Raw genomic sequence first — 113108 nt, forward strand, 5'->3', positions numbered from 1 at the left:
GGCGTGGCACCCAGATACAGGATGGGATTCTCGACTGGCTGCATGCCAACGGATGACGGGCGGAGCCCGCAGCGTGCAGTCAAACGACTCAAGTCCTGTCAGAATACAAGACAGGTACCGCTGGATTTCGAGAGATGGATGGGCCAAGAGACTCGATGTCTCGACAGCTACCGTGGCTTGAACGACGTTTCGAGGAGCGAACGCATGATCGGCAACATACAGAATTACTACGAACACCTGGTTTACGACCGGATTCGCCATGTGCTGCTGGAGCTTGGGGATGCCCTGGACACCACTCACATGGACGATCTGGCCTGCGTGGCCCTCAACCGGCTGCCGCCGCGGTATGTGCGTTTTTCCGTGGATCTGACCACGCGGCTCACCGACGAGGACTGGGAACTGATCAGCACCCAAGTGAACGAGGCGGTGGATTACGCCATGCGCACCACCGGGCGGCGCCACGAAATCCGTCTGGGCGAGGACGAGTGAAGCCCTTTTGTCCATGATGCCACTGACCGCGCCGCCCAAACCGCTGTTCTCCTATCGGCCCTACTGGGCTGCGCGTTTCGGCGTGGCCCCCTTTCTGCCCATGTCCCGTGCCGAAATGGACGAACTGGGCTGGGATAGCTGCGATGTGATCCTGGTCACCGGCGATGCCTATGTGGATCATCCCAGCTTCGGCGTGGCCATCATCGGCCGGCTGCTGGAGGCCCAGGGCTTCAGGGTGGGGGTGATTGCCCAGCCCGACTGGCGTTCCGCCGACCCCTTCATGGCCCTGGGGCCGCCGAACCTGTTCTTCGGCATCACCGCAGGCAACATGGACTCCATGGTGAATCGCTACACCGCCGATCGGCGGGTACGTCGCAACGATGCCTACAGCCCCGATGACGAGGGCGGGCGGCGCCCGGACCGGGCGGTGATCGTCTACAGCCAGCGGGTGCGCGAGGCCTATCGGGACGTGCCCATCATCATCGGTGGTATCGAGGCCAGCCTGCGGCGGGTGGCCCATTACGATTACTGGTCTGACAAGGTGCGTCGCTCGGTGCTGCTGGACTCCAAGGCGGATCTGCTGCTGTATGGCAATGCGGAGCGGGCCCTGGTGGAGGCGGCGCACCGCATTGCTGGCGGCGAGCACCCGCGCGGCCTCCGGGATCTGCGGGGGACCGCCTTTCTCAGTGATGGTCTGCTGGATGGCTGGCAGGAACTGGACTCGACCCTGCTGGACCGCCCCGGCCCCGTGGACCGACACCGCGATCCCTACTGCGAGGACATCCCCGAACACTGTGGCCCCGGCCAGGCCGTGGCCTGGCGGGCGGGCACCGGCGCCCAGGTGGTGCGGGTGCAGCGCCGGGCGGTGGCCGCCCATCCTCGGGAGAGCACGGTCATCCGTCTGCCCCAGTGGGATGCCGTCACGGACGATCCGGCGCTCTATGCGCATGCCGCACGGCTGCTGCATCTGGAGACCAACCCGGGCAACGCCCGCGCCCTTATCCAGGGGCATGGGGATCGGGATCTGTGGGTCAATCCGCCCCCCATTCCGCTGACCACGGCAGAGCTGGATACCCTGTTCGACCTGCCCTTTGCCCGGGCCCCGCATCCCGCTTACCGGGGCGCGCGCATCCCCGCCTGGGAGATGATCCGCTTCTCCGTGAACATCATGCGGGGTTGCTTCGGTGGCTGCACTTTCTGCTCCATCACCGAGCATGAGGGGCGCATCATCCAGTCCCGGTCCGAGGACTCCATCGTCCGCGAGGTGGACGAGATCCGCGACAAGGTGGAGGGGTTCACGGGCATCATCTCCGACCTGGGCGGACCCACGGCCAACATGTACCAGCTGGGATGCAAGGATAAGGCCATCGAGGCCCGCTGCCGCCGTCTGTCCTGCGTCTACCCGCGCATCTGCTCCAATCTGAACACGGACCACGGGCCTCTGATCAGCCTTTATCGTCGCATCCGCCAGCGGCCCGGCGTGAAGAAGGTCCTGGTGGCCTCCGGGGTGCGTTACGACCTGGCGGTGCTGTCCAGGGAATACGTGAAGGAGCTGGTCACCCATCACGTGGGGGGGTATCTCAAGATCGCCCCGGAGCACACCGAGAGCGGCCCGCTATCAAAGATGATGAAGCCCGGGATGGATGTCTACGAGCGCTTCAAGGCCCTGTTCGATCACTACACCCGGGAGGCGGGCAAGGAACAGTACCTGGTGCCATACTTCATTGCCGCCCACCCGGGCACCACGGACCAGGACATGCTGCACCTGGCCGTATGGCTCAAGCGCAACGGCTTTCGTCCGGACCAGGTACAGGGCTTTCTCCCTGGCCCCATGGCCCTGGCCACCACCATGTATCACACGGGAAGAAATCCCCTCAAACCCATTCAGCGCGAGGGGGGAGAGGTGGTCAGCAATGCCCGTGGCCTGCGCCAGCGGCGGCTGCACAAGGCCTTTTTGCGGTACCACGACCCGGAAAACTGGCCGCTGTTGCGCAAGGCCCTGCAGGACATGGGTCGCGCGGACCTCATCGGCAATGGCAAGCGCCATCTGGTGCCCCGCTATCAGCCGGAGGGGACGGGTCAGTCGGGGGAGGGGAGGCGTCGTGGCAGTGGTGTGATGCCCGTTCAAAAGGGTCAGCCCAAGACCTCAGGGCGCCCTGCCGCAGGCAGGGGGCGCGGGCAGGCTGGGCGAACAAGGCGCCGGTAGGTGACAGCCTCCTTCTCCCCTCAGGGGAGAAGGTATGGGCTGTTGAAGGTCCGTGGTTCCGGTAAGGGCTCAGCGCCCCGCCTTCGGCCCCAGCAGCAGCCAGAGGATGAAGCCGATCAGCGGCAGCAGAACAATCAATACGATCCACAGGACCTTGGTTCCAGTCCCTGCACGGCTTTGAACGGTACTCACGATCGCCCAGATCACCGCGATCAGCAGTACAAGGCCCAGCAGGCCGCCCACTTCGATGCCCATGATGTCGCTCCTTGTTGTGTTCAAGTGTGTTCGGTTTGGTACCCTCTCAACATACAGGCAGAGTACCGAACGTGACCACCCCCAAGCGCCGGGGGCGGCACGGAGGCTTTCCCATCATGCCCACCCTGGAGTGCTGATTCATGCCCTATGTCAACATCAAGATCACCCGCGAAGGGGCCACCCCTGAGCAGAAGGCGGAACTCATCCGTGGCGCCACGCAGTTGCTGGTGGATGTGCTGGACAAGAACCCCAACACCACCGTGGTGGTGATCGACGAGGTGGAGACGGACAACTGGGGCGTGGGGGGGGAGACCATCACCGTGCGGCGTCAACGGGAGTAGGGGGGAAGAACGCGATGACACGACGCAAGAAGACCGACATGGGCCTGGTCTTGATCGGTGGCCTGCTGCTGGGTGTGGGCGCCTTTGCCCTGTTCGGCGGCGAGGTGTGGATCAGCCGTCTCACCGTGGGTGAGGGGCAGGGAATCGGTGGTACGGCGGCCCTGGTGATCGGTGGGATCTTCATCGGCCTGGGGCTCTACTTCATCAAGGAGTCCCGCAAGTAGCGCCCCGATACCCGCCTCAGGCGGGCTCCACGGCCTCGCCATTCAGCAGCCGATAAAGGGCCACGTATTCCCCGGTGAGCTTGTGATTGGGGGCCATGTGGATCAGCGGCTGGGCCGCCTGATGGGATTCACGCACCTTCACCGAGGCGGAGAGATAACTGCCCAGCACCGGGAGGTTTTCGCTGATCAGTTCCTCCACCACCGCCCGGGGAAGGTTGGCGTTGGACTGGAACTGGTTGACGATGATCCCTTCCACCATCAATTGCCCGTTGTGGTCCTCCTGGATCTCGCGCACGTTATCCAGCAGCTCATACAGGGCGCGCCGGGAAAAATCGTCGCAATCGAAGGGGATCAGGCAGCGATCCGCTGCAATCAGGGCAGACCGGGTAAAGAAGTTCAGGGCCGGCGGGGTGTCGATGAAGACCGCGTCGTAGCGATCGGCAATCCCCTGCAGGGCATCGCGCAGCTTGTAGATCTTGTAGCGGGATTCCAGCTTGCCCTGGAGGTTCTCCAGTTCCCGGTTGGCGGGTACGATGTGCAGGTCCTCAAAGGGGGTCTGCAAGGGGATCAGGTCCACGGGCTTGCGTGACTTGAAGCTGAAGCCGCCGCCCAGGGTGCCGGCGAAGAAGTCCACCACCGTGTGTTCGCAGTCGGCAAACGCGGACCCCAGCAGATACTGGCTGGAGTTACCCTGAGGGTCCAGGTCCACCACCAGGGTGCGCAGGCCGTAAGCGGCGCTGATGGCCGCCAGGTTGCAGGTGATGGTGGACTTCCCCACCCCGCCTTTTTGATTGAATATGACGCGTCTCATGACCTACTCCAAAGCCTGATACCTGGGCCGCAGGTGTGCGGCAGCCTGCTAGTGTATTCAATGCAGGCAGGGCAGGTCGAGCCAATGACGCCCTTTGCCGGAGCCTGCGCTGACACGGGATCTTCATCGCCCCGTCATCTTTGTCACCATCATGTAACAAAGATCCGCTCTAATGGCGCTCATCAAGCTGACCCTGGATCGCAGACCATGAATGAAAAGACCATCCTGGTCGTGGAAGACGAGCCGGCCATCCGTGAAATGGTTGGCTTCGCGCTGACCCGTGCCGGCTTCCAGATGGACGAGGCGGGTGATGCGCGCGAGGCTCATGCCCGCCTGGCAGATCGCGTACCGGATCTGATCGTGGTGGACTGGATGCTCCCCGGTGTGAGCGGTATCGAACTGGCCCGCCGTCTCAAGCGGGAGGACTACACCCGCGAGGTGCCCATCATCATGCTCACCGCCCGGGGCGAGGAGGACGACAAGGTGGGCGCCCTGGATGCGGGAATCGATGACTACATCACCAAGCCCTTTTCCCCCGGGAACTGGTGGCCCGGATCAAGGCGGTGCTGCGTCGCAGCCTGCCCGAGGAACAGGCCAAGCCCCTGTGCGTGGAGGGACTCACCCTGGATCCCGCCAGCCACCGGGTCATGGCAAACGACAAGCCCCTGGAGATTGGTCCCACCGAGTTCCGTCTGCTGCATTTCTTCATGACGCACCCCGAGCGGGTCTATTCGCGCTCGCAACTCCTGGATCGGGTGTGGGGCCGCAATACCTACGTGGAGGAGCGTACCGTGGATGTTCACATTCTTCGGTTGCGAAAGGCCCTGAGTCCGCACGGCTGCGATCGCTACGTGCAAACGGTGCGCGGCGCCGGTTACCGCTTCTCCCAGCAGGGGTGAAGGTCAGCCTCTCGTGATGCATGGAGTGATGGCATGATCCGCGACCCCCATCCATGGAAACTGGAGGCGTGGCGGTTTGGCGCCGTGCTGACGGCCGGGACGTTGGTCGGCTGGTGGGTCGGCCATGTCTTTGCCATCCTGTTCCTGGCGATGCTGGTTTTCCTGGGCTGGCATGTCTTCCAGTTGTGGCGATTCCACCGCTGGGTACGCCTGGGCAAGCGCAGTGATCCACCGGACACCTCCGGGATCTGGCATGACCTCGTCTATGATCTCTACCGCCTGCACCAGCGCAGCCGCAAGCGCAAGAAGAAGATCGCCAGGCTGCTCAATCGCTTTCATGAATCCAGCGCGGCCGTGCCCGATGCCACCGTCATCCTGGGCAAGCGCTACCAGATCGAATGGTTCAACGAGGCCGCCGGCGAGTTGCTGAGGCTGCAGCAACCCGGGGATGTGGGACGACCCATCACGCATCTGCTGCGGCACCCCCATTTCATCGCCTATCTGGAAGGGGGCGTTTACAACCAGTCCCTGGAGATGCCGCGCCTGCCTGACCAGCAGGTACAGCTTTCGGCGCGCATCGTGGCCTACGGTGATGGGCAGTTCCTGTTGACGGTGCGGGATGTCACGCGTATCCATCGCCTGGAGTCCATGCGCCGGGACTTCGTTGCCAATGTCTCCCATGAGTTGCGCACGCCGCTCACGGTGATCGCCGGGTATGTGGAAACCCTGGTGGACGACCCGACGCTGGCCCCGGAGGTGCACCGCACCCTGCAATCCGTGGAAACCCAGGCGGATCGGATGCGTCGGATCATCGACGATCTGCTCACGCTCTCACACCTGGAGACCCGCGAGGATGCGGTGGCCGAGCAGACAGCGGTGCCGGTGCCGGCCTTGATCGGGGGCATCGAGGAGGATGCCCATATGCTGGTGGCCGAAAGGGATCTGACGATCCAGGTGGAGGTGGATAGTGGCCTGTGGCTGCGTGGCACCCGCAGTGAGTTATACAGTGCCTTCTCCAACCTGGTGACCAATGCCACCCGCTACACACCCGATGGCGGGACCATCACCCTGCGCTGGTTCGCCGATGATCAAGGTGCCCACTTCCAGGTGAAGGACACCGGTATCGGGATTCCCCAGGATCAGATTTCTCGCGTCACTGAGCGTTTTTACCGCGTGGAGAGCGACCGCAGCCGTGCCAGCGGTGGCACCGGTCTGGGGCTGGCCATCGTCAAGCACGTGCTGCAAAGGCACGGCGCCACCCTCCACATCCAGAGCATCCCCGACCAGGGCAGCACCTTCACCTGCGACTCCCCCCTCACCCGCACTCTCCAGAAACCCCCATCCAGCACCACCCTGTCATGAGTGCAGCCCTTCCCCTGTAACCAGCCTCCCTGTGGGAGCGGGCTTTGCCCGCGAAAGCGGCGGCCACACAGCAGGGCGCTGCTTTCGCAGCGCATCGCCGGCAGGCCAGTTCCCACGGTGCCCGGCCTGACCTCACAGTTCGGCACAAAAACCACACTCGACTCCCTCCCGCCGTGACACTTCCGTTACAATGCCGGCCAGATCCGGATTCAGACGCCATGCTGCCAATCAAACGCATCTTCCCGACGCCTCGGAGACCCTTTCATGCCGCGAGTTCCAGTATCTGCCGGCCCTGATTCCCACCTCATCCAGGATCCACACCAGCAATCCATGACATGACGCCGGCATCGTCCGACAGTCACCGCGTGTCAGGCCCTCGCCATTCGCCGCCGCAGCAGCGCCCGCAGCGTTTCGCATGCCTTTCCGACCCTACGGAAATCGTGGATTTAGGAAACTCCAGATGTTCAAGAAACACACTCCTTTTCCGGATACGCCTGCCTTGACCCGCACGCAACGAAGGGAAGTTCCTGCCTGGATGCGCGGGATCTATGCCGGGATATGCCTTTATCTGTTCCTGGCGGCGTTGAACGTCCTGGGAAGCGGCCTGGGCACCTTCGGCGGCGAGAGCGACTTCCTCGAGCGGGCCTTTGCCTACGGGGAAAACCCCTTCATCGCTCTGCTGGCCGGGGTGCTGGTCACCATGATCGTACAGAGCTCCTCGTTCACCTCGGCGCTCATCGTGACCCTGGTGGCCACCGGCGAAATGTCGCTGGGCACCGGGGTCTTTGCCATTATGGGGGCCAATATCGGCACCGCCGTCACCGGCGTGATCGTGGCCCTGGCCAACATCCGCATCCGCCGGAATTTTCGCCGCTCCTTCACCGCCGCATTGCTCCATGACTTCTTCAACATCCTCACCGTCATGGTCATATTCCCCGTGGAATGGATCACCGGCTGGTTCCATGAAACCGGCCGTGGCATCTTCACCCAGGGGGCGGCCTGGCTGAGCGGGGTGGTCGGTCTGGAGGAGGTGGCCCGCCCCGATAGTCCGATCAAGGTGATCACCGCGCCGGTGGTCAATAGCGTCGAGTTCGTGGGCGCGGGCGTGACCAACACCGCCACCAGTGAGGGGCTGGTGGTGGCGGCACTGGGGCTGGTCTTGATGTTCATCGCCCTGATCCTTATGGTGAAAAATCTGCGAGGCGCACTGCTGCGCCACGTGGACGGGCTGTTCCGCAATTATTTCTTCCGCACCGATCCACGGGCCTACAGTGTCGGACTGGTGTCCACCGTGCTGGTGCAGTCCAGTACCATCACCAGCAGTCTGATGGTGCCTCTGGCAGGCGCCGGGGTGGTGCGCATCCGCCGCGTGCTTCCATTCATGATGGGCGCCAATCTGGGTACCACGGTCACCAGTGTGCTGGCGGCCACCGCCAACCCCATGGCCGCGGCCATGACGGTGGCCCTGTTCCATGTGATGTTCAATCTCACGGGCACCGCCATCTGGTATCCGCTGCGACGCATCCCCCTGCGGGTGGCCATCTGGTACGGTGGATTGGCCGGTCGTAAACCCAGTTACGCGTTCATGTTCCTTTTTGGCGTATTCTTGATCATTCCCCTGGTGGGTATCGGTGCCACGGAATTGTTTCTGAGCCTGCGCTGATCTCTGTTGAGGTTCTCATTCGATGTTTCGACAGCTCTATACCGCCCTGGTCTCCGAAAACACGGTCAACCGGGCCTTTGAAAACCTCACGGACATGCTGGATCATGGCCGCTGGATGTTCGAGCAGGCCAATGATGTACTGCATGGCCGCACGCCCGCCGAACAGGTGGGCGACAGCCTCTATGAGCGGGATCAGGCCATCAACGCCCTGGAGCGTTCCATCCGTCGCAAGGTGTTGCGGCATCTGACGGTGAATCCGGGTTACGACGTGGCCATCTGCCTGGCCCTGATGAGCGTGGCCAAGGACGCCGAGCGTATAGGTGACTATTGCAAGAGCGTGTTCGAGGTGGGATGTCTCTACACCGAGGGCTTCCATGTGGAAAAATACCAAAAGCCCCTGGACGAAATGGCCGAGCAGATGCTGGTCATGTTCTCTGCCGTGATCGAGGCCACTCGTCAATCGGACGAAGGTCATGCCGGCAAGGCCCTGCTGCAGGCCGCCGAGATGCGTCGTCGCTGCGATGAGATCATCCGGGAACTGTTCCGTGACGAGGGGCAGATCGAGTTCCATGAGGCCGTTGCCTATTCCCTGCTGGCACGTCATTACAAGCGCGTGGCCGGCCACCTGGCCAACATCGCCACCGCCGTGCTCGGACGGCTGGAGGATCTGGATTTCTACCCGGGCAAGGATGCCTGATCGGATCTGCAACCCGGGCCTGCAGGAGCGGGCCTTGCCCGCGAAAGCGGCGGCCCCAAAGCAGGGCGCTGCTGCCGCAGCGCTTCGCCGGCAGGCCAGCTCCCACAGAGGGGCCCCCTGTTTGGGGTGACTCCCATTGGGGCAGGAACGTTGTAGAAGACCACCATGATCAGGCAGGGGAGGCAGGCAACGTGGAACAGACCTTCGGACTCATTCTCGTGCGCCACGCACAGGCCGGTGATGCGGTGGAGTTCGCCCGCACCGGCCAACCGGATGACCTGCGCCCGCTCACCGATCAGGGCGTGGAGCGCATGCACCTGGCTGCCCAGGGCCTGGCCAGGCTGCTCAAGGGGCCGACCACCCTGGTGAGCAGCCCCTACACCCGGGCCTGCCAGACTGCGGACATCCTCGCCGAATACCTGCCCACCACCGGCCCCGCGGAGATCAATGCATCCCTGGTGCCCGAGGCCCATCCCGACAGCCTGGATGACGCGCTCCTGCAGCAGCGGGCAGGGCGCACCCTCACCCTCGTGGGGCATGAGCCCCACCTGTCCCGCCTCGCCGGATGGTTGATGACCGAACGGCCCCAATCCCTCGTGAGGATGAAAAAGGGTGGCGCCTGCGCCCTGCAGCTGAGTGGCCCGCCCCGGGCCGGATGTGCGACGCTGCACTGGCTTCTCACCCAACGTCAGTTGCGTCGGCTCTGACCCTCAACCCGGTTTACTCTCATGTTTCGACGTCGCCAGCCTTTCGACACCATCGCCGCCGTGGACCTGGGATCCAACAGTTTTCATATGATCGTGGCCCGGGTGCGTGACGGTCAGGTCCACGTGCTGGACCGTCTGCGCGAGACCGTGCGCCTGGCCAGCGGTCTGGACAATCGCGGCAATATCAGCGATGAGGCCATGGAGCGGGGCCTGGCCTGCCTGGGGCGTTTCGGCCAGCGGGTGCGGGAACTGCCCTTGGGCAGTGTGCGCGCCGTGGGGACCAACACCCTGCGCAAGGCCAGGGACGCGGGCGACTTTCAGGAGCGGGCCCGCGAGGCCCTGGGGCATCCCATCGAGATCATTGGCGGACGCGAGGAGGCGCGCCTGATCTACCTGGGGGTGGCCCACTCCCTGGCGGACGATGGTGGACGGCGCCTGGTGGTGGATATCGGTGGGGGCAGTACCGAACTCATCATCGGGGAGCGCTTCGAACCGATCCACATGGAGAGCCTGCACATGGGCTGCGTGAGCATGGGGCGCTGGTACTTCCCCAACGGGGAGATCAAGACCACCGCCTGGCGCGCCGCCGAGATCGCAGCCCGGCTGGAGTTGCAGCCCATTGAGGGCCAATACAAGCGCGTGGGCTGGCAGGAGTCCCTGGGGGCCTCCGGGACTTTGCTGGCAGTAGAGAAGATCCTGCGTGAGCAGGGCTGGTGCGAGAACGGGATTTCCATGGATGGGTTACGCAAGCTGCGAGAGGCCTTGTTGAAGGCCGGGCATGTGGATCGCGTCGACCTCAAGGGCCTGAGCGAGGATCGACGACCGGTGCTGGCGGGCGGGGTGGTGGTGCTCGTATCCATCTTCGAGGCCCTGGAGATCGAGCACATGCGGGTCTCCGACGGGGCCTTGCGGGAAGGGCTGGTCTATGACCTGCTGGGCCGCAACGGCCACGAGGATGTGCGCAGCCGCACCATCAATGGTCTGATGAAGCGCTTTCAGGTGGACGAGGCCCACGCCCTGCGGGTGGAGCACACCAGCCTGCAGCTGGTGGAGCGCGTGGGCGAGGAGTGGGGGCTGGATCAGGACGATGCCGAGAGCCTGGCCTGGGCGGCCCGGTTGCATGAGTTAGGCCTGAGCATCTCCCATAGCCAGTACCACAAGCACGGTGCCTATCTGGTTGAAAACGCCGACCTGGCCGGCTTCACCCTGCAGGGGCAGCAGCGCATGGCCCTGCTGGTGCGTGCCCACCGCCGCAAGTTTCCCGCCAAGCTCTTCGAGGCCCTGCCGACCCGGGAACGCCGCGTGCTGCAGCGATTGGCGATCCTGTTGCGTATGGCGGTACTGCTGCACCGGGCCCGTACCGATATTGAAGTGCCCGTCAAGGAGATCAGGGTCAAGGATCGGGGTCTCAAATTGCGCCTGGCCGAGGGTTGGCTGGAGGCTCATCCTCTGACGCGGGCGGATCTGGAGCGTGAGGCTGAACACCTGCGAAATGCGCAGTTCAAGCTCAAGTTCGAGTAAGGATGGGTAGCGCCTGGAACCGGATCCTCATCAGGGCCCGGTGAGCAGTTCCAGCAGTTCCTGCTGTGCCGACCGGGGTTTCTGGTTTCCAGTGGGCTTCAGGCGCTGGTAGGTGCCGTCACTCTGCAGCACCCAGGTCTGGGTGTTGTCGGCCACATAGGCCAGCAGGGACTCATTCAACACCCGCTCACGAAGATCCGGATGATCCACCGGGAAGGCGGTCTCCACCCGGCGGAAGAAGTTGCGCTGCATCCAGTCGGCGCTGGAGAGGAAGACCTCCGGGGTGTCACCGTTCTTGAAGTAAAACACCCGGGAGTGCTCCAGAAACCGGCCCATCACGGAGCGCACCTGGATGTTCTCCGAGACACCCGGTACTCCGGGGCGTAGTGCGCAGATCCCCCGAACCACAAGCTCGATCTTCACCCCGGCCTGGGAGGCGCGATACAGGGCCTGCACCAGGCGTGGCTCGATCAGGGAGTTCATGCGGGCAATGATGCGCCCGCCCCGGTTGGCCTTGGCGTGTTCGATCTCCCGATCGATACGCTCAATCATGCCCGAGTGCAGGGTAAAGGGTGATTGCAGCAGCTTGCGCAGCTTGGACACCTTGCCAAGGCCCGTGAGCTGCTGGAAGATCTTGTGCACGTCCTCGCCCACCACCTTGTCGGCGGTCAGAAGACCCAGGTCGGTATAGGCCCGTGCCGTGCCGGCGTGGTAGTTGCCGGTGCCCAGGTGCACGTAACGCTTGATCTGGCTCTTTTCCCGGCGCACCACCATGAGCATCTTGGCGTGAGTCTTGTAGCCCACCACACCATAAGTGACATGGGCGCCTGCATCCTGCAGGCGGTTGGCCAGCTGGATATTGGCCTCTTCGTCAAAGCGAGCCCGCAGTTCAATCACCACGGTCACTTCCTTGCCCGCCTGGGCTGCCTCCACCAGGATATCCACCAGTTGGGAGCGTACGCCGGTGCGGTACAAGGTCTGCTTGATGGCCAGCACATTCGGGTCGCGGGCAGCCTGGCGGATGAACTCCACCACCGGAACGAAGGACTGATAGGGGTGATGCAGCAGCACATCGCCGCGGCGGATGGTGTGGAAGATGTCCGAGGCAGAGGTGAGCGACGGGGGCAGGGCAGGGACAAAGGGCGGGAATTTCAGGTCCGGGCGATCCACCAGTTCATGCACGGCCATGAGCCGGTTCAGGTTCACCAGGCCGTTCACCTGATACAGGTCCTCCCGGCCCAGCTTGAACTGGCGCAGCAGGAAGTCCGCCACCTTGTCGGGGCAGTTGTCGGCCACCTCCAGGCGCACGGCCTCGCCGTAATTGCGTTGGGGCAACTCCCCCTCCAGGGCCATGAGCAGGTCGTCGATCTCCTCCTCATGGACGAACAGGTCCGAGTTGCGAGTGAGGCGGAACTGGTAGCAGCCGGTCACCTTCATGCCCTGGAACAGCTCGCCCACATGGGCATGCAGGATGGAAGACAGGAACACAAAGTCGTGGTCGCCCTTGGCCAGTTCCCGGGGCAGGCGGGCCAGGCGGGGCAGGGAGCGCGGCGCCTGTACCACGGCCATGCGGCTCTCGCGACCGAAAGCATCCTTGCCCTCCAGGGTGACGATAAAGTTCAGGCTCTTGTTGAGGATGCGCGGGAAGGGGTGGGCCGGGTCCAGCCCCAGGGGGGAGAGCACCGGCAACAGCTCCATGTTGAAGAATTCCTTCACCCATTCGGCCTGGTCCGCGGTCCACTGGGTGCGGCGCACGAAGCGGATGTTGGCCTTGGCCAGGGCGGGGATGAGGATGTCGTTGAGTGTACTGTACTGGTCGTCCACCAGGTCGTGGGCGCACTGACCGACCCGTGCCAGCTGTTCGCCAGCGCTCAGGCCGTCGGGGCCCGGATTGCTCACGCCCAGGGCGAGTTGCTGCTTGAGCCCGGCCACCCGGATCTCGAAAAACTCATCCAGGTTGGTGGAGGAGATGCACAGATAGCGCAGCCGCTCCAGCAGGGGCATGTTCTCCTGTTTGGCCAGCTCCAGCACTCGCTGATTGAAGGCCAGCAGGCTCAGCTCACGATTGAGATAGAGTTCCGGGTTGCTCAGGTCAATATCGGTCATGGTCATCCAGTCAGCTGCTATCGGCCCGGCGGAAGGGGCTCATGCCTGCCACACTCGCTGTATGGAAGTCGCTTTTCGCGGCCAAGGGCCGCTCCCACAAGTGCAGTGCATCCTGGTTGCAGTGTACCCCAGGCGCAGCGCCTTTACAGGCGTGCCGGCACACTAGCCCATGTGCATGAACATTCCATGACAGTGCCCGGCAAGACCCATGAGGGGTTCAGGACTCCGGCAGGCGCTGCGTATCCCAGGCCAGCAGGAACTCCAGCAGGGCCTTCTGGGCATGAAGCCGGTTTTCCGCCTCGTCCCAGACCACGCTCTGCGGTCCTTCCAGCACCTCGGTGCTCACCTCTTCCTCCCGGTGTGCCGGAAGGCAGTGCATGAACAGGGCATCCGGGGCGGCGCGGGCCATGAGTTCGCTGGTGACCACGTAATCCCCGAAGGCTCGGCGGCGCGCCGATTGTTCCTGTTCCTGACCCATGCTGGCCCACACGTCGGTGACGATGAGATGGGCTCCCTCGGCGGCCTCCATGGGATCCCGCACCATGTGCACCGACCGCCCGCCCGAGGCCAGGATCAGCGGATCCGGGTCGTAACCCTCGGGACAGGTGATGCGCAACTCGAACCCCAGGCGCTCGGCGGCGTGGATGTAACTGTGGCACATGTTGTTGCCATCGCCCACCCACACCACGGTGCGACCGGCGATGTCGCCGCGCAACTCGAACCAGGTCTGCATGTCGGCCAGCAACTGACAGGGATGCTCAAGATCGGTGAGGCCGTTGATCACCGGCACCCGGGAGTAGGCGGCAAAGCGTTCCACCTTTTCATGCTCATAGGTGCGGATCATCACTGCATCCACCATGCGCGAGAGCACACGGGCCGAGTCCTCGATGGGCTCACCGCGACCCAGCTGGGTGTCCTTGGGGGACAGGAACAGGGCATGGCCGCCCAGCTGCTGCATGCCCACCTCAAAGGATACCCGGGTGCGGGTGGAGGATTTCTCGAAGATCATGGCCAGGGTCTTGCCGGCCAGGGAGGCATGGGGGGTGCCCTCGCGCTGCTGCACCTTCATCTGCATGGCGCGCTGGATCAGGTGACGCAGCTCCTCCGTGGACAGGTCCAGCAGGGACAGGAAATGACGAACAGCCATGGGTACTCCTCAGGCGGCCTGGGCCGCGAATCGTTCCACCAGGGTGGCGACGGTATCGATGATTTCATCGGCCTGGGCCTGGTCAATGATCAAGGGGGGCAGCAGGCGGATCACGCGCTCCGCGGTGACGTTGATCAGCAGGCCGGCTTCCAGGGCCTGAGCCACCAGTTCGGCACAGGGGCGGTCCAGCTCGATGCCGATCATCAGGCCCTTGCCACGGATCTGACACACGGCGGGGTGCCCGTTCAGGCGCTTGGCGAAACCCTCCAGCAGATACTCACCCATGCGCCGCGCCTGATTGGGAAGATCCTGCTGTTCCAGGGTGTCGAGCACTGCCAGCGCGGCGGCGCAAACCAGCGGATTGCCACCAAAGGTGGTGCCGTGGGTGCCGGGTGTGAACAGGCCCCTGGCCGGGCCGGCCACCAGGGTGGCCCCGATGGGTACGCCATTGCCCAGGCCCTTGGCCAGGCTGAGCACATCCGGAGTCACGTCTTCGTGCTGGTAGGCGAACAGCTCCCCGGTACGGCCGATACCCGCCTGGATCTCGTCCAGCATGAGCAGCCAGCCAGCCTGGTCGCAGAGTGCACGCAGGCCCTTGAGATAGCCGGCGGGCGGGATGCGGATGCCGCCCTCTCCCGTGATGGGCTCCACCAGCACGGCCACCACGTCCGGGTGGTCGCTCAGGGCTTGCACTGCCGCCAGGTCCCCGTGGGGAACACGGACAAACCCTTCCACCAGGGGCGCGAAGCCCTTTTGAATGGCGGCATTGCCGGTGGCGGTGAGGGTGGCCAGGGTGCGGCCGTGGAAACTGCCCTCCATGACGATGACGGTGGGGCGCTCCACACCCTTGCCATGCCCGTGCAGACGCGCCAGCTTCAGTGCCGCTTCGTTGGCCTCGGCGCCGGAGTTGCAGAAAAAGGCCTGCTGCATCCCGGCCGCCTGGGTGAGTCGCTCGGCCAGGCGGGTTTGCAGGGGGATCTCGTAGAGATTCGAGGTATGCACCAGGGTACGGGCCTGCTCACACAGGGCCTGGGCCACTGCCGGGTGTGCATGGCCCAGGCCGCACACGGCGATGCCCGAGAGGGCGTCCAGGTAGCGCCGCCCCTGGCTGTCCCACAGCCAGGCACCTTCACCGCGCTCAAAGGCCACCGGTTGGCGCTTGTAGTTGTGCACCAGGGCGTCTGACATCGAGTGAGTCCCCTCCATAAACGAAAAAAGGCAGCTCGTGGCTGCCGCCTGCATGGCGCTCCATGTGCCGGATCATCGTGATGGAACGATGGGTGGTTCCCTATTCCTGCCCAGGATCATACGATGCCGCGGGTCAACACGCAAAATCGTCCCCTGGCTGAGTGCCCGCCGCTTGCCCCCTCATCCCCGGCCCTTCTCCCCCGAGGGGAGAAGGGAGAGATCCTTCTTACCCGAAGTTCTTTGCCACAAAATCCCAATTCACCACATTGAAGAAGTTTTCAATGTACTTGGGGCGCGCGTTCCGGTAGTCGATATAGTAGGCATGCTCCCATACATCCATGGTCAGCAGGGGCGTCATGCTGCCGTCGGTCAGCGGGGTCTGGGCATTGCTGGTGTTCACGATCTCCACCTGGCCGCTGGGGTTCTTCACCAGCCAGGTCCAGCCGGAACCAAAGTTGCCGGCACCCGAGGCGGCGAATTTTTCCTTGAATTCCGCGAACGAGCCAAAGGCTTGATTGATGGCATCCGCCAGGGCGCCGGTGGGTTCACCGCCGCCATCGGGGCTCAGGCCGTTGAAGTAGAAGGTGTGGTTCCACACCTGCGCCGCATTGTTGAAGATGCCGCCGGCTGGCGCCTTTCTGATGATGTCCTCCAGCGACAGGTTCTCGAATTCGGTCCCCGCGATCAGCTTGTTGAGGTTCGTCACATAGGTGGCGTGGTGCTTGTCGTGGTGATACTCCAGCGTCTCGGCAGAGATATGGGGTTCCAGGGCCTTTTTGTCGTAAGGCAGGGAAGGCAGTTCGTGGTTCATGCATCGTCTCCTTGCTGGCCGCGTTCGGTGCGGCGTGAAAATCTGGACTCAGTCTAAATCAGGGGCGTGCCTATTGGAATAGCTCAATCCTGTCACAAGGTCAGGGATGGGGGCCAGGGGTGGGGCCGCTGCCACCGGGACTGGATTGCGTCTGGAGGACGGGGATGGGGCCTTAGTTGCCCAGCAGATCCTCGATGGCCCGTTCGAAGCGGCGGGACTCCGGGGAAACCATGCTGGAATAGGCGGCGACCACCTGGCCGTTCCGGTCCACCAGATACTTGTAGAAGTTCCAGCGGGGCGCACGGCTCTGTCGCGCCAGTTCCTGGAAGATGGGATGGGCGTCATCTCCCCGGACCCCAATGGGTGCGAACATGTCGAAGCTCACCCCGAAGTTGCGAAAGCACACCCGGGCCGTCTCTGCCTCGTCGCTGGCCTCCTGATTGAAGTCGTTGGAGGGAAATCCCATCACCTTGAGCCCCCTGTCGGCGTATTTTTCATGGACCGCTTCCAGGCCCGAGAACTGACCGGTAAAGCCGCAATGGCTCGCGGTATTGACGATCAGCAACGGCTGGCCAGCGAATCGCTCCCGCAGGTTCACCACCTCGCTGGAATGCAGGCGCCGCATGTCGTGATCGAAAAGCTCTGCATAGCCGGGCGGTTCCTGCACCGCAAAAGCCGGGGACGCAAGCAAGGGAATCAGCAGGCAGACGAGCAGGAATCGGATCATGACGGGCCTCCATGGAGTGTTGCAGTTGAGACCACTCGGTAAAGCTTGAGTTCTGAGGTTGGTTTTGGTGGCCGAGGCCCGACATGGATCAGGGCTTGTTGCCGGCCTCCCGCCGAGCATCAGCCTTCAGGATACGACTGGAATAGGCCAGAAAATCATCCAGATGGTGTTTGATGATGCTGATGGTGATGGCTATCTGCAGGCTCTGGTAATCGTGAACCGCGATATTCCGAAAGCCCACCATGCGTTTCAGGACATCAGCCAGATCCGCCTCGATCCAGCCGCCGCGATGCAGCAGCGTGAAGACGTCCCGGGCACTCTGAGGCGCGCCCAGGCGTTCGCGGCGGATCAGGTGCTGTCCCATGTCCAGAGCCGCTTCGCAGGCCCTCTGTATGTTGAGGATCGCCGCATCCTGGCGCGTGTAGTCCTGGTGGAATCCCTCGGGATTGGCCGCATACTCCTCTCGGGCCCGGGCCACGCAGCGCTCGATGGTGGCTGCCTTGTTGAGCAGGACATCATCCACCATGGACCCGCCCCCGTTTGCCGATATCCTCCAGCAGGCCCGCGCGGGCCGTGTCGAGTTCGGTCTTCTCGCTGAGTATGGCGGCTTCGTAGAGCGCGGTGCGGGTATCCAGGGCCCACCAGCGCTCCCCGCGGGTGATGATCTGATATTGCATCACCGTGGAGGCAGCCCGTAGATCCACCAGGTCCACCGGGCAGCCCGCCACATCCGCCAGTTCGCCGGAGACCTCCCAGAGCAGCAGGACATCGGCATATCCCGCCACCAGCACCGCCAGGTCCAGGTCACTGTCGGGCCCGGCCGTTCCGTGAATGCGGCTGCCAAAGGCATAAATGCCCATGAGCCCCGGCACCCGGTCTTGCAGTCGCTGAATGATCTCTGCCTGATTCATCGGTTTCCTCCCGTTCCCTTGAGTTTATCGTGTTTGTCCTTGGGGGGCAGGCCGGCCGCAATCAGGGCCCCCGAGGTGACGGCACCGGCGGTGCCTGAAATAATGACATCCTGAGCTCAGCCTGGAAACAACCAAGGAATCATGCTTCATGTGCGGCATCTGCGGCGAACTGCATTTCAAGGGCACCCGGCCCGACCTGACCTCCATCCGGCGCATGCTGGATCGGCTGGAGCGTCGGGGGCCTGATCACGAGGGGAGTTACTCCGATGGCCCCCTGGCCTTCGGGCATCGGCGCCTGTCCATCCTGGACCTGTCGGAACGCTCCAACCAGCCCATGGTGGACCCGGAGCTGGGCCTGGCGGTGGTCTTCAACGGCACCCTCTACAACTTCCGGGAACTGCGCGCGGAGCTGGCTGGCCGGTATCGCTTCTTCTCCACCGGGGATACCGAGGTGATCCTCAAGGCCTACCATGCCTGGGGAGAGGACTGCGTCAAACGCTTCCATGGCATGTTCGCCTTTGCGGTCTGGGATCTGCGTGAACAGCGTCTGTTCATGGGCCGCGATCGGATGGGCATCAAGCCCCTGTATTACAGCCTGACCGATCAGCGCCTGCGCTTTGCCTCCAATATCCAGGCCCTGCTGGCGGCCGGGGATGTGGACACCGGCTTTGACCCCATGGCCCTGCATCATCACTTCACGCTGCACGCGGTGGTGCCGGCGCCGCGCACCCTGTTCAAGGGCGTGCGCAAGCTGCGCCCCGGTCATACCCTGACCGTTGAGCGCGATGGCGGTACCCGGCTGCAGCGCTACTGGACCCTGGAGGCCCGCCGCCCCGACACGCCGTTGTCCCCGGAGGAATGGACCCAGGCCATCCACGACAGCCTGCGCCAGGCGGTGAAAAAGCGGCTGGAGGTGGCGGATGTGCCGGTGGGCGTGCTGCTCTCCGGTGGGCTGGATTCCAGCCTGCTGGTGGCCCTGCTGGCCGAGTCCGGGGCCCGTAACCTGCAGACCTTTACCGTGGGCTTCGAGGATCAGCCCGAGGAGAAGGGCAGCGAGTTCGAGTTCTCCGATCCGGTGGCCGAGCGTTACGCCACGGTCCATCATCGCTTCCACGTGCCCAACGACCAGGTGCTGCAGCGTCTGCCCGAGGCGGTGGACCAGATGGCCGAGCCCATGGTGGGTCAGGATGCGGTGGCCTTCTACCTGCTGTCCGAGCAGGTGTCCCAGCATGTGAAGGTGGTGCAGTCGGGGCAGGGGGCCGACGAGGTCTTCGCCGGCTATTTCTGGTACCCGCGCATGGTGGCTGAAACGGAGGGCTCTCGGGTGGAGCGCTTCGCGCGGCATTACTTCGACCGGGATCACGACGAGTTCCTGCAGATGCTGGCCCCGGAACTGGTGAGCGAGGATCACACCCGTGCCCTGATCGAGGCGGCCCTGAGCGAGCCGGGGGCCGATACCCTGCTGGATGCGGTGCTGCGCCTGGATGTGACCACCCTGGTGGTGGATGATCCGGTCAAGCGTGTGGACAACATGACCATGGCCTGGGGTCTGGAGGCCCGGGTGCCCTTCCTGGATCACGAACTGGTGGAACTGGCCGCACGCATGCCACCGGAACTCAAGCTGGCCGAGGGGGGCAAGGGGGTGCTCAAGCACATCTCCCGAGGGCTGTTGCCGGATTCGGTGATCGATCGCCCCAAGGGCTATTTCCCGCTACCGGCGCTGAAATACGTGCGCGGCCCGTTCCTGGACTTCATGCGTGACATCCTGGACTCCCAGGCCTGTCGGGAGCGGGGGCTGTATCAGCGGGATTACGTGGAGCGCTTGCTGGCCGAGCCGGAGAAGCACCTCACCCGCATCCAGGGCAGCAAGCTCTGGCATCTGGCCCTGCTGGAGTTCTGGCTACAGCGCCAGGGCATCTCCTGAGCGCCATGGGAGCGGCCCCTGTCCCGTGGTACCATACGGAATTAATCAGGTATGGTCGGGTCATAGCGACAACGGCCCGACCGACGCATCATCAACACAAGACAACACGAGGTAATGCAAGTGGACGCTCTCGACCGCATCCGTCAGCAGGTGGAAGAAAACCCCGTCGTCATTTACATGAAGGGCACTCCGCAGTTTCCCATGTGCGGGTTCTCCAACCGGGCGGTATCGGCGCTCAAGGAGTGCGGTAAGCCCTTTGCCTACGTGAACGTGCTGGCCGACCAGGACGTCATGCAGAGCCTGCCCAGCTTCGCCAACTGGCCCACCTTCCCGCAGATCTACGTAAAGGGTGAATTGATCGGCGGCTGTGACATCACCCTGGAGATGTTCGAGTCGGGAGAGCTGCAGACCCTGGTGGCGGAGGCGGCGGGGGAGTAAGGCCCGCTTAGCTGACCACCACCTCATTCCCCCCGGCCGCGCGGGCCTCTTCCAGATTGCTGCCCGCCTTTTTCATGAGTTCGCGGATGGTCAGTAGCGGCTGCTGGTAATCGTGGAAATGGGCGCCGATGGATACACGGATGGGCACCTTGCCCTCCGAGGTGGTGATGCCATCCTGGGAAAGACTGTGCAGAACGCGCCCCAGCAGTTCCCGGTTGAACTGCTGGGGAGAGTGCACGTGCAGGAGCAGGGCGAATTCCTCACCGCCGATCCGGGCCACCAGGTCGGTGGGGCGTACCGACAGTCGCAGGCGCTTGGCAAACCCCAGCAATACCTCATCCCCCATGTCGTGCCCCAGATGCTGGGTGACCTGATCCACATGATCCAGGTCCACCAGCGCCAGGCACAGCCCGCCCCCGCGTGCCTGGGTCTCCAGCACCAGTACCTCCAGCCGCTGGTTCAGGGCACGTTGATTGGCCAGGCCGGTGATGGGGTCGGTGGTGGAGAGATTCTCCATGTGCTGATTGGCCGCCTTCAGGGCCGCTGACGTCTCCAGCAAGCGATTCTGCAGCGTCGCCATGCGCCCCGCCGCGAACACGCGGGCGGCCAGCTGCATGTTGTGGATCGGCTTGGTGAGATAGTCGTCCACCCCCTGATGGAAGGCCTCCAGCATGGCCTCATCCCCCTCCTTGGCGGTGAACAGGATGATGGCCGTGTAGCGATTCTCCTCCTCGTCCCGCGTGCGGATGGCCGCCGTCAACTCCAGCCCGTTCATATCCGGCATCACCCAGTCTGCCAGTACCACGTCGGCGCGCCGCTGGCCCAGCAGTGACAGGGCTTCGGGGGCCGAGGCCGCCAGCCTCACATCATCGTAGCCCACCCGTTCAAGGGTGTTCTTCAACACCGTTCGACTGTACTGCATGTCATCGACAATGAGGATGGACAGAGCGGGAGGTGTTGAAGGACTCATCTCAGCCGACCGGTTGGGGTGAAAGTGTGACGCACGTCTCCTTCCTTATAAGCAAGCCATCAGGCCTTGTCCACGTTTTCCGTCACCAGCGGCGTCACATGGCCGTTCCAGCGGTTCATCACATCACAAAAGATATCGGCGGTCTTTTCGGCATCGTAGGTGGCCGAATGGGCCTCGGCGTTGTCCCAGGAAAGGCCCGCCTGCTGCGCGGCCCGGGCCAGGACTGTCTGGCCATAGGCCATGGCCGAGAGGGTGACCGTGTCCAGGTTGCTGAAGGGGTGAAAGGGGTTGCGCTTGAGCTTGGTGCGCTCGGCGGTGGCGTTCACGAAGGCCAGATCGAAGCCGGCATTGTGACCCACCAGGATGGCCCGGGTGCAATGGTTGAGCTTGACCTCCTGACGCACCTCGCGAAAGACCTCCCGCAGTGCCTCGTCCTCCGGCGTGGCGATCCGCAGGGGGTGCCAGGGGTTGATGCCGGTGACCTCCAGGGACTTGGGGTCCATGTGCGCCCCTTCAAAGGGTTGCACATGATGGGACAGGGTGCGGTGGCGGTGGATGTAGCCCTGCGCATCCATGCGCAGGATGACGGCGGCGATTTGCAGCAGCGCGTCGGTTTGCGGGTTGAAGCCCCCGGTTTCCACGTCCACCACGACGGGTAGAAAGCCACGGAACCGGTTGCCCATGGGGCGAAAGTCAGCATCTTCGGTCATGGGCATAGGGTATCAGGTCTCGAGGGACTGGGGGCTTTCCCTCAGTCCACCAGCCGCCAGCTGATCTCGCCACCTGCTCGCAAGGGCACCACCTTCTCGCCGCCGAAGGGGTACGCCTGCGGCATTGTCCAGGGCTCGCGCCTGAGGGTGATGACGTCCTCGTTGACCGGCAGGCCGTAGAAGGCCGGGCCGTTCAGGCTGGCAAAGGCTTCCAGTTTGTCCAGTGCGCCGGCCTGCTCGAAGGCCTCCGCATAGAACTCGATGGCCGCCGGGGCACTGAAGATGCCGGCACAGCCGCAGGCGCTCTCCTTGGCCCCCTGGGGGTGCGGGGCGCTGTCCGTGCCCAGGAAGAAACGTGGGTGCCCTTCCGCCAGAGCCTCCATGATGGCCACCCGATGGGTTTCCCGCTTGAGCACGGGCAGGCAGAAGTGATGGGGACGCATGCCTCCCTGGAACAGCGCATTGCGGTTCATGAGGATGTGCTGAGGGGTGACGGTGGCACCCACACGCTCCGGTGCCTGACGCACAAAGTCCACCGCATGGGCCGTGGTAATGTGCTCCAGCACGATCTTCAGCCCCGGGAACTGCTCCACCAGCGGGATCAGGGTGTTGTCGATGAACACCTGTTCGCGATCGAAGATGTCCACCGAGGGGGCCGTGGCCTCACCATGCACCAGCAGCGGCAGGCCCAGGTCCTGCATGGCCTGCAGGGTGGGGTAGGTGTGCCGGATATCACTCACCCCCGCATCGGAATGGGTGGTGGCCCCTGCCGGGTAGAGCTTCACGCCCAGTATCACGCCACTGTCCACCGCCTTGCGAATCTCCTCGGGGGAGGTGCTGTCGGTGAGATAGATTGTCATCAATGGATTGAAGTTAGAACCCTGCGGCAAGGCATCAAGAATGCGCTCACGATATTGCAGGGCCTGCTCCACACTCACCACCGGCGGTTTGAGATTCGGCATGATCACCGCCCGTGCGAACTGTCTCGCCGAATGCGGCACTGCATCACCCAGAACGTCACCATCCCTTACATGCAAATGCCAGTCATCAGGGCGCCGGATACGCAGTTCTTCGATTGTTGCCATTGTGTGATTTTCCTAGATTAAATCGGGACTTGGCGTGCTGCAGTGAAGCATTTTCAGCCTTGCCCGGTTTCTTGACCTGTTGCGTCAAAAGTTCGAACATACCGGATAAGGCGGTATCGCACAGCCTCACTAAAACGATAACAACAGTGTTTCAAAACCACCCCCCGCGCTTGTGATGAACCACCCTCTCGTGTGGGGCGATGACGAGTGTCTAAAGCCGGGCCCTAACGGATGGAGAATGATTGATGAACGCGCAGACAATGCCGCAGGATCTGGACGCGCAGGAAACGCAGGAATGGCTGGACGCCCTTGAAGCCGTCATCCAGGCCGATGGCCCGGAACGCGCTCACTACCTGCTGGAAAAGCTGGTGGACCAGGCCCGGCGTTCCGGTACCTTCCTGCCTTACTCCGCCAATACCGCCTACGTCAATACCATCCCCCCGCACCTGGAGCCGGAATATCCCGGTGACGCGGAACTGGAACACCGCATCCGCTCGTACATTCGCTGGAACGCCCTGCTCATGGTGGTCAAGGCCAATCGTATCAGTTCGGAGCTGGGTGGGCACATTGCCAGCTTCGCCTCGGCGGCCACCTTGTACGACGTGGGCTTCAATCATTTCTGGCGCGCCCCCAGCCACGAGCACGGCGGCGACCTGGTCTTCATCCAGGGACACTCCGCCCCCGGCATCTATGCCCGGTCCTTTCTGGAGGGTCGGCTGAGCGAGCAGCAACTGGATGGTTTCCGCCAGGAGGTGGCGGGCAACGGGCTGCCGTCCTATCCCCACCCCTGGCTGATGCCGGACTACTGGCAATTCCCCACGGTGAGCATGGGGCTGGGCCCCATCGCCAGCATCATGCAGGCCCGCTTCATGAAATACATGAATGATCGCGGGCTGGCCAGCAGCCGGGATCGCAAGGTCTGGTCATTCCTGGGGGATGGCGAGACCGACGAGCCGGAATCCCTCGGCGCCATCAGCCTGGCGGCCCGGGAAAAGCTGGACAACCTGATCTTCGTGGTTAACTGCAACCTGCAGCGCCTGGATGGCCCGGTGCGCGGTAATGGCAAGATTGTCCAGGAACTGGAGGCGATGTTCCGTGGGGCCGGCTGGAACGTGATCAAGGTGCTCTGGGGCGGGTACTGGGATCCCCTGCTGGCCAGGGACACCAAGGGCCTGCTCAAGCAGCGCATGATGGAGGCCGTGGATGGCGACTATCAGAACTACAAGGCCAAGGATGGTGCCTACGTGCGCGAGCACTTCTTTGGAAAGTATCCGGAGCTCAAGGCCATGGTGGCCAATATGTCCGATCCGGATATCTGGCGTCTCAACCGGGGCGGTCACGACCCCTTCAAGGTGTATGCCGCCTACGAGGCTGCGGCGAACCATACCGGCCAGCCCACCGTGATCCTGGCCCAGACGGTGAAGGGTTATGGCATGGGTTCGGCCGGCGAGGGGCAGATGCGGGCCCACCAGCAGAAGAAGATGGGCATCGAAGAGATCCGCGCCTTCCGGGACCGCTTCAGCATCCCGGCAACCGACGACGATGTGGATCAGCTGCGCTACCTCAAGCCCGCGGAGGACGCGCCGGAGATGAAATACATGCGCCAGCGGCGTGAGTCCCTGGGGGGCTATCTGCCGGTACGCAAATCCATCGTGGCACCGCTGGAGATCCCCGATCTGTCCCTGTTCGCTGGCTCGCTGGAGGACTCCGGCGACCGGGAACTGTCCACCACCATGGCCCTGGTGCGCATGCTCACCCAGCTCACCCGCGACAAGAAGGTGGGCCATCACGTGGTGCCCATCGTGCCGGACGAGGCGCGTACCTTCGGCATGGAAGGGCTGTTCCGGCAGTTGGGTATCTATTCCTCCGTGGGGCAGCTCTACGAGCCCCAGGACAAGGACGAGGTCATGTTCTACAAGGAGGCCAAGAAGGGGCAGATCCTGGAAGAGGGCATCAACGAGGCCGGCGCCCTGTCCTCCTGGATGGCCGCCGCCACCGCCTACAGTGTGCACGGCGTGAGCATGATCCCCTTCTACATCTTCTACTCCATGTTCGGCTTCCAGCGGGTGGGGGATCTGATCTACGCCGCCGGGGACATGCAGGCCCGGGGTTTCCTCATCGGCGGCACGGCCGGGCGCACCACACTCTCCGGCGAAGGCCTGCAGCACCAGGATGGTCACAGCCACATGATGGCCGCCAATGTGCCCAACTGCATCAGCTATGACCCCACCTATGCGTATGAACTGGCGGTGATCCTGCACGACGGCATGCGGCGCATGTATTCGGAGCAGGAGAACGTCTTCTACTACATCACCACCATGAACGAGAACTACCACCAGCCCGCCATGCCCGAGGGCGCCGAGGAAGGCATCCGCAAGGGCCTGTATCGTCTGCAGGCGGGGGACGAGGCCAAGGTCCGGGTGCAGCTCATGGGTTCGGGCACCATCCTGCGGGAAGTGATCGCCGCGGCTGACCTGCTGCGCGATGAGTTTGGCGTGGAGTCGGATATCTGGAGTGCCACCAGCTTCAACGAGCTGGCCCGGGAGGGTCGTGCCACCGACCGCTGGAACATGCTCAACCCCGAAAAGTCCCCGCGCGAGTCCTGGGTGTCCCAGTGCCTGGCGGATGCCCAGGGCCCGGTGGTGGCCTCCACGGATTATGTGAAGGGTTACGCCGATCAGATCCGTGCCTGGGTGCCCGGACGCTACGTCACGCTGGGCACCGACGGGTTCGGTCGCAGTGACCTGCGCCAGCGGCTGCGACACCATTTCGAGGTGGACCGCTACTACGTGGCCGTGGCCGCCCTCAAGGCCCTGGCAGATGAGGGGGCGCTGCCGGTGGAAACGGTCATCGAGGCGATCCGCAAGTACGAGATCGACGTGGACAAGGTCAATCCCCTGCACGCCTGATATCCCCGGCTGTGGTGAACCTCAATTTCAGACAGGAGTTGCATGATGGGCAACGTGGTTGAAGTGAAGGTCCCGGACATCGGGGACTTCAAGGATGTGGAAATCATCGAGGTATTGGTGGGCGAGGGAGACCGGGTGGAACCGGAGGACTCCCTGATCACCCTGGAGTCGGACAAGGCCTCCATGGACATCCCCTCGCCCCAGGGCGGCATCGTGAAGGGGGTGAAGCTCAAGGCCGGGGAACGGGTGTCCGAGGGTACTCCGATCCTGGACCTGGAGGTGGAAAATGCCTCAGGCGATGGAGATGCTGATTCCACCGCGAAGGAGGGCGCGGCGACACCCTCAGGCAAAGACGACCACAAGGAATCGGCCCAGGGGAGCGGGAAGGAGGCTGGACCGGCCCGGTCGGATGACACTCAACGCGGCGCAGAACAGGCAAGCGGGTCATCGGCAGCCTCGGCCGGACCACGCCCATCGCCCACCGCCGGCATCGTGAATGAAGAGGGTTTCCGCAAGGCCCACGCCTCGCCAGCCGTGCGCCGCTTTGCCCGGGAGCTGGGGGTGGACCTGGGCCGTGTGGAGGGCTCGGGTCGCAAGGGGCGCATCCTCAAGGAGGACGTGCAGGGCTTCGTCAAACGAACCCTTTCCCAGGGGGCCTCCAGTGGTCTCGGTGTGGCACCGGCCCCGGAGATCGACTTCTCCCGCTTTGGCCAGGTGGAAACCCAGGCCCTCACCAAGATCAATCGCCTCACCGGCGAATACCTGCATCGCAACTGGGTGACCATCCCCCATGTCACGCAGTTCGACGAGGCGGATATCACCGAACTGGACGGCTTTCGCCGCTCCCTGGTGGATGAGTACAAGGACAAGGGGGTGAAGATCACCTTCCTGGTCTTCCTGATGAAGGCGGTGGTCTCGGCCCTGAAGGAGTTCCCCCGCGTGAATTCCTCGCTGGATGCCGCGGGCGAGAACCTGATCGTGAAGAAGTACTATCACCTGGGTATTGCCGTAGACACCCCCGACGGCCTGGTGGTGCCGGTGGTCCGCGACGTGGATCGCAAGAGCCTGGTGGAGCTGGCCCGGGAGCTGGCCGAGATCTCCGAGAAGGCCCGCAAGCGACGCCTGAAGAGCAAGGACATGGAGGGCGGCTGCCTCACCATCACCAGCCTGGGCGGCATCGGCGGCACCCATTTCACCCCCATTGTGAACGCACCGGAAGTGGCCATCCTGGGGGTTTCCAAGGCCAGGATGCAGCCGGTGTGGGATGGCAAGGCGTTCAACCCCCGGCTGGTATTGCCCTTGTCGTTGTCCTACGATCACCGCGTTATCGACGGGGCCCTGGGGGCCCGGTTCACCAGTTACCTGAGCGGCCTGCTGTCCGACATGCGGCGGATGCTGCTGTAGACGAGGAAGATATTCATGGCAAAGGTGGTTACGATCCCGGTTCCCGACATCGGCGAATTCAAGGATGTGGAGGTCATCGAAGTTCTGGTTCAGCCAGGTGACAGCGTGGACGTGGAGGACTCCCTGATCACCCTGGAATCGGACAAGGCCTCCATGGACATCCCGTCTCCCCATGCGGGCACGGTGAAGCAGGTCCTGATCAAGGCCGGCGACAAGGTTTCCAGGGGGAGCGACATCCTGGAGCTGGAGATGGCGGGCGAGGAGGCCAGGGGTGGCGCATCCGGATCGTCATCGTCGGATGACAAGGGCGATCCCCCGGAGGATAAGCCTGCAGAGAAGAAGGCCCAGCAGTCTGCCCCGAAAGCCGCCAGCCATACGGGCGATGTGGATCAGCGCTGTCAGCTGCTGGTGCTGGGCTCCGGCCCGGGCGGTTACACCGCTGCCTTCCGTGCTGCCGACCTGGGCATGGATGTGATCATGGTGGAACGTTACCCGGTGATCGGCGGTGTCTGCCTGAACGTGGGTTGCATCCCCTCCAAGGCCCTGCTGCACTCCGCCCAGGTGATCGAGGAGGCGGAGGACTTCGAGCGTCATGGCATCACCTTTGGCAAGCCTGAGATCGATCTGAAGAAACTGGCTGGCTACAAGGACGGCGTGGTCAAAAAGCTCACCATGGGCCTCAAGCACCTGGCCAAGCAGCGCAAGGTCACCGTGGTGCAGGGGATGGGCCGTTTCACCTCTCCCAACACCCTGGCCGTTTCCAGTGATGAAGGTGAACAGGTGATCGGGTTTGAGCAGGCCATCGTGGCCGTCGGCTCACGCCCCGTGCACCTGCCCAGCTTCCCCTGGGATGACGAGCGGGTGATGGACTCCACCGGGGCTTTGCAGTTGCGTGACATCCCCAAACGTCTGCTGGTGGTGGGCGGTGGCATCATCGGCCTGGAGATGGCCTGTGTGTACGATGCCCTGGGATCTGCCGTCACGGTGTGCGAACTGTCCAGTGATCTGATGCCCGGCGCCGACCGGGATCTGGTCAAGCCCCTGGAGAAACGCATCAAGGGGCGTTACGAGAACATCTTCACGGGCACCAAGGTGACCCAGGCCGAAGCCACCGACGAGGGCATCCGCGTCTCCTTCGAGGGGGGCAAGGCGCCGGAGCAGGACACCTTCGACAGGGTGCTGGTGGCGGTGGGGCGCCTGCCCAATGGCGGCGGGATCGAGGCCGAGGCGGCGGGCCTGCAGGTGGACGAACACGGCTTCATCAAGGTGGACAAGCAGATGCGCACTAATGTGTCGCATATCTTCGCCATCGGTGACGTGGTGGGCGGTCCCATGCTGGCCCACAAGGCCACTCATGAGGGCAAGGTGGCGGCCGAAGTGGCATCAGGTGAGAAATCCCATTTCGATGCCCGCGCCATCCCCAGCGTGGCCTACACCCACCCGGAGGTGGCCTGGATGGGGTTGACCGAGACCGAGGCCAAGAAGCAGGGCATCGAATATACCAAGGGCGTGTTCCCCTGGGCGGCCAGCGGTCGCGCCATCAGTGTGGGTGGCGAGAGTGGGGTGACCAAGCTGCTGCTGGATGAGCACAACCGGGTCATCGGCGCCGGCATCGTCGGCCCCAATGCCGGCGAGTTGATCGCCGAACCCACCCTGGCCCTGGAAATGGGTGCCGATGTGGAGGATCTGGCCCTCACGGTACACCCGCATCCCACCCTGTCGGAAACGGTGTGCTTCGCGGCCGAGGTGGCTCATGGTTCCATCACGGATATGCTGCCGCCGAAGAAGAAGTAGGTTTTCTTCCGCCTTTGTGGGGAGGAAGCCTTTTTAGGGGGGGGGGCCTTGTGGGAGCGGGCCTCGCCCGCGAAAGCGGCGGGCACCCAAACGTTCAATCTTTCCCCCCACTGGCCGATAATCCTCAGTATGAGCCCCCGCACCCTCGCCCTGCTGCTGACCCTCGCCCCCGCCACCCTGGGCGCCGTGGAATACACCCCCCGCATGGCCGATGCCCGCTGGACGGTCACCACCGACGACAACCTCTGCGAATTGGCCCAGGAGATACCCCGCTACGGCACGGTCCGCTTCCAGGCCCGCCCCGGGCAGCCGCTGCAGTTCAGCGTGGAGGTGCGCACCCCGTTGTCGGGGCCGGACGTGGGCCATGTGTCCCTGAGATCCCCCATATGGCGCCATGATCTGAAAACGCAGTCGCTGGAGGCCGTCTCCCTGTTCCCTTCTGACACCCTCCTGACGCTGCATCGGGACCGGGCGCTGGAGCTGTACTATGCCCTGGAAACTGGCCATGAGGTCATTCTCACCCACCCGGATGCCGGCCGGGGTGCCGACGACGTGCAGGTGGTCATCTCCCCAGTGCGTTTTCGCGAGGTGCTGGCGGACTTTCGGGCCTGTCGGGGCGATCGGGTCTACCTGGACTTTGTCAGCCTGGAGGAATGGCGGGTCCATTTCGATTTTGATGAGAGCGAGATCCGGGAGGAGGATGAGTCCACCCTGCGCCGGGTGGTGCGCCACCTGATGAACCACCCCGATACCCGCGTGGTGGTGGGCGGCCACACGGACGAGCAGGGCACCCCCCAATACAATGAGGGCCTGTCCCTGCGCCGTGCCCAGGCTGTGCAGCGCCTGCTGCGTGAACAGGGCATCGCCGCCGATCGCATCGAAACCCGGGCCTTTGGAGAGACCTGGCCGCTGGACCCGGCCTCCAGTGAGGCGGCCTGGGCACTGAACCGGCGCGTGGATATCTGGCTGACCCGTTAGGCCGGCGGGAGAGGGGCTTTAAGCCAAGGGACATGGCCAGGGGACACCCTCACTTAGTATACTCACCCGCTTGATCCAATCGTCGTCTGTTGCAGGGGTTGCCATACATGGCCAGTGAAGTGAACAAGGTCGTACTCGCCTATTCCGGCGGGCTTGATACGTCGGTCATCCTCAAGTGGCTGGAGGATACCTACGGCTGTGAGGTGGTGACCTTCACCGCCGATATCGGCCAGGGCGAGGAAGTGGAGCCCGCCCGCGCCAAGGCCCAGGCCCTGGGTGTGAAGGAAATCTACATCGAGGATCTGCGCGAGGAATTCGTGCGGGACTTCGTCTTCCCCATGTTCCGCGCCAATGCCGTGTACGAAGGGGAGTACCTGCTGGGCACCTCCATTGCCCGACCCCTGATTGCCAAGCGCCTGGTGGAAATCGCCAACGAGACCGGCGCCGATGCGGTGTCCCATGGTGCCACCGGCAAGGGCAACGACCAGGTACGTTTCGAACTGGGGGCCTATGCCCTCAAGCCCGGCATCCACGTGATCGCCCCCTGGCGGGAGTGGGATCTCACCTCCCGGGAAAAGCTCCTGGCCTATGCCGAGAAGCACAACATCCCCGTGGAGATGAAGCGTGGCAAGAAGTCCCCGTACTCCATGGACGCCAACCTGCTGCACATCTCCTACGAAGGCAATCAGCTGGAAGACCCCTGGTTCGAGGCCGAAGAGGACATGTGGCGCTGGTCGGTCTCCCCCGAGGCCGCCCCGGACAAGGCCGAGTACGTGGAGATCACCTTCGAGCAGGGCGACCCGGTGGCCATCAACGGCGAGGCCATGAGCCCGGCCACCCTGCTGGATCACCTGAACCGCCTGGGCGGCGCCCACGGCGTGGGTCGCCTGGACCTGGTGGAAAATCGTTACGTGGGCATGAAGTCCCGGGGTTGCTATGAGACCCCCGGCGGGTCCATCCTGCTCAAGGCCCATCGCGCCATCGAATCCCTCACCCTGGACCGCGAGGCGGCCCATCTGAAGGACGAGATCATGCCCCGGTACGCCAGCCTCATCTATAACGGCTACTGGTGGAGCCCCGAGCGGCGCATGATGCAGTCCCTGATCGATGCCTCGCAGACTCATGTGAACGGAGTCGTCCGCATCAAACTCTATAAGGGCAATGTCATCATCGCCGGGCGCCAATCTGCCACCGACAGTCTGTTCGACACCCATATCGCCACCTTTGAGGACGATGCCGGGGCCTACGACCAGAAGGATGCCGAGGGATTCATCAAGCTCAATGCCCTGCGCATGCGTATCGCCGCCCAGCGGGGGCGTTGAGCGGCCACGGCCAAAGACGCTTTCCCACAAGGATCCCCCCAGTGCCTACACCGAACACTCAAGCACGTATTCCCCGGAGACTGACGACCGGGCAAGCTCACGGTGTCGTTCGGCGTAGCCGCATGGGGGGTATCCTGACGGTGCTGCTCGCCTGCGCCTTCCTGATCACCGGCTGTGCCACTGTACCCCCGGAATCCCAGGATCCACGCGATCCCTGGGAGAGCTACAACCGGGCCATGTTCCAGTTCAACGACGCGGTGGACCGGGCCGTGCTCAAGCCCGTGGCACAGGGCTATGACAAGGTCACCCCACAGCCCGTACGCACCGGTATCGGTAACTTCTTTTCCAACCTGGGCGACGTGCACAACATGGCCAACAACGCCCTGCAGTTCAAGTTTCATGATGCTGCTTCCGACCTGACCCGGCTGATCATGAACACCAGTTTCGGGGTGTTCGGTCTGTTTGACGTGGCCACCCCCATGGGCCTGGAAAAGAGCAACGAGGACTTTGGCCAGACCCTGGGAAGCTGGGGTGTGCCCTCCGGGCCGTATTTCGTGGTGCCCTTCCGAGGGCCCAGCACCGTGCGGGACGCCCCGGCGGAGATCGTGGATGCCCGTATTCATCCGCTGTACTACCACGACGATGTGGCCCAGCGAAATGTCCTGGTGGGGCTGCGTCTGGTGGATATCCGCGCCGGGTTGCTGCCCACCGAGCGGGCCCTGGAAGGCATGGCCATGGATCGTTATATGGCCATCCGTAACGCCTACCTGGATCGCCGCGAGTACCTGGTGACCGATGGCGCCCCCTCGGATGCCCAGCGGGATCTGCTCAGGGAACTGGAGGACTGGGACGACGATTTCTGAGCAGGGCCCGGTCTGCATCCCGAAGGTCCCGCAGATAGCCCAGTTCCACCAGCCAACCGTCCAGGGCACCGAACAGGCGCTCCATGAGTCGTGCCCACAGGCCGCGGGCCTGCCAGCGCTCCAGGGTCCATTCCTGGGACTGCAGCAGATCCCGGGAGAAGTTGTCGGCCACCTGGTCCACCAGGGTGGGGTCGGTCACCTCCTGATTGGCCTCCATGTTCCAGCGCAGGGTCCAGTGGTCCAGATTGCTGGAGCCTACCGTGAGCCAGTCGTCACAGATCACGTATTTGGCGTGCAGGCAGCGGGGCTGGAACTCGAAGATGCGCACACCGGCGCGCAGCAGGCGGCCATAGAAGCGTCGTCCGGCATGCCACACCCCGGGGTGGTCCGTCTTGGGGCCAGGCAGCAGCAGACGCACGTCCATGCCACGTCGGGCGGCCTTCGTGAGGATGCGGCGCAGGCGCCGGGTGGGTACGAAATAGCCCGTGGTCAGCCAGATGCGCCGGCGTGAGCGTTTCATGGTGGCGATCACGCTGCGCATGACCGCCTGCCCACCCACCTCGGTATGACCCATCACACGACCGTCCCGTTGATCCGATGGCTGGGTCCCGTTGGAGGCGTGATTACTCAGAACCGGCATGTCCTGGTGGTGCCAGCGCTGCCATGCATCGGCGAACAGGGCTTCCCAGTCCTGCACGCAGGGGCCGCGTATTTCCAGCATGACATCATGCCAGGCCCCGGTGCCGGTTACCCGGGGGTCGAAGGCATCGGTGAGGCCGGCACCGCCGACGAAGGCCACCTGGCCATCCACCGCCAGCAGTTTGCGATGATCGCGAAACAGGGACAGGCGCAGGCGTTCCCATCCCAGGGGATTGAAGGTGCCCAGGTGCACGCCGGCCCCCAGCAGGCGTTCCCGGTCCGCATCGCTCACGCCAAGGCCGCCGAAGCCGTCCAGTAACAGGTGGACCCGCACGCCCCGGCGGGCGGCATCGCTCAGGGCCTCCACGAAGCGACTGAACAGCGGGCCGGATTCGGCCAGGTACATCTCCAGCAGCACTCGGTGGCGTGCGCAGCCAATGGCCTGGAGCATGGCGGGGAAGAACGCGCCCCCATCCACCAGCCAGCGATAGGCGTGAGGGCCTCGGGTGGGGTAGGGTTGTCGGCTGCGAAACAGTCGGCGGTTCATCGTTCGTGTCCTTTTGGGATGGTATCCTCGCACGAAACTTACCCCATCGACACCGGATCAAAACCGGGGATCCTGTCCCAGAAGGGAACCGCATGTACGCACTCATCAAACCATTTCTGCAACTGACCTTCCTGCAAAAGGGGCCGGAGGACCTGCCGGCCTCGGCCTTCCTGCTGTGGTTGTGTGCCATTGTCTATCTGTTCGTGGGCCTGATCGTGGCCGTACCCTTCTATCCCTTCCAGATCGCCATCCTGCAGGCGGGCATGGAGCTGGGCCTGCTGGCCGCCTTCACGGCCCTGCTGCTCCAGGGGAAGGGGGTGCCTGAGCGTTTCATGCAGACCTTCACCGCCCTGCTGGGGGTGGGGATCGTTCTGGGGCTGATCATGCTGCCCCTGGTGTACAGCCTGCGCGGTGCCGAGGCACCCGAAGAGATCCCGGTGGTGGTCACGGTGGGGTATCTGGTGCTGCTGGGCTGGCTGCTCACCGCCTATGGCCATGTCCTGCGCAGCGCCCTGGGCCTCAAGACCGCCGCGGGCGGCGTGGCCCTGGCCGTGGCCTACCTGATGCTGGCTGCCGTGGCCGGTGAGATCCTGTATTCGGTGGTGATGCGGTGAGTCACGTTCACATCCTGGGGATCTGCGGCACCTTCATGGGTGGGCTGGCCCTGCTGGCACGGGCTGCCGGGTATCGGGTGACCGGCTCGGACGAGCATGTTTACCCCCCCATGAGCACCTTGCTGGCGGAGCAGGGGATTGAGGTGTTCCAGGGGCATGATCCGGCCCATCTGGACCCGGCGCCGGACGGGGTGGTGATCGGCAACGTCATGACCCGGGGCAACCCGGCGGTAGAGCACGTACTGAATCGAGGGTTGCCCTATACCTCCGGCCCCCAGTGGCTGGCCGAGCATGTGCTGCGGGATCGCTGGGTGCTGGCGGTGGCCGGCACCCACGGCAAGACCACCACCGCGAGCCTGCTGGCGTGGATTCTGGAAGATGCGGGGCTGGATCCGGGTTTTCTCATCGGCGGGGTGCCGGACAACTTCGGTGTCTCGGCCCGGCTGGGTTCGTCACCCTTTTTCGTGGTGGAGGCGGATGAGTACGACACGGCATTCTTCGACAAGCGTTCCAAGTTCGTGCATTACCGTCCGCGGACCCTGATCCTCAACAACCTGGAGTTTGATCACGCGGATATCTTTCCGGACCTGGCAGCCATTGAGCGCCAGTTCCATCATCTGGTGCGCACGGTGCCGGGGGAAGGGCGCATCATCAGTCGGGTGGGCGATGCTGCCCTGGAGGCGGTGCTGGAGCAGGGCTGCTGGACGCCGGCGGAGCGTTTCGGGGTGGGCGAGCCGGCGCCCTGGCGGGGTGAACCCATCACGCCCGATGGCACCCGATTTGCCATCCATGAGGCGGGCGTGCCCGTGGCCGAGGGGCAGTGGACCCTGCCGGGCCGGCACAACCTGAGCAATGCCCTGGCGGCGCTGCTGGCCGCGCGGCATGCGGGCGTGCCGCTGGCGGCCGGGGTGGAGGCCCTGGGGCGCTTTACGGGGGTGAAACGTCGCCTGCAGGTGCGCGGTGAGGTGCGCGGTGTGACCGTCTATGATGATTTTGCCCACCATCCCACGGCCATCGCCGCCACCCTGGAGGCCCTGCGGGCCAAGGTGGGCGGCGCCCGCATCCTGGCGGTGCTGGAGCCCCGTTCCAATACCATGCGCATGGGGGTGCACCGGGACACCCTGGCGGATTCCCTGCGGCTGGCCGATGGGGTCTGGATGCATCAGCCGGCCGCCATGGAGTGGGATCTGGCGCCGGTGGTGGCCGCGCTGGGTAACTCAGCCTGCGCCCTGCAGGATCTGGATGAGCTGGCAGATTCCCTGGCGGCGCAGGCCCGCCCGGGGGATCATGTACTGATCATGAGCAATGGCGGTTTCGGGGGGCTTCACGAGCGTTTGCTTGAACGGCTGGCGGGCACTTGAGCGGCCGGTTCAAACCCCGGGCCCGGTGCTCTACAATCCACGGCTTTGCCCTTGCGGAACCCAGCCCATGATTTCAAAAGAGGAATTCACCGCCCATCGGGAGCAGTTCGAGGCCTTTGTGGCCACGGTGCACCGCTTTGCGGCCCTGCTGTTCGGTATCACCTTCGTGGGCTATGGCGCGGCGGTATGGGTGTGGTTCGAAGGGGCCACCTGGACCGCCCTGATCATCGCCACCCTGTCCTATCTGTTCTTCCGCCAGTTTCGGCGCCTGTCGGTGAATCTGGCGCGGGTCAAATTGACCCCGCGCCCCGAGGCCCGGGAGATGCTGCTGCTGGTGGACCAGGCCCTGGATGATCACAAACCCCATCAGGTGCTCGCCCACCTGGAAGGGCAGGTGGGGGCGGCGCGCAAGCAGGATCAGGACGCCTCCTCTACGGACTGATCCCCCTTAAAGACGGATGTCGGTGCCCAGCTTGAGCCGCAGGACACGCTGTAGGGTGGCCACCAGTTCGTGGCCTTCCTTGTCGTCCAGCCACTGGTCGGATTCGGCATCGTGGCCGAAATGGGCCGGGCCCTCCGGCGAAGCCAGCCAGATCTGCCGCAGCGGCTCCTGGCGGTTGAGGATCAGCTTGCTGCGATCGTCGAACTCGATGGTCAGCACGCCGTCGACGATGTCCATGTCCAGGTCGGCCAGTTCGTCCACGGCGCTCATGCGTTCCATGAGCTCCTCCAGGGTCTGCTCTGCCTGGACGCTGAAGGACACTTGATTCATGGGCTGGGATCCTCTTTCGTGGGTGGGTTGGCAAGGCCTCACGTTATCATGTTTAACTCGTTCAACATCAGGTATCCGAAACGGAGAGATCAATGCCTTCCTTTGATGTGGTGTCCGAAGTGGACATGCAGGAGTTGCGCAATGCCGTGGACCAGACCCGGCGTGAAGTGGAGAACCGCTACGATTTCAAGGGCTCCGCGGCCAACGTGGAGCAGAGCGAGGCGGAACTGACCCTGTTCGGGGATTCCGAATTCCAGGTGGATCAGGTCATGGATATCCTCACCCAGAAGATGGCCAAGCGGGGCATCGACGTGAGCTGTCTGGAATCGGGCAAGCTGGAGGAGGGCGGCGGCAAGGCTCGCCGCACCGTCACCATCCGTCAGGGTATCGATCAGGACATGGGCAAGAAGATAATCCGCATGGTCAAGGACAGCAAGCTCAAGGTGCAGGCCTCCATCCAGGGTGACAAGGTGCGCATTACCGGCAAGAAGCGTGATGACCTTCAGGACGTGATCGCCCTGCTGCGCAAGGCGGAACTGGATCTGCCGCTACAGTACGACAACTTCCGGGATTGAACTCACTCCATCTCGGCATCCGAGTCGCGGCCCGGCATCCAGCCCATGGACCGGGCCTTCTCGATGGCCTGGTCGTGGATGCGGGTGTGGCGCTCGCGGATCTCCGGGGGCAGGTTGCTCACCCGCAGGCCGTATTGGTCCCAGGCCGCATTGACCTTGTCATGCAGCACCTGGATCTGCGCGGTGGTCCAACCCTCGCAGGTCTCGGTCTCCGGGATGAGCTCGAAGATCCAGGCATCCTTGATGATGCCGCCGATGGGGGTCATGCCGCCGTGCAGGTCGTTGTGGATGCCCACGTAGGTCTGCTGTGTTCTGGAATTCATCTTCGTTCCTCAATTGTGGTCCATAATCTTCGCCCATGATGCCTGAATCCTTCAACGTACCGCCGGATCAACGCCGAATTTATTATCGGGTGGCCCTCAAGATGCTGGCACTGCTGGGCGTGGCCATGCTGGCCTATGTGATGCTCAGCGCTGTGCTGGGAGACCCGGACGACGATGCCGGCCAGAGCGGCGGCCGATCCGTGGATATTTCCGACCTGGCCCCGGGCGAGGTCAAGGCCATCACCTGGGAGGGTCGTCCCATCTGGATTGTCGGGCGCACCCCCGACATGCTGGAAGCCGATGCGGCGTTTTCAGACCAGCTCTACGACGCGGATTCCCGTTTGAGTCGCCAGCCCCGGGATTATCGCAACCCCCACCGCTCCGCGGCTCCCGAGGTGCTGGTGGTCGTGGCCCTGGGCACCGATCTGGCCTGCGAACTCACCTGGGTGCCGCCCGAAGCCGCTGCGGAGGAAGGCTGGGGCGGCGGTTTTGTCGACCGTTGCCGCGGCTCACGCTACGACCTGTCCGGCCGCGTCTACCGCGACCAACAAGCCCGCCGCAACCTGGAAGTCCCCAACTACCGCCTGCCCTCCACCAACCAGCTGATCCTCGGCCAAACCCCTTAAATGGGGACAGACACCTTTTACCCTGAAAGGGTAAAAGGTGTCTGTCCCCATTTAAGGGCGGGTGAGGTAGACGTCGAAACGGGTACTGCTGCCGGGAATCTGGAAGTCCGGTGCCTGGCCTCCCAGGGGCTCGGCTCGCACGGGGCGTTTCACCACCGCCCGCTCCCGCGCCACCTGAAGAGACGCTTCCAGCAGTTGGGCGGCATCCTCATCGTCTCCCACCACGGCCCGGAATGCCCGCATCTCCTTCTTCACCAGCGCGGATTTCTCCCGGTGCGGGTACATGGGGTCCAGGGTGACCACGTCGCAGGCATGATCTGCCAGCCAATGGGCGGCATCGCCCCTGACAAGGTTCATGCGACCCGCGGCCTCAGCCAGTTCCTGTTCACGGGCGGCACGGTCCAGCCCATCAGCCAGCAGCGCGGCAATCACCGGATGACGCTCCAGCAGGGTGACCCTGCACCCCAGCAGGGCCAGTATGAACGCATCCCGGCCCAACCCGGCCGTGGCATCGACTACATGGGGTCGGTGTCCGCCCTTGATGCCCACGGCCCGGGCCAGGGGCTCCTTGCGGGCACTCGCATGGGCCCCACGGTACCCGAGTCTACCCCCGGCCAGGTCCACGAACACGGGCCCGGGTGCCTTGGGTCCGCACTGGCGCAGCTCCAGTCGCTCGGGGGTGACGACCAGTTGCCATGTGTCGGTTTCGGGCTGGTCGACCAGCGTCAGGCCCAGTGAGCTGGCAAGGGCCTCGGCGCGGGACTGATCGGCGGGCTCATCACAGAGTATGCTCAGGGTCTTGATGGGGGGCTCCTCGGGCGTTCAAAAAAGGTGTCTGTCCCCTTTTCTCCTCAATAATGCGGTGGCGGGGGCTCCGGGCCTTCCTGGCCGCCGGGTTGGGTGGCCAGCACCTCGGCCAGACGCAGGCGCAGATCCTCCATCTGCCGCTGCATCTGCAATAGCTCCCGTTGCTGGCGGGTGACCACATCGTTGAGGTCCTGCAGCTGGGCATCCTGATGGGCCAGACGGATTTCAAGATCGATCACGCGATCGTTCATGGGCGTGGTGGACATGTCGCGATACCTATGGGGTGACCTGATTCGTGGGCTGGCCGGCCTTGAAGGCCTGGATATTGCCCGCCAGGGCATTCACCATGCGCTGGCGGGCCTCGACGGCTGCCCAGGCGATATGGGGAGTAATGATCAGGTTGGGGATGTCCTTAGCCAGCAGGGGGTGATCCGCCTCGGGCGGTTCCTTCTCCAGTACATCCACCCCGGCGCCACCGATCTCGCCGCGGCGCAAGGCCTCGGCCAGGGCAGCGTTATCCACGATGGCCCCCCGGGCCGTATTGATCAGCACCGCATCGCTTTTCATCATCCGCAACCGGTGCTCGTCAATCAGCTGGTCGGTTTCTGGCGTCAGCGGGCAGTGCAGGCTGAGCACGTCGCTGGTGCGGATCACCTCATCCAGCGGCAGGCGCCCTGGCTCCGGTCCCCGCCCCGTCAGGCTTTGTGCCACCGCCACGTCCATGCCGAAGGCATGCGCCACCTTTGCCGTGGCCTGGCCAAGCACCCCATGACCGATGATCCCCAGGCGCCGCCCGGCCAGTTCCCGGATGGGATGATCCAGCAGGCAGAACTGCCGGCTGTCGTTCCAGGCGCCAGAGCGCACATCATCGTGATACCGGGACAGGCGCACGGTGAGAGACAGCAGCATGGCGAATACATGCTGCACCACGGAGGCCGTGGCGTAGTCCCGCACGTTGCACACGCTGATGCCCAGGCGCGACGCGGCCTCCAGATCCACATTGTTGGTCCCTGTGGCCGCCAGGCAGACCAGTTTGAGATCCGCAGCCGCGGCCAGGGCGTCGGCATCCAGCACCACCTTGTTGGTGATCACCACCTGGGCTCCCTGGATGCGCTCCACCGTCTCCGGCGGTCGGGTGTAGTCGTGAAAGGTCCAGCGGGTGAGGGAGTCGTGAAGGGGAGAGAGATCCAGATCCCCCCGGTCCAGGGTTTCCAGATCGAGAAATACGCCCTGTTCAATCATCGGTCGCTATTTCCTTGCCTCAAGAAAACGAAGACCCCTCTCCCGTGAGGGTAGAGGGGTCAGGTTCGATGCTGCTCAGGACAGGAGATCAGTTATCGCCGCTGAGCATGGCAAACAGGTTCAGCATGTGCAGGAACAGCACATAGATGTTGGCGAACAGGGAGACGGTCATCACCACGTAGTTGGCCTCGCCGTCATGCACCATGCGGCTGGTGTCCCACAGGATGGCAGCCGATACCAGCAGCACCACGGCCGAGGAGATGGCCAGGGACAGGGCCGGGATGGCCAGGAACAGGTTGGCGATGATGGCCGCCAGGATCACCAGGAAGCCCACGAACACGAAGCCGCCCAGGAAACTGAAGTCCTTGCGGGTGACCAGGGCGTAGGCGGACAGCCCCACAAAGACCAGCGCCGTGGAGGCCAGGGCACCGCCGACAATGGCCGGGCCGTTGGGCAGGCTCAGGTACAGGGAGACGATGGGGCCCAGGATGAAGCCCATGATGCCGGTAAAGGCAAAGGTGAGCGGAATGCTCCACACGCTGTTACGCAGGGCATGGATACCAAAGGGCATGCCGATGAAGATGGCCAGCATCACGATCCAGTGCACCGGCGGCGCCCCCACCGCCATGGCCACGAAGGCCATGATGGCGCTGAACGCCAGGGTCATGGACAGCAGCATGTAGGTGTTGCGGATAACCTTGTTGGTGGCCAGAGCCTGGCTCTGGGCCTGCTGGGTTACGGTGCTCGCGCGCTCCGTCTGCATGGGTGTTCCTCCGGACGAAAGTGGGTGGAGTTGATCAGTGTACGATCATGGTAAGGTACTTGATTCCATGCGGTTGATCAAAGCATGCCATCAGCATTTCTTGTGGCTTCATGACCAAGCCGGTTAAACTACCCGCCTTCTATGACCTCTCAACGCTGATAAGCGTTCACGGAAGGGTGGCAGAGCGGTTGAATGCACCGGTCTTGAAAACCGGCGATGGGCGACCATCCGTGGGTTCGAATCCCACCCCTTCCGCCATCTTGAAAAAAAGCCTCTGATTCAAGGGGCTTTTTTGTGTTTGGGCTTCCTTTAACCCACACCTTTACCCACAACAAAAAAGGTGACAGACCCCGTGTGGGCGCGGGCCTCGCCCCCTTCGGCCTGCTCGTGGGCGACCCCGCCGCTTGTTACACTGCCCTTCCATCCCTTGCACGGAGTTGCCATGAGCGGCGACGAATCTCCGGAAGCCTCCATACCCGATCTGGATCTTCGCCTGGATGAGTCTGGTACCCGGGTGTATTGCACACCGGGACCGGAGCAGGGATATCCTGATCTGGAAGCCGCGTCTGTGGTGGTGGCCCTGCGCGAGGCGGGGTATGGCGACTGGGCCGTGCTGGATGAGGGGGTCAAGGTGCTCACCCAGGCCCTGCGCCAGCCGGCCCCTGCGGGCCATCAGGAGCCCTTCCTGCTGGCCGAGGCGCTGGATGGCCGGTTTGTCCTGAAGGTGGACGCCAAGGGCCTGGAGGCGTCATTGCATGTGGAGGGTCCCCGCGGGGGAAGTCCCGCCACGGTGGAGCAGGTGCTCCAGGCCCTCGCCGAGAGGGGGGTGACCCATGGCGTTGACCAGAACGCCATCCTCGCCTTGCTCAGGCAGCCGGAACTGGCCCCGGATGTTGCCGTGATCGCCCGGGCGACGGCGCCCGTGAACGGCGCGGATACCGTCTTTGAATCCCTGGTCCCCGAGGCCCGCGAACGGATCCCCAGCATCGATGACCGAGGACGCGCCGATTATCGGGACCTGGGTGAACTGGTGCAGGTCTCCCCCGGTACGCCCCTCATGCGTCGCCATCATGCCACCCCCGGCACACCCGGCCTGAATCTGTTCGGCGCTCCCATCCCGGCCCGTGATGGCCGGGAGCGATCGTTCTCCACCCGGCTGCGCAACGTGGAACGTGACCCTGAAGACCCCGATCTGCTGCGGGCTGCCGCTGCCGGCATGCCCGTGGTGGTGCCCAACGGGGTCATGGTCGAGGAGTTGCTGGATGTGAAACAGGTGGATCTGTCCTCCGGGCACCTTAACTTTGAGGGCAGTGTGCGCATCCGCGGCGATGTGGCCGATGGCATGCGCGTGAGATCCACTGGCGATATCGAGGTGGGCGGCATGGTGGAGGGCGCCATACTGGACGCCGGCGGCGACGTGATCATTCGTCACGGTGTGGTGGGGCAGTTGCAACACGGGGAGGTTCACCACCCCACCGCGGTGATCAAGGCGGGGGGCACGGTCAGGGCCCGATTCATGGAAAACGCCCGCGTTGAGGCCGCCGTGGTGGTGGTCCAGGAGCAGTTGGTGCACTGCCAGGTGAGCGCTCATCAGTCGGTGACCGTGGGGGCCACCGGGGCGCGCAAGGGGCAGATCGTTGGAGGCCAGGTCAGGGCCCGGGAACTCATCGAATGCCTGCTGCTGGGTTCACCGACTTCCCCTCACACCGTGGTGATGGTCGGGGTCGATCCGGAAGGACAGGACCATCTGGAACAGGTGGATGCGCGCCTGCTGGAGAAACAGAAATTGCTCGATGAGTTGGCCCGTACCCTGCATTTTGCCAGCCAGCACCCGGAGCGGGTGGATGAAAACTTCATCAAACGGGTGCAGAACACCCTGGTGAAGGCGCGCGAGGAGATGGCCGAGCTCACCCTGGAACGCGAGGCCCTGGTGCAGCGGGTGGAACGCTCCCAGGATGCCTGCATCCTGGTGCGGGAACGGCTCTACGGTGGTGTGGAGGTCCACGTGGGCGATCGGGTGCGGCGTGTCGATCAGGAGGTGGTGGGCGGTGCCTTTTTCCTGCGCGAGGGGGAATTGGTGTTCGACCACGCCCCGTGAAAAGGGCATTATTAGCGTTTGCTGAATCCATCCACTCAACAAGAAGGAAGCCTTACCGTGTTTGTGATGATCCTTGGTCTTGTGCTCTTCCTGGGCATGCACTCCACCCGCATCTTCGCGGACGACTGGCGTCGCGCCCGGATCGACCAGTTTGGCGAGAAGGCCTGGATGGGGTTTGCCTCCGTCGTTTCACTGATCGGCTTCATCCTGATCGTCTGGGGCTACGGCATGGCCCGGATGGACCCCACCTGGCTCTGGTACCCGCCGTTGTGGACCTTCCACGTCACCGCCCTGTTCAGTCTGGTGGCCTTCATCTTCCTGGCCGCCGCCTTTGTGCCCAACAACCATATCAAGGCCCGCGTCGGGCACCCCATGGTGATCGCCGTCAAGGTGTGGGCCCTGGGCCACCTGTTCTCCAACGGCACCCTGGCCGACCTGATCCTGTTCGGTTCGCTGCTGGTCTGGGCCGTGTTGTCCTTCCGGGCCGCGCGCAAGAGAGATTCCGCTCAGGGAACGGCGCCTGCTGCCGCTAACCTGAAAGCGGACGCCATCACTGTGGTGGTGGGCCTTGTTGGCTACTTCGCCTTCTCGCTGTTCCTGCATGAGTTGCTGATCGGCAAGCCGGTGATGGTCTGAATACCGCCGGTGCTCCGCTCAGGGGGGCGGGGCACCGGTGTTGGGCAAGATGCCGTGGGGACGGATGTTTCATCGTCAGGGATGCGTGTTGCATAACCAGGGGTTGAATGATCCATGAAGAAGAATCTGCCGGTCACCGGCCGGGAACAGGCGGTATCGGATCACGCCAATATTCTGTCCACGACGGACCTCAAGGGCGCCATTTCCTACGTCAACGACGACTTCATCCGCATCAGCGGGTTCGTCGACGATGAGTTGCTCAGGCGCAATCACAACATCGTCCGCCATCCGGACATGCCCCCTGCAGCCTTCAAGGACCTCTGGGACAGCGTCAAGGGTGGCCGCGCCTGGATGGGCCTGGTCAAGAATCGTTGCAAGAACGGCGACCACTACTGGGTGAGTGCCTACGTCATGCCCATCCGCAAGAACGGGCAGGTGGCTGAGTACCAGTCGGTGCGCACCCGTCCCGCACGGGACTGGGTGGATCGAGCCAACGGTGTGTATGCCGGGCTCATGAATAATCATCTTCCCCTGGCCATGCGGTTGCCCATGCCACCGGTCGCGGTGCGTCTGGCGGGGGGCATGGCCGTGTCTGCCATGCTGGCTCTCGGGCTTGGCGCGCTTTTGGGTGCGCCAGCACTCACCGCCGTGGTGCCGGTATTGCTGGCCCTGGTGCTGGCTGGTGGCCTGGGGATATGGCTCCTGCAACCCCTCGGTCAGTTGCGTATCCGGGCGAGGGAGATCACCCATAACCCGGTGGAGCAGTACGTCTACACGGGGCGCGCCGACGAATTCGGAGAGATCGAGTTCGCCATGCGCATGCTGCGGTCCGAGACCGGCGCCGCTGTGGGCCGGGTGTCCGATGCCGCCAGCCAGCTGGCCGAGTACGCCGACTCCATGGTGGGCTCGGTGCGCAGGACCCGGGATGAGATCCTCCGTCAGCAAGCGGAGACCGATCAGGTGGCCACGGCAGTGAATCAGATGACTGCCAGTGTTCAGGAGGTGGCCCGCAACGCCCAGAATGCTGCGGAAGCGGCCTTGGCGGCGGATACCAGCGCCGGTCAGGGCCGTCAGGTGGTGAGTTCCACCGAGCAGGTCATCGGCCAGTTGGCCGACGAGGTGGAGCGCGCGGCCAGGGTCATCCAGGAACTGGAAGAAAGTGCCGGCTCCATCAGCGCGGTCCTGGAGGTGATTCGGGGCATCGCCGAGCAGACCAACATGCTGGCCTTGAACGCCGCCATTGAAGCGGCCCGGGCCGGTGAGCATGGGCGTGGTTTCTCCGTGGTGGCCGACGAGGTGCGCAGCCTGGCATCCCGCACCCATGAATCCACGCAGGAAATCCAGAGCACCATCGAAAAGCTGCAGCGTGGCGCCCATTCCTCGGTGGAGGTGATGCAGAACAGCCGCAAGCAGGCGGAGAAGAGCGTTGAGCAGGCAGGTCGGGCAGCCCAGTCCCTCGAAGAGATCGCCAGTAGCGTCGCCGCCATCACCGACATGAGTGCCCAGATCGCCACGGCCGTGGATCAGCAGGGATCGGTCAGCGAGGAGATCAACCAGAGCATCACCCGCATCCGTGGCTATGCCGATGGCAATGCCGATTCCGGTCAGCAGATCGAGTCGGCGGCCAGCCAGGTGGCGGGACTTTCCGCTGAACTCAAACTGCTGGCCCGACAATTCTGGGAGCGCCGCAACTGATGACTCACGCGAGGCCCACATTCCATCACCCGGCCCCCTCCCATGCCGGAGGCAAACCATGAAAAAGAATCTGCCGGTTACCGGGCGGGAGAAGACCTTTTCCGCCAATACCAACATCCTGTCCACCACCGATGCCAAGGGCATGATCACCGATGTAAACGATGATTTCGTGGACATCAGCGGTTTCTCGGCCGATGAACTGATGCGCCAGAACCACAACATCGTGCGTCACCCGGACATGCCGCCCGCGGCCTTCCAGAATCTCTGGGACACCATCAAGAATGGGCAGTCCTGGATGGGGCTGGTGAAGAATCGCTGCAAGAATGGTGATCACTACTGGGTGAGTGCCTACGTCACTCCCATTCGTCACAACGGCCGGATCACCGAATACCAGTCCGTGCGCACCCGTCCTCCCCGGGAGTGTGTGGAGCGCGCCGACAGGCTGTATGCCCAGGTGATGGCTGGCCGGCCGCCCTTTGCCTTGAGATGGGCCTTGCCCGGCCTGCGCATGCGCCTGCTCGGTGCCGTGGGCCTGGCCGGCGTGGTGGGGTGGCTCGGTAGTGCCCTGGTGGGTGTGCCCGCCAGCCACACACTGATGCCCATCCTGCTGTTCGTGGCCCTGGCAGGCGGCTGGGCCTGGTGGGTCACCAGGCCCCTGGCCCGACTGCAGGTGCAGGCCCGCTCAGTGGTGCACAACCCGTTGTGTCAGTACGTCTATACCGGTCGTGTGGACGAGGTGGGGGAGATCCAGTTTGCCATGCGCATGCTGGCCACCGAGACCGGGGCTGCCGTGGGTCGCGTGGCGGAGGCGGCGCATCGCCTTTCCCGGCAGATCAAGGAGATGACCGGCGTCATTGAGCAGACACGACAGGAGATCCTGCGCGAGCAGGCCGAGACCGACCAGGTGGCCACCGCCGTGAACGAGATGGCCGCCAGTGTGCAGGAGGTGGCCCGTAATGCCCAGCATACCGCCCGTTCAGCCGAGCAGGCCGATGCCAGTGCCGCCAGCGGTCGCCGGGTGGTGGTGTCCACCGGTGAGGCCATCGGCAATCTGTCGGATGAGGTGGAGCGGGCCACCCAGGCGATCCATGAGCTGGAGCAGCGCACCGAGGAGATCAGTACGGTGGTGGAGGTGATCCAGGGGATTGCCGAGCAGACCAACCTGCTGGCCCTGAATGCTGCCATCGAGGCGGCCCGCGCAGGCGAGGAGGGTCGGGGTTTTGCGGTGGTGGCCGATGAGGTGCGCAGCCTGGCAGCCCGCACCCAGAACGCCACCCAGGAGATCCAGGGCATGATCGAAAAGCTCCAGGCGGGCGCCCAGTCTTCGGTGCAGGTGATGGGCCAGAGTCAGGAACAGGCCGAGCGCAGTGTTCGTCAGGCCGACGAGGCGGCGCAGTCACTGGAGGAGATCGCCCGCAGCGTGAGTTCCATTACCGAGATGAGCGTGCAGATCGCCACAGCGGTGGATGAGCAGAGTGCCGTGAGCGAGGAGATCAACCGCAGCATCACGAACATCCGTCATTCAGCGGATGGCAATGCCGATGCCATCGTCAACATCGAGCAGGCCGCCCAGGAGCTCAATCAGTTATCCGAGCACCTGGAAGTGCTGGCGGGGCAGTTCTGGGATCGCATCCACTAATGCAAAGAAAAAGGGGACAGATAAATCTGTCCCCTTTTTCTCTAACTGAAGGCCTTCAGCGCCGCTGCCAGTTCCGGGTGATCCTCGGCATGGGTGTGCACGTCCACCCCGGCGGCGATGGCGTCCCAGGCCTGGCGGATGCTGGTGGCGCCGGCGCGGGGGCCCATGGGGTGGCCGAAGACACCCCGGCCGGGTACGAAGCCAAAGTCCACGCTGCCCACCTTGTCGTACACCCGCTTGAGGGTGGCCGCTGAATCACTCCCGCCGGGTACCGGCAGGCAGGGCTTGATCTGGCCCATGGGCTCCAGACAGGCGCGGATGTTGTCACGCACCTCCTCGTCGGTGGTCATCATGCGGGGGCCAAAGCCGGGCATGATCACCGAGTCAAAGCCCGCCAGACGTTGCAGGCGGGTCATCACCCGGCTGTGCACGCCGTAATGGGGCAGGCGACTGAAGGCGGCGATGAAGGGAAAATGGGCGATCAGCGGCACCTGGGTGTGCTTGCGCAGCATGCGCACGCCGGACAGGCCCACGGGCAGGGCATTGACCAGCAGGGCATTGGCGCCCCGTGCCACGGCGGCATCGTGCAACTCCACCAGCCGATCCACCTCGTCGGTGATGTTGGCCAGGTACATCTTGGGGGTGCCGGTGGCCTCTTCGGCGTCACGTCGGGCGCGCCCCAGGTGTTCGCAGCGCTCGGTCAGGGGGGACCAGTCCGGGTCCGCCAGCATCTCGTCATCCTTGGCGATGTCCAGGCCGCCCAGCCAGGCCTCGTGGCCAATGGCGGAGAAGGCATCCGGTGGCAGGCCGATATTGGGTTTGATCACCCCGAAGAAGATGGGGCGGTCATGGGCATTGAGTTGATCCCTGAGCCCCTGCACACCGAACTTCGGGCCCTGAAAGTGGGTCAGGAAGCTGTCTGGAAAGTGGATGTCCTGCAACTTGATCAACGGGATGCCGGGGGTGAAGAAAGGCCCTTCGCCCAGCACTGCCGAGATCAGATTGGGGATGCGCGGGCCAAAGTTCTCATGGGGATGGGCGATCTTCACGCGGCAGGCGAAGATGTCTCCCTGGGCGGCGTGCTGCACGGGATAGCTCAGGGCCTCGCGCTGCTCGATCACTTCCAGTTCCAGCACCTTGGCGCCAAAGCGTGGGCGCAGATCCTCGTCCACGTCCACCCGTTTCCACTGGGCGGTGGACTGCTCGCTGCACAGGTGCGCCGCCGCCGTGCGCGGATCACCCACGCATTCCAGCGTGTAGTCCAGGATGAGGTGCTTTTCCAGATCGATCTGGTGGGGTTCGGCAAAGAAGCCGTCGATGTCGGAGGCCTGCATGGGCGTTACTCGGTTCCCATGAAATGGACGGAAAGACGGCGCTCCGGGCGGGGGCCGTCCAGTTCGATGAAAAAGATGGATTGCCAGCTGCCCAGGCGCAATTCGCCCTCCACGATGGGGATGGTCTCCGAGGCGTTCATGAACAGCCCCATGAGATGGGAATGGGCGTTGTCCCGGCCATCCACCGGATTCTCGTTGTGCCGGTAGTCCCCGTCACGGGGCACCAGGCGCTTGAGGTAAGTGAGCATGTCCTGCTGGAGCATGGGCTCCTGCTCATTGAGGTTCACGTAGGCGGTGGTGTGTCGTGAGATCAGGGTGACGATGCCATTGCGGATACCGCTGTCGGCAAACAGGTCACGAACATGCTGGGTGACATCCAGGATCTGGATGGGGGCCTCGGTGGCAAGCGGCAGTTCGTGGTGGCTGATCTTCATGACAGGCCCGGCAGTGGGAGGTGGGTGAAAGCTAGCCGGGGGTGGGAGAGGCTGTCAAGCTGTGATGAAACAGCCGGCAGGGCGAAGCCCCCCGTGGGAGCGGGCCCCGCCCGCGAAGGGGAGCGGCCATGAAGCAGGGCGCTGCTGGCGCAGCGCATCGCCGGCAAGGCCAGCTCCCACGGGGGCTCCCACGGGGCATTGTTTCCCCTGTGGGAGCGGGCTCAGGTTTGGGATTGCTGGGGTTCGGTTGTCACCTGGGGCTCGGCTGGCGACTCCTTGGGAGCGGGAGGCGCCTGACGCGTTGCCTGCTGCTCGGGCTTCACCTTGGGGCCAATGCCGAGCATGTGCAGCATCACCGGGAAGGCCAGGACGGCGAACAGTACCCCGAAACCAATGCTGGCGCCGATGAGCGACAGATAATCCACCGCCCCCGCCAGCATCTCCCAACTGGAACGGGTGATCCCCGGCAGGGTGATCAAGGCCATCACGAAGGTGAACACACCAAAGCCGATGGAGGCCTTGAAGGGCAGGGAAAACTTGCGAAGGCGGCCGGAGGTGCGCTTGAAGAAGAGCCCCAACAGCACCAGATCGAGCACGATCAGCGGGATCAGCAGCCAGAACCACCCACGGAAAAACTCCAGTACCACAGCCAGAATGCCTACGAATGAAAAGGCCATTGCTTGCTCCTAAGTTTGCAACGTGAATCAGATACGGCCGCGCAGCATGGCGCGGTAGGCGGCCAGCAGGAGACGATCCTTCATGACCCACGGCACCCAGTGTTCCTCGTAGGGGCTGATCACCGGGAAAGACGGTTTCATTTTCAGGTCGTAATCGAATTCCACCAGAATGGCCTTGCCCAGTTCAGTGATCAGAGGGCAGGAGGTGTAGCCATCGTAGCTGGCCGAGTTCTCACGGCCCTGAATGGCCTGGATCATGTTCTCCACGGCCACCGGTACCTGCGACTTCACGCTGGCCGCCGTCTTGCCGATGGGCACGCCGTTGATGTCGCCGGCGCCAAAGACATTGGCATACCGATTGTGCTGCAGGGTGTGGCGATCCACTTCCAGCCAGCCCTTGAACGGGGCCTCCTGAGCCGCCAGTTCACTCTCGCGCAGGGAATCCGGTGCGCTCATGGGTGGCACCACGTGGATGAAGTCGTAATCCAGGGTCTCGTCACCCAGGGGAGTTTCGAAGGTGGCGGTCTTGGCGTCCGGGTCGATGGCCGTGAGGGGGTGATCCCAGTGAATCTCGATGCCACGTTCCGGGAAGTTCTTGCTCAGGAAGTCGTCGGCATCCGGTTGGGAGAACAGGCTGGCCCCCGGTGGCAGGTAATGCATCTCGGCGCGATCCCGGGTGCCGCGCTCCTTCATGCGACTCTCGGTGAGCATGGTGACCTTCAGCGGCGCGCCGGCACATTTGATGTCGCCGCGGGGGCGGGTGAACAGGCCCACACCGCCGTTATCGACGAACTCATCCACGGCCCGCCAGGTACGCTGTGCCACATCGGGCGTATCGTAAACACAGCCCACGCCGCGTTGACCGATCAGCTCTTTCGACATGCCCTCCACTTGGTCGTAATTGACCTGCAGGCCCGTCGTCACCATGAGGTAATCGTATTCCACGGTGCGCCCATCCTCAGTGATCACCCGGTTGTTGTCCGGGTCATATTCGGCCACCATGTCGTGCATCCAGTGCACACCGGAGGGTATGTAGCGACGGTTGTTGTCCAGGGTTTTGGTCGTTTCCCACACGCCGGTGGCCACCAGGGTGAGTCCGGGCTGGTAATAGTGCGCTTCGCGCCGATCGATCAGGGTGATCTGGGCGCCTTCCAGTTCGCGATTCAGTCGCGTGGCGCAGGACAGGCCAGCGGCCCCGGCGCCCACAATGACAATGCGGGCGTTGGTGGATACGGCGCGGGCCGTACCCGAATAAAGCAGGCCGCTGGTGGCGGCGCCGGCCAGCAGGGCACCGCCGCCGGAAAGTCGCAGGAAGTCACGTCGGGAGAGGCCTTTGTCGCCCAGCGCGCGCTGGACCGCCGATTGGATCTGTTTATCTTTATGGTTCATCGGTACTTCGCTCCATACCTCGGGGTGGTCAGCCGGGGGTGGGTCGAACGGACGCCCGGGGGCGTGGCATAGAGGCTCACCGCTGCGGCTGTAATGTTCGCTTTATAGTATAAGCATATTAGCATGTTGTCGGCGCGAACAATCCAGCAAACCGTTACAATGCGCGCCTCGACAGACCCAACAAACCTACAAAGGCTGGCGACGCTGGCCGATCTGCCGGACCATTTCCCATGAGTGCGAACCCCAGCCCTATCCAGCCCATCGAGTTCAAGGGCCGCATGATCCTGGTCTCCATCCTGAGGCTGCACCCGGCCGAGCCGGCGGTGCTGCAGGAGGCCCTGGAGGCGCGCATGCACGAGGCGCCGGACCTGATGCGTGACATGCCCGTGGTGGTGGACCTGGATGCCATGGCCGACACGCCGGCTCAGGACCTGCTTTCGGTGCTGGAAACGGTGCGCCAGCATGGATTGAAGCTGATTGGATTACTCCACAGCGAGGCTTCGGCGCCGTTCGCTGATCGCACGGGCCTGCCACTGATCGTGCTCGGCCCCCGCGCTGGTGGCGAGATACCACTGCGGCCGGCACCGAAGCCCGCGACTGACAGTGCCCCCAAAGAGCCTCCGGAAGCCGCCCCGGTGGCCCCCGTACAGGCCGTCCATACACCCTCCCTGGTGGTCAACCAGCCGGTGCGTTCCGGGCAGCAGGTGTATGCACGCGGGGGAGACCTGATCATCACTGGTGCGGTGTCGGCAGGGGCAGAGGTGCTGGCCGATGGGCACATCCATGTGTATGGCCCGCTGCGGGGCAAGGCCCTGGCCGGTGTGCGCGGGCTGGATTCGGCACGCATCTTTTGTCGGCGTCTGGATGCAGAACTGGTATCCATTGCCGGACATTACCGTATTGCAGAGGATATCCTGGACACCGAGCGGGGTGATAATCGCCTGATCACCCTGTCCGGTGAGACCATCAGGATTTCGGAAATCTAGCGCTGAACCTTCTAAGGAGATGCAGGCTTTATGTCACGCATTGTAGTTGTTACCTCGGGTAAGGGAGGGGTGGGCAAGACCACCACGTCTGCCGCCATCGCCACCGGACTGGCCCAGGAGGGGCACAAGACCGCCGTTGTGGACTTCGATGTGGGTCTGCGCAACCTGGACCTGATCATGGGTTGCGAGCGGCGGGTGGTGTATGACTTCGTCAATGTGATCAACGGCGACGCCAACCTGCGTCAGGCCCTGATCAAGGACAAGCGCACCGAGAACCTCTACATCCTGCCGGCGTCCCAGACCCGGGACAAGGAAGCCCTCACTCAGGAAGGGGTGGAAAAGGTGCTGGAGGAGTTGTCCAAGGAGTTTGAATACATCATCTGCGACAGCCCCGCCGGCATCGAGCGCGGTGCCCTGATGGCGGCCTATTTTGCCGATGAGGCCATTGTGGTCACCAACCCGGAGGTGTCCAGCGTGCGCGACTCTGACCGCATGCTGGGCATCCTCTCCAGCAAGACCCGCCGCGCCGAACAGGGTGAGGAGCCGTTGCCCGCCCATCTGCTGATCACCCGTTACTCGGCGGATCGGGTGGAGAAGGGCGAGATGCTCAGCGTGGAGGATGTGCAGGAGATCCTGTCCATCGGCATGCTGGGGGTGATTCCCGAGTCCCAGGCGGTGCTCAACGCCTCCAACGCCGGTATGCCAGTGGTGCTGGACACGGAATCGGACGCGGGACAGGCCTACCGGGATGCCGTGGCCCGGTTCCTGGGCGAAGATCGGCCCCACCGTTTCATCACCACGCAGAAAAAGGGCATCTTCGGACGCCTGTTCAGAGGTTGATCGTCATGAAGGGTATCTTCGATTATTTCCGGAGCCCGCGACAGACCAGCGCCAAGGTGGCCAAGGAGCGCCTGCAGGTCATCGTGGCCCGGGAGCGCAGTAGCCGCTCGGGTCCGGACTACCTCCCGGCGCTGCACAAGGAGTTGCTGGAGGTGATCCGCAAGTATGTCCAGGTGGGTGACGATGCGGTGCAGATGAACCTGGAAAACGAGGGTGACTGCGAGATCCTGGAGGTGAACATCACCCTGGGGGACAAGCAGTAGGGAGCGGGGTGGTCAGACCCCCGGTTCCACCTCCCAGGGGCCTGGGCGTCCCGGCACGGAGCAAAGCTGATCCAGCCGGGCGCTGAACCGTGCCCGGGAGATGGATTCCGCGCCCATGCGTGTCATGTGCTCGGACGGGGTCTGGCAGTCCAGTAGCGGATAGCCCCAGTGCTGCAGGTGCCGGCACAGGACCACCAGGGCCACCTTGGAGGCGTCGGTGGCATGGCTGAACATGGACTCCCCGAAGAACACCCGGCCCACGGTCACCCCGTACAGGCCGCCTACCAGTTCTCCCTGCCGCCATACTTCCACCGAGTGGGCATAGCCGGTGCGGTGCATCTGGGTGAACGCCTGCTGCATCCCGTAGGTGATCCAGGTGCCGTCCACGCCACGTCTTGGGCCGGCGCAGCCCTTGATCACTTCGTTGAATGCCTGGTCGAAGGTGACGGTGAACTCGCCACGACGCAGGGTCTTCTTGAGGCTGCGGCTGACGCGCACGTTTTCGGGGTAGATCACGGTGCGCGGGTCCGGCGACCACCAGAGGATGGGCTGTCCGGCCTCGTACCAGGGGAAGATGCCGTGTCGGTAGGCGTTCAGCAGCCTCGGCAGGCTCAGGTCCCCGCCTGCGGCCAGCAGCCCGTTGGGTTCACGCAGGGCCCGTTCCACCGGCGGAAAGGGTTCGTCTGTCTGGCCAGGGCGCAGCCAGGTGAGGGATTGCACTTGGTTGTTGCCAGACATGGCGTCTCCATTCTCTTGAGTCTGCAACGTCGTTTCCCCAGTATCGCCGCAGTGGTGCCTATAGGGAAGGGTTCCTTTCCTCGCCCCTCACCCCAACCCCTCTCCCCGCAGGGGAGAGGGGCATCAGATCTGTCGGAAAGGGGACAGACTCATCAGCTTCTCGCACTGCTCCCGCATGGCCTCCTCTTCGCGACGACAGAAATCCGCCACAGGGCCGCGCAGTCCGGCATTGTCCACCCAGTGGGCGGACCAGGTGCGGGTGGGCAGAAAGCCCCGGCTGATCTTGTGTTCCCCCTGGGCGCCTGGCTCGAACCGGTCCAGACCGTGGCGGATGCAGTAGTCGATGCCCTGGTAATAACAGGCCTCGAAATGCAGGCCGTCATAGTCCCGTTCGCATCCCCAGTAACGGCCATATAGGGTGTCGCGGCTTCGGTAGCACAGGGCTGCCGCCACCGGCTGGTCATCTTCCTCGGCCAGTACCATGATCACCTGGCGACCCAGTGTGCGGGCGGTTTCCCGGAAGAACTCCAGGGTGAGGGTGGGGATGCCGAACTTGCGCTCGAAGGTGGCCAGGTAAAAGCGGTGGAACACCGCCCAAAGCGCGTCATCCACCTCATCCCCATGCAGGATGCGCACGTCCAGCCCCTGCTCCTGCACCCGGCGCCGTTCCCGTTTCACGTTCTTGCGTTTCTTGGAGCTGAAGCAGTCCAGGAAATCATCGAAATCCCGGTAACCATCGTTGCGCCAGTGATACTGACAGCCCATGCGCAGGGCCAGTCCCATCTCCCTGAGGGCCTGGGTGTCCTCGGTGTCCGTGAACAAAAAGTGCGTGGTGGACAACCCCTGGCTGCCGGTGAACTCGATGGCCTGCTGGATCAGGGTCTGACGCAGTGCCCGTGTATCGCGCTGGGGGTGGACCAGCAGGCGCGGGCCGGTGGCCGGGGTGTAAGGGATGGAGGACACCAGTTTGGGGTAGTAACGCAGCCCCGAGCGCTGCCAGGCCTGCTCCCAGGCCCAGTCGAACACGAACTCGCCGTAGTTGTTGGTCTTGGCATAGAGGGGCAGGGCGGCCACCAGGGTGCCATCCGGCTCCCGCAGGATCATGTGGCGGGGATACCAGCCAAACTTCGAGCCCAGGCAGTCGTGCCTCTCCAGGGCGGAGAGGAAGGCATGGCTGAGGAAAGGGTGGTCATGGCCACCCAAAAGATCCCATTCCTGCGGCTGGATAGGGTCCAGGGCATCGATGATGCGAAGTTCCAGCGCGGCGTGGGAGGCATCAGCCATGGTGGAGCCTTGATGTGGGCACCCTGATTAGGACCGGGTGGGGCGGCCGGTGTTCCATGGTGCAACCTGTCATGGTCGCCCTCATCCCCGGCCCTTGCTACACCTCGTCCAGAAACCGCTCTGCATCCAGCGCCGCCATGCAGCCGGCGCCGGCCGAAGTGACCGCCTGCCGGTAGACATGGTCCATCACATCCCCCGCCGCGAACACCCCAGGAATACTGGTGGCCGTGGCGTTGCCGTCCAGGCCGCTCTTCACGCGGATGTAGCCATTGTTCATCTCCAGCTGACCCTCGAACAGATCCGTGTTCGGCTTGTGGCCGATGGCGATGAACACCCCCTGCAGATCCACATCCTGGGTCTGGCCGGAATTCACATGACGGATGCGCATCCCGGTGACGCCGGTCTGATCCCCCAGCACCTCGTCCAGCACATGGTCCCAGGTGATGGTGACCTTGCCCTCACGCTCCTTCTCGAAGAGCTTGTCCTGCAGGATCTTCTCGGCCCGCAGCTTGTCGCGTCGGTGCACCAGGGTGACATGATCGGCGATGTTGGCCAGGTACAGGGCCTCTTCCACGGCGGTGTTGCCGCCGCCGATCACCGATACCTTCTGGCCGCGATAGAAAAACCCATCGCAGGTGGCGCAGGCGGACACCCCGCGGCCCTTGAAGATCTCCTCGGAGGGCAGGCCCAGATACATGGCCGAGGCCCCGGTGGCGATGATCAGGGCATCGCAGGTGTAGCTGCCGGCATCGCCCGTGAGTCGAAAGGGCCGCTGGCTCAGTTCCGCCGTATGGATGTGATCAAAGATCACCTCCGTCTCGAAGCGCTCGGCATGACGCTTCATGCGGGCCATGAGCTCGGGCCCCTGCACCCCGTCCGCCTCGCCGGGCCAGTTGTCCACGTCGGTGGTGGTGGTCAACTGCCCCCCTTGTTCCAGGCCGGTGACCAGCACCGGATTCAGGTTGGCGCGGGCCGCGTAAACTGCGGCGGTGTAGCCGGCCGGACCGGAGCCCAGAATCAGCAGGCGGCAGTGTTTGGTGTCACTCATCGTAAACTGTCTCCCTCAAAGTACGGCCAATCTACTCAAAGCGGCCACAAGCGTAAAGGCGTCGGCGGTGATGGTTGGTGTGCGCCCGCTGGCGCTCCTACGGTACACTAGGCGGCTAGCCTTCAACCCAGACTCCAAATTGGCTCAGGCACGGCAAAAGAAAAAGGCGGAGAAGACCGTACGCGGCAAGCAACCGACGCCCCGACGCCCCATGAGCGCTCATCTGCGCCGGGGTTTGCGCGAGGGTGCGCTGCTGGTGCTCACGGCGGCGGCCGCCTATCTGTTCATCGCCCTGGCAAGCTACAACCCCGCCGACCCCGGCTGGTCTCAGACCGGCACCGGCATGCAGGTGAACAACCTGGGTGGGCGCGTGGGCGCCTGGTTTGCAGACATGTTCTTCTACCTGTTTGGCTATCTGGCCTATCTGGCGCCGGTGATGGTGGGCTACAGCGGCTGGCTGGTGTTCCGCGGGCGCAAGGATACCGGTGAGCTGGACCTGCACACCCTGGGGGTACGCTGGTTCGGTTTCATGATCACCCTGGCCGCCGGCTGTGGTCTGGCCACCCTGCATTTCCTGCCGGGCATGCTGCCGCTCAATGCTGGCGGCATCCTGGGCGAGGTGATTGGGGAGGGGCTGGTGCCCATGCTGGACCTGGTGGGGGTGACCCTGTTCCTGCTGGCCCTGTTCCTCACCGGCGTGACCCTGTTCACCGGGCTGTCCTGGCTGGCCCTGATGGATGCCGTGGGCAGGGGCGTGCTGTGGCTCGTGGCCCGTGGCCGGGAGAAGCTGGCGGTCATCATGGAACGCCGCGCCCTGAGGCGTGCCGAGAAGGCCCGCGAGGCCGAGGTGAAAAAGGAGGAAAAACGCCAGCAGGCCGAGGCCCGCAAGGAGGAAAAGCGCCAGCAGGCAGAGAAGCAGGCCGCCGAGAAGGCGACCCGCAAGGCCCGCAAGAACGACAAGCCCCGGATCGAGCCGGTGCTGGAACCGATGGTGCCCGAACCCGAGCCTGCCCTTCCCAAGGCCAAAAAACCCAAGATGCAGTTGTCGCTGTTCGGCGATGACACCATCGACCCCAACGCCGCGCCGCCGCTCAAACTGCTGGACGAGCCCAAGCCCCAGGAGGGCGGCTTTACCGAGGAATACCTGGAAAAGCTCTCCCGCCTGGTGGAGGAAAAGCTCCAGGACTTCGGTGTGCAGGTGGAGGTGGTCGAGGTTCATCCTGGCCCTGTGATCACCCGCTTCGAGCTTCAGCCCGCCGCCGGTGTGAAGGTCAGCCGCATCTCCGGCCTGTCCAAGGACCTGGCCCGGGCCCTGTCGGTGATCAGTGTGCGCATCGTCGAGGTGATCCCCGGCAAGTCCACCGTGGGCCTGGAGATCCCCAACCAGAAGCGGGAACTGGTCAGCCTCTCGGAGATCATCCGCGCGCCGGTCTTCGATGGTGCGGGGTCGGCGCTGACCCTGGCGCTGGGCAAGGATATCGGTGGCTCCCCTGTGGTGGCCGACCTGGCCAAGATGCCGCACCTGCTGGTGGCGGGTACCACCGGCTCGGGTAAGTCCGTGGCCATCAATGCCATGCTGCTCTCCTTGCTGTTCAAGGCGCGGCCTGCGGATGTGCGCCTGATCCTCATCGACCCGAAGATGCTGGAGCTGTCCATCTACGAGGGCATCCCGCACCTGCTGGCCCCCGTGGTCACGGACATGAAGGAGGCCTCCAACGCCCTGCGCTGGGGGGTGGCGGAGATGGAGCGCCGCTACAAGCTCATGTCCCACATGGGGGTGCGCAACATCGCCGGCTACAACCGCAAGCTCAAGGAAGCAGCAGCCAAGGGCGAACCCATCCGCGACCCCTTCTACAACCCCCAGGCGGCCCTGGACCCGGATGAGCCGGCCCCCGAGCTGCAGCCGCTGCCATTCATCGTCATCGTGGTGGACGAATTCGCCGACATGATGATGGTGGTGGGCAAGAAGGTGGAGGAGCTGATCGCCCGTTTGGCCCAGAAGGCCCGGGCCGCCGGCATCCATCTGATCCTGGCCACCCAGCGCCCTTCGGTGGACGTGATCACCGGCCTGATCAAGGCCAACATCCCCACGCGGGTCGCCTTCCAGGTCTCCTCCCGGGTGGACTCGCGCACCATCCTGGACCAGATGGGGGCGGAACAGCTCCTGGGGCACGGGGACATGCTCTACCTGCCGCCGGGCAGCGGCCATCCGGTGCGACTGCACGGGGCCTTCGTGGCAGACCACGAGGTGCACGAGGTGGTCAACTTCCTCAAGGCCCAGGGCGAGCCCGAGTATGTGGATGCGGTGCTTGAGGAACCCGAATCGGGATCGGCGGTCGTACCAGGACTGGAGCCGGTGGACAGTGGCGAGGAGTCCGACCCCTTGTACGATCAGGCCGTGGCCATCGTCCTGGAGTCGCGCAAGGCGTCCATTTCCTATGTGCAGCGGCGCCTGAAGATCGGCTACAACCGCGCCGCCCGGATGATCGAGGACATGGAGAACGCCGGCGTGGTCAGCCCCCTGCAATCCAACGGTAATCGGGAAGTACTGGCGCCCGCGCCACAGGAGTAGTGCATCATGCGCAGATTATTGATCCTCTTGGTTCTGCTGGGGCTCGTGATCGCCCCTGCCCAGGCCGACAATGCTCGGGAGCGGCTCAACCACTTCTTTCAGGAGATGGAGAGCTTCCAGGCCGATTTCGAGCAGGTGGTGCTCACGGAGCAGGACGAGGTCATGCAGGCCACCGAAGGACGTGTGTATCTCAAGCGCCCCGGTCAGTTCCGCTGGGACTATGAGAAGCCCTACACCCAGCAGATCATCGCCGATGGCCAGTTCCTGTGGACTTACGATGAAGACCTGGCCCAGGCCACCGTTCAGGAGATGGATGAAGTGCTGGGCCGCACCCCGGTGATGCTGCTCTCCCAACCCCGCCCCCTGGAAGAGGATTTCCATGTGGAAGAACAGGGCGAGATCGAGGGCATGAGCTGGCTGGCCCTGACCCCACGGGAAGCAGGCTCGGATTTCGAACAGTTGCTGATCGGCATGGACGGACGTCAGGTGCGCATGATGGTGCTGTATGACCAGTTCGGTCAGCAGACCCGCATCCGCTTTGGTGACATGGACATCAACCCCGATATTCCCGCCTCCCGGTTTCGCTTCGAACCCCCGCCGGGCGTGGACGTGATGCACAACTAAGGGTGCCCAGGTCGCCTGATCCATCCTCCGAGGCCATGGCCGCATCCGATCCCATCAACCCGGCCCGCCCCCTGGCCGACCGGATGCGGCCGACGCATCTGGATGAGTACGCCGGACAGCTGCATCTGCTCGCCCCCGGCAAGCCCCTGCGCCGCTCCATCGAGGAGGATCACCTGCACTCCATGGTCTTCTGGGGGCCACCGGGCACCGGCAAGACCACCCTGGCCCGGCTGATCGCCCATTATTGCGGGGCTCGGTTCATCACCCTCTCTGCCGTCCTCAGCGGCGTCAAGGACATCCGTGCCGCCGTGGAACAGGCCCGGGAGACCCAGCAGCAGGCGCACCGACCCACCCTGCTGTTCGTGGATGAGGTGCACCGCTTCAACAAGTCCCAGCAGGATGCCTTTCTGCCCCATGTGGAAGACGGGACCATCGCCTTCATTGGCGCCACCACGGAAAACCCCTCGTTCGAGTTGAACAACGCACTGCTCTCGCGGGTGCGCACCTATGTGCTCAAGAATCTGGAGCAGGCCGACATCCGTGCCATCATCGACCGGGCCCTGGAAGATGCCCAGCGGGGCCTGGGAGACCGTCACCTGCACATGGCCCCGGAGTTGCGGGACCTGCTGGCCCGGATGGCCGACGGCGATGCCCGTCGGGCCCTCAATCTGCTGGAGATCGCCGCCGATCTGGCCCGGGACGAAGGGCAGGGGCCCGTGATCGATCAGACCATCCTGGAGGAGGTTACCAGCCAGGGCCTGCGTCGTTTCGACAAGGGCGGCGAGTTGTTCTACGACCAGATCTCCGCCCTGCATAAATCCGTGCGGGGCAGTGACCCGGATGCGGCACTGTACTGGTTCTGTCGCATGATCGACGGGGGCTGCGATCCTCGCTACCTGGCCCGGCGCATCGTGCGCATGGCCAGCGAGGACATCGGCAACGCCGACCCCCGGGCACTCACCCTGGCCCTGCAGGCCTGGGACACCTTCGATCGTCTGGGCAGTCCGGAAGGCGAGCTGACCCTGGCCCAGGCGGTGATCTATCTGGCCTGCGCCGCCAAGAGCAACGCCGTGTACGTGGCTTACAACACCGCCCTGGAAGATGCCCGCAAGCGCGGTACCCAGGAGGTACCCCTGCACCTGCGCAATGCCCCCACGCGGCTGATGAAGCAGCTGGATTACGGCAAGGGGTATCGCTATGCCCACGACGAGGTGGATGGCTTTGCGGCGGGGGCCTGTTACTTTCCCGAGGGCATGGGTGAGCCCCGGTATTACGAGCCGGTGGAGCGGGGACTGGAGATCCGCATTCGAGAAAAGCTGCTGGATCTGCGGCGGCGGAATCGGGAAAGCCGGTCGTAGGGGCCCCCCTACCGCGTCAACCCCGCATACAGCGTCGGCAACGTCTCCGGCAACCTGGCCACATGGTCCACCACCATATACCGCTTGGCCCCGAAGATCCGTTCCACATAGTCATCCGCATGGGGATCCAGGCTCATGCAGAAGGCGTCCACGCCGTGCCTGGCCACCTCTTCCACCGCATGCCGCGCATCCTGGCGCAGGTATTGGGGATCGCGCACATCCGTATCCGAAGGCTCCCCATCGGTGATGATCAGCATGAGCTTCTTGCGCGTGGGCTGACGCCGCAGCAATTCACCCGCGTGGCGAATCGCCGTGCCCATGCGCGTGGACAGCTGCCCCTTCATGCCCGCCAGGCGACCCTTCACCTTATCGTCGTAGGCCTCCTCGAAGTCCTTGAATCGGAAATACTCCACGTCGTGCCGCCCATCGGAATCAAAGCCATGGATGGCAAACGGGTCGCCGATGCGATCCATGGCGCCGGCCAGCAGGGCGGTGGCCTCCCGGGCCAGTTCCAGGATGGTGCTGTGGGTGCCGCGCACCTGATCATTGGTGGACTCGGACAGGTCGATGAGCACCAGGACCGATAGATCCCGCACCTTGCGCTCGTGGCGGATATGCACCCGAGGGTCGGGCTGGCGCCCCATGCGCAGGTCCACCATGGACTCCACCAGGGCGTTGAGATCCAGATCATCCCCTTCGGGCTGGCGACGATGGCGCTGCATGCCCTGGGGTTGCAGCGCCTCGATGAGGTACTTCAGACGACTGATCAGCGGCTTGTGCTTGTCGGCCACTGCATCAATCACTGCCGGGTCGCCCATCACCGGGCGGCGCTCCAGGAGCGTGCACCAGTGGGGGCGCTCCAGCTGCATCTGGTAGTCCCATTCCTGGTAGTGATAGGGGAGGGAGACCGGCGGCTTGCCCTCCTGCTCATTGAGGCTCAGATCCTCGGAGTCCCGGAAGAACTCGGAGCTCAGGATCAGGATCTGCTGGGCATCGTCGCCGGCGAAGGGCACATCCAGCTCGTTGATCATCTCCATCAGCGAGACATGGATCCGCTCCTGCTGGGGTTGCCCGAGGCGAACGGTATCGAAGTCCTCCTCGGAGCCCAGGGCCCAGATATAGCGGTTGTCATCCCGATAGAGAACGGGGATGTGGTCGTGCACCGAGTGGAAGTCATCGGCATGGGGGAAGTGGGGCGCCAGTTCGAAGGCCAGTTGCCAGGCCAGGCCATGGCGCTCCAGGTCGTCATGGATGGCGGCAAAGGCCTCACGGGCACGCCCAATGAATGGGTGGTCGTCCTGGTAGTCCGGGTCCAGCAGGGCGCGGGCGGTCCGGCCCAGCATGGGGGTGACCGCGTCGCCGTCCTTGGGGCTGCTTGCATGCAAGGGCGCCCAGATCTGGCGCAGGCCGGGGAAGGCATTCATGGCCAGGGTCTCCACCCGGGCGTCCTCGATCAGGCCCACCAGCATCCCGGTGATACCGCCCGGGTTATCGGCAGGCATGCGGGCGCGGCTGTACACCACATGGGCGGCCGCATGGGCGGCGGTGGCCCGATAGATCTGCAGTCCACTGAGGCCGTGCTCGTCGTCGTAGGCATCGGGGACGTGGACGGTGAAGCCTTCGATATAGGGGCGTACACCCTCCTTGGACTCAAAATCGCCACTGGTGGGTCGCAGGAAGAAATCCCGTGCCCACAGGGCCCGCAGGTACATGTTGATGCGTCGGTGTACGTCCACGAACAGGGTGCCGCGGCGCTCCTTCTGGAACACGGACTGGGATTCGGGGGTCTCCAGAGCGAAGTAGGCCACCTGGGCCTTGTAATCGCGCCCATGGACCTTGGCCCCCCACAGGGCCCAGCGGCGCAGGCCGCCCAGGGTGAGATGGGTCAGGAGCACGTCCAGGTGTTCCAGCATGGGGCGGATGCCCCGGGGCGCCTGGGCCACCAGGTTTTCCAGCAGGCCCAGGTAGCGCAGGAACAGATCGGGATCACCCAGGCGCCGCGCCGCAATGGGGCTGGTGGAGATCACCAGGCCCACCACGGCGCCGCTGGTTTTGGAGGAGAGCCTGGCCGAGGCTTCCAGCAGATAGCGCACCGCGTCCTCGCCCAGTTCCCGGGCGACGCTGGGGGCCTCCTGGATGAAGTCGATCACCGGTTCGCTGCCACGACCCAGGCTTTTGAGGGCCACGGCGCCTTCCAGGTAAAAGTTTTTCAGGCCCGAGGGGCTGAAGGTGCGCACCGCCTCCTGCCACGCTGAACCCATCACCTCCTCGGCATGACCTCCCAGGTCATCCAGCAGATCCCGATAATCTTCCAGATCGATGCTCATGGCACTCCACTCCGAGTGGCTCAGAAAAAGGTGGTCACCGCCGCATCCAGCGCGTCGCGCATGTCCGGGTCGTCCGTCAGGGGGCGCACCAGGGCCATGCGGCAGGCGGCTAGGGGGTCTACATCCCGGGCGATCAGGGAGCCGGCGTGGACCAGCATGCGGGTGGAGATGCCTTCGTCCAGACCGTGACCCTTCAGGTTGCGGGCGCGCTCGGCCACGCCCACCAGTTTGCCGGCCACGTCATGGGAGACACCCGTCTCGTGGGAGACGATCTCCTTCTCCACATCGGCCTCCGGATAACCAAAATCCAGAGCGCCGAAACGTTGTTTGGTGGATTGCTTCAAATCCTTCATCAGACTCTGGTAACCCGGGTTGTACGAGATCACCAGCTGAAAATCCTCATGGGCCTCGACCAGTTCCCCTTTCTTCTCCAGGGGCAGAACGCGGCGATTGTCGGTCAGGGGGTGGATCACCACCACGGTGTCCTGCCGGGCCTCCACGACTTCGTCCAGGTAGCAGATGGCACCATGACGTGCAGCCAGGGTGAGGGGGCCGTCCTGCCAGCGGGTGCCGTTGGCATCCAGCAGGTAGCGTCCCACCAGGTCGGAGGCGGTCATGTCCTCGTTACAGGCCACGGTGATCAGGGGCTTGCCCAGCTTCCAGGCCATGTACTCCACAAAACGGGTCTTGCCGCAACCGGTGGGGCCCTTGAGCATCATGGGCATGCGCACGGCATAGGCGGCCTCGTAGAGATCCACCTCGTCGCCCACGGCGCGGTAATAGGGTTCTTGGGTGACCTGATAATCGCGAACGTCTTCGTGCATGGGTGTCTCCTGCTAAGCCCCTCTCCCGCGGGCGGGAGAGGGGGTGGGGTGAGGGCAGGGCGGATGCCCCCGGGCTCAGCCCTTGTGCACCAGCATGGAGGTGCCCTGGCACTGGGCGTAGTTGTCGTAACCGATCAACCGCACCAGGTGACCCGGGTTCTCCTGCTTGCAGGCCTCCACTTCGGCCAGGACGGTGTCCACCGACTGCTCACCGAACATGGGCAGCTTCCACATGTACCAGTAGGAACCGAAGGCGTTCTCGGGCTCGCTGTGCTCGATGGCCGGGTTCCAGCCCTGGTCCACCAGATACTGGATCTGCTGGCGGATCTGCTCGGCGTTCATCTGCGGCAGGTAGGAGAAGGTCTCGTATTTCTGCGACGACTTGAAGCTCTGGATATCAGACATGGTGTCATCCTCTTTCGATCAGGTGGCGGGGCGGCGCTGCGCCGCCCTCGCAAGGGTCAATGAGCGGGTTCGATCAGCGGTGCTGCACGTCCAGCTTGTCCACGGTGTCGAACTCGAACTTGATCTCCTTCCAGGTTTCCATGGCGATCTTGAGTTCGGGGCTGTGGCTGGCGGCGGCAGTGAGGATGTCCTTGCCTTCCTTCTCCAGCTCGCGGCCTTCGTTGCGGGCCTGCACACAGGCTTCCAGAGCCACGCGGTTGGCGGTGGCGCCGGCCGCGTTGCCCCAGGGATGACCCAGGGTGCCGCCGCCGAACTGGAACACGGCGTCGTCACCGAAGATGGCGACCAGTGCCGGCATGTGCCACACGTGGATGCCGCCAGAGGCCACGGCGAAGACGCCAGGCATGGAGCCCCAGTCCTGATCGAAGAAGATGCCGCGGGAGCGGTCTTCCTTGATGTAATCCTCGCGCAGCAGGTCGATCCAGCCCAGGGTGGCATCACGGTCGCCTTCCAGCTTGCCCACCACGGTGCCGGTGTGCAGGTGGTCGCCGCCGGACAGACGCAGGATCTTGGCCAGCACCCGGAAGTGGATACCGTGGCGCGGATGACGGTCCATGACCGCGTGCATGGCGCGGTGGATGTGCAGCAGCATGCCGTTTTCGCGGCACCAGTTGGCCAGGCCGGTGTTGGCGCAGAAACCGCCGGTGATGTAGTCGTGCATGATGATGGGGGCACCGATTTCCTTGGCGTACTCGGCGCGCTTGTACATCTCTTCCGGCGTGGGGGCGGTCACGTTCAGGTAGTGGCCCTTGCGCTCGCCGGTTTCCTGCTCCGCCTTGTCGATGGCTTCCATGACGAAGTCGAAACGCTGGCGCCAGCGCATGAACGGCTGGGAGTTCACGTTCTCGTCGTCCTTGGTGAAGTCCAGACCACCGCGCAGGCACTCATACACGGCCCGGCCATAGTTCTTGGCAGACAGGCCCAGCTTGGGCTTGATGGTGCAGCCCAGCAGGCCGCGGCCATACTTGTTCATGATGTCGCGTTCCACCTGGATGCCGTGCGGAGGACCACCGCAGGTCTTCACATAGGCAATGGGGAAGCGCACGTCTTCCAGACGCAGGGTGCGCACGGCCTTGAAGCCGAACACGTTGCCCACCAGGGAGGTGAACACGTTGACCACCGAGCCTTCCTCAAACAGGTCGATGGGGTAGGCGATGAAGGCATAGAAGCACTCATCGTCACCGGGCACATCCTCGATCTTGTAGGCGCGGCCCTTGTAGTAGTCCATGTCGGTGAGCAGGTCGGTCCACACCGTGGTCCAGGTGCCGGTGGAGGACTCGGCGGCCACGGCGGCGGCAGCCTCTTCGCGATCCACACCCGGCTGCGGGGTGATCTTGAACACCGCCAGGATGTCGGTATCGCGGGGGGTATACTCCGGGGTCCAGTACGTCTGGCGGTAGTCTTTTACACCAGCACTGTAGGTCTTAACGGCCATCGTCGACTCCTTTGATTTTTTAGGTTCTGTCGCCCCCCTGCCGGCGGCGCCGGTGTAGGGTGCGTAACAAGTCTGCTTCGACGTGAGAAAGACTACAATAAGTGCGGGTATAATTAATAATCAATTGTTGTGATTGTTTGGATAACCTATAGGTTATGCAGGAGGGCGCAACAACCCGCCAGCCCGACCGACAGGTATCGGGCGCGGGGAGCAAGGCGGGATCCGGCAGGGTGTGAGCGGTTACAGCGAGCGATTGGATGCCGACTGGGCCACTTTCCCCAGTACCACCGAGCCGGCGGCTGGCCGGCGCTGCACGCTGGGGTCCACCTGGGTGGTGGTTTTTTGGGGGGTGACGGGCACCGTATCCACTCCCAGCAGGGGGGCCAGATCACCCCCGTGTGGCCGGGCAGGTTGTCCAGGCGCTCATAAAAGTTGCCATTGGCCTGGTTATGGGCCAGCAGCCAGGCTCGAAAACGCTGGAAAAGCTTTTTGTCCACCTGGCCCGGCTCCTTCCAGAAACCATTCAGGGCGCCTTGATGGGTGAGCCCGGGCATGTGATAGACGGGGTCCCCCAGCACACACACGGGGGTGCCATGCAGGATCGATGACAGGCCCACGGTGCTATTGATCACCACGGTGCCCCGGGCATGGTCCAGCAGTTTGGGCAGATGCAGGTCGTGTACGTAGAACACCCGGTCGGCCACGCCCTGGTCCTGTGCCAGTCGCTTGATCAGGCGGGTGTAGTCGGTGTAACCCCGATCCAGTGGATGGTGCTTGAACACCAGTCGATGCCCCGCTGGCGCGCTCTCCACGAAGGAGCGCAGCACCACACCAATGAATTCCTCAATGCTTTCGAAATCCGAATGCACGGTGATCTGGGCATCGTTGTGGGTTTGCAGGGGCACCAGGAAAAAGGGTGGGGCATCCGGCGCCAGGATCTGCTGCTCCGACGGCGCTTCAAGCCGCGAAAAGTGGAGCTTGCGCGCCGCTCCACGGCACCAGTAAAACGCTTCCTTGAAGGGGTTCAATGAGCGATGATGCCGATACCGGGGGAACCGCCAGGCCAGAAAGAAATTCCACAGGGCAAAGGAGACCGCAAACGTGGCTGACCATGCAAAAGCGTGACGTGTGTGTTGCTTGACGGCCTGCTCTACCGAATGGTCGGGGAATCGTCGGTAGACCTCCGGGTCGCGGGGCAGGGACGAGAAGCTGTTTACGCCGTCACGTTCCAGGGTGATATGGTCGGGGCGCAAATAGCCCTCTTCGAAGACGTAGAGCCGCGTCTTCATGAACCGGATCAGGTGGGGCACCACCCGGTGGTAGGGGCGGCAGTCGCCAAAGAGCATCACCGCATCATAGCGCTGCCGGGTGAGCAGGCCCGAGAGGAAGTCCGGCCATTGGTCGAAGCTGCCCCGAAAGGGAATGGCGTCGCGCGGATAAAAGAGCTGGTCACCGGCGCAGAAATTGACCTTGTCCACCCGCGCACCAACCGCCTCGAGGTCCTTCTTCAGGCGCCAGAAAAAAGGACCCATGGGGCCCTGCAACAGCAGAATCCGCTTCCCGGAAAAATGCGACAGCACAACGTCCCCTCGGCCTTCGAGATGAAATACAATCCCTTCGCGGGACATCTTCAGTCCCGGTCTTAACAATGGTCAAATTCTAGCACTAAAACCTTCCATCAACGGGCGAGCCCTTCGTTTTGTGACATCCATCCACCACTGCGGGTGGGGCAGAGAACCGTGCCCGCGCCCGGGTGTGCAGTTGCTCGCGAAGGGGGCCGTTGTCAGCCAGCGCAAGAAGGGCCTCGATCCAGGCTTGTGGCTTCATGGGCAGTACCCACCCATCCTCACCGTGGCGCACATGCTCGCCACAGGCGGAATCGGCCGCATAGATCCCCACTGCACCCGCCCGGGTAATGTCGAAGACCTTGGTGTGGGAGCGGGCGGCATTGAAAGGGTTTGGCAACTGCGGTGCCAGGCCGATATCCCGTCCCGGCTGGGCCAGAAAGGCCTGGTAGGCGGGCCACTTCATGGGATGGATCACCGTCACCCTGGGTAGCCGGCGAAACTGCCGATAGACTGCCTGCCCCCCCACAATCTCGAAACTTACCCGCTCATCTCTCTGTAACACCTCAGCCATGACGGGATACAGCCAGCGGATCTCCGCCCCGTGGGAGGCCGAGCCATGGTAGAACACCCGGCAGCCGGGCTCAGGTAATGGAATGGGGGCGGGCTCCACGAGGCGGGGATGCCACTCGGCATACTTGGTCTGCAGATGGGGGGTGGACACCCACAACGCGGCGTCGATCTGCCTGAGCCAGGCACGATGACGCGCCCCCAGGCGCCACAGCTTGGCCCGGTAACGCCAGGGCATGCCAGCGGCGGCCCTGGGGTCCAGCACATCGTCATCCATGAACAGCACCACCCCCGCCAATTCCCCCCGCGCCGCCTCCACGGCCCGTCGCCAGGCGGGAGGCACATAGCGCACAAACACCACCCAGGCCCCACTCAGGGTCTCGCTGGACGGCACCTCCCCGAAACCGACCCGCTCAACCCTTTCCCCCAGCTGTTGTACAGCCGGCAAGACGAAGAAATCCGATGAGGGATTCGGTTGTTCCTCCACGACAAAGATCATGACCGAATCATGGCGACCTATGGCCCAATTTCCCGATACTCCCGCAACGTCAACGCCAGCTGACTCTGCCAGTCCGGTAGCGTGAGCCCCAGGTCCTTTTCCAGGCGGGTCACGTCCAGGCGGGAATTCAACGGCCGACGCGCCGGTGTGGGGTACTCAGCGGTGGGGATGCCGGCCACCTGCTCCGAGGTGATCGTCAGGGGCATCTCCAACAGCTGGGCCACACGGAAGATCTCCGCCGCAAACCCCCGCCAGCTCGTCTCGCCCCGGGGCGCCAGGTGATACACCCCCGACAGCGGCTGCCCCAGCCGCTGCCGATACAGCGCCAGCAAGGTCATCTGCGCAATCAGCCTGGCGGGCGTGGGCGCGCCGATCTGGTCATCCACCACCTTCAGGGAATCCCGCTCCGCGCCCAGGCGCAGCATGGTTTTCATGAAGTTATGCCCCCGGGCACCGTACACCCAGCTGGTGCGAAAGATCAGATGCGACGCCCCGCTGGCCACCACGGCCTCATCCCCGGCCAGCTTGCTCTCCCCATACACCGACAAGGGCCCCGTGGCGTCTTCCTCCCGCCACGGGGCCTCGCCATGACCGGGATACACATAATCACTGGAATAGTGCACCAGCGGGATACCGGCGATGGCGGCATAACGGGCCAGTTGCTCAGGCAACCGGGCATTGAGGTCAAAGGCGGCCTCGCGCTCTGTTTCGGCGGCGTCCACTGCCGTCCAGGCCGCGGCATTCACGATCAGCTCCGGTCGGGTTGCGCGCAGCGCCCCCGCCAGGCCATCCGCATCCCCCAGATCCAGCTGCCCCCGCAACGGCGCGATCACCGTGCCCAGCGGCGCCAGCGCCCGATGCAGTTCAAACCCGACCTGGCCGGTCGATCCCAGTAGCAGGATTGTCATGCGCCCACTCCCAATCGCTCCCCTCGATAACTGCCATCCAGCACCCGCTGCCACCAATCCTGGTTCTGCAGATACCAGGCCACCGTCTTGCGCAACCCGCTCTCGAAGGTCTCCCTGGGCACCCAGCCCAGTTCCCGTTCGATCTTGCCGGCATCGATGGCATAGCGCCGGTCATGGCCGGGGCGGTCCTGCACGAAGGTGATCAGATCGCGATAATGCCCGTCGGCCGCCGGTGGGCGTAGTTCCTGCAACAGATCGCAGAGGGTCTCCACCACCTCCAGATTGGTCTTCTCGTTATGTCCGCCGATGTTGTACGTCTCGCCCACCGCGCCGCCGGTGGCCACCTGGATCAGCGCCCGAGCGTGATCCTCCACGTACAGCCAGTCGCGGATCTGACCCCCGTCGCCATACACCGGCAGGGGCTTGCCCGCCAGGGCGTTGAGGATCATCAGCGGGATCAGCTTCTCGGGGAAGTGATAGGGGCCATAGTTATTGCTGCAGTTGGTGACCAGGGTCGGCAGGCCATAGGTACGCTGCCAGGCCCGCACCAGGTGATCCGAACCGGCCTTGCTGGCGGAGTAGGGCGAACTGGGGGCATAGGGCGTGGACTCGGTGAACAACGCCTCCGAGCCTTCCAGATCCCCGTAGACCTCGTCAGTGGAGATGTGGTGAAAACGAAATCCCCGGGCCCGTTCCGGCTCGTCCGTCAGCAACCCCTTCCAATAGGCCCGCGCCGCCTCCAGCAGCACATAGGTGCCCACCAGATTGGTTTCCACAAAGGCCGCCGGCCCGTCGATGGACCGATCCACATGACTCTCCGCCGCCAGGTGCATCACCACATCCGGCTGATACTCGGCAAAGGACGCCGCCATGGCCGGCGCATCGCAGATATCCGCCTGGATGAACCGATAACGCGCATCATCCGCCACCGGCGCCACCGACTCCAGATTCCCCGCATAGGTGAGCTTGTCCACATTCACCACCCGATGGGGCGTGTGCTGAATCAACTCCCGCACCACCGCCGAGCCAATGAATCCGGCACCGCCGGTCACCAGAAACGTTTTCACCATCACTCAAACACCTCCGCCTTGGCCAGAGGCACCCCCTGGCGGTCCTTATCAGAAAGCAGGGGTGGCTCCTCCAGGGGCCACTCAATCCCGATCTCCGGGTCATCCCAGGCAATGCAGCGTTCGCACCCCGGGGCGTAATAATCCGTGGTCTTGTAGAGAAACTCCGCCGTCGCGCTCAGGGTGACAAAGGCATGGGCAAAGCCCGGGGGGATCCACAGCTGCTGACGGTTTTCAGCAGAGAGCACCTCACCCGCCCACTGCCCGAACGTGGGCGAGCCGCGCCGGATGTCCACCGCCACATCAAACACCTTACCCTGCACCACCCGCACCAGTTTACCCTGGGCATGGGGCGGCAATTGGTAATGCAGACCCCGGAGCACCCCCCGCGCCGACCGGGAGTGGTTATCCTGCACAAACGTGGCCTTGCAGCCCGTGGCGGCCTCAAAGGCCCGGGCATTGAAACTCTCGAAGAAAAACCCCCGATCATCGCCAAACACCCTGGGGGTGAGGCGGAACAAGCCGGGGAGGGCGAGTGGTTCGGCTTTCATGAGGGCCCTTGATTGAGGATAGTGGCCGGAATATACCGACGATGGTGGCTGTTGGCTAATGCCCCAGGCAGGGGCTGGATGGGGCATGCTTCCAAGTTACGGGGCGGGTTGAGGGCCGGCGCATGGTAAAATAATGCAGTCCTGACCCGCGACCCTGAAGTGAGTTGGGATGCCCGCATCTGGAAAGATCAGCGCAGCGAAGCAGGGCGCATGATTCAGGTATGGGGGGTGAATCCTGCCGCAGAACATGGCCACGAGGATCTGAGTGAGAACAACACTGGAACGCTTGACGGAAATGGCATCGGCCGACAGGGAAATTGCCGTGCTATGGCTTTATGGCTCCCGTGCGAAAAATACCGCGACCGAGACGAGCGACTACGACTTGGCGGTTGCCTTCCGCACCCCTGAAAAACGTCCCTTGGAGCGGCGTCTGAGGCCTGAGCTACTAGCCCAGCAGTGGCGGAATCAGCTCGACCTCGCGGAGGACATGCTCTCGGTTGTCGATATCAATCAGGCACCCATTCCGCTGGCCATGGTGATTATTCGCACAGGAAGGGTTCTGCAGGTCAACGATGCCCTGCGTCTGGCTCGTGAAGAGAACCGGATCAGTTCAATGTGGGAGCTTGATTACCAGTTCCATGTGCGAAAATTTGCCGCCTCTGACACCCAGGAGCCTGACTGTGGAAATCGAGTACGTACACGCCATGCGGGAGCATCTGGCCACTCTGGCTGAAGAACTTGAGCAGCTTCACGCATTGAGTCAGGCGCCGCAGGGCCTGTCGCCCCTGATATATCGTGCGGCAGAGCGCAACCTGCAACTATTGACGGAGGCCTGCATAGGGATTGCCAAACAGAGGTTGAACATTTCCCCGCGCATTCCCCCTGCTAGGCGTTAGCCAGGAGGGGGTCAAGCGGGGTTTCTTTTGAGGGGTTTGGTGCCTTGTGATTCCACGTAGGCCCGAACCGTCTCCAGGGATGCCCCACCGACAGAGCCAACGTAATAGGCGCGGTGCCAAAACATCGGTTTCCAATAAAACGCCGCCAAGTGCTCGGCAAAACGATTGCGGGCGCGGCGGGCGCTATGCAGCTTAATGTCATAAACGGCGTGAGAATATTATTTTGTAGTGCTTTCCATGGTTGCGCCTTGGTGGTTTTCATGGAACGATAGCAGGCATGGGCATGATCGGACATCGCTTTCGTTGCTATCCCGGTCGCCAGCAGGAAAATATCCTGCTGCGTTGGATTGGATGTCAGCGATTCATCTATAACAGCAAGGTCAGAGAAGACCGTTATTTTCGTGCCTTCGCCCGAAGAGCCTTGTCGCTGACCGGGCAAAAACCACCCATCGACCAACAATACAGCCAGTTCATCGGACCCGATACGGCGTGGTTGCGGGAGGTGCCCTCCCAGGTATTGCGCAATGGCGCGGTAAGATGGAAACAAGCCTACAGTCGCTTCTTCCAGAAATTATCCGGTCGCCCAACAATTCATGGAAAAGGCGGCGAACAAGGCGTCTGGCTGACGCGGGAGTTATTTGCTTTCGAGGATGATGGCGAAGGGGGTTATCACCTTCGGGTCGGCACGAAAAAGCACCCGCTCGGTCGGTTGCGCTATGTCGCGGATCGGCCTCATACATTGCCCGCATCCATCGTCATCAGCATCAACGCCGGTCAGTGGCATGTGTCATTTGCCACCGAGGATGACGTGATCTATCCAAAGCCCGCCGAGATCCAGGCCGAGTTATCGCAGTGGGATGAGGCTTCATTGTACGCGGCCACCATCGGCGTGGATCGCGGCGTGGCGGTGCCTGCCTACGCCAGCACGGGATCGGTGTATGCCTTCGACCCGGTGCAAAAGCAGCGAATGGCCCGCAAGGAACGCCAGCGCCTTCGCTGGCAGCGTCGGATGGCGCGACGTGCCAAGGGCTCATCCGGCTGGCACAAGGCCAAAAAGCGCGTGGCCCGCACCCACACCTACGCCAACAACGTGCGCAAGGACTTTGCCCATAAGGTCAGCCATGACCTTGTGACCACGTCGGGGGTGAGGATGGTGGTCATGGAAGACCTCAAGGTGGCCTCCATGAGTCGTCGCCCGAAGGCGAAGACCGACGAACGGGGGCGCCACGCACCCAACGGTGCCCGCGCCAAGGCGGGGCTCAACAAGGGCATCCTCCATAGCGTCTGGGGCAGGATCAGAACCTATGCCCATTACAAGGCACCGAGAAATAACGTGCTGTTTCTCGTGGTGCCGCCGCACCATAGCTCGCAGGAATGTGCCGTTTGCGGCCACATTCATCCCGACAATCGGCCCAGTCAGAGCCGATTTGTCTGTCAACGCTGCGGGCAGATCGATCATGCCGACCACAACGCCAGCCGGGTGATTGCCCGACGCGGCGTCACAGCGGTGATCGGTCAGTGCAATTCCCATCAACAGGTAGGGGCGGTGCGCCCCGAACCGCCGTCCCCGGACGGCTATGCCGGTGGAGATCAGGGTAAGCCGCAGAAGGGCAAGCGCCCAACTGCGCACAGATCATCGAAACCGGAAACCATGCCTACAACCGCGCAAGCGGTTTAGGGATGGTAGTTCATGTCTCTTGGCATGACTGTGCCCAGCGACGCCCGTCAGGCCTTTGCCAAACTGCAAGCGCTTGGACACGACGCGAGCGGCACGCCCTGGAGCAAGGTGATCGGGCTGCGCAATGCTCTGGTACATGACTACCTGAATCTGGATGCCAACATTGTGTTGGATATCATCCGGCAGCGTCACTACCAACAGCTGATCGATTTCTCCTCTGCACAATTGGGAAAATATTGAAGCAATTTCCCGATACTCCCGCAACGGCGGATAGTCTCGAAGCCTTGCTGGGCAAGCACTGATCCGAGAACATGAGCGACTCCGCGCCGCTACCACTCAATCACATTCGGACCAATGAGCACTTCAAATATCCAACAGGTACTCAACCAAGGCACCCACGGCCAATACCCGGTCCCCATCGACGGTGGGTATCGCGAGGTGCCCATCGCGCGCATCCCCATCGAGAGCCTGCTCTACCGGCCGCAAAATGGCCGCATCGCCGTGGAAAAGCGTGCCCGCATCCGCGCATTGGATCTTCCGGAAGACTTCTTCGACCAGCCCGCCGACACCCCCAAGGTCCAGGAAGTGCTTGAGCAACTCCTGCTGGAGATCGCCCAGGACCCCCGCGGCCCCATTCACCAGGAACTCGCGCGCACGGCTAAACAGACCGAACCGCTGCTCATCAACCACCATGGCGTCGTGATCAACGGCAACCGTCGTCTGGCCGCCATGCGCGATCTTCACCGACAGGATCCAAAGCGCTACGCGGACTTCAGCACCGTACTGGCCGGCGTTCTGCCGGAAGATTTCGACGAATCAGCCGAAGAGCGCATCGAGGCCGCCCTGCAAATGGCCCCGGAAACCAAACTGGGCTATGGCTGGATTCATCGCCGGCTCAAGCTGCGTCGCCAACGCGATGAGTTGGGCATCCCCGAGGCACAGATCATCGACGCCTATCGCCTGGAGGGCAGGGAGCAGCTGGAAATCGAACTGGGCGAACTGGCCCTGGCCGAAGTTTTCCTCAAGGACCTTCTGGAAGACCCGAAGGCCTACGAGCGCATCGCCGACGCCGAGGTTCTGTTCACAGGCCTGCACGCCCGCCTTGGCGAACTCAAGGAGCCGCTCATCGACGTCTGGCGGGCCGCCGGCTTTGCCATGATCGGTGCCCGGGATGCGCTGGACGTCCGCCTGGACACCTACTATCCCTTCGTTGCGCCCAAACCGCACTACGCGCCCACGGTGGTGGCTCAGCGCCTGGGCGGCGCCCTGGATCTATGGCCCATGCCCGAGCGGGGCGACGACCGTGCCAAACTCAAAAAACGCCAGGCCGAACGCCTGACCACCGTGCTGGCCAACCCGGACCTGGCCCGTGACCATGCCAGCCTTCTGGTGGAAGCCCTGGATCGTCTGGGCATGGAATTTCGCGCCGCCCGCGCCCCCGGCATGGCCCTGCAACGCCTCAAGCAGGCCAGCGAACTGCTGGGTGAACTCTCCCTGGACGACCTGTCCCCGGGCCAGCTCCGAGAGGTACAAAGACACCTCAGCGCCCTGGAACACCATGCCCACGCCCTTCTGGAAGAAACCCATGGCCGCCGTGAGCCCGGGCAGACCTTCTCCGATATCACCGCATCCACCCGCCCCCTCAAACATCGTCTGGGCGACGCCCTTCGTCGCTTGCGGGGGCGATAGCCACTCAGGTCGACATCCCGTTCCAATGGCGTTCAGGATCAGCGGGATCAGCTCATCGGGGAAGTGATCAGGATCATCCTCAGTGGCAGCAGCGGCCCTTGTGGGAGCGGGCCTCGCCCGCGAAGGCGGTGGGCACCTTGGCATGGGCCAGGGCGCTGCTGGCGCGGCGCATCGCCGGCGAGGCCAGCTCCCACGGGGGCTGGGGCTCCGGAAGTTCCCAGCGCTGTTACAATAATCACCGCCTACGCCCACCCCGGACCACCCCATGCCCCGTTTCTTCAACAACGCCGGGCCCGTCAAACCCGAGCTGCACCATCACATTGATCCCCTGACCCGGGTGGACTGGGAAGACGTGCAGGCCCTGATTGCCCAGCAGCGCTACTTCGTGCTGCACGCCCCCCGCCAGACCGGCAAGACCAGCACCCTGCTGGCCATGATGAAGGCCCTCAACGCCGAGGGGCGTTATGCCTGCGCCTACGCCAACATCGAAGGGGCTCAGGCTGCCAGAGGTGATGCGACACAAGGCATACCCGCCGCCTGTGATGCCTTGGTCAGTGCCATTGAACTGCACCTGGGGCACGATTGGTTGAGTCAGTGGTATGCAGGCCGGCGCACTGCCACCTCTCCGCAAACCCTCCTCACCCAGGTACTGCAGTACTGGGCCCAGCACAGTGACCGCCCGGTGGTCCTTTTCCTGGACGAAGTGGACGCCCTGGTGGGCGACACCCTCATCTCCCTGCTGCGCCAGATCCGTGCCGGCTATGCCCAGCGCCCGGAAGCCTTCCCCCAGAGCATCGTCCTGTGCGGCGTGCGGGACGTGCGTGACTACCGCCTGCATCAGGAAGGCGCCCAGGTGATCACCGGCGGCAGCGCCTTCAACATCAAGGCCAAGTCGCTGCGCATGGGCAATTTCACCCAGGATGAATGCAACGCCCTGTGGCAACAGCACACCGACGACACCGGACAGCCCTTCGACCCCGCCCTCTTCCCGGAGCTATGGGAAGACACCCGCGGCCAGCCCTGGCTGGTGAATGCGCTGGCCTACGAACTCACCTGGGAATTCAAGCCGGCCCGCGAGCGCAGCCGTCCACTGTCGCTGGAAGACTACCGTGCCGCCCGGGAGGCCCTGATCCAGTCCCGGGCCACTCACCTGGATCAACTGGCCGACAAGCTGCGCGAGCCCAGGGTGTGCAACGTCATCAAGCTATTGCTTGCGGGTGCCGAGAGCGCACAGCGACTGCCCATGGATGACCTCCAGTACGTGGAGGATCTGGGCCTGATAGAGCGTCGGCCGATGCTGCGCATCAGTAACCGCATCTACCGGGAGGTGATCCCCCGGGAACTCACCTGGACCACCCAGGAGACCATGGCGGAGCAGCAGGCCTGGTACCTCACCCCCGACCACCGCCTCGACATGCCCAAGCTCCTGTCCGCCTTCCAGCAATTCTTCCGCGAACACGCCGACAGCTGGATGGAGCGCTTCGACTACAAGGAAGCCGGCCCGCAACTGCTCATGCAGGCTTTCCTGCAGCGCATCGTCAATGGGGGCGGCCGCATCACCCGGGAATACGGCTTGGGCCGCAAGCGCACGGACCTGTTCATCGAATGGCCCACGGACGAGGGCAGGGGATTCCACGGCCCGATCCAGCGGATCGTGATCGAGCTGAAGCTGCAGCGGGGCGCGCTGGAAACCATCATCGCCAAAGGCCTGGAGCAAACCGCCGCCTATGCCGACCAGGTCGGCGCGGACGAAGCCCACCTGGTGATCTTCAACCGCGACCCTGAAGCGAGCTGGGATAACCGCATCTGGAAAGATCAGCGCAGCGAAGCAGGGCGCATGATTCAGGTGTGGGGGGCTTGAGCAGGCCTTGCCCTGCGCCGCTTGCGGGGGCGGTAGCCACTCAGGTCGACATGCAATTCACCAGTGCGCCTCTTCCCGTGAACTGCTCAAACACCCACTCCCAACCGCTCCCCCTGATAACTGCCATCCAGCACCCGCTGCCACCAATCCTGGTTCTGCAGATACCAGGCCACCGTCTTGCGCAACCCGCTCTCGAAGGTCTCCCGGGGCACCCAGCCCAGTTCCCGCTCGATCTTGCCAGCATCAATGGCATAGCGCCGGTCGTGGCCGGGGCGGTCCTGCACGAAGGTGATCAGATCGCGATAATGCCCGTCGGCCGCCGGTGGGCGTAGTTCCTGCAACAGATCGCAGAGGGTCTCCACCACCTCCAGGTTGGTCTTCTCGTTATGCCCGCCAATGTTGTACGTCTCGCCCACCGCGCCGCCGGTGGCCACCTGGATCAGCGCCCGGGCGTGATCCTCCACATACAGCCAGTCGCGGATCTGCCCCCCGTCGCCATACACCGGCAGGGGCTTGCCCGCCAGGGCGTTGAGGATCATCAGCGGGATCAGCTTCTCGGGGAAGTGATAGGGGCCATAGTTATTGCTGCAGTTGGTGACCAGGGTCGGCAGGCCATAGGTACGCTGCCAGGCCCGCACCAGATGATCCGAACCGGCCTTGCTGGCGGAGTAGGGGGAACTGGGCGCATAGGGTGTGGACTCGGTGAACAGCCCCTCCGGCCCCTCCAGATCCCCGTAAACCTCATCGGTAGAGATATGATGGAAGCGAAAGTCCCGGGCCCGCTCCGGATCAGCCTCCAGCAGTCCCCTCCAGTAGGCCCGCGCCGCCTCCAGCAGCACATAGGTGCCCACCAGATTGGTCTCCACAAAGGCCGCCGGCCCGTCGATGGACCGATCCACATGGCTCTCCGCCGCCAGGTGCATCACCACATCCGGCTGATGCTCGGCAAAGGCCGCCGCCATGGCCGGCGCATCGCAGATGTCCGCCTGGATGAACCGATAACGCGCGTCATCCGCCACCGGCGCCACCGACTCCAGATTCCCCGCATAGGTGAGCTTGTCCACATTCACCACCCGATGGGACGTGTGCTGAATCAACTCCCGCACCACCGCCGAGCCAATGAATCCGGCACCGCCGGTGACCAGAAAGGTTTTAACAATCACTCAAACACCTCCGCCCTGGCCAGAGACACCCCTTGGCGATCCTTGTCCGAAAGCACGGGCGGCGCCTCCAAAGGCCACTCAATCCCGATCTCCGGGTCATCCCAGGCAATGCAGCGCTCACACTCTGGGGCGTAATAATCGGTGGTCTTGTAGAGAAATTCCGCTGTCTCACTCAGCGTGACGAAAGCATGGGCGAACCCCGGTGGAATCCACAACTGCTGCCGATTCTCGGCAGACAGCACAGCCCCCGCCCACTGCCCGAACGTGGGCGACCCCCGCCGGATGTCCACCGCCACATCAAACACCTTCCCCTGCACCACCCGCACCAGTTTACCCTGGGCATGAGGCGGCAACTGGTAATGCAGCCCCCGGAGCACCCCTCGCACCGACCGGGAGTGGTTATCCTGCACAAACGCGGCCTTGCAGCCCGTGGCGGCCTCAAAGGCCCGGGCATTGAAGCTCTCGAAGAAAAAACCCCGATCATCGCCAAACACCTTGGGGGAGAGGCGGATCACCTCGGGGACGGCGAGTCTTTCAGCTTGCATCGTGATTCCCGAATTCTGGAAAGCGCCAGAGCATAATGCCCACAGCCCCATCATGGAAGCACGTCATTCTTGAAGCTCCCGTGGGAGCGGCCCTTGGCCGCGAACAGCCACCCATGGCCATTTCTCATCTTGGTAGTGTATCGTTTACGATGCGCTGCGCCTGAACTCACGCCCGTCCGGCAAGAAACCGCGCGCAAGAGAAGCCCTTCACCCCCAAGAGACATGAGATGTCACGCAAAGGAATCATTCTCGCCGGCGGCTCCGGCACCCGCCTGTATCCCATCACCCAGGCCGTATCCAAGCAGCTGCTGCCGGTCTACGACAAGCCCATGATCTACCACCCCCTCTCGGTGCTCATGCTCGCCGGGATCCGGGACATCCTCATTATCTCCACCCCCCGAGACCTGCCCCAGTACCAGGACCTCTTCGCGGACGGCAGCTATCTGGGCCTCAATATCCAGTACGCCGAGCAGCCCAGCCCCGACGGCCTGGCCCAGGCCTTTCTCATCGGTGCCGACTTCATCGGCACCGACCCGGTCACCCTCATCCTGGGTGACAACATCTTCCATGGCCAGCACTTCAGCGACCAGCTCAACCAGGCCAGTCGACGGGAAGAGGGGGCCACTGTCTTCGGTTATCAGGTGAAGGACCCGGAACGCTTCGGCGTGGTGGAATTCGACGACGCCGGTCGCGCCCTTTCCATCGAGGAAAAACCCGCGCGCCCCCGCTCCCACTATGCCGTGACCGGGCTGTACTTCTACGATAACCAGGTGGTGAGCATCGCCCGTGACATCAAACCCTCGGCACGCGGGGAGTTGGAGATCACCTGTGTGAATAACGTCTACCTGCAACAGGGCCGTCTCCACGTGGAGCGCCTGGGGCGAGGCTTCGCATGGCTGGACACCGGCACCCACGACAGCCTCCTTGAGGCCTCCCAATACGTGCAGACCGTGGAGCACCGCCAAGGGCTCAAGATCGCCTGCCTGGAGGAGATCGCCTGGGAAAAGGGTTTTATCAGCGACCAGGCCATGGAGGCTTCCGGCCAGGCCCTGAAAAAGACGGGTTACGGACAATACCTGCTGCAATGCCTGCATGAGCGCCGCCGTGGCTGAATCGGCTAACACCTTTCTCGTCTGCGAACGGCTGGAAGCCGAATTCTGATTCAAGATTCTCAGTATTCATAATGCATATAACTATTTTGAATGAAAAGGAAACGGACGTTGACGGGTTCAAACGATATGAAAAAAGTAAAGATCTCTAACTTTTTGAAAAGAAAAAGCATCGTTGTGCCCTTCAGTCATCAGGTCACCCGTCGTGGTGATAGCAAAGGAGCATCCCATAAGATTCATCTGGATTTGAAATACTATAGAGATACCTACCCTGACCTGGCGGGACTAACAGATCAGGCACTGATCCAGCATTGGCATGCCCATGGTTATCAGGAAGGTCGCTTCGCCTCGGCTTCTCACGCGGCGGGGGATCCGCAATTTGCCTCCGAGCCCTCAACCACAGAACCTGACGCGCCCACAGAGGTAGATGCAGACTTTTACCTGACTCTGTACCCTGACCTTAAAACCAACGGTGTTACCACCCAGGCCCAAGCTGAAGCCCATTATCGGCGGCATGGCAAAGCCGAAGGGCGCACCCCCTCACTGGCTGCTTGGGCCAAAATTCACAGCTTGCCGTTGTCGGTTCTGCCCGCACGCTTTTCACTGCGTGAGATCCTGGAGCGCACCGCTGGTCGTGGGGTTGAACTTGATCCCCAAGTCGTGTTGGACACCTTTCTCGGAAAAAACATCACTCCTCTGGCGCTGTCGGATAATGACCATGACACCCACGAGGCCTACCTGGCGCTGGCGAAGCATCACTTGGTCAAAGGCAACCCCGAAAAAGGCCAAGCATTGCTGGAGGCTGCGCTGGTATTCGAGCAGTCTACCCAAGTGCTTGAATTGTTGGGTAATATTTATCTGGATCGACAGCAGTACAGCTTGGCGTTGAGGTATTACAATCTGGCCGCGACCAAACCCAATGTGCATTGTTGGGTGTATTTGCATCGTGCCAGTTGTCTTGTGAAGCTGGATCGCCATGTGGAGGCACTGGAAAGCCTGATGGAATCCCGGGTCCGTTTTCCCCAGTTTACCCATCAACTCGATCGACTCGATGACGTTGCCGAGCAGATCTGGGCATCCCTTTATCCTAGGTGTATGGTGTATGTTGACATGCAGGCTCGTGAGCACTTGGTCGAAAAGGTCAACCAGTATGCCCGCACGCTCTATCGTACCTACTTACCTTATTTCGGCGGCCCAGCAAGCTCAGATCCGCTGACCATTCCCGCCTTGCCCCCTCTTGGGCATCTGAACACGGATAAAATCCTCATCATCGGTGATTACCATGTTCCGCAGTGCGTACGCTATCGCATCACACAGAAGATCGAGCAACTGGAAGCTGTGGGCAAGACCGTCACTGCCATTGACTGGATGGAACTGGAACAGCATCCCAACGCGCTGGCGCTCCATGATATCGTCATTTTCTACCGCGTGTCGGCTGTGCCGAAGATCATAAAGGCCATTGCTCAGGTCAATGCCACGGGTAAGCTCAGCCTGTACGAAATCGATGACTTACTGTTTGATCCCATTTATCCACCACCCATTGAAACCTACGGTGGCTATGTCAATCTGGACACCTACCGGGAACTGACCCGAGGTATGGCGCTTTTCAACGCTGCCGCGCGGTTGTGCCGCCATGGTATCGCTTCGACCGAGCCACTAAGGAACCGCTTGGCGCCATTGGTGATAGAGCAGCAGTGTCTGTTGCATCGCAACGGGTTGGACCACCTCAACCGATTCCGTACCCAGGACAACACACACAAGCAGACCATCGATATTTTCTACGGCAGTGGTACGCAGGCCCACAACAGCGATTTCGTCGAACTGGCCTTGCCCGCCGTTGAGCGGATACTGTCTCAGAATTCGAAGGCTCGACTGGTGGTTGTTGGCTACCTGCGCCTGCCCAAGGCCTTTCGAGTCCGATTTGCCAGCCAGTACAGGCAGTTGCCGCCGGTCAAGAGTGTGCGGGGCTACTGGTCACTGCTGGAACAGGCCGACATCAACCTTGCGGTGCTGCATGAAGATCCTATCAATGACTGCAAGAGTGAACTCAAATGGTTCGAGGCGGCCTGTTTGGGTGTGCCTTCCATCGTCAGTGGTACCGCCAATTACCGGGATGTAATCGAAGACGGCGTGGATGCCTTTATCGCCTCCACCAGTGAGGCTTGGTACCAGGCTTTGAAACAACTAATCGATAGCCCCGAACTGCGCCGCTCCATGGCCCGCACAGCTGTGGAGCGGGTGCAGACTGCCTATAGCCTCAAGGCATTGGGGGATAGCCTGGTATCTCAACTAGCGCCAATGGCTACACTCACCACCACCCGGCGCAAGGTGGCGCTGGTGAACGTATTCTTCCCGCCCCAATCTATTGGCGGCGCCACGCGGGTGGTGGCGGATAATTTCAAGGCTCTGCGCAAGCACTACCACGAAGACCTTGATCTTTGTGTGTTCACTGCGGATGCTGAATGTCGTACATCCCACCGCATGACCGTGTATCAAGAGCAGGGAGTGCGGGTTTATCGTGCCACCACGCTCTGGCGTGAGCACATGGACTGGCATCCGAAAGATCCCGAGATGTATAAGCTTTTCAGCGAGTTTCTGGCCTTGGAGCAGCCGGACATGGTGCACTTCCACTGTGTACAGCGCCTCACCGCCTCCATTGTGGAAGCCGCTCGGGATGCGGGCATCCCCTACATGGTGACGGTACATGATGCCTGGTGGATTTCCGATTTCCAGTTTCTGGTGGACCATCAGGGCAAGGTGTATCCCCAGGGGCATCCCGATCCCTATGAACCCATTGAGTTGCCTCCAGGTATCTCATTGGCAGAGTCCATCCAGAGACGGCACGATCTCAAGGAGTTGCTGCATCAGGCCCATAAAGTGCTGACGGTATCCCATGCCTTTGCCGAGATCTATCGTCAGAATGGCATCAGGGAGATTGAGGTCATCCCCAACGGCATTTCCGATGATGTGCCTTGGGCCCCCAAGGACACAAGCTATACGGATCGGGTTGTGTGCGGCCATGTTGGTGGCATGTCAGAGCATAAGGGGTACTATCTGCTCAAGGAAGCGGTACTGACTGCACAGCCGGACAATCTGGAGTTTTTGGTGGTGGATCATTCCAAGGAAGAGGCCTATGAGCAGAAAAGCTATTGGGGCAAAGTGCCAGTCACGTTTATCGGACGTGTAAACCAAGATCAGGTTGTTGACCTGTACCGGAGGATTGATGTGTTGTTCGCGCCTTCGACTTGGCCGGAGAGCTTTGGGCTGGTAACCCGCGAGGCGGCGGCTTGTGGGTGCTGGGTGGTGGCCAGTGATATGGGAGGGATTGGGGAGGATTTGGTTGAGGGAATAACCGGGCATGTCATTAATCCGACTGAAAAGGCACTCAATGACGTGTTGAATAAAATAGGGCAACAAACAAAGCACTATAAGCAGTGCATTGAAGGGCCTGGTCGAGCAACGGCCTTGCAACAGACGGAACAGCTAACGAAAGAGTATATGGGTATATGTCGAAATTTGTAATTGGGATTGGTTCGCAGCGTGCTGGTTCAACGCTGCTGCATCACATTCTTAGTGAATGCACTGATATCTTTATGCACCCCATAAAGGAGTTGCATTATTACGATACTTTATATGGTGTGCGTCACCCGCATGTTTTGAGAGAGTTCTCAAAGCGGCAGCTTGATAGAGAACTAAATCGCTTAATTAGTGCAAAAAACTACTCTTATATTAATAAGCGTTACAAATGCTATGTCCGAGCAAATAGGATTCTTGCTGAGAAAGACATCAAAGATATTGACTATCTGGATTTGTTTCGTCCTTGCATTATGGGGCATGCCACTCTCGGTGAAATTACACCGGAATATATGATTCTGCCGGAGCCGGGCGTGGAAAAGATGTCGAATGAGTTAGGCAGAAGTGCCAAGATCATTCTGATATCCCGTGATCCAGTAGATAGATTTATATCAGCCTTTAAGCTATTAAAAGTTTACCGTGGAGATCGTTATGATAAAGAGAGGGTCTCCGAAGGTATCAACGAGGCACTGGAGACCATGCCTGAATGGGTTGCTCAGCAGGCTGCGTTAAATGATTACGGGTCAGCCATGGAAAAATACCAAAAATATTTTGACGATGTGTTATTAATGAGCTATGAAAACATGGTGGCTTCACCAGAGAAAACGAGCGGGATCCTTCAAGAGTTTCTCGGCTTGCCGGTTGATAAAGAAAAGATGAAAGATCTTATGGGGAATCGAGTTAATGCAATAGGAGAAAGTGGTGAAGTGCCAGATGATCTTCGTGCTGTTATTCTCAAGGCGGTTACCTAAATATTTTGTTAAGGGAGCCTCTAGGTTCTGTCTGAAAAGTATGATCGGAAGCAACGAACAACACATGCGAGACAAACCATGGCTCGAAAGCTCTTGGCAAGCTTGTCGTATCGAGTGCCTATACGTCGCATTTCCTTCATCCAGCCAAAAAGGCGCTCCACAATGTTCCGTTGCCGGTAGCGTGCCTTGTCGAAGCCCCGACTCCGGCCACGACGCGGTCGCCTGTGCATCTTCCGGCTGGCAATCACTGGTTTCATGCCGTAGCGATCACAGTATCGTCGGAGCGCGTCACTGTCATAACCCTTGTCGGCCACGATGTGATCACAGCGTTTTACTGGGCGACCCACAGGTCCGGGCAAATGAACACGTTCCATCACCGTCGTGAACCATCGGGAGTCCGCATGCTGACCCGGCGACAACTCGAACGCCAGCGGGTGCCCACGGCCGTCGCACACCAGGTGGATCTTGGTGGTCAGGCCGCCTCGACTGCGCCCCAGGGCATGGTCTACGGGTTCTTCAGACCCCCCTTTTTACCGCCTCCAGAGGCGGCTCGAGTAGCGCGGGTCGATGTCGAATCCAGCATCCAGGTCTCCAGATCCATCAAGCCGTCCTCGCGAAGCCGTAAATGCAGGCGCTCCAGGACCAGCTCGAAAGTCCCCTCATCCCGCCAAGTCCGGAATCGGTCATACACAGTCTTCCATGGACCAAATCGTTCCGGCAGATCACGCCACTTGGCGCCAGTGCACAGAATCCAGAAGATACCATTGAGCATCTGTCGATCATCACGCCGGGGACGCCCCATGCGCTGTGGTGTCGATACGATATCCTTGACCAGCTCCCACTCTGCATCGGAAAGCTCGTACCGCCCTGCCATGAGTCCTCCTGTACAGATTCATCATGGTACAAACTTAGCAAAATCACTTTTCAGACAGAACCTAGTGATTACCGGGAACCTCGAAAAATACGTTCTGCCCGCTCATGATACAGATAGGTCCCCACCATGAAGCTGCCGCCGATGATCCCCGGACTGTTTGACCTGGATGAACGCTACGCCCTGCTGGAAAAGCTGGGCGACCCGCTGCCAAGGCTGAATCGGGTGGTGAACTGGGAGATGTTTCGCCCGCTGCTGGCTCAGGTGTATGACAAGCCCCGCAAGAGCAAGGCCGGGGGCAAGCCGTATGACGTGGTGCTGATGTTCAAGGTTCTGGTGATTCAGCGCCTGTACAACCTGTCGGACGATCAGGTGGAGTACCAGATCCGTGATCGCTACTCGTTTTGCCGTTTCCTGGTCCTCAAGCCGGAGGGACAGGTGCCGGGTGCCAAGACGGTCTGGGTGTTCCGGGAGCGGCTCAAGGAACTGGAATTGGTGGATGAGCTGTTTTGTGCCCTGATGCGGCAGATCGATGCCAGCGTCCACGATAGCCAGATGCTGGATTTTCTGCTGGATGACACCAATACCAGTGCCGATCTTTGGGGGGCAACTATCTTGACAGCGGGGGAGGTCAATCGACCGCTCAACGAGCGGCAAAAGGTCGCCAACCAGCGCCGATCCAAAAGACGCGCTCGGGTCGAGCACGTCTTTGCCAGCCAAGCGGCCATGGGAGGGCAACTGGTGAGAACCATCGGCCGGGCCCGCGCTCGGGTCAAGATTGCCTTGAACAACATGCTGTACGACCCTAAACGGTTTACCTATCTGCAGGGGCGACCGCATGAGGGATCATCCATATCCTTGGGATGGGGCGCAAATAGCCCGGAAAGATCCATCATTTTAGGTCTTGAGACCTCCGTTTTCCTGTCTGCAGATGTGAAAATGGGCTGGGAACTTCTGTTTCCATACCCGGGGGTAGTGCTTTCAGAAAATATAATTTTTAGAGGCCCTCTTACCCATCGGGTATTATATCTCCAGGCCTCTATATCTATTAAATCGGCCAAAAAATAGCTATGCTGCTGCGTACTAAATTGTCTTTTTATGAAAATGACTGGTAAGCTGTTTTTTCAGTTTCTATTGAGGTTTTAATTGTGGAGTTAAGTAAGGTTCTTATTTCCGATTTATATCTTGAAGTTGCAGGAGGGAAATGCAATGTACCAACAATCAGGAAGTTTTATCAAGAAGTAAATTCTGGAGTCTCTTTGTTGCCTGTCGAAGATTATGATTCAGTAACATTAATTTCTCCCGTCGGTCATGGTACGCATTTTTTGACAATTTCCTCTTACCTGCTCTGTATTTCGCTGTCTCAAAAAATTAATAAAATTAACCTAATTGTAACTAAGGAGTGGGATAGGTTTAAATCCAATCCAGATATCAGCAATAAAGGAATGAGAGATGAGTTTTTATCTAACATAAAGCAAGCATGTGAATTCTATCGAATTCCTGTTGATTTTATTCTTGGGAAAGTTTCATTTAGCGTTGCTAGTCAGGTCTGCGATATATCAGAAAATCTCAATCATGTTGTTGTGAAGTTTAAAGGGGCAAACCCTCTCTATTCAAATTTTTTGATGAATAAAGAGATTTTCTGTAAAAGGCCAGTTGTAACGGCTACTTTTAGCAGTTTCGTAAAAAGCTGTTCTTTTAGTGATATTGTTCTTGTAAGAGATAAGTTTCTTGATTCTAAACAATGTAGATATTTTACTACTCCTACTTGTATGCCAGCTAAGAGAAAGCTTTCCAATAAAGATAGGATAAACGTTCTATGCTCTGTATATTCGGGGGAGAGGATTAGGGAAAGTCTGAATCGCCTGACGCCTGTTGAATGGCGATATTTTTATGAGTTTATACGCAATAATGATCTATCTATTTACTTTGTTGGACTGGATTCAGTGGATAAAACTAAGGATGTTTTCCCTGATTACTTTAAAAGTTTGCTGGGCACGATGATATTTTTAAACGGAAAAATGGATCTGACTGCTTTGTACGAAAGTGTTGATGTGTTTTTCACCTTGCCAAATGCATTTGGTGGTGGTAACGGAGCTAGGCAAGCTATTAATCAGGGAGTTCTTGTTTTGGCTATCGATGATGAAAATTCAGATATTTCTAAATTGGTCAGGGATGGTGCTATCTATAGTAGTTTTGAGGAATTATTAAAAGCAATTCAGGATCTTTTAGTTGGTAGGTCTAAATTTGATGCTTTTTTAGAAAAGCAGATTGATTATTATAATGATTCTGAAAATATCTTTTATAAATCAATTGTTTTTGAGGGTATTATTAGTGAGTCTTTTTCTTTTTTTAAGGAAAGAAAAAGTTTAATCTGAAGTTTCCGGGTTTCCCTCACGCTGCGAGCGACAGTAGCTGAGCGATCATACGGCTTGGGGACGGGTTAAAACCGCTGCTCAACCTGATGTGGGAAGTCCAAGACAGTAGTTAGTGTTTAGAAGGTTGGTGATTAATGTTTAAAAGAAAATGGCTCTTTATTGGTGGTGCTCAGCGTTGCGGGACGACTTCTTTTTTAGAGTATGTTTCTAAGTCTTTGTATTGTCAGCCGTTTTCTCCCGCCTCGCCAGAGCCAAAGCTTCTCATGAATATGAGTGATAATGAAAATGTCTTCAGACAATGGGAGCATAGCTCTGTAGAGGACAAGGTTATTGTGGAGAAATCCACTAGCTACATAGAATTCCCGCAGGTGGCAATAAATATAAAAAGTTTCTTTCAGGATGCAAAAGTTGTTTTCTTGCTTAGGGATCCTGTGGAGCGAGCGATATCCAACTACTTTTTTTCCAGAAAGAACGGTTTGGAAATAAGAGGAATTCTCGATGCCTTGTTTGATGATGGCTATGAGGAAATTCCTTACTCAACATCTGTCAATCCTTACAATTACCTAGGTAGGGGTGTTTATGTTGATTATATTAGGGGGTTCTATGATGTGCTTGATGAGAGTCAAGTTTTGCTTGTTGTAATGGAGAAGCTTTATTCTGATTTTCAATACAGAAAAAGTGTCATGATGGAGCTTGGATTTCCGGATCTTGTGGGCATTTCTGTCGAAAAAACCAATGCTGCGGTTAGGGGGGCGCACGTCGATTATAATAAAGGGTTGGTAGACTCTCTTGCCTCGTACTATGGAGAAAGCAATTTAAGGTTGCAGGCTGAATACGGTGTCGATATTTCTTTGTGGAGGTAATGGTGTGGCTATGCGATTCAATATCCCCTGCAGTACAGGATCAGAAGTTGATTTTTTAAGGCAGGCTGTTGAAAGTAGAAGGCTGTCTGGCGATGGTGTTTTCGGTAAGGCATGCCAGGCATGGTTTGAAGAGAATCTTTCATCTTGTAAAACGCTGCTGACGCCTTCCTGCACCGCTGCACTGGAAATGGCCGCCATGCTGATTGATATTCAGCCAGGCGATGAAGTCATTATGCCTAGCTATACCTTTGTCAGCACAGCAAACGCATTTGTGCTTCGGGGTGCGAAAATCGTATTCGTTGATATTCGGCCAGATACGATGAATATTGATGAAGCCTATATTGAAGCGGCCATTACCTCTAGGACCAAAGCTGTCGTGCCTGTTCATTATGCAGGCGTCGCTTGTGAGATGGATGCAATTATGGAGATTGCGTCACGTCACGATCTTTTTGTGATCGAAGATGCGGCCCAAGGGATGATGAGTACCTACAGAGGTAAAGCGCTGGGAGCGATTGGGCACCTTGGTGCTTTTAGCTTCCATGAAACCAAAAATTATACCAGTGGTGGTGAAGGTGGCCTGCTTATTATTAATGATGAGCAGTTTGTACAACGTGCTGATATTATTCGTGATAAGGGCACCAATCGTAGCCAATTCTTCCTAGGTCAAGTCGATAAATATACCTGGGTTGATGTGGGTGGCAGCTACCTTCCCAGTGAGCTGCAAGCTGCTTATCTGTGGTGCCAACTACAGAATGCAGACGAGATAAATCAAGATCGTTTAAAGACCTGGAAAGCTTACCGAGATGCTTTTGAGCCGATTCGGGAGACTGGTCGGGTGGAGCTGCCATTTATACCGAAACATTGCATTCATAATGCGCACATGTTTTATCTGAAGTTGGAAGGCCTTGAGCAGCGCTCCGCATTTATTAAGTATTTAAAACAGCGCGATGTAATGGCCGTGTTCCACTACGTTCCGCTGCACAGCTCGCCTGCAGGGAGTAAGTTTGGTGAGTTTTGTGGCCAAGATAAATACACGACTAAAGAAAGTGAACGTCTGGTGCGCCTGCCAATCTACTACGGCATGACAATTGAGGAACAGAGCCAGGTGATAAATGCTGTCACTTCATTTTTTGATTAGAAAGTTATGAAGCTTCTCATCACTGGGTAAGCAATGGGATGGACTCCTGCTCACCCTGCCGCAGAATCGTGGATGGTGCAAACTGGTGGGGATGAGGTGTCACCAGCCAGTGAGAGGAGAAGTCCAGATGAACATTACATGGGTCGGCGTCGATATCGCAAAGTCGGTTTTTCATATTCATGCGGTGGATCGACATGGTGAAATCCAGTGGCAGGGTAAGTACCCCCGCTGGCAAAGTAGTTGGAACCTGACCTGCTGTTAGAATCTTAAACCCTGAAGGGGGCGAAGAGAGGGTTCCGATGAAGTACTCCGAAGAACGCCGAGAAGCAGTGCTCAAGAAACTGTTCCCGCCCAACAACCGGCCCATCTCCGAGGTGGCAGAGGAAGAAGGGATCTGCTGGCACGTCTGGCTCTGGTGCGCGTGGACGATGCCGCGCATCGGGCCATCTGGAACGAGTTGATGGCGCGCGAGCACCCATGCGGGATGGGCCCGCTGGTGGGGGCTCAGATGCGCTATCTGATCGGTTCGGCGCATGGCTGGCTGTGCATGGGTATTGTCCCTAGACATTTACTGGGCTCGGAATAAAGGTTTCCTTGCACCGGTGTGCACCGCGGGCTCGGTCGAAGTGACATTGAAATGATCTATTCTGACAGCCTCTATCATTTGATGAGACTCTCACTGAACCCATGCGTTTCATATGTCGGAAATTTAGGAAGTGGAGAATTAGAGTCTCTTTCCACTTCTCATTTTTTCGATTTCTTTACGACTTATCGGAATCTTGATGAATCCCTATTTTTTTGTGCATGTGCCCAAGACGGCGGGCACCAGTTTTCGTTTGGGCCTTGAGCAGGCTGTCGGTAAGGAGCGGGTCTTCTATGATTATGGAGCTAAATCTCCCCATACCACTGGGCTGGTTTCGGAGTTGATTTATCAGGCACCAGACTTCTGGCGCTTTTTTCAGTCCATCCAGTCGCAAGACACCCCCGTGGCGATCGCAGGGCATGTTCCTGTGCTTCGATTTGTGTCAGGGTGTGGGGTTGCCAATACCATGCTGTTTCTCCGGCATCCCCTGCAGCGGCTTATGTCCGAATATCAGCACTTTGTACGCAATAACGGTTATGACAAGACTTTCAAGGCGTTTTACGAAGCCGCTCCCAACCAGAACCGTCAGTCGAAGATGCTCCATGGGGCACCTCTGGAGGCCATCGGCCTGATGGGCATCACCGAACGTTACGGCGAGAGCCTGGAGATGCTCAGGAGTCAGTTTGGCCTGGAGATCCCTCTGCGCGAAGATAATCAAGGCCGTAATGGACTGGATGAGCGACATGGGTTTGAAGGGGAGGACGAGCGCCGTTGCCGAGAGCTGAATGCCCAGGATCTTGATCTGTATGATCACGCCCTGGCGTTGTTTGATCAGCGCCGTGAGCTTTTCAGGGCCGGCAAGCCTTATGTGCATGGCAAGCTGGTGAAGGCCGATGAAAAGCGCATTGCTGGCTGGGCCTGGTGGGGCGATGATCGGGGTGCGCCGGTGAAGGTGCAGATCCTGATCAACGGTAAGGTGGAGCGGGAGTTGATGGCAACAGAGTTCCGGCCGGATCTGTGCCGGTTGGCCCCCCCCGGGGTGGGTATGTGGGTTTTTCCATGAAGAGCAGTGCCGGTCCGGGGGATCGGGTGCAGTGTCGCGTGATGGACACGGGGCAGTGTTTCCCCATCGTGCCCATGATCGTCGAGGGGCACTGAGTGATGGCACTGGGGCCGGATAGAGTCGATGGTCTTCGCCGTCGGGTTGGGCTGCTCCGTGAGCCCTTGAACGGGGATGCGGAGCTACACGGCCTAGAGCCGGTGGAGCAGGGAGGGTGGCATTCCCTGCGGGATGATCCACACATGATCGTCCACCAGCACATGCCCTGGGCCGGATGGCACATGCTGGAGTTGCGTCTCTCTCACGAGCATCACCAGTCCCTGGTGCAGTTGTGGGTGGACTACGGGAGCGGTTTTTCGGACGAGCATGCCTTCTTCCTGCCGGTGAAATCGGGCTGCGTGGCCAAGCGGTTGCTGTACCTGCCCCGGCGGCCACGGCGGATTCGATTCGGGCCGATGGGGTCTGTGGGGCCGTTTTCCATCGAGGCATTCCGCATGGTATGGCTCACGCCCTGGTTCGCCCGCAAGCGGCTTCTTCGGCGGATCTGTAGCGCGCACCCAAGCTGGCGTGGTCGGGATATGGAGGCGGTGCGGGTTGAATTACGCGATGAGGCGCGGGAGAAGGCGGTCCCGTTCTGGGAGTGGGCCTGGCGTCAGTATGACGAGACCTTTTACCCGCAGGTGGATTATTCCATGTGGCGGGCCCGCCAGGAGCGATGCGACCCGGATGCGATCTCTCTGCGTGTGCGGGACGTGGAGGGCGCGCTTGGGCGCGAGGGTGTGCGGGCGGCAGGGGCTGAGCCGCTCTTCTCCATCCTGATGCCGGTGTTCGACCCTTCGCCGCAGTGGCTCGCGGATTGCCTGGATTCCGTGTTGGCGCAGCATTTCACGAACTGGGAGTTGTGCATCGCCGACGATGCCTCCACCCAGCCTGAAGTACATGGGGTGCTTGCTGCCTACGTGGCTCGGGATGCCCGCATCCGGGTGACGTATCGCCAGGAGAACGGCCATATCTCTGCCGCCAGCAATACGGCACTGGAGATGGCCCGGGGGCACTACTTGGCCCTTCTGGATCATGACGACCGGTTGGATCCGGAGGCCCTGCTTTGCATGGCGGAGGTCGTGGTGGCGCATCCCGAGGCGGCGCTGATCTATAGCGATGAGGATAAGGTCCGGGGTGCACGTGAATTTTTCGATCCCCATTTCAAGCCGGACTGGAATCCCGATCTGGCGCTGTCCCACAACTATGTCTGCCACCTGGCGGTGTTTGACCGGGCGCGCGTTCTGGAGGTGGGTGGATTCCGGGAGGGGGTTGATGGCAGTCAGGATCATGATTTGCTGCTGCGGTTCGTTCGGGGTCTTCCGCCTTCGCGCATTCATCATGTTCCTCGGGTGCTGTATCACTGGCGGGTGACGGAGGGCTCGACGGCGGGTTCCAGCCACGCGAAGGACTATGCCGCTGAGGCGGGTCAGCGGGCCGTGGCGTCGGCAGTGAAGGCAATGCTGCCCTCGGCCCGTGTGGAGCCGGGCCGTGTGCCCCATAGTTATCGGGTGCGTTGGCCTCTGCCGGAACATGCGCCCCGTGTGAGCTTGATTATCCCTACGCGAGACCGGGTGGAGATTCTTCGGCCTTGCCTGGAGGCCATTCTGGAGCGTACCGACTATCCGGACTTCGAAGTGCTGGTGGTGGACAATGAGTCCCGCTGCCCGCAGACGTTGGCCTATTTCGAAGAACTGCGCGCTGACCCCCGGGTGCGGGTACTGGAGTGGCATCGGCGTTTCAATTACTCAGCGATCAACAACTTTGCGGTAACACAGGCGCGGGGGGATATCATCGGCCTTGTCAATAACGACATTGAGCCGATTAATGCCGACTGGCTTACCGAGATGGTGTCACATGCCTGCCGGCCGGAGATCGGGTGTGTGGGGGCCAAGCTGTATTACCCCAATGGCCGTATTCAGCATGGCGGGGTGATCCTGGGTTTGGGCGGTGTCGCCGGGCACAGCCACAAGCATTTGCCCGGGGATGCGCAGGGCTATTTCAACCGTTTGCAATTGGTGCAGAACCTTTCAGCGGTGACTGCGGCCTGTCTGCTGGTGCGTCGAGAGGTTTTTGATCAAGTGGGCGGTCTTGATGAGAAGAATCTGCCGGTGGCCTTCAACGATGTGGACCTGTGCTTGAAGGTACGGGAGGCGGGGTATCGGAATCTTTGGACGCCTTATGCTGAGGCCTATCATCATGAATCAGCGTCCCGGGGGGAGGACAATACTCCAGAGAAGCGACGTCGTGCCGAACGGGAGGTAGCTTATATGAGGCGGCGTTGGGGCCGGGAACTGGATCATGATCCGGCCTATAATCCGAATTTGACGCTGGCCCATGAGGATTTTTCCTTGCGGTAGTTGGGGGGTGGGGTGAGCTGGGGTGGGGCGCCGCTGCGCAGCGCATCGCCGGCGAGGCCAGCTCCCACGGGGTTCTTTTAGTTAAACGGGAACACCCAGGGAGTGAGCAATAACACCCCTGCGGAATAGGTCAGGCTCACTGGTAGGCCCGTTTTGAGAAAGTCGCTGATGCGATAGCGGCCTGGTGAGTACACCATCAGGTGGGTCTGGTAGCCGTAGGGGATGAGAAAGCAGGCGCTGGCCCCGTAGGCCACGGCCATGATGAAGGGCATGGGGTCCACGCCAAAGGCCTGGGCGGTGGTCCAGGCCACGGGAAAGGCCAGTGCGGCGGCGGCGTTGTTGGTGACGGTTTCGGTGAGCAGTACGGTGAGCAGGTAGCAGCCCACAAAGGCGGCATACACGCCGTAGCCTGCGAACATGGTTTGGATGCCCTGGGCCAGTAGGGCGGCGGCGCCTGAGCTTTCCAGCCCCTGGGCAATGGCCAGGGCCGAGCCGATGATCATCCATAGCTCGAAGGGGAAGCGTCGACGCAGTTCGGTTGGGCTGAGCACGCGGCCCAGCAGCAGGGCGCCGAGCAGTAACAGCAGGCCATGAAACAGGGGCAGTAGCTCCAGGGTGGCCAGGCCGATCACGGAGGCGAAGCCGGCTAGCGTGAGCAGGCTTTGCGTGGGCTTGAGCTGGGGCCGCTTGAAACTGCCACTGAGTAGATGGAAGTTGCGGTCGATATTGCGATGCTGACGAAAGTCGTTGCCCACGGCCAGTAGCAGGCAGTCGCCCACTCTGAGCGGAATCTGCCCCAGTTGTCCTTCCAGCCGTTTTCCCCCGCGGCGAATTCCCACCACGCCGGCGTTGAACACACTGCGAAAGTCCACCTCCTGTAGGGTCTGGCCGGCGAGTTCCGATTCGTGAGAGATCACCACCTCCACCAGGTTGGTGGCCAGCAGGTCGTCGGCCGGGTGGCCGAAGAGCTTCAATCCCGGGAAGCGCTGCAGCGCCTGTACCTTGCCCACCTCACCGGTAAACACCAGGGTGTCGCCTTCCTGCAGCACCTCATTGGGCCCCACGGGGCTGATCAGTCGGTTGTCGCGCTCGATTTCCAGCAGGTAGAGGCCATCCAGGCTACGCAGCTGGTTCTCCTCGATGCTCCTGCCCACCATCTCGGAGCCAGGCTGCAGCTCGGCGGCCAGAAAATAGGCCAGTTGGTCTTCGGTGTCGTCGGAGCGGTGATCCGGTAGTGCACGGGCGCGCCATAGCAGCACACCAAAGGTGAGCAGGGCCACGGGTACGCCCACCAGGGCGAACTGGAACATGCCCAGTTCGAAGCCGCCACTGCTGAGGGTGAAGGAGTTGACCACCAGGTTGGTGGAGGTGCCCACCAGGGTGGTCATGCCGCCCAGGATCGAGGCGTAGGAGAGCGGAATCAGGAGCCGGGAGGGGGCGATGCGCTGCTGCCTGGAGATGGTGCTCATGAAGGCCGCCACCACGGCGGTGTTGTTGAGAAAGGCCGAGAGCACGGCGCTGGTCCCCATGAGCCTGGCGGTGGCAGTGGTCTCGCGGCCGCGCAGTAGTCGCTGCGAGAGCCAGTTCAGCAGGGGGCTGCGTTCCAATGCCAATGATACGAGCAACAGCAACAACAGGGTGGCCAGCGCCGGGTTGGTGTACTGCTTCAGCAGGGTGGCGGTATCCACCAACCCCAGTAGCAGATAGGCGCCGGCCAGGCCAACGAAGGCCACGGCCGGGCGCACGCGACCGGAGATCAGCACCACGAGCAGGCCAGTGATGGAGAGCAGTACTGCCCAGGGCGTCATGAGGAAGAGGTCCTTGCGGGGTGAAAATGGGCTTGTGGGATTCTACCGGGGCTTTTATGATGTTGTCGAATTCAGGCGGCAAAAAATTCCATGTGTTCAATAAAAGCGCTTTAAAAACATTTGGATGTTCAATTTTTAACCGCTAAACATTTATCGCGGGAATCACCTTACATGACATCACTCACCCATTTACAAAAGCTGGAAGCCGAGAGCATCCACATCATGCGCGAGGTGGTCGCCGAGACCGAGAACCCCGTGATGCTCTACTCGGTGGGCAAGGACAGCGCGGTGATGCTGCACCTGGCACGCAAGGCCTTTGCCCCGGCGCCGCCGCCGTTCCCGTTGCTGCATGTGGACACCCGCTGGAAGTTTCGCGCCATGTACGCGTTTCGGGACAACATGGCCCGGGAGATGGGCATGGACCTGTTGGTGCACATCAACCCGGAAGGGGTGGAGAAGGACATCAACCCCTTCACCCATGGTTCGGCCATCCACACCGATGTGATGAAGACCGAAGGCCTCAAGCAGGCACTGAACCAGTATGGCTTTGATGCCGCCTTTGGCGGGGCACGCCGGGATGAGGAGAAGTCCCGCGCCAAGGAGCGGGTGTTCTCGTTCCGCACCGCCCAGCACCGCTGGGACCCGAAGAACCAGCGCCCGGAGCTATGGCGGCTCTACAACACCCGCAAGCACAAGGGGGAGTCGATCCGCGTGTTCCCGCTCTCCAACTGGACCGAGCTGGATATCTGGCAGTACATTTACCTGCAGGACATCCCCATCGTGCCGCTTTACTACTCTGCCGAGCGCCCGGTGGTGGAGCGCGACGGGGCCCTGATCATGGTGGATGATGACCGCATGCCGCTCAAACCCGGTGAAGTGCCGATGATGCGCAAGGTACGGTTCCGGACACTGGGCTGCTACCCGCTCACGGGTGCCATTGAATCCGAGGCCGACACCTTGCCGGCGATCATCCAGGAAATGCTCCTCACCAGGACCTCCGAACGCCAGGGCCGCGTCATCGACCATGACAGCGCCGCCTCCATGGAAAAGAAAAAGCAGGAAGGGTACTTCTGATGGCACACGCATCCGACATGATCGCCGGGGATATCGAGGGCTACCTGAAGGCCCACGAGCACAAGGGCCTGCTGCGCTTTATTACCTGCGGCAGCGTGGACGACGGCAAGAGCACCCTGATCGGACGGCTGCTGTTCGAATCCAAGCTGTTGTTCGAGGATCAACTGGCCGCCATCGAGGCGGACTCGAAGAAGTATGGCACTCAGGGGGACGAGATGGATTTTGCCCTGCTGGTGGATGGCCTGGCTGCCGAGCGGGAGCAGGGTATCACCATCGACGTGGCCTACCGCTTCTTCTCCACCGACAAGCGCAAGTTCATCGTGGCCGACACCCCGGGGCACGAGCAGTACACCCGCAACATGGTGACCGGGGCTTCCACTGCCGATGCCGCCATCCTGATGGTGGATGCCCGCCATGGCATACTCACCCAGACCCGCCGCCACAGCTTCCTGATGTCGCTGATTGGCATTCGGCACATCGTCGTGGCCATCAACAAGATGGACCTGGTGGACTACTCGAAGGCGCGCTTTGACCAGATTGTGGAGGAGTACCGCGCCTTCGCCAAACAGCTGGGCCTGGAAGGGATGACCTTCATCCCCCTGTCGGCGCTCAAGGGCGATAACGTCATCGAGCACGGCCACCACATGCCCTGGTATCACGGCCCGACCCTGATGGCGTATCTGGAAACCGTGGAGGTGGACGAGGAACGCCTGCAGCGCACCCCCTTCCGCATGCCGGTGCAGTGGGTGAACCGACCGCACCTGGATTTTCGCGGTTTCACCGGCATGATCTCCAGCGGCACTGTCAAGCCAGGAGATGCCATCCGCGTTCAGCCCTCGGGCAAGACCAGCCGCATCAAGCAGATCTACACCTACGATGGAGACCTGGCACAGGCCATTGCCGGGCAATCGGTGACCTTGCTGCTGGAGGATGAGATCGACATTTCCCGAGGTGATGTGATTTCCGGCGTGGATGCCCCCGCCGAGACCGCCGATCAGTTCGAGACCACATTGGTGTGGATGCACGATCAGCCCTTGCTGCCGGGGCGACCCTATCTGCTGAAGCTGGGTACGCAGACGGTGTCGGCGACGGTGAGCCAGGTGAAGTATCAGGTGAACGTCAATACCCTGGAGCACACTGCGGCCAAGCAGCTCGATCTGAACGGTATTGGGGTGTGTACCCTGAGCCTGAGCAGGCCGGTGGCCTTTGATCCCTACAAGGAGAACGCCGACACCGGTGGCTATATCCTGATCGACCGGATGAGCAACAATACCGTGGGTGCCGGCATGCTGCATTTTGCCCTGCGTCGCAGCCAGAACATTCACATGCAGCATGTGGATATCGACAAGCAGGCACGGGCGGCCTCCAAGGGGCAGAAGCCGGCCGTGTTGTGGTTTACCGGCCTTTCCGGTGCGGGTAAGTCCACCATTGCCAACCTCGTGGAGAAGAAGCTGCATGCTGCCGGCCAGCATACTTACCTGCTGGATGGCGATAACGTCCGCCATGGGCTGAATCGAGACCTGGGCTTTACCGATGCCGATCGGGTGGAGAATATCCGCCGGGTGGCGGAGGTGGCCAAATTGATGGCGGATGCTGGCCTGATCGTGTTGACGGCGTTCATCTCGCCGTTTCGCAGTGAGCGCCGACTGGCCCGGGACTTGATGGAAGAGGGCGACTTCATCGAGATCTTTGTCGATACGCCCTTGAATCTGGCTGAAGAGCGTGACCCGAAGGGGCTTTACAAGAAGGCGCGCCGGGGGGAGCTGAAGAACTTTACCGGCATCGACTCTGCTTACGAGGCCCCGGAGAGCCCGGAGCTGCACCTGGATACCACCCGGCTCAGCGAAGATGAGGCCGCCGAGGCGGTCATCGTGCTGCTGCGTGAGCGTGGGCTGATTGCCTGACCCGGGGTTTTGCCCGCGTTACAAGCCAATAAGCCCTCGGTGAGCTGTAAGACGGCATAGGTGGCCCAGGATCTTGGGCCACCGTGACTGAACAAGGAACCTCATGGACCTCGCAATACTTCTGGATCAAGCACACACCATCGCCCTCAAGGCCGGCGATGCCATCATGTCCATCTACTCGCGCGAGTTCTCCGTGGAAGAGAAGGAGGACAAGAGCCCACTGACTGAGGCTGATAGGGCGGCCAATGATGTCATCATGGCCGGTCTTGCGGGCCTTGCCGGGGGTATCCCGGTGCTCTCCGAGGAGGATGCCGAGTGCTTCGTTGGCGCCGATGCTCAAGGCCGCTACTGGCTGGTGGACCCGCTGGACGGTACCAAGGAGTTCATCAAGCGTAATGGCGAGTTCACGGTCAATATTGCCCTGATCGAGAACGGCAGACCGGTGCTGGGTGTGGTTGTGGCGCCGGCGCTTGAGGTGTCCTATCTGGCTGCTCGGGGCGTGGGTGCCTTCAAGGTGGAGAAGGGCGGCGAGCCCGTGCCGATCCGTGTGGCTGGCCAGCCCGCCGAGGGTGTCACTTGGCGCGTGGTGGGCAGCCGTTCCCACCCGAGCCCGGACCTGGCCGAGTGGTTGGAAACATTGGGTAACCACGACATGGTGCCTATGGGCAGCTCGCTGAAGCTGTGTCTGGTGGCGGAAGGTGCCGCTGACGTCTATCCACGCCTCGGCCCGACCTGTCTGTGGGATACCGGCGCGGCCCAGGCGGTGGTGGAGCAGGCCGGCGGGCGGGTGGAAACCCTGGCAGGGCAGCCGCTTTCCTATGCGATGCCATCAGAGAAGCTCAACCCGTACTTTGTGGTCTGGGGATAGGCCCATCAGGCCCGCTCCCCCGCCGACACAATCCGGACGACTGTCACTGAGTGATATGCTCCTGCCAAAGTTCACCTCGCTTGCCGGCCATACTGATTCCTCCTGAGACTGTGGGACGGTTCAGTGGGAGGCAAGCTCATTGAAGAAGGCTGGGTTGTCCTGGATCGTTGCCAGTACCTTGGCGGCCAGGCCGGTGGGGTTGCGGCGCTTGGCCTCCCAGCTCTTGATCGTATCGACACTCGTCCCCATAGCCTTGGCAAATTCTGCCTGGGAAACGTGCAGCTGGGCGCGGATCGCCTTCACATCCGCCACCTCATGGCGGGTGATGCGGCTGGCCCTTACCTCGCCTTGCTTGATATCGACCGCTTCCTGCAGTGATTCCTGGAGTTCGTCGAAGATGCTCATTCGGAAACCTTCCCTTGGCCGGCGTCTCGGTGGGTGTACATAGTACGCTAATAGGTATTTCGTTGTCGAGTGATGGTGAGTGAATTGCTTGCTCGAGAGGTGGGGCTGCCTGGTGTCGCTGTGCCGCCCTTGTGGGAGCGGCCCTTGGCCGCGAATGGCCGAGTGCTGGGATTGTGGCTTCAGGCTGACTCCACATCGAACGCCACGATCTGTCGCTGCTCGCTGGAGAACTCCACGCCGATCAGATGAATGGGTTTGCCGGCGGCGCGGTATTTGTCGGCATAGCCTTTTGCCTTGATCTGCTCCAGGGCCTTGCCCTCGGGCAGCTGCTCCACCGCCTTGAACTCGAATAGATAGATGTGGCCGCCGAAGTCGATGGTCATGTCCACGCGGCCATGGTGGCTGGCGTCTTCCACCGTGACCTGGACGCCCAGGGCTGCGAAGTGGCTGTAGAACACGCTGGCATAGCGGCCTTCGTATTGGGCGATGGGGTTGTTGCGATACCAGTCGTGGGGCGGGCCGGCGTAGAGGGCCTTGAGGTGGGTCTCCAGGCCTGCAAGGTCGTGTTGCTGCAAGTGCTTGAACAGGGTGCGGCGCTTGCTCGGGGCGTTCTCGACACCCAGCGACGGCAGCAGCGCATGGTTCAGGCTGGTCTCTATCTCGCGGTTGGGAAAGCCCAGGGTGTACTGACGGTAGCCCAGCATGGGTTCCTCGACCTGCTTGATGGTCAGGTAGCCGGTCTGGAAGAGCAGGGCGTCGGTACTGATATCGTCCACGTCGAACTGGCTGAGTAGCTCGTATTCCGTCTCCCATTGATCCAGCTGAGGGGTGAAGACCCCCCGCTGCATGAGAACGTCGATGAGGAAGGTGGGCGTGGCGCTCTCGAACCAGTAGGGGCCGAACGCCCGGTTCTGCAAGAGCAGCAGTACGTCGAAGGGGTTGTAGACGGAGGCGACCTCACAGCTCCCCCAGCGATAGCCGTTGTACCACTCCCGGATTGCGTCACGGTCCAGGCCGGCCAGCTCGGGGGCAAACACCGTGTCGATGTCCTCATCCGTGTAGCCGCAGATGGTGGTGTATTCCGGCAGCAGTGTGATATCGCGCAAATTATTCAGCCCCGAAAACAGACTGACCTTGCTGAACTTGGAGACCCCGGTGATCATCACCAGATGCAGGTGGGGGTCGGCGTCCTTGATCACGCTGTAGAGGTTCTTCAGGCCTTCACGTAGTTCACGGGCGCGCTCTGGGTCGAGGATGTTGTCCAGGATGGGTTTGTCGTACTCGTCGATCAGCAGCACGACCGTCTGGCCCGTTGCCTGGTGAGCGAGTTCCAGCAGGTCCGAGAGTTCACCGGGAATATCGGTCTTGGGTGCGGCGGCCTGGGTGAAGCGACCTCGCTCCTTGCGCAGCTGGTGGCGAATCCGTTCGTCCAGCTCCTCACGATTGCGCATCACCCCGCTGCCAAAGCTCAGGCGGATCACGGGATGGGTGGCCTGCCAGTCCCAGCGATGGTGGAGGTACAGCCCTTCGAACAGGGCCTTGCGACCCTCGAACAGGCAGCGCAGGGTGTCGAGTAGCAGGCTCTTGCCGAAGCGCCTTGGGCGGGAGAGGAAGTAGTACTTGCTCTGGTGGATCAGGCGCTCGATCACCGGCGTCTTGTCGACGTAGTAGTAGCCTCCTTCGCGGATCTCGGAGAAGGTCTGGATCCCGATCGGGAGTCTGAGGCGCTGATCGGTAGCCATAGTGGCCTCTCAGAGTGAACGTCGTGCTGGCGGGAGTTTATCACGGTAGCCGATTGTGGGAGCGGCCCTTGGCCGCGAATGGGTTTGGCACTTAGGCAGGTCGAGCAGCCGCCGGGTGGCAGGCATCGACAAGATTGGGGCGACGATGGCGAGGTGATCAGCGTTTGAGGTTGCGATAAAAGTTCTCGTGGGTGCCGACCAGCAAAAGCAGTCGGGTAGCCGGGTCGTACTCGTAGGCGAGCAGGAATTGCTGACCGACGCATGGGAATTTGTAGACGAACACACCGGCAAGATCGCCCTTCCTGGCCTCGCCCCGCTCAGGCTGGTCGATGATGGTTGCGATTGCAGCGTCGATGGCGGCCTGCTGGTTGCGCTGAAGGCGCTTGTAGGCACGGCTGAAAGCATTGGTTTGGAGGACCGTGATCATTCCCGGTAAAGGCCCTGCGGAATAAAGGGTGTGGCCTGTTCGCGGCCTTCTGCGCGAGCGATGAGCACATCGCGTACGAACTCGACCGGCAGATCGGGGTTGTCGAGAGCGGCCTTACCCACCTTGGCCCAGAACTCGATCTGGCCGGCGATGGTGCGGCATTCCGCCCGGGCCTGAGCCTTGGCGCTTTCGTACAGTTCGTCTTCGATGCGGACAGGCATGCCCATGATCTTCTCCTGATGGGGTTTGCTACTTTTGTAGTTTGCCTTGCCCCCCTCCCGGTGTCAAAGCAGTTGGACTGGAGCGGTGTCTTTCGGGGCTATGTGTTAAGCGGATTGGTTTTGGTCCATTTGCGCGTCAGACCTCGGCCTTCAGGCCGAGGAAGGATAGCGCGGACGGCGAAGCCGTCCCGGTTTTCCCGTGGGCGTGGGGTGTCGATCCATCCTGGATTTGAACTGATTATTTAAACAGTTTTTCGCTATACTTTCGGTCAAGGCAGGGGGTTAGCGCTGCTCCGCTGCGAATAACCCCCAATCTATTACTTGCGGTGGGCACCTCAGCATGGCCAGTGCGCTGCTGCCGCAGCGCGTCGCCGGCGAGGCCAGCTCCCACGGGCGTTCCGGAGCCTGTGTGCCTCTCGTGCCGCCCTTGTGGGAGCGGCCCTTGGCCGCGAATGGCGGCGTGCTGGGATTGTGGCTTCAGGCTGACTCCACATCGAACGCCACGATCTGGCGCTGCTCGCTGGAGAACTCCACGCCGATCAGATGAATGGGTTTGCCGGCGGCGCGGTATTTATCGGCATAGCCTTTTGCCTTGATCTGCTCCAGGGCCTTGCCCTCGGGCAGCTGCTCCACCACCTTGAACTCGAAGATATAGATGTGGCCGCCGAAGTCGATGGTCATGTCCACGCGGCCGTGGTGGCTGGCGTCTTCCACCGTGACCTGGACGCCCAGCGCGGCGAAGTGGCTGTAGAACACGCTGGCATAGTGGCCTTCGTATTGGGCAATGGGGTTGTTGCGATACCAGTCGTGGGGCAGGCCGGCGTAGAGGGCCTTCATGTGCGCTTCAAGGCCTGCCATGTCGGCGGCCTTCAGCAGGCGCGGCAACCGGATGACCAGTTCATCGAAGATGGCGTGACTGACGCCCAGCACCGGGAGCAGGGCCTCGTTGAGGCTGATCTCCACCTCCTGGTTGGGCAGGCCCAGTTCATAGAGTGGGCGGTTGGGCACTTCTTCGTGAATGTTCTTGAGGGTGAGGTAGCCGGTTTGAAACAGTAGGGCGTCGGTGGAAATGTCATCCACGTCGAAACGGCTGAGCAGGGCTGGTCGGCTGTGCCAGGCGGTGAGTTCGGGGGTGAACACGCCGCGCTCCTTGAGCAGATCCACCAGGAAGGTGGGTGTGGCGCTCTCGAACCAGTAGGGGCCGAACTGACGATTCTGCAAGAGCAGAAGCACGTCGAAGGGGTTGTAGACGGAGGTGACCTCCTGCCCACCCCAGCGGTAGCCGTTGTACCACTGCCGGATGGCCTCGCGGTCCAGGCCAGGCAGCTCGGGGGCAAAGACCGTGTCGAGATCATCGTCGGTATAGCCGCAGATTGTTGAATACTCGGGCAGCAGCGTGATGTCCCGCAGGTTGTTCAGCCCCGAGAACAGGCTGACCTTGCTGAACTTGGAGACACCCGTGAGTAGTACGAAGTGCAGGTGGGGGTCAGCGTCCTTGAGCACGCTGTAGAGATTCTTGAGGCCCTCGCGCAACTCGCGGGCGCGTTCGGGGTCGCGAATGTTGTCCAGGATGGGCTTGTCGTATTCGTCGATCAGGACGACGGCGCGCTGTCCGTGCTTTTGGTTTGCTGCCTTGATCAAGTCGGTGAATTCACCCGCAATGTCGGTCTCGGCAGGCGGTGCCAGTTCCAGTGTTTCTCGGTTGTCACTCAGTTGGTGACGAATCCTCATGTCCAGTTCGGCACGATTCTGCAGGACGCCACTGCCGAAGCTGAGGCGAATCACGGGATGCCGTGCCTGCCAGTCCCATTTGTCATGGATGTACAGCCCTTCGAACAGGGCCTTGCGGCCTTCGAACAGGCAGCTCAGGGTGTCCAGTAGCAGACTTTTGCCAAAGCGCCTTGGGCGGGAGAGGAAGTAGTACTTGCTCTGGTGGATCAGGCGCTCGATGACCGGCGTCTTGTCGACGTAGTAGTAGCCTCCTTCGCGGATCTCGGAGAAGGTCTGAATCCCGATCGGGAGTCTGAGGCGCTGATCGGTAGCCATGCTGGCCTCCAGAGTGAGCGTCGTGCTGGCGGGAGTTTATCACGGTGGCCGATTGGGGGATCGGGTCTCTGTGGGGGAGGGCTTTTGTGGGAGCGGGCCTCGCCCGCGAAGGCGGTGGGCACCTCAGCATGGCCAGGGCGCTGCTTTGCAGCGCATCGCCGGCAGGCCAGCTCCCACGGGGGCCGCTCCCAAAGGGGTCAGCTCGAGGTCCAGCTGGCGATCAGGCTGCGGGTTTTGCGTAGTTGTCTTCTTAGCCAGCCTTTTTTGAGGTGTTGGAGTTGGCCCTGGGTGTGGAGGGTGTTGCGTTCGCGGATCAGGGCGTGGAGGGTGGCTTCGCAGGTGACGAAGCCGCGCAGTTCCCCGTCCCAGTAGAGGGGATAGCGCAGCAGGGTGCCGGCCACTAGCTGCTCCAGGGTGAGGTGGCGGGTGCGGCGGGGGATGGGGAGTGCGTCCTGGGTGAGGCCCCAGCCGGCGTAGAAGGGGCGGCCGTGGACCACCACCTGCTTTTCACGCAGTAGCGCTTCGAACCCGGCCATGGACGTGAGTGTATGGACTGCGTCGGCGGCGTCGATGCAGGCCACCACGCTGGCGTTGGTTTCTATCCAGTCGGCGTGGGCCAGGGCCTGCCGGTCCGGGACCTGACCGCGACGATTGCCGGAGCTGACGTCCGGGTGGGGTTTGAAGACGATGAAGGCGTCCGGGTGCGCGGCTCGGGCCGCCTGGATGAGGCCCAGGTTGGTGTTGACCCCTTCGCAGCCGTGACGGATGGAGGCGTCGTCTTCCACCTGGCCGGGGACCAGGATCACCGGCCGGCCCTGGGTGGGCCACTGTACCGGGGCGTGGTTTTCCAGGTTGTATTTGGTGAGGCCGTGCTCGACGATCAGGGTGCGCACGGTGCGGGCCCGCTCCAGTTCGGTTTGATCGAACTGGGCGGTATTGAGTATCTGCTCCAGATCGGAGGGGCTGCGGGGATCGAAGTAGAGCCCTTGACCGTCCATGACCAGGGAGCGGGGCGGGATGAGGTCGGAGCCCAGGCCCACCGAGCGGTAGAAGCCGTCCTCGATGAAGCGCAGGGGCGCGCTGCGTTGCCGGGCCAGATCCAGCAGATCTTCGGGGGCGTCCCGGCCCCAGTGAATCAGGGCGTCGTCGGGCCGTGGGTCGATCTTGCGTGCCGCCTTCGCTGTGGGGGCGAAGACCACGCCGTCCCGGGCCTGGGACAGGATGGGCCGCAGATGGGCCTGTTTCCAGCGCTGCATGCCCACGGCGATGAAGCGCCGGGGCCCGTCTTGCTGGACGCTCTTCTGGCGCTGGATGAAGTCGGCCACCTGGAAGAAATCGCCCTGGCCATCGCCGGTCTCCGGGTTCAGGTATCGAGGATAGCGCAGGTAGGCGGCGGCGATGAGTTCCGTGAGACTGCGCCGGGTGGTGCGCCGCTGGCAGGTCTGTCGGTCATCGGTGAGGCCCCAGCCGCTGTAGAAGGGCACGCCAAAGCAGGTCACCGGGCGGTTCAGGATCAGGGCGTCCAGGCCCATCTGTGAGGTCACCACGTAAACATGTGCAAAGTGCTTGAGCAGGGCGTGGGGGTGCCAGTCCTGGGTGATCCAGTGGACGTCCCGGCGGCCACGGGCCTGGGCGAGACAGCTTTGGCGGCGACCGGCCAGGACGTCCGGGTGGGTCTTGATCCATATCCGGGCATCGGGGTGTTCATCGATGGCGGCCTCCAGCATCTGCTGGAAGGTGTGCGGGGTGGCCAGGCCGCATTCGATGGAGGCGTCGCCGGCGGTCTGGTCGATGAGCAGGATGTGTTTTTGGTCGGGGTCGAAGGTGCCCGGGGGCACTTCCGTGCCCTGGTTGTACTTGGTGAGGCGATCCTCCCGCAGCCTGGCCAGGGCTTGCTGGGCCTGTTGCAGCACCGGCGCGGAGAAGGTCTCGTGCTGGAGCAGGTGTTCCAGGCGCGAGGGTTCGCGGGCGTCGAAGTAGATGCCCAGGTCGTCCACCACGATGGATAGGGCAGGGGTGCCGGTCACGCCCAGCCCGAAGGAGCGCAGGAAGCCGTCCTCCAGGGTGAGAAAGGGCAGGTCGTGTCGGTGGGCCAGGTCGCGGGCTTTGAGGGCGGGTGCCTTGCGGCCCCAGCCGACCAGGGTGGTGATGCTGGCCGGGGGCTTTCTGAAGGCCCAAAGGTGGACCGGTTGTGTGTCGAGCATCCGCCCGACCAGGTGATTCCGGCTGAGCACCCGGGAGCAAGTACCCAGGGGGGGCAAAAAAAGGGGACAGACCCCTTTTTGCCAAGAAGCAAAAAGGGGTCTGTCCCCTTTTTTTGCATTGGGGTGTCTCATCAGTCCCGGTGGTCACGGATGATGGCCGCGAACATGTGGACGATGAGGGCGCCGAGCAGGGTGAGGATGGTGAACACGGTGATGTTGTACACCCGCCGTGGCTCGTTGGGGTATTGGGGGTAGGTGGGTTCCTGCAGCACCGAGACCTGCTTGAGGGTGCGTGCGGCTTCCACGCGGGTGTTTTCCAGGGAGGCCAGGGCGTTGGCGTACATCTCCCGGGCAAACTCCACCTGCAGTTCCAGGGTCTGGAATTCTGCGGAGAGGCGGTTGAGGGCATCGCCGGCCCGGGTGGCCATGCGGTTGCGTTCCAGGCCGATCTGTTCCTGGATGGCGCGGATCTCGTTGCGCGCCCGCACCCGTTCGGCAGAGCTGGGGCTCTGGGTGTCGCTCAGGGCCCGATAGCGTGCGCTGAGCTTGGCCAGCTCGCCTTCCAGGGAGGCCACCACGGCGCTCAGGCTTTCCACCGTACCGGTGGGGGAGATGAGGCCATGTTCGTTCTGGAAGGCCAGCAGGTTGTCCCGGGCGGTTTCCAGGCGGCGCTGCAACTCCTGCACCTGTATTTCGATGAACCGCACCTGTTCCTCGGCCAGGCGCTGGCCCATGGCGTTCATGTGGGCCTCACCTTCGCGCATGAGCTTTCTGACCATGGCCTGGGCCAGGTCGGGGTCGTAGGCGCCCACCTTGATGCGCAGGATCTGGGCGTATTCGTCCACATCGATGGTCACGCGGCGCTGGTAATAGCGGTGCAGGGTTTCCGTGGGGACGTCGGCGCGGGACAGGCGGGAGAACCGGTCGATCTCACGGCTGGCATAGTGGCTGCGCAGGTCGAAGGCCTCGTCCAGCTTTTGCATCATGTCCACCGACATGAGGTGATCCTTCAGAAGCAGCATGTCGGCCATCTCGCCACCGCCGGTGAGCAGGGAGGCGAAGGTCATGGTGGGCGGCGCGATCTGGGCGCTTTGCAGCACCACGTTGCTCTGGGAGACGTAGCGATCGGTGGCGATCAACGACCAGTAGATCGTCGCGCCCAGGATGAGGACCAGGGCGATGGGCCAGTAGGGGTGGGTGGTGATGAGTTTTTTCATGAGGTCTGTGATGTTGCCTGCGTTGCCTGGCCGGTGTCGCCGCTCTTCCTGGGGCTCGCGGAACGTGGTTGTTTCTTCTTCTCGAGACTGTCGTGGTAGGCCTGGATGGCCTCGTTGACGTCGTCGAACCAGAAGGCCTGGCCCCGATCCAGCCAGATACCGGCCTGGCAGAGATCCTTGAGGATGCCCTCGCTGTGGGACACCATGATCAGGCTGGCCTGACCCACCTTGTCCTTGAAGGCTTTTTTGGCCTTGTCCTTGAAGGCCTTGTCGCCCACGGCGGTGGCTTCGTCGGAGAGGTAGACGTCGAAGTCGAAGGCCAGGGAAAGGCCGAAGCCCAGGCGGCTGCGCATGCCGCTGGAGTAGGTCTTCACCGGTTCGTCGAAGGCTTCGCCGATCTCGGCGAAGTCCTCAACGAAGCGGATCACGTCATCAATGGAGCGCTCATTGCCGTGGATGCGGGCAACGAACTTGACGTTCTGGCGTCCGGTCATGTTGTTCTGAAAACCACCGCGCAGGCCGATGGGCCAGGACACACGGCACTGTCTCAGGATGCGTCCTCGATCGGGGCTGTCCATGCCGCCGATGAGTCTGAGCAGGGTGGATTTGCCGGCCCCGTTGCAGCCCACCAACCCCACGCTCACGCCCTTGGGAATATGCAGGTCGATATCCCGCAGCACCCAGTCGCTGCCGTGGTGGTTGTGATAACGCTTGTAGACGTGTTCGACGGTGATCATTGAGCCTTGAGTCTCTGGGAAAAACGCAGGTGCAGGGCCAGCCCCAGCACGAAGCAGCCGATGATCCAGTACCACAGGTAGGCGAAGTCCACACCGCTGAGTGATTTGTAGCCCTCGAAGAAGGCCAGGCGCAGGGTCTCCAGGCCGTGGACCACCGGGTTGTACAGCAGGTACTGCTGTACCTGATAAGGAAGGGTCTGCAGGGGGATGATGACCCCGGAGAGGATCAGCATGGGCAGCATCATCATGCGAATGATGATGCCCACCTCATAAACCAGGTTGGCCACCACCGACACCACCAGGCCGGCCCCCGCGCCCAGCAGCCACAGGGATACCCAGGCGACCATGGCAGTGAGGGGATCGGCGGGGATGATGTCGTAACCCAGCAGGGTGGCACCGAACATGAGGATGAAGAGCACCAGGGTACGCATGATCCCCTCCACCACACCGCGTACCAGCACCGGGTCGACGGGATGAACCTGGCGGTAGGCGAACAGCGACCGATTGGCCTCGATGGCCCCCATCCCCCGCAGGACTCCTTCGCGGAACAAGAAAAATGCGGTCAACCCAACGATCAGCCACGGTACGAACTCTGCGCCAACGATCAACCGGATGCGGCCCAGCAGTTCGCGCACAGCCACCATGATCATGACGAACAGCACCGGCTCCGCCAGCATCCAGAACCACGCAAACCGATCCCCCGTGGTCCTCGCCACTGCCTCGCGCAGGAACAGGGCCCGCCAGACGCTCCAGGTAACCTGCAGGGAGTTGCGCATCAAAGATCCACGATCACCCGGGTGGCCACGGCGATCTGATAAAGGATCTGCGTGAGGGTGGCGGCCAGTTGCAGGTTCTTGGTGGGCACTTCGGGCAGGACCAGAATCTCGTCGCCGGCGCGCAGGGTGACCTGGCGGGCGTCGCGCACCTCGCCGTTGGCGCGCACCACCAGGATGTTGCGTTCATCGGCCTGCCGGCTGAAGCCACCGGCCCGTTCGATGTAGTCACGCACCGTGTCGCCGGAGACGAAGATCATGGCCTGAGGTACCAGCACCTCGCCGCTGATCAGCAGGGAGTCGGCCCGTTCGGGGATGGTGATCACATCGCCATCCTGCAAGCGGATGTTGGCGATACGGTCGTCGCGGGCCACCACCATGCGGCCGGTGGGCTCCACCTGGCGGGCTCGGGTCACGAAGTTCTGGATCAGTTCCGCCTCGCGGGCGCGGATCTGCGCCTCTTCGGCCGTGGCCGAAGAGGCGCCCAGGTAGGCCTGTTCCAGCCGGCGCAGGCTCTCTTCCAGGGACTGGCGCTGGCGCTGGGCCACGCTCTCGCGGCGGATGGATACCGATTGCACATCGGTCATGTCCGGGTTGACAGCGATGCTGTCCAGCAACTCCTTGAGCCGGGCATCCTTGGGCACCGCGAAGCGTGAGGGACCCTGATAGCTGCCCTCGATCTCCACCACGATGACATCCTTGCGCTGGTCTTCCGAGAAGATGATCTGGTCGCCATCGTTGAGCCGGACGCTGGCAAAGTCGCTCAGGGAGAGGTAGGCGGAGTGGGGGCCGTCATCGCGCACGCCGCGTACCAGCACGTGCGAGGCACCGGGCCGATGCTGGGCCAGGTCCAGAACGCCTTCGCCGTTGAGGGTGTCCTGATCCAGTTCGAAGCGGTAGGCGCGGGCCACATCGCCGCCCACGGTGACGCTGGGGCCGCGGCGTTCCACCACGATGGTGTCGCCTTCCTTGAACTGGACATGGGGGATATTGCCGGTGAGCAGGAAGTCGTACAGGTCCGCGCGGGCAATGGTCTCGCCATCGCGCTGGATGCGTACCCGGCGGTAGCTGCCGGTCTCCTGGTCGATGCCGGAGGCCTGATCCAGGAAATAGAGCAGGGAGTCATGGGGGCTGCCGGCATAGCGACCGGGATTCTCCACCCGACCCGTGACGAAGACGGCCACGGGCTGCGTGCCCTGCAGGTTGGTGTAGACCTCCACATTATCGGTGAACACGGAATTGACGGCGCCGCGTACCCGGTTGTCCAGCTGATCATGACTGAGGCCCTGTACATGCACCGGGCCCACGAAGGGGATGAAGAGGTTGCCCTGGGCATCCACCGGCAGCACCCGCTCGATCTCCACCGCGCCCCATACCCGCAGGGTGACCTGGTCGCCGGGCAGGATCTGGTAGTCGGGGCTCAACCCGGAGGAGCGGGTGCCCCGAAAGCCGCCTTTGAACAGGTGAGCGCCAAACGGCAGGATCTCCTGGTCCGGAGGGATCTGGTGGGCCACCGGGCCATAGGTGCCGCTGCGCCAGTCGGCGCCCATGGGGGGTTCCAGGGTGTCGGGGATGGGTTGGCGCGGGTCAGCCCGGGGGATGTCGCCGGGGTCGCTGATGCCCAGGGCGTAACCGGCTGAGGGGGGCAGCCACAGGGCCAGCAGGGCGATGAGCAGCCAGATCACCGGACGGGCCGGACGGGTGATGGTGCGCCGGTGGCTTGATGCGTGTTGCCTGGAGCTCATGGGGTGATGTCTCGAACGGGCCCATGATCGGAAAGGGCGGCGGGTTGAAGCGGCATGGCGCGGCCCATGTGGCTGAGCACGCGGACCTCTTCCCAGTGGCCGTTGCCGGCCTGGCAGACCAGGGCGGGTTCGGTGCCTCGTCGGGTCTCGACGGACAGGGATCGGCAGGTGCGCCCGCTGGCAGCATGGTAGGGGGCGTGGGCCATCACATGGACATCCCGTCCCCAGGGGCTGTGTTCGAGCATCACGGTGGCGCCGGCGGGTTGTTCGTTCAAGAAGGTGTCCAGGCGCTCCGGCAGCGTGGGTTCGCCGCTTCGGGCGTCGCCCGGCTGCCAGCTGCCGTTGTCGTGCTGTGTGGGTACGCTGCCGCAGGCGGTGAGGATCACCACCAGGCAGGCGCCGGCCAGGCCGGCGAGCGGTGTCCGGAAATGAGCAGGGCCCATGGTGAGGTGTTGTGTCCTTTGAGTGTTCACTGCGCTGGCCGTTGGAGCCGTGGAGGCCGGGTTGTGTATGACCCGATATCCATTGGGGAATTCAATGGTGTAGCCGCGCAGTGTAACTCGGCAGGGCAGGGATTTGAACGGGGCAGCCGTGCTGCCGGTCCTGGAGGGGGGGTGATGGAGGGTACCGTAGAGGAAGGGGACCCTAGAGGAAGGGGACCCTAGAGGAAGGGCCCCTTGTGGGAGCGGGCCCTGCCCGCGAATCGCGGCGTCAGCCGCGCAGGTGCCAGAACCCTTCGCGGGCAGGCCTGCTCCCACAGGGTGCCGATCAGCTCACCCCGTACTCCACCAGCAGGTCCTCATCCCGCACGATCATCTGGCAGGCCAGGCGCCAGCTGGGTGGGAAATCGTCCACGGACATCTGCTCGATCTCTTCGGCCGTGAGCTTGCCCAGTTCCTGGAGCACGGTCTGTTCCTTCACGGTGAGGGGGCCGCCCTTGGGCTTGCCCTTGCCCAGGTGGGTCACGCGCACCAGGCAGGTGCCGCATTCGCCGTCCTGGCAATCGAACTGGATGGGCAGCTTGTTCTCGCGGGCGATCTTGAGGATGGTTTCCGTGTGGCTGCCGGCCACCGCGTATACGGTCTTGTCTTTGTAGTCAGGATGCGAAAAAGTGATGTTGGGCATGATAGTGATCTCCGGAATAGGGCAGGATCAGGCGGGACGAACAGTGACGTCGCCTAGGAGTTGGGCCTGGCAGGCCAGACGCTGGTGGCGGCCCGCGTTGTTCTCCTGGAGGGCCTTATGCTCCACCACCGAGGGTTCGGTCAGATTGTTCCAGCCTTCCTCCACCTGCATCATGCAGGTGCCGCAGTCGCCTTCGCGGCAACCATAGATGATGCCTGTGCCCACCTTTTCGGAGATGTCGATGACGCGGGCGCCCACGGGGGCGTTCACGGTGAGATTGATGTCTTTGAAGGTCAGTTTGGCTCTTGCCACGGCTTGCTCTCCTCGAGTCTTGGTTGATTTGTGTGTCGCGCGGGCCTTTGCTGCAAGAGGCGTGCCGAAATTGGAATTGATAAGTGATTGATTAGGTGTGGAAAATATTTTAATGTCCTGTGATAAATCCGACCCTTTGTGGGGTTTCGGACACCGCGACGTGGGTTAAGGAGTCTTGCATGTTGATGAAGCAACCGGATGATCGATCCCCTCATCTGTTCGAACTGGAACAGTTGAAGGAGGCCTACCCGGAGCATGCGGGGGAGATCGACCCGCTGATCCTGCGACTCTATTTGATGGATTCCCAACGCATGTTTGCGGAAACCGTGAACCTGCACCTGGCGGAGCCTCTGGAGGATGTGGTGGTCCTGCATGACCTGCGTCTGCCGCTGGGCGACGAGGTGGTGGAAATCGATCATCTGCTCATCAACCGCAGTCTGCAGATCACCCTGGTGGACTCCGGTTTCATGGGAGCGGAGTCGGTCAAGGTGAACCGGCTGGGTGAGGCGTTCATTCGTTCCCCGGAGAGCGACGAGTGGGTGGGCGTGCGCGCCGCCTTTCAGGAGCTTTTCGACAAGGCCTCCAAGCTGGAACGCATCCTGGATCGGGAGCGCTGGCCCAAGCGCCTGGGCATGCGTCTGGCCCACCCGGTGGAGGTGTGCGTGGTGCTGTCGGACGAGGATGAGGTGATCATCGAGAACCCCACTCGCTGGGAAGACCGGGTGATGAAGATCACCGACTTCATCCGTCATTACGAGAAGACGAAGATGAAGTTCACCCTTACCTACGGCCCGCTCAACGTGATCCAGACAGGGCTGAACCGGGTGAGCAAGGCCACCATGGAGAAGGCGGCCAAATTGATCCTGGATCTGCATGAGTTCGAGCCGGCCAACTACTCCGAACGTCTGGGGCTGGAGCTGGACTTGTCCGAGTCCGGGATGGATCAAAATCGCATCCTCAAGCGCCATGGTCTGCCCGATGCGCTGGATGATTTCATGCCGCTGGATGAGCTGCCGCGCAGCCTGGATGAGATGGCCCCCGAGGGCGAGGAGGCCTGGGATGGGCCAGTCCCGGAGAGCGAACCGGAATTGTCGCCTGAGTCCGAGCCTGCCGCGGAGTCTCCGCCGGAGCCCGAGCCCGCGAAGGACATGCAGCCCGAAGATGGAGCCAGCGAAGTGCCGCCAGCCGAGGACGCTCCGGCACCTGCGAAGAAGGGCAAGGGGCGCGGTAGCCGGTCCAGGACAGGCAAGGCCGCCGGGGCCAAGGGCACCAAGGCCACCCAGACCAGGACACCCAGGAAGAAGGTTACCCAGAAAAAGGCCGCGAGCCCTGCCAAGGCGGCGTCCCCTGATGAGCCCGTTAAGGCTCAGGAGGCAGATGCAACC

The 113108-nt window shown here is 62.1% G+C and carries 103 protein-coding genes, 1 tRNA gene and 5 pseudogenes (2 of these 109 cut by a window edge); 54 read left to right on the forward strand and 55 right to left on the reverse strand.

Translation table 11 applies throughout. The annotated features are described in order from the left end of the window. The 3 genes from dacB to ECTOBSL9_RS10635 all read left to right on the forward strand — a co-directional run. Positions 1–56 carry the 3' portion of a D-alanyl-D-alanine carboxypeptidase/D-alanyl-D-alanine-endopeptidase gene (gene dacB / locus ECTOBSL9_RS10625; RefSeq protein ID WP_063465027.1) on the forward strand. It extends 1378 nt beyond the left edge of the window, so the window shows 56 of its 1434 coding nt (coding positions 1379–1434); its start codon lies off the left edge, out of view; the stop codon is at positions 54–56. Positions 57–204: 148 nt separating this feature from the next. Continuing rightward, positions 205–489 (forward strand): late competence development ComFB family protein, encoded by a 285-nt coding sequence (locus ECTOBSL9_RS10630; protein WP_063465028.1) that lies wholly within the window; start codon positions 205–207, stop codon positions 487–489. A 22-nt stretch (positions 490–511) separates the two neighbouring features. After that, a complete protein-coding gene (locus tag ECTOBSL9_RS10635) occupies positions 512–2695 on the forward strand; it encodes a YgiQ family radical SAM protein (RefSeq protein WP_082830067.1) in 2184 nt (727 codons plus the stop codon). Between the two features lie 69 nt (positions 2696–2764). Here the strand turns inward: ECTOBSL9_RS10635 and ECTOBSL9_RS10640 are convergent, their stop codons facing one another. Continuing rightward, entirely contained in the window at positions 2765–2950 is a 186-nt protein-coding gene (locus ECTOBSL9_RS10640; RefSeq protein ID WP_025282354.1) for a PLD nuclease N-terminal domain-containing protein, read from the reverse strand. A 140-nt stretch (positions 2951–3090) separates the two neighbouring features. Here ECTOBSL9_RS10640 and ECTOBSL9_RS10645 point away from each other — a divergent pair, with 140 nt between their 5' ends. Both ECTOBSL9_RS10645 and ECTOBSL9_RS10650 read left to right on the forward strand, forming a co-directional pair. Then, positions 3091–3291, forward strand: coding sequence for a 4-oxalocrotonate tautomerase family protein (locus ECTOBSL9_RS10645; protein WP_025282353.1), 201 nt, complete (start codon positions 3091–3093; stop codon positions 3289–3291). 14 nt (positions 3292–3305) lie between these two features. Beyond that, a complete protein-coding gene (locus tag ECTOBSL9_RS10650) occupies positions 3306–3515 on the forward strand; it encodes a hypothetical protein (protein ID WP_063465029.1) in 210 nt (69 codons plus the stop codon). Positions 3516–3531: 16 nt separating this feature from the next. Here the strand turns inward: ECTOBSL9_RS10650 and ECTOBSL9_RS10655 are convergent, their stop codons facing one another. Beyond that, on the reverse strand, positions 3532–4326 hold the full coding sequence (locus ECTOBSL9_RS10655) for a ParA family protein (protein ID WP_063465030.1): 795 nt from the start codon (positions 4324–4326) through the stop codon (positions 3532–3534). 123 nt (positions 4327–4449) lie between these two features. Continuing rightward, positions 4450–4653: a hypothetical protein gene (locus tag ECTOBSL9_RS17555; RefSeq protein WP_240481140.1), complete on the reverse strand. Its 204-nt coding sequence runs from the start codon at positions 4651–4653 to the stop codon at positions 4450–4452. Here ECTOBSL9_RS17555 and phoB point away from each other — a divergent pair. The 6 genes and pseudogenes from phoB (at position 4585) to ppx (ending at position 11175) form a co-directional block, all read left to right on the forward strand. Next, positions 4585–5225 (forward strand): annotated as a pseudogene (gene phoB / locus ECTOBSL9_RS10660) (phosphate regulon transcriptional regulator PhoB). The gene ECTOBSL9_RS17555 and the pseudogene phoB sit on opposite strands and share 69 nt — an antisense overlap. Positions 5226–5258: 33 nt before the next feature. After that, positions 5259–6587, forward strand: coding sequence for a phosphate regulon sensor histidine kinase PhoR (gene phoR, locus ECTOBSL9_RS10665; protein WP_063465031.1), 1329 nt, complete (start codon positions 5259–5261; stop codon positions 6585–6587). 535 nt (positions 6588–7122) lie between these two features. Further along, the gene (locus ECTOBSL9_RS10670) at positions 7123–8250 is read left to right on the forward strand and encodes a sodium:phosphate symporter (RefSeq protein ID WP_063465032.1); all 1128 of its coding nucleotides are present in this window, start codon (positions 7123–7125) and stop codon (positions 8248–8250) included. Positions 8251–8272: 22 nt separating this feature from the next. Next, positions 8273–8947, forward strand: coding sequence for a PhoU domain-containing protein (locus ECTOBSL9_RS10675; RefSeq protein ID WP_063465033.1), 675 nt, complete (start codon positions 8273–8275; stop codon positions 8945–8947). Between the two features lie 191 nt (positions 8948–9138). Then, on the forward strand, positions 9139–9654 hold the full coding sequence (locus ECTOBSL9_RS10680; RefSeq protein ID WP_063465034.1) for a histidine phosphatase family protein: 516 nt from the start codon (positions 9139–9141) through the stop codon (positions 9652–9654). Between the two features lie 21 nt (positions 9655–9675). After that, the gene (ppx, locus tag ECTOBSL9_RS10685) at positions 9676–11175 is read left to right on the forward strand and encodes an exopolyphosphatase (protein ID WP_063465035.1); all 1500 of its coding nucleotides are present in this window, start codon (positions 9676–9678) and stop codon (positions 11173–11175) included. Between the two features lie 30 nt (positions 11176–11205). Here ppx and ppk1 read toward each other — a convergent pair whose 3' ends face one another. The 7 genes from ppk1 to ECTOBSL9_RS10720 all read right to left on the reverse strand — a co-directional run bounded on the left by ppk1 (position 11206) and on the right by ECTOBSL9_RS10720 (position 18065). Then, positions 11206–13281, reverse strand: a complete 2076-nt coding sequence (gene ppk1, locus ECTOBSL9_RS10690) for a polyphosphate kinase 1 (RefSeq protein ID WP_063466147.1) — start codon at positions 13279–13281, stop codon at positions 11206–11208. Positions 13282–13498: 217 nt separating this feature from the next. Further along, a complete protein-coding gene (argF, locus tag ECTOBSL9_RS10695; protein ID WP_063465036.1) occupies positions 13499–14428 on the reverse strand; it encodes an ornithine carbamoyltransferase in 930 nt (309 codons plus the stop codon). Positions 14429–14437: 9 nt separating this feature from the next. Then, positions 14438–15616: an acetylornithine transaminase gene (locus tag ECTOBSL9_RS10700; protein WP_063465037.1), complete on the reverse strand. Its 1179-nt coding sequence runs from the start codon at positions 15614–15616 to the stop codon at positions 14438–14440. A gap of 226 nt (positions 15617–15842) precedes the next feature. Continuing rightward, the gene (locus tag ECTOBSL9_RS10705; protein WP_063465038.1) at positions 15843–16427 is read right to left on the reverse strand and encodes a superoxide dismutase; all 585 of its coding nucleotides are present in this window, start codon (positions 16425–16427) and stop codon (positions 15843–15845) included. Positions 16428–16599: 172 nt separating this feature from the next. After that, positions 16600–17154, reverse strand: coding sequence for a glutathione peroxidase (locus ECTOBSL9_RS10710; protein ID WP_063465039.1), 555 nt, complete (start codon positions 17152–17154; stop codon positions 16600–16602). Between the two features lie 88 nt (positions 17155–17242). After that, positions 17243–17680 carry a DUF86 domain-containing protein gene (locus tag ECTOBSL9_RS10715; protein ID WP_063465040.1) on the reverse strand — a complete coding sequence of 146 codons (438 nt, stop codon included), beginning with the start codon at positions 17678–17680 and terminating at the stop codon, positions 17243–17245. Beyond that, complete coding sequence (locus tag ECTOBSL9_RS10720; protein WP_063465041.1) at positions 17670–18065, reverse strand: nucleotidyltransferase domain-containing protein; 396 nt, start codon at positions 18063–18065, stop codon at positions 17670–17672. Before ECTOBSL9_RS10720 ends, ECTOBSL9_RS10715 begins: the two co-directional genes overlap by 11 nt. Positions 18066–18213: 148 nt before the next feature. On the opposite strand from ECTOBSL9_RS10720, the gene ECTOBSL9_RS10725 reads away from it, so the two are divergent. Both ECTOBSL9_RS10725 and grxD read left to right on the forward strand, forming a co-directional pair. Then, a complete protein-coding gene (locus ECTOBSL9_RS10725; protein WP_063465042.1) occupies positions 18214–19989 on the forward strand; it encodes an N-acetylglutaminylglutamine amidotransferase in 1776 nt (591 codons plus the stop codon). A gap of 120 nt (positions 19990–20109) precedes the next feature. Further along, on the forward strand, positions 20110–20427 hold the full coding sequence (gene grxD, locus ECTOBSL9_RS10730) for a Grx4 family monothiol glutaredoxin (RefSeq protein ID WP_063466148.1): 318 nt from the start codon (positions 20110–20112) through the stop codon (positions 20425–20427). 7 nt (positions 20428–20434) lie between these two features. On the opposite strand, the gene ECTOBSL9_RS10735 is transcribed toward grxD, so the two are convergent. The 3 genes from ECTOBSL9_RS10735 to pyrC are packed head-to-tail and all read right to left on the reverse strand — an operon-like array spanning position 20435 to position 23192. Beyond that, entirely contained in the window at positions 20435–21397 is a 963-nt protein-coding gene (locus ECTOBSL9_RS10735) for a diguanylate cyclase (RefSeq protein WP_082829875.1), read from the reverse strand. Positions 21398–21456: 59 nt separating this feature from the next. After that, entirely contained in the window at positions 21457–22107 is a 651-nt protein-coding gene (gene rnt, locus ECTOBSL9_RS10740; RefSeq protein WP_063466149.1) for a ribonuclease T, read from the reverse strand. 41 nt (positions 22108–22148) lie between these two features. Continuing rightward, on the reverse strand, positions 22149–23192 hold the full coding sequence (pyrC, locus tag ECTOBSL9_RS10745; protein ID WP_063465044.1) for a dihydroorotase: 1044 nt from the start codon (positions 23190–23192) through the stop codon (positions 22149–22151). Positions 23193–23437: 245 nt separating this feature from the next. Between pyrC and aceE the strand changes: the two genes are divergently transcribed. The 7 genes and pseudogenes from aceE (at position 23438) to ECTOBSL9_RS10775 (ending at position 32462) form a co-directional block, all read left to right on the forward strand. Beyond that, positions 23438–26101, forward strand: a complete 2664-nt coding sequence (aceE, locus tag ECTOBSL9_RS10750; RefSeq protein WP_063465045.1) for a pyruvate dehydrogenase (acetyl-transferring), homodimeric type — start codon at positions 23438–23440, stop codon at positions 26099–26101. A gap of 45 nt (positions 26102–26146) precedes the next feature. Further along, a complete protein-coding gene (locus ECTOBSL9_RS10755) occupies positions 26147–27505 on the forward strand; it encodes a dihydrolipoyllysine-residue acetyltransferase (protein ID WP_063465046.1) in 1359 nt (452 codons plus the stop codon). 15 nt (positions 27506–27520) lie between these two features. Continuing rightward, positions 27521–27779 (forward strand): annotated as a pseudogene (locus ECTOBSL9_RS17835) (biotin/lipoyl-containing protein); the annotation flags it as partial. A gap of 71 nt (positions 27780–27850) precedes the next feature. Then, a pseudogene (gene lpdA, locus ECTOBSL9_RS10760) lies at positions 27851–29299 on the forward strand (dihydrolipoyl dehydrogenase); the annotation flags it as partial. A 129-nt stretch (positions 29300–29428) separates the two neighbouring features. Then, positions 29429–30277, forward strand: coding sequence for an OmpA family protein (locus ECTOBSL9_RS10765; RefSeq protein WP_063465048.1), 849 nt, complete (start codon positions 29429–29431; stop codon positions 30275–30277). 107 nt (positions 30278–30384) lie between these two features. Then, the gene (locus ECTOBSL9_RS10770) at positions 30385–31599 is read left to right on the forward strand and encodes an argininosuccinate synthase (RefSeq protein ID WP_063465049.1); all 1215 of its coding nucleotides are present in this window, start codon (positions 30385–30387) and stop codon (positions 31597–31599) included. A 122-nt stretch (positions 31600–31721) separates the two neighbouring features. Beyond that, positions 31722–32462 carry a VacJ family lipoprotein gene (locus ECTOBSL9_RS10775; RefSeq protein WP_063465050.1) on the forward strand — a complete coding sequence of 247 codons (741 nt, stop codon included), beginning with the start codon at positions 31722–31724 and terminating at the stop codon, positions 32460–32462. Here the strand turns inward: ECTOBSL9_RS10775 and ECTOBSL9_RS10780 are convergent. Continuing rightward, the gene (locus ECTOBSL9_RS10780; protein ID WP_063465051.1) at positions 32428–33648 is read right to left on the reverse strand and encodes a phosphatidylserine/phosphatidylglycerophosphate/cardiolipin synthase family protein; all 1221 of its coding nucleotides are present in this window, start codon (positions 33646–33648) and stop codon (positions 32428–32430) included. The two genes, ECTOBSL9_RS10775 and ECTOBSL9_RS10780, sit on opposite strands and share 35 nt — an antisense overlap. A gap of 92 nt (positions 33649–33740) precedes the next feature. Between ECTOBSL9_RS10780 and ECTOBSL9_RS10785 the strand changes: the two genes are divergently transcribed. The 3 genes from ECTOBSL9_RS10785 (at position 33741) to ECTOBSL9_RS10795 (ending at position 36065) form a co-directional block, all read left to right on the forward strand. Continuing rightward, positions 33741–34262 carry a hypothetical protein gene (locus ECTOBSL9_RS10785; protein ID WP_063465052.1) on the forward strand — a complete coding sequence of 174 codons (522 nt, stop codon included), beginning with the start codon at positions 33741–33743 and terminating at the stop codon, positions 34260–34262. Continuing rightward, positions 34259–35623: a UDP-N-acetylmuramate:L-alanyl-gamma-D-glutamyl-meso-diaminopimelate ligase gene (gene mpl / locus ECTOBSL9_RS10790; RefSeq protein ID WP_082829876.1), complete on the forward strand. Its 1365-nt coding sequence runs from the start codon at positions 34259–34261 to the stop codon at positions 35621–35623. Before ECTOBSL9_RS10785 ends, mpl begins: the two co-directional genes overlap by 4 nt. Positions 35624–35690: 67 nt before the next feature. Next, entirely contained in the window at positions 35691–36065 is a 375-nt protein-coding gene (locus tag ECTOBSL9_RS10795; RefSeq protein WP_063465053.1) for a hypothetical protein, read from the forward strand. Between the two features lie 6 nt (positions 36066–36071). Here the strand turns inward: ECTOBSL9_RS10795 and cyaY are convergent, their stop codons facing one another. Continuing rightward, a complete protein-coding gene (cyaY, locus tag ECTOBSL9_RS10800) occupies positions 36072–36395 on the reverse strand; it encodes an iron donor protein CyaY (RefSeq protein WP_063465054.1) in 324 nt (107 codons plus the stop codon). Positions 36396–36487: 92 nt separating this feature from the next. On the opposite strand from cyaY, the gene ECTOBSL9_RS10805 reads away from it, so the two are divergent. Then, entirely contained in the window at positions 36488–36970 is a 483-nt protein-coding gene (locus ECTOBSL9_RS10805; protein ID WP_063465055.1) for a YajQ family cyclic di-GMP-binding protein, read from the forward strand. A gap of 2 nt (positions 36971–36972) precedes the next feature. On the opposite strand, the gene ECTOBSL9_RS10810 is transcribed toward ECTOBSL9_RS10805, so the two are convergent. Next, entirely contained in the window at positions 36973–37293 is a 321-nt protein-coding gene (locus ECTOBSL9_RS10810; RefSeq protein ID WP_063465056.1) for a hypothetical protein, read from the reverse strand. A 35-nt stretch (positions 37294–37328) separates the two neighbouring features. Here ECTOBSL9_RS10810 and petA point away from each other — a divergent pair, with 35 nt between their 5' ends. Further along, positions 37329–37919: a ubiquinol-cytochrome c reductase iron-sulfur subunit gene (petA, locus tag ECTOBSL9_RS10815; RefSeq protein WP_063465057.1), complete on the forward strand. Its 591-nt coding sequence runs from the start codon at positions 37329–37331 to the stop codon at positions 37917–37919. 51 nt (positions 37920–37970) lie between these two features. Here petA and ECTOBSL9_RS10820 read toward each other — a convergent pair whose 3' ends face one another. From ECTOBSL9_RS10820 to ECTOBSL9_RS10835, 4 genes are all read right to left on the reverse strand, one after another. After that, the gene (locus ECTOBSL9_RS10820; RefSeq protein ID WP_063465058.1) at positions 37971–38723 is read right to left on the reverse strand and encodes a class I SAM-dependent methyltransferase; all 753 of its coding nucleotides are present in this window, start codon (positions 38721–38723) and stop codon (positions 37971–37973) included. Positions 38724–38770: 47 nt separating this feature from the next. Next, positions 38771–38992, reverse strand: a complete 222-nt coding sequence (locus ECTOBSL9_RS10825; protein ID WP_205631958.1) for a SlyX family protein — start codon at positions 38990–38992, stop codon at positions 38771–38773. 10 nt (positions 38993–39002) lie between these two features. Beyond that, entirely contained in the window at positions 39003–39968 is a 966-nt protein-coding gene (locus ECTOBSL9_RS10830) for a 2-hydroxyacid dehydrogenase (RefSeq protein ID WP_063465059.1), read from the reverse strand. An 88-nt stretch (positions 39969–40056) separates the two neighbouring features. Then, positions 40057–40731, reverse strand: coding sequence for a Bax inhibitor-1/YccA family protein (locus ECTOBSL9_RS10835; protein WP_063465060.1), 675 nt, complete (start codon positions 40729–40731; stop codon positions 40057–40059). 170 nt (positions 40732–40901) lie between these two features. Between ECTOBSL9_RS10835 and ECTOBSL9_RS10840 the strand changes: the two genes are divergently transcribed. The 5 genes from ECTOBSL9_RS10840 to ECTOBSL9_RS10860 all read left to right on the forward strand — a co-directional run bounded on the left by ECTOBSL9_RS10840 (position 40902) and on the right by ECTOBSL9_RS10860 (position 46799). Then, a tRNA-Ser gene (locus ECTOBSL9_RS10840) sits at positions 40902–40989 on the forward strand. 184 nt (positions 40990–41173) lie between these two features. Further along, positions 41174–42829, forward strand: a complete 1656-nt coding sequence (locus ECTOBSL9_RS10845; protein ID WP_063465061.1) for a DUF342 domain-containing protein — start codon at positions 41174–41176, stop codon at positions 42827–42829. A gap of 66 nt (positions 42830–42895) precedes the next feature. Further along, a complete protein-coding gene (locus ECTOBSL9_RS10850; RefSeq protein ID WP_240481123.1) occupies positions 42896–43465 on the forward strand; it encodes an NnrU family protein in 570 nt (189 codons plus the stop codon). 114 nt (positions 43466–43579) lie between these two features. Then, complete coding sequence (locus ECTOBSL9_RS10855; protein WP_063465063.1) at positions 43580–45160, forward strand: PAS domain-containing methyl-accepting chemotaxis protein; 1581 nt, start codon at positions 43580–43582, stop codon at positions 45158–45160. Between the two features lie 58 nt (positions 45161–45218). Further along, complete coding sequence (locus ECTOBSL9_RS10860; protein ID WP_063465064.1) at positions 45219–46799, forward strand: PAS domain-containing methyl-accepting chemotaxis protein; 1581 nt, start codon at positions 45219–45221, stop codon at positions 46797–46799. Between the two features lie 41 nt (positions 46800–46840). Here ECTOBSL9_RS10860 and ECTOBSL9_RS10865 read toward each other — a convergent pair whose 3' ends face one another. The 4 genes from ECTOBSL9_RS10865 to ECTOBSL9_RS10880 all read right to left on the reverse strand — a co-directional run bounded on the left by ECTOBSL9_RS10865 (position 46841) and on the right by ECTOBSL9_RS10880 (position 50633). Next, complete coding sequence (locus ECTOBSL9_RS10865) at positions 46841–48133, reverse strand: RuBisCO large subunit C-terminal-like domain-containing protein (protein WP_063465065.1); 1293 nt, start codon at positions 48131–48133, stop codon at positions 46841–46843. Positions 48134–48138: 5 nt separating this feature from the next. Continuing rightward, complete coding sequence (locus ECTOBSL9_RS10870) at positions 48139–48567, reverse strand: secondary thiamine-phosphate synthase enzyme YjbQ (RefSeq protein ID WP_063465066.1); 429 nt, start codon at positions 48565–48567, stop codon at positions 48139–48141. A 221-nt stretch (positions 48568–48788) separates the two neighbouring features. Next, positions 48789–49244 (reverse strand): hypothetical protein, encoded by a 456-nt coding sequence (locus tag ECTOBSL9_RS10875; protein ID WP_063465067.1) that lies wholly within the window; start codon positions 49242–49244, stop codon positions 48789–48791. A gap of 27 nt (positions 49245–49271) precedes the next feature. Then, on the reverse strand, positions 49272–50633 hold the full coding sequence (locus ECTOBSL9_RS10880; RefSeq protein ID WP_063465068.1) for an NAD(P)/FAD-dependent oxidoreductase: 1362 nt from the start codon (positions 50631–50633) through the stop codon (positions 49272–49274). 230 nt (positions 50634–50863) lie between these two features. Here ECTOBSL9_RS10880 and minC point away from each other — a divergent pair, with 230 nt between their 5' ends. From minC to minE, 3 genes are read left to right on the forward strand one after another with little or no spacing between them, the layout of a single operon-like run. Further along, positions 50864–51619 carry a septum site-determining protein MinC gene (gene minC / locus ECTOBSL9_RS10885; RefSeq protein ID WP_063465069.1) on the forward strand — a complete coding sequence of 252 codons (756 nt, stop codon included), beginning with the start codon at positions 50864–50866 and terminating at the stop codon, positions 51617–51619. Positions 51620–51649: 30 nt separating this feature from the next. Next, positions 51650–52459 carry a septum site-determining protein MinD gene (gene minD, locus ECTOBSL9_RS10890; RefSeq protein ID WP_063465070.1) on the forward strand — a complete coding sequence of 270 codons (810 nt, stop codon included), beginning with the start codon at positions 51650–51652 and terminating at the stop codon, positions 52457–52459. A gap of 5 nt (positions 52460–52464) precedes the next feature. Further along, complete coding sequence (minE, locus tag ECTOBSL9_RS10895) at positions 52465–52722, forward strand: cell division topological specificity factor MinE (protein WP_063465071.1); 258 nt, start codon at positions 52465–52467, stop codon at positions 52720–52722. Positions 52723–52734: 12 nt separating this feature from the next. On the opposite strand, the gene aat is transcribed toward minE, so the two are convergent. From aat to trxB, 3 genes are all read right to left on the reverse strand, one after another. After that, positions 52735–53460, reverse strand: coding sequence for a leucyl/phenylalanyl-tRNA--protein transferase (aat, locus tag ECTOBSL9_RS10900; protein WP_063465072.1), 726 nt, complete (start codon positions 53458–53460; stop codon positions 52735–52737). A gap of 123 nt (positions 53461–53583) precedes the next feature. Next, the gene (locus ECTOBSL9_RS10905) at positions 53584–54744 is read right to left on the reverse strand and encodes a GNAT family N-acetyltransferase (protein ID WP_063465073.1); all 1161 of its coding nucleotides are present in this window, start codon (positions 54742–54744) and stop codon (positions 53584–53586) included. 97 nt (positions 54745–54841) lie between these two features. Further along, a complete protein-coding gene (trxB, locus tag ECTOBSL9_RS10910) occupies positions 54842–55792 on the reverse strand; it encodes a thioredoxin-disulfide reductase (protein ID WP_063465074.1) in 951 nt (316 codons plus the stop codon). A 70-nt stretch (positions 55793–55862) separates the two neighbouring features. On the opposite strand from trxB, the gene ECTOBSL9_RS10915 reads away from it, so the two are divergent. From ECTOBSL9_RS10915 to ECTOBSL9_RS10925, 3 genes are read left to right on the forward strand one after another with little or no spacing between them, the layout of a single operon-like run. After that, entirely contained in the window at positions 55863–58364 is a 2502-nt protein-coding gene (locus ECTOBSL9_RS10915; RefSeq protein WP_082829877.1) for a DNA translocase FtsK, read from the forward strand. A gap of 6 nt (positions 58365–58370) precedes the next feature. Then, entirely contained in the window at positions 58371–58988 is a 618-nt protein-coding gene (gene lolA, locus ECTOBSL9_RS10920) for an outer membrane lipoprotein chaperone LolA (protein WP_063465076.1), read from the forward strand. Positions 58989–59023: 35 nt separating this feature from the next. After that, positions 59024–60346 carry a replication-associated recombination protein A gene (locus ECTOBSL9_RS10925; protein WP_063465077.1) on the forward strand — a complete coding sequence of 441 codons (1323 nt, stop codon included), beginning with the start codon at positions 59024–59026 and terminating at the stop codon, positions 60344–60346. Between the two features lie 8 nt (positions 60347–60354). On the opposite strand, the gene ECTOBSL9_RS10930 is transcribed toward ECTOBSL9_RS10925, so the two are convergent. From ECTOBSL9_RS10930 to rfbC (ECTOBSL9_RS10970), 9 genes are all read right to left on the reverse strand, one after another. Further along, on the reverse strand, positions 60355–62673 hold the full coding sequence (locus ECTOBSL9_RS10930) for a nitric oxide reductase activation protein NorD (RefSeq protein ID WP_063465078.1): 2319 nt from the start codon (positions 62671–62673) through the stop codon (positions 60355–60357). Between the two features lie 20 nt (positions 62674–62693). Next, positions 62694–63497 carry a CbbQ/NirQ/NorQ/GpvN family protein gene (locus ECTOBSL9_RS10935; RefSeq protein ID WP_063465079.1) on the reverse strand — a complete coding sequence of 268 codons (804 nt, stop codon included), beginning with the start codon at positions 63495–63497 and terminating at the stop codon, positions 62694–62696. 75 nt (positions 63498–63572) lie between these two features. Next, positions 63573–63902, reverse strand: a complete 330-nt coding sequence (locus tag ECTOBSL9_RS10940; RefSeq protein WP_063465080.1) for a ribulose bisphosphate carboxylase small subunit — start codon at positions 63900–63902, stop codon at positions 63573–63575. Positions 63903–63975: 73 nt separating this feature from the next. Beyond that, complete coding sequence (locus tag ECTOBSL9_RS10945) at positions 63976–65397, reverse strand: form I ribulose bisphosphate carboxylase large subunit (protein WP_063465081.1); 1422 nt, start codon at positions 65395–65397, stop codon at positions 63976–63978. A 146-nt stretch (positions 65398–65543) separates the two neighbouring features. After that, on the reverse strand, positions 65544–66929 hold the full coding sequence (locus ECTOBSL9_RS10950; protein WP_168161552.1) for a capsule biosynthesis protein: 1386 nt from the start codon (positions 66927–66929) through the stop codon (positions 65544–65546). Between the two features lie 133 nt (positions 66930–67062). Beyond that, a complete protein-coding gene (locus ECTOBSL9_RS10955) occupies positions 67063–68031 on the reverse strand; it encodes a hypothetical protein (RefSeq protein ID WP_063465083.1) in 969 nt (322 codons plus the stop codon). Between the two features lie 17 nt (positions 68032–68048). Next, on the reverse strand, positions 68049–68939 hold the full coding sequence (gene rfbD / locus ECTOBSL9_RS10960) for a dTDP-4-dehydrorhamnose reductase (RefSeq protein WP_063465084.1): 891 nt from the start codon (positions 68937–68939) through the stop codon (positions 68049–68051). Then, positions 68936–70009 carry a dTDP-glucose 4,6-dehydratase gene (rfbB, locus tag ECTOBSL9_RS10965; protein WP_371258975.1) on the reverse strand — a complete coding sequence of 358 codons (1074 nt, stop codon included), beginning with the start codon at positions 70007–70009 and terminating at the stop codon, positions 68936–68938. The genes rfbD and rfbB (ECTOBSL9_RS10965) overlap by 4 nt, the downstream gene beginning before the upstream one ends. After that, positions 70009–70557 (reverse strand): dTDP-4-dehydrorhamnose 3,5-epimerase, encoded by a 549-nt coding sequence (rfbC, locus tag ECTOBSL9_RS10970; RefSeq protein ID WP_063465086.1) that lies wholly within the window; start codon positions 70555–70557, stop codon positions 70009–70011. The genes rfbB (ECTOBSL9_RS10965) and rfbC (ECTOBSL9_RS10970) overlap by 1 nt, the downstream gene beginning before the upstream one ends. A 265-nt stretch (positions 70558–70822) precedes the next feature. Here rfbC (ECTOBSL9_RS10970) and ECTOBSL9_RS10975 point away from each other — a divergent pair, with 265 nt between their 5' ends. Next, a complete protein-coding gene (locus ECTOBSL9_RS10975; protein ID WP_205631959.1) occupies positions 70823–71290 on the forward strand; it encodes a nucleotidyltransferase domain-containing protein in 468 nt (155 codons plus the stop codon). 174 nt (positions 71291–71464) lie between these two features. Here the strand turns inward: ECTOBSL9_RS10975 and ECTOBSL9_RS17840 are convergent. Beyond that, positions 71465–71656 (reverse strand): annotated as a pseudogene (locus tag ECTOBSL9_RS17840) (transposase); the annotation flags it as partial. A gap of 80 nt (positions 71657–71736) precedes the next feature. Here ECTOBSL9_RS17840 and ECTOBSL9_RS10980 point away from each other — a divergent pair. The 4 genes from ECTOBSL9_RS10980 (at position 71737) to ECTOBSL9_RS10995 (ending at position 76681) form a co-directional block, all read left to right on the forward strand. Then, positions 71737–73131 (forward strand): transposase, encoded by a 1395-nt coding sequence (locus ECTOBSL9_RS10980; RefSeq protein WP_240480961.1) that lies wholly within the window; start codon positions 71737–71739, stop codon positions 73129–73131. A 12-nt stretch (positions 73132–73143) separates the two neighbouring features. Next, complete coding sequence (locus tag ECTOBSL9_RS10985) at positions 73144–73371, forward strand: HepT-like ribonuclease domain-containing protein (RefSeq protein WP_082829878.1); 228 nt, start codon at positions 73144–73146, stop codon at positions 73369–73371. A gap of 114 nt (positions 73372–73485) precedes the next feature. After that, complete coding sequence (locus tag ECTOBSL9_RS10990) at positions 73486–74820, forward strand: hypothetical protein (RefSeq protein ID WP_063465090.1); 1335 nt, start codon at positions 73486–73488, stop codon at positions 74818–74820. 265 nt (positions 74821–75085) lie between these two features. Beyond that, on the forward strand, positions 75086–76681 hold the full coding sequence (locus ECTOBSL9_RS10995) for an AAA family ATPase (RefSeq protein WP_063465091.1): 1596 nt from the start codon (positions 75086–75088) through the stop codon (positions 76679–76681). Between the two features lie 86 nt (positions 76682–76767). On the opposite strand, the gene rfbB (ECTOBSL9_RS11000) is transcribed toward ECTOBSL9_RS10995, so the two are convergent. Continuing rightward, entirely contained in the window at positions 76768–77841 is a 1074-nt protein-coding gene (gene rfbB / locus ECTOBSL9_RS11000; protein ID WP_063466152.1) for a dTDP-glucose 4,6-dehydratase, read from the reverse strand. Continuing rightward, complete coding sequence (gene rfbC / locus ECTOBSL9_RS11005; RefSeq protein ID WP_063465092.1) at positions 77841–78389, reverse strand: dTDP-4-dehydrorhamnose 3,5-epimerase; 549 nt, start codon at positions 78387–78389, stop codon at positions 77841–77843. The genes rfbB (ECTOBSL9_RS11000) and rfbC (ECTOBSL9_RS11005) overlap by 1 nt, the downstream gene beginning before the upstream one ends. 227 nt (positions 78390–78616) lie before the next feature. Between rfbC (ECTOBSL9_RS11005) and rfbA the strand changes: the two genes are divergently transcribed. The 3 genes from rfbA to ECTOBSL9_RS16630 all read left to right on the forward strand — a co-directional run bounded on the left by rfbA (position 78617) and on the right by ECTOBSL9_RS16630 (position 83823). Next, positions 78617–79501: a glucose-1-phosphate thymidylyltransferase RfbA gene (gene rfbA / locus ECTOBSL9_RS11010; RefSeq protein WP_063465093.1), complete on the forward strand. Its 885-nt coding sequence runs from the start codon at positions 78617–78619 to the stop codon at positions 79499–79501. A 126-nt stretch (positions 79502–79627) separates the two neighbouring features. After that, positions 79628–83020: a glycosyltransferase gene (locus tag ECTOBSL9_RS11015; RefSeq protein ID WP_082829879.1), complete on the forward strand. Its 3393-nt coding sequence runs from the start codon at positions 79628–79630 to the stop codon at positions 83018–83020. Beyond that, positions 83005–83823 (forward strand): sulfotransferase, encoded by an 819-nt coding sequence (locus ECTOBSL9_RS16630; RefSeq protein ID WP_082829880.1) that lies wholly within the window; start codon positions 83005–83007, stop codon positions 83821–83823. Before ECTOBSL9_RS11015 ends, ECTOBSL9_RS16630 begins: the two co-directional genes overlap by 16 nt. 20 nt (positions 83824–83843) lie before the next feature. Here the strand turns inward: ECTOBSL9_RS16630 and ECTOBSL9_RS16635 are convergent. Then, positions 83844–84697, reverse strand: a protein-coding gene (locus ECTOBSL9_RS16635) for an IS5 family transposase (protein WP_156500099.1) whose coding sequence is annotated in 2 segments (ribosomal slippage) — positions 83844–84343 and positions 84343–84697 — 855 coding nt in all. Because the reading frame shifts where the segments join, the coding sequence is not laid out codon by codon here. 141 nt (positions 84698–84838) lie between these two features. Here ECTOBSL9_RS16635 and ECTOBSL9_RS11030 point away from each other — a divergent pair. From ECTOBSL9_RS11030 to rffA, 4 genes and pseudogenes are all read left to right on the forward strand, one after another. Continuing rightward, positions 84839–85522: pseudogene (locus ECTOBSL9_RS11030) on the forward strand (transposase); the annotation flags it as partial. Between the two features lie 320 nt (positions 85523–85842). Then, positions 85843–87072 carry a response regulator transcription factor gene (locus tag ECTOBSL9_RS16990; RefSeq protein WP_156500100.1) on the forward strand — a complete coding sequence of 410 codons (1230 nt, stop codon included), beginning with the start codon at positions 85843–85845 and terminating at the stop codon, positions 87070–87072. A 134-nt stretch (positions 87073–87206) separates the two neighbouring features. Then, entirely contained in the window at positions 87207–87935 is a 729-nt protein-coding gene (locus tag ECTOBSL9_RS11035; RefSeq protein ID WP_156500101.1) for a sulfotransferase domain-containing protein, read from the forward strand. A 10-nt stretch (positions 87936–87945) separates the two neighbouring features. Beyond that, entirely contained in the window at positions 87946–89073 is a 1128-nt protein-coding gene (gene rffA, locus ECTOBSL9_RS11040; protein ID WP_063465099.1) for a dTDP-4-amino-4,6-dideoxygalactose transaminase, read from the forward strand. Positions 89074–89092: 19 nt separating this feature from the next. On the opposite strand, the gene ECTOBSL9_RS17845 is transcribed toward rffA, so the two are convergent. Then, positions 89093–89608: a hypothetical protein gene (locus tag ECTOBSL9_RS17845; protein ID WP_371259030.1), complete on the reverse strand. Its 516-nt coding sequence runs from the start codon at positions 89606–89608 to the stop codon at positions 89093–89095. Between the two features lie 547 nt (positions 89609–90155). Between ECTOBSL9_RS17845 and ECTOBSL9_RS11045 the strand changes: the two genes are divergently transcribed. Further along, positions 90156–90719, forward strand: coding sequence for a hypothetical protein (locus tag ECTOBSL9_RS11045; RefSeq protein WP_371258976.1), 564 nt, complete (start codon positions 90156–90158; stop codon positions 90717–90719). A 239-nt stretch (positions 90720–90958) separates the two neighbouring features. Beyond that, complete coding sequence (locus tag ECTOBSL9_RS11050; protein ID WP_205631960.1) at positions 90959–93115, forward strand: glycosyltransferase; 2157 nt, start codon at positions 90959–90961, stop codon at positions 93113–93115. A 77-nt stretch (positions 93116–93192) separates the two neighbouring features. Here ECTOBSL9_RS11050 and ECTOBSL9_RS11055 read toward each other — a convergent pair whose 3' ends face one another. Continuing rightward, positions 93193–94923, reverse strand: coding sequence for an SLC13 family permease (locus ECTOBSL9_RS11055; protein WP_063465102.1), 1731 nt, complete (start codon positions 94921–94923; stop codon positions 93193–93195). A 171-nt stretch (positions 94924–95094) separates the two neighbouring features. Between ECTOBSL9_RS11055 and cysD the strand changes: the two genes are divergently transcribed. From cysD to cysQ, 3 genes are all read left to right on the forward strand, one after another. Continuing rightward, on the forward strand, positions 95095–95997 hold the full coding sequence (cysD, locus tag ECTOBSL9_RS11060) for a sulfate adenylyltransferase subunit CysD (RefSeq protein WP_063465103.1): 903 nt from the start codon (positions 95095–95097) through the stop codon (positions 95995–95997). Then, on the forward strand, positions 95997–97901 hold the full coding sequence (gene cysN, locus ECTOBSL9_RS11065) for a sulfate adenylyltransferase subunit CysN (RefSeq protein ID WP_063465104.1): 1905 nt from the start codon (positions 95997–95999) through the stop codon (positions 97899–97901). The genes cysD and cysN overlap by 1 nt, the downstream gene beginning before the upstream one ends. Before the next feature lie 103 nt (positions 97902–98004). After that, a complete protein-coding gene (gene cysQ, locus ECTOBSL9_RS11070; RefSeq protein WP_063465105.1) occupies positions 98005–98769 on the forward strand; it encodes a 3'(2'),5'-bisphosphate nucleotidase CysQ in 765 nt (254 codons plus the stop codon). A gap of 120 nt (positions 98770–98889) precedes the next feature. Here the strand turns inward: cysQ and nadS are convergent, their stop codons facing one another. The 13 genes from nadS to ECTOBSL9_RS11135 form a co-directional block, all read right to left on the reverse strand. Continuing rightward, positions 98890–99174: a NadS family protein gene (gene nadS, locus ECTOBSL9_RS11075; protein WP_063465106.1), complete on the reverse strand. Its 285-nt coding sequence runs from the start codon at positions 99172–99174 to the stop codon at positions 98890–98892. Between the two features lie 179 nt (positions 99175–99353). After that, entirely contained in the window at positions 99354–100916 is a 1563-nt protein-coding gene (locus tag ECTOBSL9_RS11080; protein ID WP_063465107.1) for an ATP-binding protein, read from the reverse strand. Positions 100917–101073: 157 nt separating this feature from the next. Then, complete coding sequence (locus tag ECTOBSL9_RS11085; RefSeq protein WP_063465108.1) at positions 101074–101343, reverse strand: type II toxin-antitoxin system RelE/ParE family toxin; 270 nt, start codon at positions 101341–101343, stop codon at positions 101074–101076. Beyond that, positions 101340–101570 (reverse strand): ParD-like family protein, encoded by a 231-nt coding sequence (locus ECTOBSL9_RS11090; RefSeq protein ID WP_063465109.1) that lies wholly within the window; start codon positions 101568–101570, stop codon positions 101340–101342. Before ECTOBSL9_RS11090 ends, ECTOBSL9_RS11085 begins: the two co-directional genes overlap by 4 nt. 471 nt (positions 101571–102041) lie before the next feature. Then, positions 102042–103610 carry an ATP-binding protein gene (locus tag ECTOBSL9_RS11095; RefSeq protein WP_063465110.1) on the reverse strand — a complete coding sequence of 523 codons (1569 nt, stop codon included), beginning with the start codon at positions 103608–103610 and terminating at the stop codon, positions 102042–102044. Positions 103611–103807: 197 nt separating this feature from the next. Then, the gene (locus ECTOBSL9_RS11100; protein ID WP_063465111.1) at positions 103808–105814 is read right to left on the reverse strand and encodes a capsular polysaccharide biosynthesis protein; all 2007 of its coding nucleotides are present in this window, start codon (positions 105812–105814) and stop codon (positions 103808–103810) included. A 131-nt stretch (positions 105815–105945) separates the two neighbouring features. Beyond that, complete coding sequence (locus ECTOBSL9_RS11105) at positions 105946–107031, reverse strand: hypothetical protein (RefSeq protein ID WP_063465112.1); 1086 nt, start codon at positions 107029–107031, stop codon at positions 105946–105948. Continuing rightward, positions 107028–107768 (reverse strand): ABC transporter ATP-binding protein, encoded by a 741-nt coding sequence (locus ECTOBSL9_RS11110; RefSeq protein ID WP_063465113.1) that lies wholly within the window; start codon positions 107766–107768, stop codon positions 107028–107030. Before ECTOBSL9_RS11110 ends, ECTOBSL9_RS11105 begins: the two co-directional genes overlap by 4 nt. Continuing rightward, positions 107765–108544, reverse strand: a complete 780-nt coding sequence (locus ECTOBSL9_RS11115) for an ABC transporter permease (protein ID WP_063465114.1) — start codon at positions 108542–108544, stop codon at positions 107765–107767. The genes ECTOBSL9_RS11110 and ECTOBSL9_RS11115 overlap by 4 nt, the downstream gene beginning before the upstream one ends. Further along, positions 108544–110286, reverse strand: coding sequence for a polysaccharide biosynthesis/export family protein (locus ECTOBSL9_RS11120; RefSeq protein ID WP_082829882.1), 1743 nt, complete (start codon positions 110284–110286; stop codon positions 108544–108546). Before ECTOBSL9_RS11120 ends, ECTOBSL9_RS11115 begins: the two co-directional genes overlap by 1 nt. Then, on the reverse strand, positions 110283–110729 hold the full coding sequence (locus ECTOBSL9_RS11125; protein WP_063465115.1) for a DVU3141 family protein: 447 nt from the start codon (positions 110727–110729) through the stop codon (positions 110283–110285). The genes ECTOBSL9_RS11120 and ECTOBSL9_RS11125 overlap by 4 nt, the downstream gene beginning before the upstream one ends. Before the next feature lie 325 nt (positions 110730–111054). After that, a complete protein-coding gene (locus ECTOBSL9_RS11130) occupies positions 111055–111411 on the reverse strand; it encodes a 2Fe-2S iron-sulfur cluster-binding protein (RefSeq protein WP_063465116.1) in 357 nt (118 codons plus the stop codon). 27 nt (positions 111412–111438) lie between these two features. Next, entirely contained in the window at positions 111439–111723 is a 285-nt protein-coding gene (locus tag ECTOBSL9_RS11135; RefSeq protein WP_063465117.1) for a 2Fe-2S iron-sulfur cluster binding domain-containing protein, read from the reverse strand. A 179-nt stretch (positions 111724–111902) separates the two neighbouring features. Here ECTOBSL9_RS11135 and ECTOBSL9_RS11140 point away from each other — a divergent pair, with 179 nt between their 5' ends. Next, positions 111903–113108: the 5' portion of a hypothetical protein gene (locus ECTOBSL9_RS11140; RefSeq protein ID WP_063465118.1), read on the forward strand. 309 nt of this gene lie beyond the right edge of the window; only the first 1206 of its 1515 coding nucleotides appear in the window; the start codon lies at positions 111903–111905; its stop codon lies beyond the right edge, outside the window.

It is taken from the genome of Ectothiorhodospira sp. BSL-9, assembly GCF_001632845.1.
GTDB lineage: Bacteria > Pseudomonadota > Gammaproteobacteria > Ectothiorhodospirales > Ectothiorhodospiraceae > Ectothiorhodospira.

Coding starts and splice junctions, on each gene's coding strand:
- ECTOBSL9_RS10630 (WP_063465028.1), top strand. CDS start 205: ATGATCGGCAACATACAGAATTACTACGAACACCTGGTTTACGACCGG.
- ECTOBSL9_RS10640 (WP_025282354.1), bottom strand. CDS start 2,950: ATGGGCATCGAAGTGGGCGGCCTGCTGGGCCTTGTACTGCTGATCGCG.
- ECTOBSL9_RS10645 (WP_025282353.1), top strand. CDS start 3,091: ATGCCCTATGTCAACATCAAGATCACCCGCGAAGGGGCCACCCCTGAG.
- ECTOBSL9_RS10650 (WP_063465029.1), top strand. CDS start 3,306: ATGACACGACGCAAGAAGACCGACATGGGCCTGGTCTTGATCGGTGGC.
- ECTOBSL9_RS10655 (WP_063465030.1), bottom strand. CDS start 4,326: ATGAGACGCGTCATATTCAATCAAAAAGGCGGGGTGGGGAAGTCCACC.
- ECTOBSL9_RS17555 (WP_240481140.1), bottom strand. CDS start 4,653: ATGAGCCTCGCGCGCATCACCCGCCTCGTCCATCTGGAAGCCGGCACG.
- phoR (WP_063465031.1), top strand. CDS start 5,259: ATGATCCGCGACCCCCATCCATGGAAACTGGAGGCGTGGCGGTTTGGC.
- ECTOBSL9_RS10670 (WP_063465032.1), top strand. CDS start 7,123: ATGCGCGGGATCTATGCCGGGATATGCCTTTATCTGTTCCTGGCGGCG.
- ECTOBSL9_RS10675 (WP_063465033.1), top strand. CDS start 8,273: ATGTTTCGACAGCTCTATACCGCCCTGGTCTCCGAAAACACGGTCAAC.
- ppx (WP_063465035.1), top strand. CDS start 9,676: ATGTTTCGACGTCGCCAGCCTTTCGACACCATCGCCGCCGTGGACCTG.
- ppk1 (WP_063466147.1), bottom strand. CDS start 13,281: ATGACCGATATTGACCTGAGCAACCCGGAACTCTATCTCAATCGTGAG.
- argF (WP_063465036.1), bottom strand. CDS start 14,428: ATGGCTGTTCGTCATTTCCTGTCCCTGCTGGACCTGTCCACGGAGGAG.
- ECTOBSL9_RS10700 (WP_063465037.1), bottom strand. CDS start 15,616: ATGTCAGACGCCCTGGTGCACAACTACAAGCGCCAACCGGTGGCCTTT.
- ECTOBSL9_RS10705 (WP_063465038.1), bottom strand. CDS start 16,427: ATGAACCACGAACTGCCTTCCCTGCCTTACGACAAAAAGGCCCTGGAA.
- ECTOBSL9_RS10710 (WP_063465039.1), bottom strand. CDS start 17,154: ATGATCCGATTCCTGCTCGTCTGCCTGCTGATTCCCTTGCTTGCGTCC.
- ECTOBSL9_RS10715 (WP_063465040.1), bottom strand. CDS start 17,680: ATGGTGGATGATGTCCTGCTCAACAAGGCAGCCACCATCGAGCGCTGC.
- ECTOBSL9_RS10720 (WP_063465041.1), bottom strand. CDS start 18,065: ATGAATCAGGCAGAGATCATTCAGCGACTGCAAGACCGGGTGCCGGGG.
- ECTOBSL9_RS10725 (WP_063465042.1), top strand. CDS start 18,214: ATGTGCGGCATCTGCGGCGAACTGCATTTCAAGGGCACCCGGCCCGAC.
- ECTOBSL9_RS10735 (WP_082829875.1), bottom strand. CDS start 21,397: ATGAGTCCTTCAACACCTCCCGCTCTGTCCATCCTCATTGTCGATGAC.
- rnt (WP_063466149.1), bottom strand. CDS start 22,107: ATGACCGAAGATGCTGACTTTCGCCCCATGGGCAACCGGTTCCGTGGC.
- pyrC (WP_063465044.1), bottom strand. CDS start 23,192: ATGGCAACAATCGAAGAACTGCGTATCCGGCGCCCTGATGACTGGCAT.
- aceE (WP_063465045.1), top strand. CDS start 23,438: ATGAACGCGCAGACAATGCCGCAGGATCTGGACGCGCAGGAAACGCAG.
- ECTOBSL9_RS10755 (WP_063465046.1), top strand. CDS start 26,147: ATGGGCAACGTGGTTGAAGTGAAGGTCCCGGACATCGGGGACTTCAAG.
- ECTOBSL9_RS10765 (WP_063465048.1), top strand. CDS start 29,429: ATGAGCCCCCGCACCCTCGCCCTGCTGCTGACCCTCGCCCCCGCCACC.
- ECTOBSL9_RS10770 (WP_063465049.1), top strand. CDS start 30,385: ATGGCCAGTGAAGTGAACAAGGTCGTACTCGCCTATTCCGGCGGGCTT.
- ECTOBSL9_RS10775 (WP_063465050.1), top strand. CDS start 31,722: ATGGGGGGTATCCTGACGGTGCTGCTCGCCTGCGCCTTCCTGATCACC.
- ECTOBSL9_RS10780 (WP_063465051.1), bottom strand. CDS start 33,648: ATGAACCGCCGACTGTTTCGCAGCCGACAACCCTACCCCACCCGAGGC.
- ECTOBSL9_RS10785 (WP_063465052.1), top strand. CDS start 33,741: ATGTACGCACTCATCAAACCATTTCTGCAACTGACCTTCCTGCAAAAG.
- ECTOBSL9_RS10795 (WP_063465053.1), top strand. CDS start 35,691: ATGATTTCAAAAGAGGAATTCACCGCCCATCGGGAGCAGTTCGAGGCC.
- cyaY (WP_063465054.1), bottom strand. CDS start 36,395: ATGAATCAAGTGTCCTTCAGCGTCCAGGCAGAGCAGACCCTGGAGGAG.
- ECTOBSL9_RS10805 (WP_063465055.1), top strand. CDS start 36,488: ATGCCTTCCTTTGATGTGGTGTCCGAAGTGGACATGCAGGAGTTGCGC.
- ECTOBSL9_RS10810 (WP_063465056.1), bottom strand. CDS start 37,293: ATGAATTCCAGAACACAGCAGACCTACGTGGGCATCCACAACGACCTG.
- petA (WP_063465057.1), top strand. CDS start 37,329: ATGATGCCTGAATCCTTCAACGTACCGCCGGATCAACGCCGAATTTAT.
- ECTOBSL9_RS10825 (WP_205631958.1), bottom strand. CDS start 38,992: ATGTCCACCACGCCCATGAACGATCGCGTGATCGATCTTGAAATCCGT.
- ECTOBSL9_RS10830 (WP_063465059.1), bottom strand. CDS start 39,968: ATGATTGAACAGGGCGTATTTCTCGATCTGGAAACCCTGGACCGGGGG.
- ECTOBSL9_RS10835 (WP_063465060.1), bottom strand. CDS start 40,731: ATGCAGACGGAGCGCGCGAGCACCGTAACCCAGCAGGCCCAGAGCCAG.
- ECTOBSL9_RS10845 (WP_063465061.1), top strand. CDS start 41,174: ATGAGCGGCGACGAATCTCCGGAAGCCTCCATACCCGATCTGGATCTT.
- ECTOBSL9_RS10850 (WP_240481123.1), top strand. CDS start 42,896: ATGATCCTTGGTCTTGTGCTCTTCCTGGGCATGCACTCCACCCGCATC.
- ECTOBSL9_RS10855 (WP_063465063.1), top strand. CDS start 43,580: ATGAAGAAGAATCTGCCGGTCACCGGCCGGGAACAGGCGGTATCGGAT.
- ECTOBSL9_RS10860 (WP_063465064.1), top strand. CDS start 45,219: ATGAAAAAGAATCTGCCGGTTACCGGGCGGGAGAAGACCTTTTCCGCC.
- ECTOBSL9_RS10865 (WP_063465065.1), bottom strand. CDS start 48,133: ATGCAGGCCTCCGACATCGACGGCTTCTTTGCCGAACCCCACCAGATC.
- ECTOBSL9_RS10870 (WP_063465066.1), bottom strand. CDS start 48,567: ATGAAGATCAGCCACCACGAACTGCCGCTTGCCACCGAGGCCCCCATC.
- ECTOBSL9_RS10875 (WP_063465067.1), bottom strand. CDS start 49,244: ATGGCCTTTTCATTCGTAGGCATTCTGGCTGTGGTACTGGAGTTTTTC.
- ECTOBSL9_RS10880 (WP_063465068.1), bottom strand. CDS start 50,633: ATGAACCATAAAGATAAACAGATCCAATCGGCGGTCCAGCGCGCGCTG.
- minC (WP_063465069.1), top strand. CDS start 50,864: ATGAGTGCGAACCCCAGCCCTATCCAGCCCATCGAGTTCAAGGGCCGC.
- minD (WP_063465070.1), top strand. CDS start 51,650: ATGTCACGCATTGTAGTTGTTACCTCGGGTAAGGGAGGGGTGGGCAAG.
- minE (WP_063465071.1), top strand. CDS start 52,465: ATGAAGGGTATCTTCGATTATTTCCGGAGCCCGCGACAGACCAGCGCC.
- aat (WP_063465072.1), bottom strand. CDS start 53,460: ATGTCTGGCAACAACCAAGTGCAATCCCTCACCTGGCTGCGCCCTGGC.
- ECTOBSL9_RS10905 (WP_063465073.1), bottom strand. CDS start 54,744: ATGGCTGATGCCTCCCACGCCGCGCTGGAACTTCGCATCATCGATGCC.
- trxB (WP_063465074.1), bottom strand. CDS start 55,792: ATGAGTGACACCAAACACTGCCGCCTGCTGATTCTGGGCTCCGGTCCG.
- ECTOBSL9_RS10915 (WP_082829877.1), top strand. CDS start 55,863: ATGGTTGGTGTGCGCCCGCTGGCGCTCCTACGGTACACTAGGCGGCTA.
- lolA (WP_063465076.1), top strand. CDS start 58,371: ATGCGCAGATTATTGATCCTCTTGGTTCTGCTGGGGCTCGTGATCGCC.
- ECTOBSL9_RS10925 (WP_063465077.1), top strand. CDS start 59,024: ATGGCCGCATCCGATCCCATCAACCCGGCCCGCCCCCTGGCCGACCGG.
- ECTOBSL9_RS10930 (WP_063465078.1), bottom strand. CDS start 62,673: ATGAGCATCGATCTGGAAGATTATCGGGATCTGCTGGATGACCTGGGA.
- ECTOBSL9_RS10935 (WP_063465079.1), bottom strand. CDS start 63,497: ATGCACGAAGACGTTCGCGATTATCAGGTCACCCAAGAACCCTATTAC.
- ECTOBSL9_RS10940 (WP_063465080.1), bottom strand. CDS start 63,902: ATGTCTGATATCCAGAGCTTCAAGTCGTCGCAGAAATACGAGACCTTC.
- ECTOBSL9_RS10945 (WP_063465081.1), bottom strand. CDS start 65,397: ATGGCCGTTAAGACCTACAGTGCTGGTGTAAAAGACTACCGCCAGACG.
- ECTOBSL9_RS10950 (WP_168161552.1), bottom strand. CDS start 66,929: ATGGGTCCTTTTTTCTGGCGCCTGAAGAAGGACCTCGAGGCGGTTGGT.
- ECTOBSL9_RS10955 (WP_063465083.1), bottom strand. CDS start 68,031: ATGATCTTTGTCGTGGAGGAACAACCGAATCCCTCATCGGATTTCTTC.
- rfbD (WP_063465084.1), bottom strand. CDS start 68,939: ATGACAATCCTGCTACTGGGATCGACCGGCCAGGTCGGGTTTGAACTG.
- rfbB (WP_371258975.1), bottom strand. CDS start 70,009: ATGGTGAAAACGTTTCTGGTGACCGGCGGTGCCGGATTCATTGGCTCG.
- rfbC (WP_063465086.1), bottom strand. CDS start 70,557: ATGAAAGCCGAACCACTCGCCCTCCCCGGCTTGTTCCGCCTCACCCCC.
- ECTOBSL9_RS10980 (WP_240480961.1), top strand. CDS start 71,737: ATGATCGGACATCGCTTTCGTTGCTATCCCGGTCGCCAGCAGGAAAAT.
- ECTOBSL9_RS10985 (WP_082829878.1), top strand. CDS start 73,144: ATGTCTCTTGGCATGACTGTGCCCAGCGACGCCCGTCAGGCCTTTGCC.
- ECTOBSL9_RS10990 (WP_063465090.1), top strand. CDS start 73,486: ATGAGCACTTCAAATATCCAACAGGTACTCAACCAAGGCACCCACGGC.
- ECTOBSL9_RS10995 (WP_063465091.1), top strand. CDS start 75,086: ATGCCCCGTTTCTTCAACAACGCCGGGCCCGTCAAACCCGAGCTGCAC.
- rfbC (WP_063465092.1), bottom strand. CDS start 78,389: ATGCAAGCTGAAAGACTCGCCGTCCCCGAGGTGATCCGCCTCTCCCCC.
- rfbA (WP_063465093.1), top strand. CDS start 78,617: ATGTCACGCAAAGGAATCATTCTCGCCGGCGGCTCCGGCACCCGCCTG.
- ECTOBSL9_RS11015 (WP_082829879.1), top strand. CDS start 79,628: ATGAAAAAAGTAAAGATCTCTAACTTTTTGAAAAGAAAAAGCATCGTT.
- ECTOBSL9_RS16630 (WP_082829880.1), top strand. CDS start 83,005: ATGTCGAAATTTGTAATTGGGATTGGTTCGCAGCGTGCTGGTTCAACG.
- ECTOBSL9_RS11035 (WP_156500101.1), top strand. CDS start 87,207: ATGTTTAAAAGAAAATGGCTCTTTATTGGTGGTGCTCAGCGTTGCGGG.
- rffA (WP_063465099.1), top strand. CDS start 87,946: ATGCGATTCAATATCCCCTGCAGTACAGGATCAGAAGTTGATTTTTTA.
- ECTOBSL9_RS17845 (WP_371259030.1), bottom strand. CDS start 89,608: ATGCGCCGAACCGATCAGATAGCGCATCTGAGCCCCCACCAGCGGGCC.
- ECTOBSL9_RS11045 (WP_371258976.1), top strand. CDS start 90,156: ATGTCCGAATATCAGCACTTTGTACGCAATAACGGTTATGACAAGACT.
- ECTOBSL9_RS11050 (WP_205631960.1), top strand. CDS start 90,959: ATGATCGTCCACCAGCACATGCCCTGGGCCGGATGGCACATGCTGGAG.
- ECTOBSL9_RS11055 (WP_063465102.1), bottom strand. CDS start 94,923: ATGACGCCCTGGGCAGTACTGCTCTCCATCACTGGCCTGCTCGTGGTG.
- cysD (WP_063465103.1), top strand. CDS start 95,095: ATGACATCACTCACCCATTTACAAAAGCTGGAAGCCGAGAGCATCCAC.
- cysN (WP_063465104.1), top strand. CDS start 95,997: ATGGCACACGCATCCGACATGATCGCCGGGGATATCGAGGGCTACCTG.
- cysQ (WP_063465105.1), top strand. CDS start 98,005: ATGGACCTCGCAATACTTCTGGATCAAGCACACACCATCGCCCTCAAG.
- nadS (WP_063465106.1), bottom strand. CDS start 99,174: ATGAGCATCTTCGACGAACTCCAGGAATCACTGCAGGAAGCGGTCGAT.
- ECTOBSL9_RS11080 (WP_063465107.1), bottom strand. CDS start 100,916: ATGGCTACCGATCAGCGCCTCAGACTCCCGATCGGGATCCAGACCTTC.
- ECTOBSL9_RS11085 (WP_063465108.1), bottom strand. CDS start 101,343: ATGATCACGGTCCTCCAAACCAATGCTTTCAGCCGTGCCTACAAGCGC.
- ECTOBSL9_RS11090 (WP_063465109.1), bottom strand. CDS start 101,570: ATGGGCATGCCTGTCCGCATCGAAGACGAACTGTACGAAAGCGCCAAG.
- ECTOBSL9_RS11095 (WP_063465110.1), bottom strand. CDS start 103,610: ATGGCTACCGATCAGCGCCTCAGACTCCCGATCGGGATTCAGACCTTC.
- ECTOBSL9_RS11100 (WP_063465111.1), bottom strand. CDS start 105,814: ATGCTCGACACACAACCGGTCCACCTTTGGGCCTTCAGAAAGCCCCCG.
- ECTOBSL9_RS11105 (WP_063465112.1), bottom strand. CDS start 107,031: ATGAAAAAACTCATCACCACCCACCCCTACTGGCCCATCGCCCTGGTC.
- ECTOBSL9_RS11110 (WP_063465113.1), bottom strand. CDS start 107,768: ATGATCACCGTCGAACACGTCTACAAGCGTTATCACAACCACCACGGC.
- ECTOBSL9_RS11115 (WP_063465114.1), bottom strand. CDS start 108,544: ATGCGCAACTCCCTGCAGGTTACCTGGAGCGTCTGGCGGGCCCTGTTC.
- ECTOBSL9_RS11120 (WP_082829882.1), bottom strand. CDS start 110,286: ATGAGCTCCAGGCAACACGCATCAAGCCACCGGCGCACCATCACCCGT.
- ECTOBSL9_RS11125 (WP_063465115.1), bottom strand. CDS start 110,729: ATGGGCCCTGCTCATTTCCGGACACCGCTCGCCGGCCTGGCCGGCGCC.
- ECTOBSL9_RS11130 (WP_063465116.1), bottom strand. CDS start 111,411: ATGCCCAACATCACTTTTTCGCATCCTGACTACAAAGACAAGACCGTA.